The sequence below is a fragment of the Bradyrhizobium sp. Arg237L genome, assembly GCF_029990105.1.
Lineage (GTDB): Bacteria > Pseudomonadota > Alphaproteobacteria > Rhizobiales > Xanthobacteraceae > Bradyrhizobium.
This window is the reverse complement of sequence record NZ_JAQMIL010000032.1, coordinates 15,001-95,793: the sequence shown is the minus strand read 5'-3', so window position 1 is coordinate 95,793 and position 80,793 is coordinate 15,001. Positions and strand designations below refer to the sequence as shown.

General features: G+C 62.8%; 84 protein-coding genes and 1 tRNA gene (1 of these 85 only partly in view). 33 read left to right on the top strand and 52 right to left on the bottom strand.

Annotation, left to right across the window (positions count from 1 at the left end; genetic code table 11):
• Positions 1 to 117: 117 nt before the first annotated feature.
• From OZ411_RS20795 to OZ411_RS20785, 3 genes are read right to left on the bottom strand one after another with little or no spacing between them, the layout of a single operon-like run.
• Positions 118 to 1,245 carry a nickel/cobalt transporter gene (locus tag OZ411_RS20795; protein WP_282529452.1) on the bottom strand — a complete coding sequence of 376 codons (1,128 nt, stop codon included), beginning with the start codon at positions 1,243 to 1,245 and terminating at the stop codon, positions 118 to 120.
• A complete protein-coding gene (locus OZ411_RS20790; RefSeq protein WP_282529451.1) occupies positions 1,242 to 1,877 on the bottom strand; it encodes a DUF1007 family protein in 636 nt (211 codons plus the stop codon). Before OZ411_RS20790 ends, OZ411_RS20795 begins: the two co-directional genes overlap by 4 nt.
• Before the next feature lie 10 nt (positions 1,878 to 1,887).
• The gene (locus OZ411_RS20785; protein ID WP_282529450.1) at positions 1,888 to 3,978 is read right to left on the bottom strand and encodes a M3 family metallopeptidase; all 2,091 of its coding nucleotides are present in this window, start codon (positions 3,976 to 3,978) and stop codon (positions 1,888 to 1,890) included.
• 143 nt (positions 3,979 to 4,121) lie between these two features.
• Here OZ411_RS20785 and OZ411_RS20780 point away from each other — a divergent pair, with 143 nt between their 5' ends.
• The 6 genes from OZ411_RS20780 (at position 4,122) to OZ411_RS20755 (ending at position 9,047) form a co-directional block, all read left to right on the top strand.
• A complete protein-coding gene (locus OZ411_RS20780; protein WP_282529449.1) occupies positions 4,122 to 4,382 on the top strand; it encodes a hypothetical protein in 261 nt (86 codons plus the stop codon).
• A gap of 656 nt (positions 4,383 to 5,038) precedes the next feature.
• Entirely contained in the window at positions 5,039 to 6,181 is a 1,143-nt protein-coding gene (locus OZ411_RS20775; RefSeq protein WP_282529448.1) for a type III PLP-dependent enzyme, read from the top strand.
• Positions 6,182 to 6,301: 120 nt separating this feature from the next.
• Entirely contained in the window at positions 6,302 to 6,892 is a 591-nt protein-coding gene (locus OZ411_RS20770; protein ID WP_282529447.1) for an N-acetyltransferase, read from the top strand.
• A gap of 11 nt (positions 6,893 to 6,903) precedes the next feature.
• On the top strand, positions 6,904 to 7,074 hold the full coding sequence (locus OZ411_RS20765) for a hypothetical protein (RefSeq protein WP_282529446.1): 171 nt from the start codon (positions 6,904 to 6,906) through the stop codon (positions 7,072 to 7,074).
• Positions 7,075 to 7,172: 98 nt separating this feature from the next.
• Entirely contained in the window at positions 7,173 to 7,562 is a 390-nt protein-coding gene (locus OZ411_RS20760) for a RidA family protein (RefSeq protein WP_282529445.1), read from the top strand.
• A 54-nt stretch (positions 7,563 to 7,616) separates the two neighbouring features.
• Positions 7,617 to 9,047 carry a homospermidine synthase gene (locus tag OZ411_RS20755; protein ID WP_282529444.1) on the top strand — a complete coding sequence of 477 codons (1,431 nt, stop codon included), beginning with the start codon at positions 7,617 to 7,619 and terminating at the stop codon, positions 9,045 to 9,047.
• A 103-nt stretch (positions 9,048 to 9,150) separates the two neighbouring features.
• On the opposite strand, the gene arsC is transcribed toward OZ411_RS20755, so the two are convergent.
• From arsC to OZ411_RS20740, 3 genes are all read right to left on the bottom strand, one after another.
• Positions 9,151 to 9,552 carry an arsenate reductase (glutaredoxin) gene (arsC, locus tag OZ411_RS20750; protein WP_282529443.1) on the bottom strand — a complete coding sequence of 134 codons (402 nt, stop codon included), beginning with the start codon at positions 9,550 to 9,552 and terminating at the stop codon, positions 9,151 to 9,153.
• Positions 9,549 to 10,247 (bottom strand): MIP/aquaporin family protein, encoded by a 699-nt coding sequence (locus tag OZ411_RS20745; protein WP_282529442.1) that lies wholly within the window; start codon positions 10,245 to 10,247, stop codon positions 9,549 to 9,551. Before OZ411_RS20745 ends, arsC begins: the two co-directional genes overlap by 4 nt.
• An 81-nt stretch (positions 10,248 to 10,328) precedes the next feature.
• On the bottom strand, positions 10,329 to 10,691 hold the full coding sequence (locus tag OZ411_RS20740; RefSeq protein WP_282529441.1) for a metalloregulator ArsR/SmtB family transcription factor: 363 nt from the start codon (positions 10,689 to 10,691) through the stop codon (positions 10,329 to 10,331).
• Positions 10,692 to 10,828: 137 nt separating this feature from the next.
• Between OZ411_RS20740 and OZ411_RS20735 the strand changes: the two genes are divergently transcribed.
• Genes OZ411_RS20735 through OZ411_RS20725 form a run of 3 tightly spaced genes read left to right on the top strand, consistent with a single transcriptional unit; the run spans position 10,829 to position 13,763 of the window.
• On the top strand, positions 10,829 to 11,146 hold the full coding sequence (locus tag OZ411_RS20735) for a helix-turn-helix domain-containing protein (protein ID WP_282529456.1): 318 nt from the start codon (positions 10,829 to 10,831) through the stop codon (positions 11,144 to 11,146).
• 48 nt (positions 11,147 to 11,194) lie between these two features.
• Entirely contained in the window at positions 11,195 to 12,565 is a 1,371-nt protein-coding gene (locus OZ411_RS20730) for an NAD(P)-binding domain-containing protein (RefSeq protein WP_282529440.1), read from the top strand.
• Positions 12,566 to 12,575: 10 nt separating this feature from the next.
• Complete coding sequence (locus OZ411_RS20725) at positions 12,576 to 13,763, top strand: MFS transporter (protein ID WP_282529439.1); 1,188 nt, start codon at positions 12,576 to 12,578, stop codon at positions 13,761 to 13,763.
• A gap of 157 nt (positions 13,764 to 13,920) precedes the next feature.
• Here the strand turns inward: OZ411_RS20725 and OZ411_RS20720 are convergent, their stop codons facing one another.
• The 4 genes from OZ411_RS20720 to OZ411_RS20705 all read right to left on the bottom strand — a co-directional run bounded on the left by OZ411_RS20720 (position 13,921) and on the right by OZ411_RS20705 (position 17,014).
• Entirely contained in the window at positions 13,921 to 14,661 is a 741-nt protein-coding gene (locus OZ411_RS20720; protein ID WP_130578723.1) for an acetoacetate decarboxylase, read from the bottom strand.
• A 124-nt stretch (positions 14,662 to 14,785) separates the two neighbouring features.
• A complete protein-coding gene (locus tag OZ411_RS20715) occupies positions 14,786 to 15,112 on the bottom strand; it encodes a hypothetical protein (protein WP_282529438.1) in 327 nt (108 codons plus the stop codon).
• 199 nt (positions 15,113 to 15,311) lie between these two features.
• On the bottom strand, positions 15,312 to 16,751 hold the full coding sequence (locus tag OZ411_RS20710) for an ABC transporter ATP-binding protein (protein ID WP_282529455.1): 1,440 nt from the start codon (positions 16,749 to 16,751) through the stop codon (positions 15,312 to 15,314).
• Between the two features lie 38 nt (positions 16,752 to 16,789).
• Entirely contained in the window at positions 16,790 to 17,014 is a 225-nt protein-coding gene (locus OZ411_RS20705) for a hypothetical protein (protein ID WP_282529437.1), read from the bottom strand.
• Positions 17,015 to 17,486: 472 nt separating this feature from the next.
• On the opposite strand from OZ411_RS20705, the gene OZ411_RS20700 reads away from it, so the two are divergent.
• The 3 genes from OZ411_RS20700 to OZ411_RS20690 all read left to right on the top strand — a co-directional run bounded on the left by OZ411_RS20700 (position 17,487) and on the right by OZ411_RS20690 (position 22,293).
• Positions 17,487 to 19,661 (top strand): TonB-dependent siderophore receptor, encoded by a 2,175-nt coding sequence (locus tag OZ411_RS20700; protein WP_282529436.1) that lies wholly within the window; start codon positions 17,487 to 17,489, stop codon positions 19,659 to 19,661.
• Between the two features lie 74 nt (positions 19,662 to 19,735).
• Positions 19,736 to 21,268, top strand: coding sequence for a hypothetical protein (locus OZ411_RS20695; RefSeq protein ID WP_130578727.1), 1,533 nt, complete (start codon positions 19,736 to 19,738; stop codon positions 21,266 to 21,268).
• Positions 21,269 to 21,450: 182 nt separating this feature from the next.
• Positions 21,451 to 22,293: a Crp/Fnr family transcriptional regulator gene (locus OZ411_RS20690; RefSeq protein ID WP_130578728.1), complete on the top strand. Its 843-nt coding sequence runs from the start codon at positions 21,451 to 21,453 to the stop codon at positions 22,291 to 22,293.
• Between the two features lie 26 nt (positions 22,294 to 22,319).
• Here OZ411_RS20690 and OZ411_RS20685 read toward each other — a convergent pair whose 3' ends face one another.
• The 4 genes from OZ411_RS20685 to OZ411_RS20670 form a co-directional block, all read right to left on the bottom strand.
• A complete protein-coding gene (locus OZ411_RS20685) occupies positions 22,320 to 22,517 on the bottom strand; it encodes a hypothetical protein (RefSeq protein WP_282529435.1) in 198 nt (65 codons plus the stop codon).
• A 128-nt stretch (positions 22,518 to 22,645) separates the two neighbouring features.
• Positions 22,646 to 23,119 carry a phasin gene (locus tag OZ411_RS20680; protein WP_282529434.1) on the bottom strand — a complete coding sequence of 158 codons (474 nt, stop codon included), beginning with the start codon at positions 23,117 to 23,119 and terminating at the stop codon, positions 22,646 to 22,648.
• A 328-nt stretch (positions 23,120 to 23,447) separates the two neighbouring features.
• Positions 23,448 to 24,458 carry a DUF3592 domain-containing protein gene (locus tag OZ411_RS20675; RefSeq protein WP_282529433.1) on the bottom strand — a complete coding sequence of 337 codons (1,011 nt, stop codon included), beginning with the start codon at positions 24,456 to 24,458 and terminating at the stop codon, positions 23,448 to 23,450.
• A 15-nt stretch (positions 24,459 to 24,473) separates the two neighbouring features.
• A complete protein-coding gene (locus tag OZ411_RS20670) occupies positions 24,474 to 24,659 on the bottom strand; it encodes a hypothetical protein (RefSeq protein ID WP_282529432.1) in 186 nt (61 codons plus the stop codon).
• Between the two features lie 385 nt (positions 24,660 to 25,044).
• On the opposite strand from OZ411_RS20670, the gene OZ411_RS20665 reads away from it, so the two are divergent.
• Both OZ411_RS20665 and OZ411_RS20660 read left to right on the top strand, forming a co-directional pair.
• On the top strand, positions 25,045 to 26,577 hold the full coding sequence (locus tag OZ411_RS20665; RefSeq protein WP_282529431.1) for an MFS transporter: 1,533 nt from the start codon (positions 25,045 to 25,047) through the stop codon (positions 26,575 to 26,577).
• Between the two features lie 147 nt (positions 26,578 to 26,724).
• Complete coding sequence (locus OZ411_RS20660; RefSeq protein WP_282529430.1) at positions 26,725 to 27,633, top strand: dienelactone hydrolase family protein; 909 nt, start codon at positions 26,725 to 26,727, stop codon at positions 27,631 to 27,633.
• Positions 27,634 to 27,853: 220 nt separating this feature from the next.
• On the opposite strand, the gene OZ411_RS20655 is transcribed toward OZ411_RS20660, so the two are convergent.
• From OZ411_RS20655 to OZ411_RS20605, 11 genes are all read right to left on the bottom strand, one after another.
• The gene (locus OZ411_RS20655) at positions 27,854 to 28,570 is read right to left on the bottom strand and encodes an MgtC/SapB family protein (protein WP_282529429.1); all 717 of its coding nucleotides are present in this window, start codon (positions 28,568 to 28,570) and stop codon (positions 27,854 to 27,856) included.
• A gap of 33 nt (positions 28,571 to 28,603) precedes the next feature.
• On the bottom strand, positions 28,604 to 29,620 hold the full coding sequence (locus OZ411_RS20650) for a WD40 repeat domain-containing protein (protein WP_282529428.1): 1,017 nt from the start codon (positions 29,618 to 29,620) through the stop codon (positions 28,604 to 28,606).
• Positions 29,620 to 30,666, bottom strand: a complete 1,047-nt coding sequence (locus OZ411_RS20645) for a GTP-binding protein (RefSeq protein WP_282529427.1) — start codon at positions 30,664 to 30,666, stop codon at positions 29,620 to 29,622. Before OZ411_RS20645 ends, OZ411_RS20650 begins: the two co-directional genes overlap by 1 nt.
• Before the next feature lie 60 nt (positions 30,667 to 30,726).
• Positions 30,727 to 31,599, bottom strand: a complete 873-nt coding sequence (locus OZ411_RS20640) for a metal ABC transporter substrate-binding protein (RefSeq protein ID WP_130578736.1) — start codon at positions 31,597 to 31,599, stop codon at positions 30,727 to 30,729.
• A 5-nt stretch (positions 31,600 to 31,604) separates the two neighbouring features.
• Complete coding sequence (locus OZ411_RS20635; RefSeq protein ID WP_282529426.1) at positions 31,605 to 32,474, bottom strand: metal ABC transporter permease; 870 nt, start codon at positions 32,472 to 32,474, stop codon at positions 31,605 to 31,607.
• A gap of 4 nt (positions 32,475 to 32,478) precedes the next feature.
• Positions 32,479 to 33,231 carry an ABC transporter ATP-binding protein gene (locus tag OZ411_RS20630; RefSeq protein WP_282529425.1) on the bottom strand — a complete coding sequence of 251 codons (753 nt, stop codon included), beginning with the start codon at positions 33,229 to 33,231 and terminating at the stop codon, positions 32,479 to 32,481.
• A 3-nt stretch (positions 33,232 to 33,234) separates the two neighbouring features.
• On the bottom strand, positions 33,235 to 33,438 hold the full coding sequence (locus OZ411_RS20625; protein WP_282529424.1) for a hypothetical protein: 204 nt from the start codon (positions 33,436 to 33,438) through the stop codon (positions 33,235 to 33,237).
• A gap of 49 nt (positions 33,439 to 33,487) precedes the next feature.
• On the bottom strand, positions 33,488 to 33,988 hold the full coding sequence (locus tag OZ411_RS20620) for a hypothetical protein (protein ID WP_130577929.1): 501 nt from the start codon (positions 33,986 to 33,988) through the stop codon (positions 33,488 to 33,490).
• The gene (locus OZ411_RS20615; protein ID WP_282529423.1) at positions 33,985 to 34,587 is read right to left on the bottom strand and encodes a permease; all 603 of its coding nucleotides are present in this window, start codon (positions 34,585 to 34,587) and stop codon (positions 33,985 to 33,987) included. Before OZ411_RS20615 ends, OZ411_RS20620 begins: the two co-directional genes overlap by 4 nt.
• A gap of 272 nt (positions 34,588 to 34,859) precedes the next feature.
• A complete protein-coding gene (gene crcB / locus OZ411_RS20610) occupies positions 34,860 to 35,246 on the bottom strand; it encodes a fluoride efflux transporter CrcB (RefSeq protein WP_130577927.1) in 387 nt (128 codons plus the stop codon).
• A 253-nt stretch (positions 35,247 to 35,499) separates the two neighbouring features.
• Positions 35,500 to 36,096, bottom strand: a complete 597-nt coding sequence (locus OZ411_RS20605) for a superoxide dismutase (protein ID WP_028163018.1) — start codon at positions 36,094 to 36,096, stop codon at positions 35,500 to 35,502.
• 262 nt (positions 36,097 to 36,358) lie between these two features.
• On the opposite strand from OZ411_RS20605, the gene OZ411_RS20600 reads away from it, so the two are divergent.
• A complete protein-coding gene (locus tag OZ411_RS20600; protein WP_282529422.1) occupies positions 36,359 to 36,886 on the top strand; it encodes a GNAT family N-acetyltransferase in 528 nt (175 codons plus the stop codon).
• A gap of 190 nt (positions 36,887 to 37,076) precedes the next feature.
• The gene (locus OZ411_RS20595) at positions 37,077 to 37,517 is read left to right on the top strand and encodes a DUF2147 domain-containing protein (protein WP_282529421.1); all 441 of its coding nucleotides are present in this window, start codon (positions 37,077 to 37,079) and stop codon (positions 37,515 to 37,517) included.
• Positions 37,518 to 37,521: 4 nt separating this feature from the next.
• Here OZ411_RS20595 and OZ411_RS20590 read toward each other — a convergent pair whose 3' ends face one another.
• The 9 genes from OZ411_RS20590 to OZ411_RS20550 form a co-directional block, all read right to left on the bottom strand.
• Positions 37,522 to 38,676 carry a DUF3095 domain-containing protein gene (locus OZ411_RS20590; protein ID WP_282529420.1) on the bottom strand — a complete coding sequence of 385 codons (1,155 nt, stop codon included), beginning with the start codon at positions 38,674 to 38,676 and terminating at the stop codon, positions 37,522 to 37,524.
• 171 nt (positions 38,677 to 38,847) lie between these two features.
• Positions 38,848 to 40,713 carry a molecular chaperone HtpG gene (gene htpG, locus OZ411_RS20585; RefSeq protein WP_130577922.1) on the bottom strand — a complete coding sequence of 622 codons (1,866 nt, stop codon included), beginning with the start codon at positions 40,711 to 40,713 and terminating at the stop codon, positions 38,848 to 38,850.
• Between the two features lie 93 nt (positions 40,714 to 40,806).
• Complete coding sequence (locus OZ411_RS20580; protein WP_282529419.1) at positions 40,807 to 43,077, bottom strand: fused MFS/spermidine synthase; 2,271 nt, start codon at positions 43,075 to 43,077, stop codon at positions 40,807 to 40,809.
• 218 nt (positions 43,078 to 43,295) lie between these two features.
• The gene (locus tag OZ411_RS20575) at positions 43,296 to 44,099 is read right to left on the bottom strand and encodes an MBL fold metallo-hydrolase (RefSeq protein ID WP_282529418.1); all 804 of its coding nucleotides are present in this window, start codon (positions 44,097 to 44,099) and stop codon (positions 43,296 to 43,298) included.
• Positions 44,100 to 44,266: 167 nt separating this feature from the next.
• A complete protein-coding gene (locus tag OZ411_RS20570; RefSeq protein WP_130577919.1) occupies positions 44,267 to 44,557 on the bottom strand; it encodes a hypothetical protein in 291 nt (96 codons plus the stop codon).
• 281 nt (positions 44,558 to 44,838) lie between these two features.
• Complete coding sequence (locus tag OZ411_RS20565; protein ID WP_130225404.1) at positions 44,839 to 45,024, bottom strand: hypothetical protein; 186 nt, start codon at positions 45,022 to 45,024, stop codon at positions 44,839 to 44,841.
• Positions 45,025 to 45,238: 214 nt separating this feature from the next.
• The gene (rnk, locus tag OZ411_RS20560; RefSeq protein ID WP_282529417.1) at positions 45,239 to 45,637 is read right to left on the bottom strand and encodes a nucleoside diphosphate kinase regulator; all 399 of its coding nucleotides are present in this window, start codon (positions 45,635 to 45,637) and stop codon (positions 45,239 to 45,241) included.
• 496 nt (positions 45,638 to 46,133) lie between these two features.
• A complete protein-coding gene (locus tag OZ411_RS20555) occupies positions 46,134 to 46,775 on the bottom strand; it encodes a DUF4142 domain-containing protein (protein WP_282529416.1) in 642 nt (213 codons plus the stop codon).
• A gap of 56 nt (positions 46,776 to 46,831) precedes the next feature.
• Entirely contained in the window at positions 46,832 to 48,226 is a 1,395-nt protein-coding gene (locus OZ411_RS20550) for a cytochrome B6 (protein ID WP_282529415.1), read from the bottom strand.
• Positions 48,227 to 48,570: 344 nt separating this feature from the next.
• Between OZ411_RS20550 and zigA the strand changes: the two genes are divergently transcribed.
• Entirely contained in the window at positions 48,571 to 49,776 is a 1,206-nt protein-coding gene (gene zigA / locus OZ411_RS20545) for a zinc metallochaperone GTPase ZigA (protein WP_282529414.1), read from the top strand.
• A gap of 14 nt (positions 49,777 to 49,790) precedes the next feature.
• On the opposite strand, the gene OZ411_RS20540 is transcribed toward zigA, so the two are convergent.
• The 4 genes from OZ411_RS20540 to OZ411_RS20525 all read right to left on the bottom strand — a co-directional run bounded on the left by OZ411_RS20540 (position 49,791) and on the right by OZ411_RS20525 (position 52,459).
• Complete coding sequence (locus tag OZ411_RS20540) at positions 49,791 to 50,309, bottom strand: methylated-DNA--[protein]-cysteine S-methyltransferase (protein ID WP_282529413.1); 519 nt, start codon at positions 50,307 to 50,309, stop codon at positions 49,791 to 49,793.
• A gap of 187 nt (positions 50,310 to 50,496) precedes the next feature.
• Positions 50,497 to 50,982, bottom strand: a complete 486-nt coding sequence (locus OZ411_RS20535) for a hypothetical protein (protein ID WP_282529412.1) — start codon at positions 50,980 to 50,982, stop codon at positions 50,497 to 50,499.
• Positions 50,983 to 51,146: 164 nt separating this feature from the next.
• Positions 51,147 to 51,896: a 2OG-Fe(II) oxygenase gene (locus tag OZ411_RS20530; RefSeq protein ID WP_282529411.1), complete on the bottom strand. Its 750-nt coding sequence runs from the start codon at positions 51,894 to 51,896 to the stop codon at positions 51,147 to 51,149.
• Positions 51,893 to 52,459: a methylated-DNA--[protein]-cysteine S-methyltransferase gene (locus tag OZ411_RS20525; RefSeq protein ID WP_282529410.1), complete on the bottom strand. Its 567-nt coding sequence runs from the start codon at positions 52,457 to 52,459 to the stop codon at positions 51,893 to 51,895. Before OZ411_RS20525 ends, OZ411_RS20530 begins: the two co-directional genes overlap by 4 nt.
• 127 nt (positions 52,460 to 52,586) lie before the next feature.
• On the opposite strand from OZ411_RS20525, the gene OZ411_RS20520 reads away from it, so the two are divergent.
• The gene (locus OZ411_RS20520) at positions 52,587 to 52,934 is read left to right on the top strand and encodes a hypothetical protein (protein WP_282529409.1); all 348 of its coding nucleotides are present in this window, start codon (positions 52,587 to 52,589) and stop codon (positions 52,932 to 52,934) included.
• A 127-nt stretch (positions 52,935 to 53,061) separates the two neighbouring features.
• Here OZ411_RS20520 and ada read toward each other — a convergent pair whose 3' ends face one another.
• The 3 genes from ada to OZ411_RS20505 all read right to left on the bottom strand — a co-directional run bounded on the left by ada (position 53,062) and on the right by OZ411_RS20505 (position 55,971).
• On the bottom strand, positions 53,062 to 54,153 hold the full coding sequence (ada, locus tag OZ411_RS20515; protein ID WP_165421036.1) for a bifunctional DNA-binding transcriptional regulator/O6-methylguanine-DNA methyltransferase Ada: 1,092 nt from the start codon (positions 54,151 to 54,153) through the stop codon (positions 53,062 to 53,064).
• Between the two features lie 227 nt (positions 54,154 to 54,380).
• Positions 54,381 to 54,830 carry an ester cyclase gene (locus tag OZ411_RS20510; RefSeq protein WP_028163034.1) on the bottom strand — a complete coding sequence of 150 codons (450 nt, stop codon included), beginning with the start codon at positions 54,828 to 54,830 and terminating at the stop codon, positions 54,381 to 54,383.
• 166 nt (positions 54,831 to 54,996) lie between these two features.
• Complete coding sequence (locus tag OZ411_RS20505; protein WP_282529408.1) at positions 54,997 to 55,971, bottom strand: helix-turn-helix transcriptional regulator; 975 nt, start codon at positions 55,969 to 55,971, stop codon at positions 54,997 to 54,999.
• Between the two features lie 361 nt (positions 55,972 to 56,332).
• Here OZ411_RS20505 and OZ411_RS20500 point away from each other — a divergent pair, with 361 nt between their 5' ends.
• Positions 56,333 to 57,556 (top strand): HD domain-containing phosphohydrolase, encoded by a 1,224-nt coding sequence (locus OZ411_RS20500; protein WP_282529407.1) that lies wholly within the window; start codon positions 56,333 to 56,335, stop codon positions 57,554 to 57,556.
• Between the two features lie 134 nt (positions 57,557 to 57,690).
• Here OZ411_RS20500 and OZ411_RS20495 read toward each other — a convergent pair whose 3' ends face one another.
• The 6 genes from OZ411_RS20495 to OZ411_RS20470 all read right to left on the bottom strand — a co-directional run bounded on the left by OZ411_RS20495 (position 57,691) and on the right by OZ411_RS20470 (position 62,493).
• Entirely contained in the window at positions 57,691 to 57,885 is a 195-nt protein-coding gene (locus OZ411_RS20495) for a hypothetical protein (protein ID WP_130577907.1), read from the bottom strand.
• Between the two features lie 75 nt (positions 57,886 to 57,960).
• Positions 57,961 to 58,362 carry a cytochrome C oxidase subunit IV family protein gene (locus OZ411_RS20490; protein ID WP_282529406.1) on the bottom strand — a complete coding sequence of 134 codons (402 nt, stop codon included), beginning with the start codon at positions 58,360 to 58,362 and terminating at the stop codon, positions 57,961 to 57,963.
• Positions 58,363 to 58,371: 9 nt separating this feature from the next.
• Complete coding sequence (locus OZ411_RS20485) at positions 58,372 to 59,094, bottom strand: heme-copper oxidase subunit III family protein (RefSeq protein ID WP_282529454.1); 723 nt, start codon at positions 59,092 to 59,094, stop codon at positions 58,372 to 58,374.
• A gap of 14 nt (positions 59,095 to 59,108) precedes the next feature.
• On the bottom strand, positions 59,109 to 59,813 hold the full coding sequence (locus OZ411_RS20480; RefSeq protein WP_282529405.1) for a cytochrome c oxidase subunit 3: 705 nt from the start codon (positions 59,811 to 59,813) through the stop codon (positions 59,109 to 59,111).
• On the bottom strand, positions 59,810 to 61,585 hold the full coding sequence (gene ctaD / locus OZ411_RS20475) for a cytochrome c oxidase subunit I (RefSeq protein WP_282529404.1): 1,776 nt from the start codon (positions 61,583 to 61,585) through the stop codon (positions 59,810 to 59,812). The genes OZ411_RS20480 and ctaD overlap by 4 nt, the downstream gene beginning before the upstream one ends.
• Positions 61,586 to 61,659: 74 nt before the next feature.
• Positions 61,660 to 62,493: a cytochrome c oxidase subunit II gene (locus OZ411_RS20470; RefSeq protein ID WP_282529403.1), complete on the bottom strand. Its 834-nt coding sequence runs from the start codon at positions 62,491 to 62,493 to the stop codon at positions 61,660 to 61,662.
• 539 nt (positions 62,494 to 63,032) lie between these two features.
• Between OZ411_RS20470 and OZ411_RS20465 the strand changes: the two genes are divergently transcribed.
• Both OZ411_RS20465 and OZ411_RS20460 read left to right on the top strand, forming a co-directional pair.
• Complete coding sequence (locus OZ411_RS20465; RefSeq protein ID WP_130577933.1) at positions 63,033 to 63,932, top strand: DUF2189 domain-containing protein; 900 nt, start codon at positions 63,033 to 63,035, stop codon at positions 63,930 to 63,932.
• Positions 63,933 to 63,964: 32 nt separating this feature from the next.
• A complete protein-coding gene (locus OZ411_RS20460) occupies positions 63,965 to 64,858 on the top strand; it encodes a complex I NDUFA9 subunit family protein (protein ID WP_282529402.1) in 894 nt (297 codons plus the stop codon).
• A gap of 149 nt (positions 64,859 to 65,007) precedes the next feature.
• Here the strand turns inward: OZ411_RS20460 and OZ411_RS20455 are convergent.
• Positions 65,008 to 65,084, bottom strand: a tRNA-Met gene (locus tag OZ411_RS20455).
• A 308-nt stretch (positions 65,085 to 65,392) separates the two neighbouring features.
• Entirely contained in the window at positions 65,393 to 66,154 is a 762-nt protein-coding gene (locus tag OZ411_RS20450; protein ID WP_282529401.1) for an SDR family oxidoreductase, read from the bottom strand.
• A gap of 149 nt (positions 66,155 to 66,303) precedes the next feature.
• Between OZ411_RS20450 and OZ411_RS20445 the strand changes: the two genes are divergently transcribed.
• The 6 genes from OZ411_RS20445 to OZ411_RS20420 all read left to right on the top strand — a co-directional run bounded on the left by OZ411_RS20445 (position 66,304) and on the right by OZ411_RS20420 (position 71,653).
• Positions 66,304 to 67,086: an SDR family oxidoreductase gene (locus tag OZ411_RS20445; protein ID WP_282529400.1), complete on the top strand. Its 783-nt coding sequence runs from the start codon at positions 66,304 to 66,306 to the stop codon at positions 67,084 to 67,086.
• Between the two features lie 13 nt (positions 67,087 to 67,099).
• Positions 67,100 to 68,068, top strand: a complete 969-nt coding sequence (locus tag OZ411_RS20440) for an NADPH:quinone reductase (RefSeq protein ID WP_282529399.1) — start codon at positions 67,100 to 67,102, stop codon at positions 68,066 to 68,068.
• Between the two features lie 81 nt (positions 68,069 to 68,149).
• On the top strand, positions 68,150 to 69,004 hold the full coding sequence (locus OZ411_RS20435) for an MBL fold metallo-hydrolase (protein WP_282529398.1): 855 nt from the start codon (positions 68,150 to 68,152) through the stop codon (positions 69,002 to 69,004).
• Between the two features lie 179 nt (positions 69,005 to 69,183).
• A complete protein-coding gene (locus OZ411_RS20430) occupies positions 69,184 to 70,026 on the top strand; it encodes a fumarylacetoacetate hydrolase family protein (RefSeq protein WP_282529397.1) in 843 nt (280 codons plus the stop codon).
• Positions 70,027 to 70,152: 126 nt separating this feature from the next.
• A complete protein-coding gene (locus tag OZ411_RS20425; RefSeq protein WP_282529396.1) occupies positions 70,153 to 70,767 on the top strand; it encodes a glutathione S-transferase in 615 nt (204 codons plus the stop codon).
• Positions 70,768 to 70,780: 13 nt separating this feature from the next.
• The gene (locus tag OZ411_RS20420) at positions 70,781 to 71,653 is read left to right on the top strand and encodes an MBL fold metallo-hydrolase (protein ID WP_282529395.1); all 873 of its coding nucleotides are present in this window, start codon (positions 70,781 to 70,783) and stop codon (positions 71,651 to 71,653) included.
• A 91-nt stretch (positions 71,654 to 71,744) separates the two neighbouring features.
• On the opposite strand, the gene OZ411_RS20415 is transcribed toward OZ411_RS20420, so the two are convergent.
• Positions 71,745 to 72,287, bottom strand: coding sequence for a methylated-DNA--[protein]-cysteine S-methyltransferase (locus OZ411_RS20415; RefSeq protein ID WP_282529394.1), 543 nt, complete (start codon positions 72,285 to 72,287; stop codon positions 71,745 to 71,747).
• Between the two features lie 234 nt (positions 72,288 to 72,521).
• Here OZ411_RS20415 and OZ411_RS20410 point away from each other — a divergent pair, with 234 nt between their 5' ends.
• The gene (locus OZ411_RS20410) at positions 72,522 to 73,331 is read left to right on the top strand and encodes an alpha/beta hydrolase (protein ID WP_282529393.1); all 810 of its coding nucleotides are present in this window, start codon (positions 72,522 to 72,524) and stop codon (positions 73,329 to 73,331) included.
• A gap of 153 nt (positions 73,332 to 73,484) precedes the next feature.
• Here the strand turns inward: OZ411_RS20410 and OZ411_RS20405 are convergent, their stop codons facing one another.
• Complete coding sequence (locus OZ411_RS20405) at positions 73,485 to 75,218, bottom strand: adenylate/guanylate cyclase domain-containing protein (RefSeq protein ID WP_282529392.1); 1,734 nt, start codon at positions 75,216 to 75,218, stop codon at positions 73,485 to 73,487.
• Positions 75,219 to 75,557: 339 nt separating this feature from the next.
• Positions 75,558 to 76,013: a carboxymuconolactone decarboxylase family protein gene (locus OZ411_RS20400; RefSeq protein ID WP_282529453.1), complete on the bottom strand. Its 456-nt coding sequence runs from the start codon at positions 76,011 to 76,013 to the stop codon at positions 75,558 to 75,560.
• Between the two features lie 110 nt (positions 76,014 to 76,123).
• Here OZ411_RS20400 and OZ411_RS20395 point away from each other — a divergent pair, with 110 nt between their 5' ends.
• The 5 genes from OZ411_RS20395 to OZ411_RS20375 all read left to right on the top strand — a co-directional run.
• Positions 76,124 to 76,990 carry a sigma-70 family RNA polymerase sigma factor gene (locus OZ411_RS20395; protein WP_282529391.1) on the top strand — a complete coding sequence of 289 codons (867 nt, stop codon included), beginning with the start codon at positions 76,124 to 76,126 and terminating at the stop codon, positions 76,988 to 76,990.
• A gap of 90 nt (positions 76,991 to 77,080) precedes the next feature.
• Positions 77,081 to 77,755 (top strand): GntR family transcriptional regulator, encoded by a 675-nt coding sequence (locus OZ411_RS20390; RefSeq protein WP_130583969.1) that lies wholly within the window; start codon positions 77,081 to 77,083, stop codon positions 77,753 to 77,755.
• Positions 77,756 to 77,794: 39 nt separating this feature from the next.
• Positions 77,795 to 78,595, top strand: a complete 801-nt coding sequence (locus OZ411_RS20385) for a phytanoyl-CoA dioxygenase family protein (protein ID WP_282529390.1) — start codon at positions 77,795 to 77,797, stop codon at positions 78,593 to 78,595.
• Positions 78,596 to 78,738: 143 nt separating this feature from the next.
• A complete protein-coding gene (locus OZ411_RS20380) occupies positions 78,739 to 80,079 on the top strand; it encodes a Gfo/Idh/MocA family oxidoreductase (RefSeq protein ID WP_282529389.1) in 1,341 nt (446 codons plus the stop codon).
• Positions 80,080 to 80,313: 234 nt separating this feature from the next.
• On the top strand, positions 80,314 to 80,793 hold the start of the coding sequence (locus OZ411_RS20375; RefSeq protein ID WP_282529388.1) for an ABC transporter substrate-binding protein. 609 nt of this gene lie beyond the right edge of the window; the window shows 480 of its 1,089 coding nt (coding positions 1-480); its start codon is at positions 80,314 to 80,316; its stop codon lies off the right edge, out of view.

Sequence of the window (80,793 nt, the reverse complement as noted above, 5' to 3'; positions counted from 1 at the left end):
TGGGGCTCGAAGCCTTCCAGCGCATCAAATTTGGTACCAGTCTGGCGCTCCGCGATGTGTGAATCGGACAGGCGAAGAGCGGGGAGAGGTAACTCCCGAGGCCGCTTCCGCGGCTCGTCACATAAAATAGGCGCAGGTCGGCGGCTCGGTGGCGAGATAGCCGAACAGCAGCCCCAGCCCGAACAGCAGCACCAAGCCGGCGGCGCCGAACTCGATGCCGCGCATGAAGAGCATGCCGCTGCCGTCACGGCCGGCGCTGACGCGTTGCGCCAGGCCGCGGGCGGAGACGGCGAGGATTGCGATCGTCGCCACCGTGATCGCAGTGCCGATCCCCATCACGAAGGTCGCGGCGATGCCGGCCCAGAACAGGCCCTGGGCCAGCGAGAATCCCAGCACCAGGATCGCGCCCGAGCAGGGCCGGATGCCGACGGTCACGATCGCGCTCAAACCGCGGCGCCAGCCGCCGGGGCCTGCGAGCTCGCTTGGCTCGGGCCCGTGCGAATGGCCGCAATGCTCGTCATGGACATGGGCGTGAGCGTGGGCGTGGGCGTGCTGGTGCCCAACGCCATGACCGTGATCGTGATGATGATCATGGCTGTCGTCATGATGATGGTCCCGATGATGGTGACCGTGATCATGGCGACGAAGTGGGACGCCGGCGATGGCCGGCTGCGGCACATGCGCCTGCAGCGCGCGGAAGAAGCCGCCGCCCTTGCTCCAGACCAGCCGCGCGCCAAAGGCCGCAATCAGGGCATAGCTGGCGATCTCGATCACTTTTTCCGCGCCGCACGAGGTTTTCGCGGTGGCGTTGAGCAGCCAGGCGCCGATGACGACGAACACCACGGCCACGACTGCCTGCAGCAGGGCCGAGGCAAACGACAGCGCGATGCCGCGCCAGGCGGTTTCCCGGTTGGCGACGAGATAAGAGGAGATCACGGCCTTGCCATGGCCGGGACCGGCGGCATGGAAGATCCCATAGGCGAAGGAGACCCCGAGCAGCGTCCAGACCGCATAGCCATCGGTCTTGGCCGCACGGATGGTCGAAGAAATCTCTCGGTAGAACTCGCCCTGCTTGGCGAGCAGCCAGCCGATGATACCGCCGACCTGCGGCTCGGCCGCCCGTCGCGGGGCCCCGAACGGATTTTGCGCTGATAGCGCATGCATCGCGGCATCGGCCAGCACGAAGGCTGCGAGCGCCACGGCGGCAATCGCCAGGCCCCGCGCGAAAGACGATCCCTGCTTCATGGGCACTCCACCACGATCTTGTTGGCGAACATCGCGCCGAAGTTGGAGCTATCGCCGTTCAGGAAGTTCTGCTCGCCGAGCTGTTGCGCGCTCGCGGTGCCGTCATTCGGCCGCTGGAATTGCAGCTTGCAGTCGGCTGGTGCGCCAACCAGCTTGACCGGGTCCTTGTCGGCATATTTGAAGTCGATGAAGAAGGCGGGGTCGAACACTTCGAGCGAGAGCTGCCTGGTCTTGAACGGCGTCTTCGCCGGCAGCGTGAAGTGCAGCGTCAATTCCGTGTTGTTGTATTCGAGGAAATAGTCGATCGGTTCAGTGAATTTCTGCTTCCTGCCGTCGGCCTTGGCGAAGGTGAAGTAGGCGTATTCATTCAGCGACTCGACATTGGTCTGGGCGAGCGGCGCCAGTTCCTCGCGGGTGTAGGCGCCCTTGGTCTTGGCCTCGATGCCCTGCAGCGCATAGGTCGAGAACATGTCGTCGAAAGTCCAGGCGTGGCGGACGCCGGTGATGGTGCCGTCGGGCGCATAGATCACCTCGCTCCTGGCGGTGATCCAGACATGCGGGTGGGCTTGTGCGGCGGCCGCGCCGAACATTACGGCTCCGGCGACCAAGAGGCCGAGCCAGTTGCGGGACATGCGCCTCACTTCAGGCGGCCTCGGCCGTCTCAAGCAGCCCGCGCCGGCGGAGCAGCGCATCCGGCTCCGGCTCGCGGCCGCGGAAGGCGACGTAGGCCTCCTCCGGATCGCGCGAGCCCCCCGACGAATAGATGTCGTCGAGCAGGCGCTTTGCGGTCGCGGGATCGAAGATATCGCCGGCCTCCTCGAAGGCGCCGAAGGCGTCCGCGTCCATCACCTCCGACCACATGTAGCTGTAATAGCCGGCGGCGTAGTGGTCGCCGGAGAAGATGTGGCCGAACTGGGTCGGCCGGTGCCGCAGCGCGATCTCGGCGGGCATGCCGATCTTCTCGAGCTCCTGCTTCTCGAAGGCCCTGATGTCGCGGCTGGCTTCGGCCGGCTGGGTGTGGAATTCGAGGTCGATCAGCGCCGAGGAGACGAACTCCACGGTGGCAAAACCCTGGTTGAACTTTCGCGCGGCGAGGAAGCGCTGCAGCAGGTCGTCCGGCAGCGGCTCGCCGGTCTGGTAGTGCTTGGCGAAGCGCTGCAGCACCTCCGGCCGCTCCTGCCAGTGCTCGTAGAGCTGCGACGGTAGCTCGACGAAATCGGTAAACACCGAGGTGCCCGACAGCGAGGGATAGGTCACGTTGGACAGCATGCCGTGCAGGCCGTGGCCGAATTCGTGAAACAGGGTGCGGGCATCGTCCGGCGACAGCAGCGCCGGCTCGCCGCCCGCGCCCTTGGCGAAATTGCAGACATTGATGACGAGCGGCGCCACCGCGCCGTCGAGCTTCTGCTGGTCGCGCAGCGAGGTCATCCAGGCGCCGGAGCGCTTCGAGGGGCGGGCGTAGTAGTCGCCATAGAACAGCGCCTTGTGCTTGCCGTCGCGGTCCTTGACCTCCCAGACCCGGACGTCCGGGTGCCAGGCCGGGATATCCTTGCGCTCCTCGAAGGTGACGCCGAACAAGCGGGTGGCGCAGTCGAAGGCGGCCTCGATCATGTGGTCGAGCACGAGATATGGCTTGATCGCGGCGTCGTCAAAATTGGCGCTGATCTGCCGGAGCTTCTCGGCGTAGTAGCGCCAGTCCCAGGCCGCGAGCGTGAAATTGCCGCCCTCCTCCGCGATCAGCGCCTGCATCGCGTCGCGATCGGCGAGCGCCCGCGCCCTCGCCGGCTTCCAGACCCGCTCCAGCAGGCCGCGCACGGCCTCCGGCGTTTTCGCCATGGAATCCTCGAGCCGGTAGGTGGCGTAGTTCGAGAAGCCCATGATGCCAGCGGTCTCCTCGCGCAGCGCCAGGATCTCGACGATGGTCTCGTTGTTGTCGTGGGCGTTGCCGTTGTCGCCGCGCGCGGTGAAGGCCTTGAAGACCTTTTCGCGCAGGTCGCGTCGGTCCGAGGTTTTCAGGAACGGCTCGACCGAAGAGCGCGACAGCGTCACGATCGCCTTGCCGGCCATCCCGCGCTCTTCCGCCGCAGCCTTGGCGGCGGCGACAAAGCTGTCCGACAGCCCGGCACGGTCGTCCTCGCCGAGCTCCATGAACCACTCCTGCTCGTCGCCGAGCAGATGGTGGCTGAAGCTGGTGCCGAGATGGGCGAGCCGCTCGTTGATCTCGGCCATCCGCGCCTTTGCGGCCTCGTCGAGGCCGGCGCCGGCGCGGCGGAAGCGGGTATAGGTGCGCTCCAGGAGCCGCAATTGCTCCCCGCTCAGGCCGAGCGAGGCGCGGTTCTGGTGCAGCAGCGCGATGCGGCCGAACAGCACAGCATTCATCATGATCGGGTTCCAGTGCCGCGCCATCCGCAAGGAGACTTCCTTGTCGATCTCCAGGATCGCCGGGTTCGAATGCGCCGACACCAGGTCGTAGAACACCGCCGCGACCTTGGAGAGCAGCTTGCCGGAGCGCTCCAGCGCGGTGATGGTGTTGGCGAAGTCCGGCGCCGCCGGATCATGGACGATCGCGGCGATCTCGGCGGAGTGATCGGCAAAGGCCTGCTCGAAGGCGGTGAGGAAATGCTCGGGCTTGATCTCGTCGAAAGGCGGCGTCTCGAACGGCGTCTGCCAGCCCTGCAGCAGCGGGTTGGCCGAGCCTTGCGAGGCACCTGAAACTTGCGAGCTTGCCGACATGCGAAATCCCGTTTTTGTCCCGGATATTGCGGCAATGTATACCATGTCCTGCGGCAATTTTGGGCCTTTTGCGCTTGATCGCAGGGCCCATTTCAGGGACATTGCGCCCCTTAAAAAGGACCTTCTTCCATGAGCCTGCTTCCATGAACCCGCAGCCCTCCTCCACCGGCAACCGCCAGATCGCCTGGCCGAGCGTGATCACCGTGATCAGCGCGGCGATCCTGATCGGCGCGGAAGTGTTCGGCGCGGCCTTCGCCGGCGGCTGGGCGCTCGCGATCCTGTTCGGGCTCGAGGACACCGCCGCGCACATCCTGCAAGCGGTGCTGTTCGCGCTCGGCGTCCTCGTGATGATCGCGTTCATCCGCGCGGCGCAGCGCATCGAGCCGTTCACGCGGCGCGCGTGAGGCGCGACTGCGAAAACACTGTGGCAGAAGGCTCCAAACGCGCAGCCGACTGCTAGCTTCTCTTAACGGCCGTTCATGTTCGGCGCTTCCGCGCGTGCAGCGACAAACGATCGCAAGCTCGCGTTAGGGAAATCTGCGCGCATCGGAAAAAAATTCTTGCGCGGCTGAGTCAAAACACTTATTTCCAACCTTGCCCAATTTCGCACGTGCCTGTGGTCGTGTGTCAGTCGGTAGGTATCCGGACAAGAGGCCGGACAGCCGCCAAGGGATGAAGAACCGAGGGTCGCCTCTGATGCGGCCAGCATCTCTCTCAAGGGATGCCGATGAAGGTCTCTCCATCTCTTGCAACCGTGACTGGCAGCCGGAGGCGAACCGGCGCACCCCGCTCTCAACGGGGGACGCGACTTAAAGCAACGACGGAGCGGGCTTTTTTGGTCTCTACCGGCATTCCAACGCCGGCGCGGGCTACTGAAAAGGCTTGTCCTTCATTGCCAGGTGAGCGGGCGGGAAATCTCCCAACCAATCCACGGCAGCACAGTCTGGTTTGAGTTTTTTGGCTTCGTTGCGCCTCCATCGCGCGATGCGGCCAGAGGGCTCCTATCCGACGTCTTGTTCTTGAAATGCGGCCCCGTCGCTGGGGTCGTTGGGAGAGTGCCATGACCGAGCGCATCCAGGAATTCCTGCGTCACCGCCGCAGCGAGGGCCTCGACACCGAGCCGTGCCTCGTCGTCGACCTCGAAGTCGTGCGCGACAACTACCAGAGCTTCGCGAAGGCGTTGCCGGACAGCCGCGTGTTCTACGCGGTGAAGGCCAACCCGGCGCCGGAAGTGCTGTCGCTGCTCGCCGCGCTCGGCTCCTGCTTCGACACCGCGACCGTTGCCGAGATCGAGATGGCGCTGGCCGCAGGCGCGACGCCGGACCGCATCTCCTATGGCAACACGATCAAGAAGGAGCGCGACATCGCGCGTGCCTTCGCGCTCGGCATTCGCCTGTTCGCGGTCGACTGCGCCGCCGAGGTCGAGAAGGTCGCCCGTGCCGCTCCCGGCGCGAAGGTGTTCTGCCGCATCCTCTATGACTGCGCCGGCGCCGAATGGCCGCTGTCGCGCAAGTTCGGCTGCGACCCGGAGATGGCGGTCGACGTGCTCGACCTCGCCAAGCGGCTGGGACTGGAGCCGGTCGGCATCTCCTTCCATGTCGGCTCGCAGCAGCGCAAGGTGAAGGCGTGGGACCGCGCGCTGGCGATGGCCTCGACCGTGTTCCGCGACTGCGCCGAGCGCGGCATCAACCTGTCCATGGTCAACATGGGCGGCGGCTTCCCGACCAAGTACCTGAAGGACGTTCCGCCGGTCGTGCAGTACGGCCGGTCGATCTTCCGGGCGCTGCGCAAGCATTTCGGCAACCAGATCCCGGAGACGATCATCGAGCCTGGCCGCGGCATGGTCGGCAATGCCGGCATCATCGAGACCGAAGTCGTTCTGATCTCCAGGAAGAGCGACGAGGACGAGGTGCGCTGGGTCTATCTCGACATCGGCAAGTTCGGCGGTCTCGCCGAGACGATGGACGAATCGATCCGCTATGCGATCCGCACCCCGCATGACGGGGCGGACATGACGCCGTGCGTGCTCGCTGGCCCGACCTGCGACTCCGCCGATGTGCTGTACGAGAAGCTGCCGTATCCGCTTCCGGTGACGCTCGAGATCGGCGACAAGCTGCTGATCGAAGGCACCGGCGCCTATACGTCGACCTACTCGTCGGTGGCCTTCAACGGCATCCCGCCGTTGAGGACCTACCACATCTGATCTGCCTTTAAGGATCGACGAACCAGGGAGCCGGCCTGCCGGCTCCCTCCCCGACATTTCGAATTCTGAACGACGCTTCCACCGGTGCGCCCCGCCGCTGGAAGCGGGGACTGACGTGCCATGACTGCTTTGCGGAAGACCACCGTTGCCCTCACCCCGAGCGCCGCTCCGTTCGCGATCCGTGCGGAGCGTTCCTCGGACGTCGAGGCGCGTGAAATGCTGCTGGATGCCTGCTTTGGCGAGAACCGCCATCAGCGCACATGCCAGCGCCTGCGCGACGGACGCGCGCCCGCCGAAGGCCTTGCCCTGTCGGCGGTCGCACGTGGCCGGCTGGTCGGAACGTTGCGGTTGTGGCACGTCAGCGCCGGGGGCAGACCCGCGCTGATGCTGGGGCCGCTGGCGGTGGATTCCACCTGCCGCGGCCTCGGCGTCGGCGCCGCGCTGATGGATCGCGCGATCGAGATCGCACGGGCGCGCGGCCATGGCGCGGTGATCCTGCTCGGTGATGCGCCCTATTACGCCCGCTTCGGCTTCTCGTCCGAGAAGATGGGCGACGTGGCGCTGCCCGGCCCGTTCGAGCGCGAGCGGCTGCTCGGCCTCGAACTTTCCGAGGGCGCGCTCGACGGCGCCTGCGGCATGGTCGCCGCGACCGGCGCATTGCTGCTCAAGCGCAAGGCACGCGCATTGCGCGCCGTGCCGCAGGCCGCGTGACGGTTGCGATCATGGCCGAAGATCTTCCCGCAACCAGCGACGTCGCGCGTCCAGTTCTGCGCAGCGTCATCACCACCATCGTCCTGATCCTGATCTCGGTCATGATCGTCAGGGACATCTTCGTGCGCCGCTGGAGCTCGCCGTCCGCGCCCGCCGCCGACACGACCCAGCACTCCCGCTAACCCGCGAGACCAGAACCGAAGGTTGCGCGGGCGGGAAAATCCCGTAAACCCGCGCAAGTACCCTTATGTCGCGCAACGCTGAGAATAGGAGGTCCTGAATGTCCCGCCGCCTGATCTTGACCGGCTCGCCTTTCGAGAAGACTGCCGGCTACAGCCGCGCCGTGATCGACGGCGATTTCGCCTTCGTCGCTGGAACCACCGGCTATGACTACACGACGATGACGATGCCTGATGATGTCACGAGCCAGTCACGGAACTGTTTCAAGACCATCGAGGCCGCCCTGAAGGAAGGCGGCTTCGCGCTGGCCGACATCGTCCGCGCGACCTACTACCTGACGGACGCCAAGGACGCGGATGCCCACTTCGCGGTCTGCGGCGAGTTCCTCGGCGACATCCGCCCGGCCGCCACGCTCTTGATCGTCGCAGGGCTCTACAAGCCCGAGATGAAGGTCGAAATCGAAGTCACCGCGAAACGACGCACTGCCTGATCCATTAACGTCCACCAACCATCCACCCGCTCGAGCCATCTCCTGGAGAAAATGATGAGCCCCTCCTCGCAGATCCACGCCAAGATTTCCGGCCCCATTGTCATGATCGGCTTCGGCTCGATCGGCAAAGGCACGCTGCCTCTGATCGAGCGGCATTTCGATTATGACAAGTCGCGCTTCGTCATCATCGATCCGCACGAGGATGGCGAGCTCGCCAGGAAGCACGGCGTGCGCTTCATCAAGGATGGCGTCACCCGCGACAATTACCGCGAACTGCTCGTGCCGCTCCTGACCGCCGGCGGCGGCCAGGGCTTTTGCGTCAACCTCTCGGTCGACACCTCCTCGGTCGACATCATGACGCTGTGCCGCGAGATCGGCGCGCTCTATGTCGACACCGTGATCGAGCCGTGGCACGGCTTCTATTTCGACAAGAACATCGGCACCGAAGGGCGTTCGAACTATGCGCTGCGCGAGACGCTGCTTGCAGCCAAGCGCAAGAACCCGGGCGGCACCACCGCGGTCTCGACCTGCGGCGCCAATCCCGGCATGGTGTCCTGGTTCGTCAAGCAGGCGCTGCTCAACATCGCCCGCGACACCGGCGTCGAATTCAACGAGCCGAAAAGCCGCGAGGGCTGGGGCCAGCTCGCCCACAAGCTCGGCGTCAAGGGCATCCACATCGCCGAGCGCGACACCCAGCGCTCCAAGAAGCCGAAGCCGATGAACGTCTTCGTCAACACCTGGTCGGTCGAGGGCTTCGTCTCCGAGGGCCTGCAGCCGGCCGAGCTCGGCTGGGGCACCAACGAGAAGTGGATGCCGGAGAACGGCCGCACGCACGCGAAGGGCTGCCAGGCCGCGATCTATCTGCTGCAGCCCGGCGCCAACACCCGCGTGCGCTCCTGGTGCCCGACGCCCGGCGCGCAATATGGCTTCCTGGTCACCCACAACGAGTCGATCTCGATTGCGGATTATTTCACCGTGCGCGACGGCGAGAAGGTGATCTATCGCCCGACCTGCCACTACGCCTACCACCCGGCCAACGACGCCGTGCTGTCGCTGCACGAGATGTTCGGCGCTGCGGGGCGGATGCAGCCGAAATGGCACATCCTGGACGAGAACGAGATCGAGGACGGCATCGACGAGCTCGGCGTGCTGCTCTACGGCCACGCCAAGAACGCCTATTGGTACGGCTCGCAGCTCTCGATCGAGGAGACCCGCCAGATCGCGCCTTACCAGAACGCCACCGGCATGCAGGTGTCCTCGGCCGTGCTCGCCGGCATGGTCTGGGCCCTGGAGAATCCAGAAGCCGGCATCGTCGAAGCCGACGAGCTGGATTTTCACCGCTGCCTGGAAATCCAGCGGCCGTATCTCGGCCCGGTGAAGGGTTTCTACACCGACTGGACCCCGCTCGCCGACCGGCCCGGCCTGTTCGCGGAGGATATCGACACCTCCGATCCCTGGCAGTTCCGGAACGTGCTGGTGCGCTGACGCGCGCTCTCCTCTCGTCATTCTAAGAGACCTGACAGCATTGAGCTCTGATGTGCAGTTGCACGTCAGAGCTCTTCAGGTGACCGCCCGGAACGCGGATTTATCAGCGGCCTTCGACCACCTCGCCATCCTCCTTCACGAAACGTCCGACTGGATTGTCCAAGAGGTCGATCACGACCTCGGACGGCCTGCACAACCGGACGCCCTTCGGGGTGACCACGATGGGACGGTTAATCAGGATGGGATGCGCCATCATGAAATCCAGCAGTTGGTCGTCGGACCATTTCGGATCGTCGAGGCCAAGCTCCTTGTAAGGCGTGCCTTTCTCTCGCAGCAGGGCACGCACCGGGATGCCCATCGCGGCGATCAATTCCTTGAGTGTCTCGCGCGAGGGGGGCGTCTTGAGATACTCGATGACGGTGGGCTCGGCGCCGCTCTGCCGGATCATGGAAAGCGTGTTGCGGGACGTGCCGCAATCCGGGTTGTGATAAATGGTGACGCTCATCTGGTTGTCTCCGCGATTGGGACCGTGCGCGCATGAGGTCGCCCGAGCAGCCAAATCATCAACAGCATGCCGACGAGCGCTCCGCATAGTTCCGCAAGTATGAAGCCAGGCAAATCTATCGGGCGAATGCCGGCAAACGTGTTCGTCAGTGAACGCGCGATCGCCACTGCTGGATTGGCGAACGATGTCGAGGCGGTAAACCAGTACGCGGCCGTAATGTACAGGCCCACCAGCCAGGGAACGGCGGCGCGCTGAAAACGGATGCCAGCCAGAATCGTTGTGATCAGGCCAAAAGCTGCCACGGCCTCCGCAAACCATTGCGGTCCACCTGTCCGCATTTTGGTCGAGACGTCGATCACCGGCAGAGCAAACATCAAATGCGCGGCCATCGTTCCGGCGATGCCACCTGCGATCTGCGCTATCGCATACAGTGCAGCCTCATTCGCCGGCAACTCGCGTTTGCCGGTGAAGACGAGCGTTACGGCTGGATTGAAATGCGCTCCGGAGATCGGTCCGAGCACGCTGACCAGCACAACCAGGATTGCGCCAGTCGGCAGCGTATTGCAGAGAAGCGCGAGAGCGACATCTTTGGTCAGGGTCTCGGCCATGATGCCGGACCCGACCACGGTGGCGACGAGAATTCCGGTGCCCAATGCCTCGGCCGCCAAGCGTCGCGAAAGGTCGAAGGCCTCCATCAGCCGTCCCTCGGCGTTGGCTGCTTCGCGCCCAAGCGCGCCGAGTTACCGGTGCAGAGGAACAGGACGTTGTAGAGGTTGTCAGCCACGGGTTCGCTCCTTTCGCTTCGGAGAACAACAGGACTGCAGACTTTCGACGACCGGCGTGCAGACCTCCGGTCGTCCGTCGCAGCAATCCCGGAGCAGGAACACGGCGACGTCCCGGAATTCAGCCAGATTGGCGCGATAGACGATCGAGCGACTATGCCGTTCGGATGTCACAAGCCGCGCGCGGGTTAAAATCGACAGATGCGCCGACAGCGTGTTCGGCGGAACTTCGAGCAGACGGGCAAGATCGCCAGCCGCAAGGCCGTCAGGTTCGTGGCTGACTAACGTCCGGAAGGCCTCAAGGCGGGTCGCTTGTGAGAGGGCCGCGAGGGCCAAGACTGCTTTTTCAGTTTCCATATATCCAGACTTATGGAAATGTCGGATGGAGTCAACTCAAAAAATCCGCGCGCAAGGAGACCGGTGGACCGGCACTATTTCCAACATTCTAGAAATACAGTTTGACAAATACACTGTCCGCGCTCATCCTGCACTTCGTGAAGATCGATGATGCAGCAACCCGCCTCGAAGCGCTAGGCAACCCGACCAGGTTGAAAATCTATCGCGCGCTGGTCCGCGCCGGACGTGCAGGCATGCCGGTCGGGCGCCTGCAGGAGCGGCTCAAGGTTCCGGCCTCGACACTGTCGCACCATATCAAGACGCTCGTCTCCGTCGGTCTGATCTCGCAGGTGCGCGAGAGCACGATGCTGGTTTGCCACGCCGAATACGACACCATGCAGGGTTTGGTGGATTTCCTCGTTGCCGAGTGCTGCCTCGACGAGACCCAATGCGAGAAAGCGCAGACAGCGGCCTGATTTTTTTTGCCAACTCATTCGATAATTCTAGAAGGATAGGAGCTGGAAATGAGCGCAGGAAAGACGGTCGCGATCATAGGAGCCGGCCCCGTCGGCCTTGCTGCGGCCGCGCACGTGTTAGAGCGCGGCATGACGCCCGTCGTGCTCGAGTCCGGACCAGAAGCCGGACATGCGGTCCGTCAATGGCAACACGTCCAGCTCTTTTCACCTTGGGAATACAACGTCGACCGGGCCGCCGCACGGTTGCTCGCGCCAACAGGCTGGAATTCGCCGGACCCACAGGTCTATCCGACCGGCGGCGAACTCCTGGCCCAGTATCTTGTACCGCTCGCGACGCGCACGCACCTGAAGGACACTATCCGCACATCGAGCCGCGTCACCGCCATTGCCCGTGCCGGCTTTGACAAGGCGAGGACGAAGGGCCGAGAGGCTGCACCCTTTGAGATACGCTACCAGAACGGCAAGGGGCCTGAGGCCCTCCGCGCCGATGCCGTCATCGACGCATCCGGAACGTCGTTCTCGCCGAATCCCGCCGGCGCCAACGGCCTTCCGGCGATCGGCGAACGAGAGGCCCAAGCGAAGATCGCCTACGGCATACCGGACGTGCTCGGCAAAGACCGCGACCGCTACGCTGGCAAAGCCGTCGCCGTACTTGGCGCGGGACATTCGGCGATCGGTACCCTGACCGACCTGGCGACGCTGGCCCGTCAGGTGCCGGGCACCCGCCCGATCTGGCTGCTCCGCGGCAATGATCCTGCCAAAGCCTTCGGAGGCGGCGCGAACGACAAGCTGGAGGCGCGTGGCGAACTCGGCACCCACTTCGCCTCGCTGGTCGCATCAGGCCAGGTACAGGTTGAGGCCGAATTTTCCGTCTCGGCGATCTCGCCGATCGACGGCCGGCTTCGGATCGCGACTTCGTCAGCCTGCTGTGGACGCAGCGTCGTCGCCGACGAGCTGGTCATCGCAACCGGCTTCCGTCCGGACCACTCCTTCCTCAGCGAGATTCGGCTCCGGCTCGATGCCGCGATCGAGGCGCCGGTCGCGCTCGCACCGCTGATCGATCCCAACGAGCACTCCTGCGGCACCGTGCGCCAGCACGGCGCGCGCGAACTGCAGCAGGACGATGCGGGCTTCTACTTCGCCGGCATGAAATCCTACGGTCGGGCGCCAACCTTCCTGATGATCACCGGCTACGAACAGGTGCGCTCGATCGCCGCCGATATCGCTGGCGACAAAGAAGCCGCCGAGCGCGTCGAACTCGAACTCCCCGAAACCGGCGTCTGCACGCGCGGTGGCGTTGAGGGCGGGATCGCTGCATCCGGCTGCTGCGGCGGGCCGGCACCGGCCGGCATCGACGCCTGCTGCTCCGACGATGCCGTGGCGAAGGCCGCCAGCAAGTCCGGATGCGGCTGCTCCTGAGGACGCGGGAGTGGACAGACAACGCTTGCGAGTGGTCGCCGCGCTTGGGACCGCCCAAACGCTGGCCTGGGGATCGAGCTATTATCTGCCGGCGATCCTGGCAGATCCGATCGCCCGCGATCTCGGAATTTCGACCAACTGGTTCTTCGCGGCCTTCTCGGCGTCCCTTGTCATCTCCGGATTACTGGGTCCACGCGTCGGCCGCCAGATCGACCGCGTCGGAGGGAGGCAGGTCCTCTGTATCTCGAATGTGGTTCTTGCAGCCGGGCTCGCGTTGCTTGGCGCATCGGCTTCTGTGTGGGCGATGTCGGCGGCGTGGCTCCTGCTCGGCATCGGCATGGGCGTCGGACTCTACGATGCGGCGTTTGGAGCGTTGGGACGCATCTACGGCAGCGACGCACGCGCCTCGATCACCGGCATCACGCTGATTGCCGGCTTTGCCAGTACCGTCGGCTGGCCACTGAGTTCGTTCGGGCTCGAGACGATCGGTTGGCGGGAAACCTGCTACGCTTGGGCGATCGCGCACGTCGTTATCGGTCTACCCCTCAATCTCGCGCTGCCCAGCGCGGCAAAACCGGTCCGCTCAGAAGGACCCGTGACGAAGCCGCATATTCCGATCGACCGAACCATGGTCCTGCTCTCATTCGCGTTCGCGGCCGCTTGGACGGTGACATCGGCGATGGCCGCGCATCTGCCACGGATCGTCGAAGCATTCGGTGCGACGCCAGCGCAGGCGGTGTTCGCTGGCATGATGATCGGACCCGCCCAAGTCGCAGCCCGTATGATAGAAGCAAGCCTTCTTAATCGTTTTCACCCGCTCGTCTCGACACGACTTGCCTGTATCACTCATCCCATCGGAGCGTGCGCAATCGGCATTTTCGGCGGTGGTGCGGCCGCCGCTTTCGCTCTGCTACATGGGGTCGGCAATGGTATCCTGACCATCGCACGGGGAACGCTCCCGTTGGCGATTTTCGGACCGGAGAACTACGCCTATCGGCTTGGCTTGATCGGCGCACCATCCCGCATTTGCCAAGCGTTCGCGCCCCTTGGGTTCGGACTGCTTATAGATACCCTAGGCCGATCGATAGTGATCGTATCGGCCGGACTGAGTCTTTCGGCACTGATAGCACTCTTGTCGCTCTCCCAATCTTCGGCGGTTAAAGCCACAGCGCAGCCGCCCGTGGATAGCGCCACCTGATCGGTGATCCGTGACGCATGCCGGGCTGGCGCTGCGGCTCGGACGGTCATGCGCGGCCTCGCGCCGCGCATTCACACTCTGCCTCGGTTGGTCAAGACGTGGATGCCGGGTCAAGCCCGGCCATGACGAGATCGGGAGTCTCGCGCCGCCGCCTTCGTCACTTCGCCATGTAATCGAACGCCACCGTCCCGAGCCCCAGCGTCAGGTCCGCCTTGAAATGCAGGGCGGAGACGACCTCGCGCACCGGCAGTCGCGCGACATCGCAAAGCGCGTGCGGAAACAGGCCGAGGGCGGCAGGGCCGGTCCAGGCTTCCTTCAGCGTGATGTCTTCGAGGTGGAAGCGCACGAGTTCGCAAATGCGCGGGCTGCCGTCGACATGCGGGATGATCTTCAGGATGAAGTTCGGCGCCTTCATGCTCTTCAGCACGGCGTCATGATCGACGGGGCGGTGCTTATAGCCCATGGTACCGGAGGCGCAGAGCACCGAGCCGTAATGCAGCGTGCCGACCAGCACGTCGCTCTCGACCTCGATCTTCGGCCTCGCCAGTTTCTTCGGAAATCCCCAGAGCTCGCGGCCGCCGGCGATCGGCCCTTCGTCGTCCAGATACATCGCGTGGGTGTAAGCCCCTTCCTCCCCTTTCAGGCGAACGGGGATCACCTGACCGGTCTCGGTGTAGTCGCCGAAGCCGGTGGAGTCGGGCATCCGGATGAACTCGTATTTCACCACGGGCTCGGCGACCTCGAGCGGCTCGGGCACCACGGCGGCGAGCGCTTCGGGATCGGTCCTGTAAGTGATGACGAAATATTCGCGGTTGAAGAAGCGATAGGGCCCCGGCGGAAACGCGGGGCTGGTGAGCGGCATCGAATAGGCACTTCGCCTGACATCGTCGATCTTCATCTGCTGGCCCCAAAGGTTGTTGGCGTGTCGCTGGCGACCAGGATTATGCGGCGGCAGAGGGACGCAGGCGAGACTGTAAATTCGGCAGGGTCCGTTCAGGCTGGTCCCTGGGGATGAGAGGACATCACTTTTTCTGGACCGGCGGCGCGGTCTTTTCCGCGGGCGCGGGTGGCAGCGCGGGCTGCGCGCCGGCCTTCTGCGCCTCCGGGTCGGGACGCGCGGGTTCGGGCGCCGGCGTGGTCGGCCGCTCGCCGCCGGGCTTTGATTCGGCTGGCTTCGTCTGCGGCTCGGGCGGGGACGACTGCACTGGCGGCGTTGCCTGAGCCACCTCCTCGGATTGGCGCGCGGCAATCTCGACCAGCGAAGCGGTCGAAATCACAAGTCCGCCCACAAACAGGGCGGATGCGATCAGAAGATCCTTCCTGTATCTGCGCTGCCTGTCGGTCGTCATCTCGTTCTACCCGCGTCATTGTCCGCGGAGTCAACGATCCCGGCGAGGCCTGGTTCCGCGCGCGGGGCGGCTGGAGTCGTGGCGACTTACGGCCTGTAGCTTGTAGCCCGGGTGGAGCGGAACGCGTAACCCGGGAAATCTGTACCGGCGTTTGCGAACGGCCCCGGGTTACGCGTTCCGCTCCACCCGGGCTACGGTGCTATTCCTTTGGTAGCGCCGCCAATGCGGGAATCGCTGGGGCGCGGGATCGGCCGGGATCGCTTAAGTCCACGACATTATCCGCGGCGCCAAGGACGGATCTTCGGTGCGTGATGGCCAGCACCGTGACATCGCGAACGAGGGTACGAACGTGGTTCATGATGTCCCGCTCGGTCGCGTCATCGAGCGCAGAACTCGCCTCGTCGAGGAAAAGAACGGTCGGGTTGCCATACAAAGCGCGGGCGATCGCGATGCGCTGGCGCTCTCCGCCCGACAGCTTCAGGCCGCGTTCGCCGACCTTGGTCTCGAAGCCTTCCGGGAGCGCATCGATGAAAGACAGGATAGCCGCCTTTTCCGAGACGTCACGAAGCCGGGCCTCATCTCGTGTGCGGCCCAGAACGATATTGTCTGCAAGGCTTTCGTTGAGCAGCACCACGTCCTGAGGCACGACCGCTATGGCACGGTACCAGTCAGCACGCGCGATGCGCAGGAGATCGATGTCGTCGACGAGAATGCGACCTGAATGCGGCTCGATGGATTTCAGCGCGAGCTTGAAGATGGTCGACTTTCCGGAGCCGGTCTCGCCTACGATAAACGTGATGGAGCCGCGGCCCGCCGTAAAGCTGATCCCATCGACCCCACGACCGTTGCCGTAGTCGTACCTGGTATCGTCGAAGATGATCCGTCCCTCTCGGGGGACGAAGCTCTGCGCATGCAAAGATTCGCTCTCTTCGGGAGCCCGCCACATGTCAGCGAGCGGGATGAGTTGCGCTCGGGAACGCGCGAAACTATCCATCGTCTGGGCGATCATCTCGAAAGGCAGGTTGAGCTGGAGCAACAGGGCGTTGAACAGCACTATATCGCCGACCGTCGTCGCTCCGGCCTGATAGCGGGGCAGCAGCAGCAGGAAATTGACGGAGAATTGGATCGAGAGACCCAGGCCCAACAGGGCCGACGAGCCGGCGCGACGGAATGTGTAAGCCCGCCAGCTATCCTTTACCGCGCGAGCCTTCTCGGTGAAGCGACTGCTCATCCACGCATGACTGCCGAGATGACGCAACGTCTCCATCGCGTTCATCGCGTTGCCGACGAATCGAGCATTTTCCTGCGCAGCCGAGACGGCTGCGTCGAGAAGGGCCTGTGATCGACGCGTCGAGACGAATGTCATCGTGATCATGGCGGCGCCGTAAGCGGCAACGATCGCCACGACCTCGATACTCAAGAGAGCGCCGAGGGTGACGAGCGTGAGCGCGATCTGCGTCGCGCCCGGGATGAACACGATCAGCGCGATGTGCATGATCGTCGTCAGCGCACCGCGCCCCTGGGCGCCGGCCGTCTGGATCTCGGCCGGATTGTGCTCGACGAAGAAGTCGGATCTTTTCCTCAAGATGCGTTCGAAGAACCGCGTGCTCACGATGAATCCGAGGTTTTCGGCCGTCATCACCGACAGGTGTTGCACCGCGCGCTGCAGCGCCGAGGCTACTCCCACCAGCGCGCGTAGAGCAGGAACGCCCATAGAAGGTCCGAGACGACCGTCTCCTTGGTCAGCCGGTCCACAAGGCGGGAGAACAGGTACGGCGCAGCGATGCCGCTCGCGCTCGACAGGAAAACGATCGCCGCCACCAGCGACAGCGCCCGCCAGTCGGATTTCCAGTAGGCATGGAAGATTTCGGCGATAGGGGCGTTGCTCGCGGGCTTGGTCATAAGTTTCTGATTTGCAGCGATTCACGCAAATTTCGGCTGGCCAATTCTGTCTCAGAGACCATGACCGAGCAACGACGGCGGCGACGGCTTTAGGAAAAAGTTGCGTCCCGACGGGCGCCTGCAGGTATGGAAGCGATGTTGTTTAGTTCAATTCTCGTGGATGACGGCAGATATCAAGGGACGAATGAAAGTCGAAGGTCGGACGCAATCACTGTTGTCAAATCGCGCCGTGCGCGGAGTTGTATGCGGTGTTTCACTTCTCAATCTGCGTGAAAAACTAGATGGAATCTAAGCCCGCCGCATTGTGACCGCACCACGACCTCCTGTAGGTCGCGATCTCGGTAGCCGACAGAAGTCGGCTGGGGATTTTGGGGCGACTGATCTCATGACGTGCGGGACTACACTTCACAAGAAAACCCTTCTGGCTGCAGCAAGCACGCTTGCGTTGCTGATTGATGGCGGAGACGCAGCCGTGGCGCAGACGTCGCACGAGCTGCCGGCCGTGCAGGTGCATGCGCCAACGCCGCGCGCGGCGCGTCGTGTCGCACCGCGCCAAAATGCCGCAACTGCGCCGCGTGCAGCTCCGCGCCCCGTCGAGCCTCGTGCGCGGACGACACCGCCAACCGGGATGATCGGCAGCCTGCCGCCGTCCTATGCGGGCGGGCAGGTGGCTTCGGGCAGCCAGGTCGGCATGCTCGGCAATCGCAACGTGATGGACACGCCGTTCAACCAGACGAGCTACACCGCGCAGACGATCCAGGATCAGCAGGCGCGAAAGCTCGATGACGTGCTCGCCAACGAGCCGTCGATCCGCTCCTACGCGCCGCGCGCCTACGGCTTCGACTTCGTGTCCATCCGCGGCTTCAACGTGCCGAGTTCGGCCTACGGCATCAACGGATTGTACGGCATCGCATCGGGTTTCTCGTTCTCGTCGCTGGCGGCGATCGAACGCGTCGAGGTGCTGAAGGGACCGGGCGCGCTGCTCAACGGCATGCCGCCGGACGGTGGCGTCGGCGGCAGCATCAATCTCGTCACCAAGCGTGCCGGCGACGACCCGATCGCGCAGCTAACCAACACCTATGCGTCACGCTCGCAGTTCGGCACGCATTTCGATGTCGGTCGCCGGTTCGGCGAGGCCAACGAATTCGGCGTTCGATTCAACGGCAGCTATCGCAATGGCGATACCGAAATCGCCAACCAGAGCCAGGAGCTTGGGACCGCAGCGCTCGGCCTCGACTACCGCGGCGAGCGCGTCCGTCTGTCCGCGGATGTCGGTTACGAGAAGAATAACATCGACGCCATGACGCGCTACGTGGTGCTTGGTCCGGCGCTGACCGGCGTGCCGGTCCCGCCGGATGCACGGGCGAGCTTCATGCCAAGCTGGGGCTATTGGAACGGCGAAGGCAAGTTCGGCCTCGTGCAGGGTGAGGTCGACATCACCGAAAACCTGACGGCCTACGCCCAGGCTGGCGTGGTACAGGGCGACACCAGGTATCTTTACTCGGATATCAGGCTCACCAACCTCAACGGCAATTTCGACGGTTCGCCGCGACTGAACAGCCAGACCCGCGACCAGGCGGCGGTGCAGGCGGGCTTCCGTGCCTCGGTGGATACCGGGCCAATCCACCACGCGATCAATTTCAACGCGACGGGATCCGAAGGCGAGGTCGGGATCATCAACACGACGGGCACGGCCTTCACGTCCAATCTCTATAGCCCGCGTCCGAGCCCAACGCCGCTGATCTCGGTTGGAGCACCGCCAAAAATCTCGGATACGCATCTGTCGAGCTTCGGCATCGCCGACACCATGTCGGTGGCGAACGGTCGCGTCCAGTTCACCGCTGGCGTACGCCAGCAATATGTCGAGAGCCGGTCGTTCAGTGCGACGACCGGGCTGCAGACTTCCGGCTACGACACCTCGGCAACGACGCCGGCCTATGCGGTGGTGATCAAGCCGCTGGAGAACGTCTCCATCTATGCCAACTACATCGAAGGGCTCGAGGCCGGCACCGTGGTCGGCGCTCAGTATGCCAATGCCGGTCAGGTGCTGCCACCCTATCGGACCCGGCAGTATGAGGTCGGCGCCAAGGTCGATTGGGGCCGGATCACCACGACCGTCAGCGCCTTCGACATTAACCGGCCGCTGCAGCTCGTCGATTTCGTCACCAATACGCTGACGCAATCCGGCGAGAGCCGCAACCGCGGCGTCGAGCTGAATGTCTTCGGTGAGGTCACGCCAGGCGTGCGGCTGCTGGGTGGCGTGATGTTCATCGATGCGCGTCAGGACAAGACCGAGCGCGGGCAGTTTGACGGCTACCGGACTTTCAGCGTGCCCGACACACAGCTCAATCTCGGCGGCGAGTGGGATGTGCCGTTCCTGCGCGGCCTGACGCTGACGGGACGCGCGATCTATACCGGCAGCTTCTTCGCTGATCAGGCCAATACGCTCCTGGTCTCGGACTGGACACGCTACGACGCCGGTGCGCGCTACACCTTTACGGCGCCGTGGAATAACAAGCCGGTGGTGGTGCGCTTCCAGGTCGAGAACCTGTTCGACAAGAACTACTGGCAGGGCGCCAACACCAACAGATACGTCTATCTCGGCGCGCCCAGAACCTATCTGGTCTCTACAACCTTCAACTTCTAGCAATGGCTGAAACGAAACGCTCGCGCCGTCCCTGGCGCGAGCTCGAGAGACGGCCTGACCCGCGGAGCCAAACCATGTCTAACCGACGAACCGGAAAGCAGCTTGCCCTTGGTGCTCTGCTGATCATCCTGCCCATGCTGTCTCCTTGCGGAGCAGCGAGAGCGCAGACCGTCAACTCGTTCGAGGGCGACCGCGGACCGGGTCAGGCGGTGTGCAAGTCGAACGGAGGGCCGATCCATTGTGATCGGGCGGAGATGGACGTTGCGGCGAGCGGCAAGCAGGTCGTGCAGGTCACGTGGCAGAACGTCAACGTGTACGACACTGCGGGCAAGCTCCTGAAATCCACGCCGCTGGCCGCACTGATCCGCAGTGCCGGGCTCGACCCGAACCCGGCCAAAGGCGGCGGGCCGTTCGAGCCGCATATCGTCTACAACGAGTTCATCGAGCGCTGGATCATCACCGTGACCTGCGCCAACGACTGCACGCTTGTGAGCGCCAGCGCCGACGCGACGGACTCGTGGGGTGGAACCTACCTGTCCTGCCTGCAGGGCGGCCCATGCCTCGACCGCAATCCCGGCATCAAGCTGGGCTACGACAAGAACGGCGTGTACATCTGCGGCGGGCACGCCGGCGACGACAATCCGAACACGGTGCCGGGCGTGTCCTACGACTGCTTTGCCGTGCCGCCGGTAGAGGTCAAGGCGATCGCGCAAGGCACAGCGCCACCCCATATCAACCGCGGCCACAACCTGCCGCTCGACATCGTCCCTGCGGTTGACCACGATCGATCAAAAGCCGCATCGGCTCCGGCGTTCTTTGCCAACAAGAGCTGCGACCACGCGGCGCAATACTCCTGCCAGCGCTCCACCAATTTCTCGTTCCACTGGATCGTGAACACGTTCACCTGGAATGGCGCCACCGGCACCTACAATGCCGGCGGCGCTCAGCAGGTGATCAAGACCGATATCGGCTCGAAGGAGAACAAGTGGCTCTACAACACACCGTGCTGCGGCCAGACCATGTCGATCCCGCAGGCCGGCAGCGACGTCACGCTTCGCGCCGCAACCAGCCACCGCCTGATGAATGTCGTCCAGCACGGCTCGCACTTGTACGGCGTCCTCGGCACTGGACCATGCACTGAGTCCTGCGGGGCGCAGGGCGCTGATGCCAACAATTTGCTGATCTGGATGGACCTCGATTGCTCGCAGCCGACCGCCTGCGTGGTCGGCCAGACGGCGAAGATTGCCAGCCCTGACAATCACCTGGAGTTTGGCACGATTGGCGCGGATGATACGGGGAACCTAGGCATCGTCGGCACGTCCTCAAGCGCGCGCACAAACCTGTCGGTGCTGCTCTGGACCCGCCGACAGGACGATCCGGCCAACACGTTCACCGGCCCGACGACGATCGTCGCGGGCGCGCATCCCTACACCTGCCCGAATGAGAGGAACGTGAGCCCGATGGGGAATTCGGTCGGCATCCTGACCGCGCTCGACCCCGTGGACCGCAAGACATTGTGGGCGACACAGCAATGGGCCAACGATGCCACCCCCTGCGTCTGGAACACGCGTATCGTCGGCTACAAGGTCGCGCCGGAGAAGCGGTGACGGCCCACGCCATAATCCGGGGTATTGACCTCCCAGCCGGCGTGGCGCACGCGCCCCTGGCGCTGCAGGCCCCATTTGGAACTTTCTTCGCGCGGCGTTTTTAGTGGTCCGGCGTGGTGGCTTAGTGCGTGTGCGTCCCCGGCACTAACTGCACTCCGTCTCTGGGAAGGAGCTTTCCCGCGATGGAGCATGAGACCAGGATTGAAAATCGACTTCTGGCCGCGCTGCCGCAAGCGGACCTGGATTTGCTTGCGCCCCATTTCCGGAAAGTGACGCTCAAACGCGACGCCGTCCTGGCGCGATCGGGCGATCTGATTGAGCAGATCTATTTCCCTTCCAGCGGACTCGTCGCACACATTATGGACATGCCGAACGGACAAACGGTCGCCACCGCGATCGTCGGCAGAGAGGGCGCGGTAGGCATCCTTTCGGCGCTCGGACCGGCGCGCTCGCCGATGACGATGGTGGTTCGCGTCGCCGGAACGGCTTTGCAGCTCTCTCCGGCACGCTTCCATGCGGCGCTCGAGCACAGCCACGCCCTCAAGGCCGCCGTCAATAGGCTCAACAGGGCCCTGATCGTGCAACTCCAGCATGTTGCGGCTTGCAATGCGTTGCACTCAGTCGAAGCCCGGTTGGCTCATTGGCTGCTGCACATCCACGACCGGACCGAAAGCGACATGCTGCCGCTGACGCAGGAGACGCTTTCGGAGTTGCTGGGCGTGCGACGAACGACGGTGACCCATGTCGTATCCAAGCTCCGCGCGACGGGAGCAATCCGCTCCAATCGGCGAAGCTCGATCGAAATCGACAGGCCGCGGCTCGAAGCAGCGGCATGCGAGTGCTACGAACTCATGCGCAGCAGGATCGACCGTATTGTTTCGACGCACGAGATGACGCCGCACCGTCACTCTTGGCCTGCGCATGAGAGGCCTCGCACGCCCACCCCGCTGCCGACCGCCGAGAATGGAGTGCAGCACCGCGCGCGCCCCCACGGAGGGACCGCTCACCGTGCAAGGCACCGTTGAAGAACGGTTAGCTATGGCATGCTAGCTCAGCACACCCTCCTCGCTCCCTCGTCCGACTCGTAGACCCACGCTTCCTTGGCAAACCATTCATGGCTGGTCTGGCAGATCGCGCAATAGCTGCGCGCGAAGAACACCGTACTGCATCGAAACTTCTCGCGATCGGCTTTCATGCCCGTCGGGATTGCGCGTCCCGTCTGCGGGCATTTGATCATGACGATACCCATCTTGGTCCTCCCTCAATGTCCCGAGTTGCTGCATCGGCAGCATTCCGCGGGCCATCGGCTGGACTTCGCCTCTTCTCGCGGGAGGCGCTTTTCGTCCAGCCGATTTTCCGTGGCGCTTAAGAGAATATCTAGGGACCTGTCCGCAGCACCCTGGCAAGACTCTTCCTGATAGGCTCGGCAGTCTCCTTCGCCACTTCCTGAGTGAGCTCCCACAGTTCCTTGTTCTGAGCGGAGGTGACCTCAAAATTCTTGCGGCCATGCGTGGCCGATAGCTGGATGATCTCCGGCAGCGACTTCGTCCCCATCAGATGCGTGAGAAATTCGAGAGCGGAGCTGGTGTTCGTGCCCGAGATCTCGATCAGCTTGGCCGCGTAGTCGGCGGCGCCTTTCGCGTTGGTCGAACAGGCTTCCTTGAGGATGTCGGCGATCTCGCCAGAAGCCGCCTTCATCCTTTCGCAATTCTCCTTTGCCCGCGCCATGCCTTGCTCGGCGATGCTGTGATACACTTCCGGCATCGCGAACAGCGGCATGTTGAATCCGCGCTTCGCATCATCACCGGCATTCGGATTGGCGTTCATTTCATTCGAATTCGCATTATTCACGGGTTGTAATCCTTTCGAGCGAGACTGGAACCAACGGCAGTTCGATACGCATCCCGGCTCTCTCGAAGCGTGCGTGCCGCGAACGAGCCGGGAAGGATTTCCCAGATGGTAGGACCGGACGGGGTTGCCGCGCCGTGCCGACATCTATCGAACTATGGTCGACCAGCGCCGAGACTTCGGTTCGCTTTCTGACTCTCGAAACGTTTTTCGTGGGCAGGGACCGCCTCGCTCCGTAGACCCGGGATATGGGTATCAGCATGAGTGAGCGGACCCCCGGGTTACGCTGGCGCTCCACCTGGGCTACGATACTTCAATCGGCGAGGACCGTTCACGCTCGCCGGCTTCGCCACACCGTGATTGCGGCAAGAGCGATGCCGGCGACAGCGAGCACCGCCGTCATCGCCTGCCCGATTCCGTCCTGCTTGGTTCGCTCGTCTGCGTCCGCCACGATCAACGGGCGCGCCGACGGGTCTTCTTCGAGATAGCGGATCGCTGTCTGCCGGGCGGTGAGGACGCCGCCGGCGGAGATCCGCTGCGCGTACGCATCGCTGATATGGGTTGGCCCGAAATGGCGTTCGGCTCCCGATCCGTCTCGCCACGCGAGGTCGATTGTATAGGAGATCGTGCGGTCGCGGCCCACCGTGGCGTGGAGGCCGGTGATGGCCGCGGTCGTGTCACTGCCGTGCGCGCGTATGGCCGCCGTTGCCCAGCCATCCCTGAGCGAAAAATATCCCATCATCCCGGCCATCCCCAGGCAAACGACCGTCAGGATCGTGAGCCGGGGAGGAATGTGCCATGCTGTCGGCTCCAGTCCGGGCCCGGCGCCGGCAAGGACGCCTCGGTTACGCTGCCACCATCGGGTGCCGAAACTGACGACGAAAATGAAAGCGGCGATCGCGGCCCCGTAGCGGACCCAGGTCGCGAAGCCATTCATGTAGTTCAGACGCGCGTCCGCGTCCGGCACGATGGTCGGCACGGCTTCCTGCTCGTCCACGACCTTGATCGGCACCCGCACGAGGCGAACCTTGTCGCCGACCATCAGTGGCGCGAGGTATTGGTCGCTGACCGGCACCTTCTGGCGCGTGCGCTCGGTCCCATCGGGTCCGCGCCACGTGAGATCGAGCGAATGGACCTGGTCGAGGAGGCGGGGGCGCAGACCGTCGAACGTCAATGGAAAACGGCGCTGTTCGTGGGCGCCGGTGATCATGGCGCTGGTGGCATAGCCCGCATCGAGATTGCGACGGATCGTCCGCTCGTTGTCCGACAGTCCGACCAGTGCGACGACGCCCAACACCGCGATCATCGCGGCAAAATCGCTGATCTTCCATCCGCCGGTCATCGCGCCCCGCACGAGCTATTTGCTTTCCGTCAGGCAGCGGATGTGGTTCCAAGCGCGGCCCATAGGAGGCTTGCTTGCAAGGTCTTGTTCGTTTGCAACGTATTTCGCGACAATGTCGCGGAGCGTTGGGTAGTCGGGCTCGCCGTCGAACATTTGTAATGTCGCGTGCCGATCGGGTGTCAGCAGCTCGAGCGTGGGCACGGGAGGCTCGTCCCGCTTATTCAGCCCGACAAGACCTTCTGCGTCATTTTGTTATGCTCGAGCACGGTCCGCTGTCGAAACGGTGTGTACGCTCGATCAAGTCCACGCAACTTAAGGTATTTAATTACCACGGACCCGCGCCCCAGCTGCTTCGCGTGCGGCCGATCTATTGCACCTCGGCGCATCGCCAGCAAGACGTCGTGTGTGACAATGCAAGCGTAGCGCGAGTGCCCGAGGAGCCGACTGGAATCGCTCAGGTCCCGCATCTCCTGGACCTCAATATCAGCAGTCCGGTAGCTGGCAGCCTTGAGCTTGTCCACCAGGTTGCCAACGGTATACGTCGGGTGCACGCTGACTGGCGACAATCGTCCTTCTCGGGCATCCAATGATTGGATTCACACGGCCGCCGTGCGACGCCGGGGTCATCGAGGCGACACCGGCTTTTGACGCAGTCCTGTCGCAGAGACGCAAGTGGCTGACATTGGCGGCGACGGTCATTGGGTCCAGCATGGCCCTCCTCGACGGCTCGGTGGTGAACATCGCGCTGCCCGCAATCCAGCAGGCGCTGCATGCGGATGCGGCAGCGACACAATGGATCGTCAACGCCTACCTGCTGCTGCTCGGTGCGCTCGTGCTGATCGGTGGTTCGGCTGCCGATCTTTACGGCCGACGTCGGATGTTTGTCCTGGGCATCGTGGTCTTCACCGCCGCTTCCATCGCTTGCGGACTCTCACCGAACATTACGGTGCTTATCGTCAGCCGTGCGGTTCAAGGTTTTGGCGCCGCTCTGCTGACACCGGCCAGTCTGGCCATGTTGGGGGCGACCTTCAGCGAGGACGAGCGGAGCCGGGCGATCGGGATATGGGCGGGCGCAGCTGCATTGATGATGGCGGCAGGTCCGTTGCTGGGCGGCTGGCTGGTCGATCAGGTATCGTGGCGGGCGATCTTCCTCCTCAATGTCCCGCTCGCCATCGCCGCGGCTGGACTTGCGCTTCGCTTCGGCTGCGAAAGCAACGATCCGCGGGCGAAGCAACTCGACTGGAATGGCGCCGCCTCAGTCGCGATCGGCCTTGCCGCGATTACGTGGTCTCTGAGTGCCATTCCGGCATCGGGATTTCGCGACAAGACAGTGCTGGCCGCCCTGGGCGTGGGAGCCGTTTTGCTGGTGTCGTTCGTCGTGATCGAAGCGCGCCTCCATGAGCGGGCGATGATGCCGTTGTCGCTCTATCGATCGCGCGATTTCTCGGCAACTAATGCCTTGACGCTGTTGCTCTACTTCGCGCTCGGAGGTGCGCTGTATTATCTGCCGTTCGGCCTGATCCGCCTCGGTGGCTACTCCGCGACACAAGCCGGCGCGGCGCTGCTGCCTTTAGCACTGATCATGGGATTCGGGGCATCATTCGCCGGGACCGTTGCTGACCGTCTGGGGCCGCGGCTGCTGCTCACCGTCGGACCGATCGTCGCGGCCTGCGGATTGGCGATGCTGGCTTTTGTCGATTTCGGGCAGCCTTACTGGATCAGCGTGTTTCCATCGATGGTCCTGCTCGGCGCGGGGATGGCAATTACGGTTCCGCCGCTGACGTCGACCGTGATGGGGGCCGCCGGCAAAGCTCATGCCGGCATTGCTTCGGGCGTCAACAACGCGGTCGCTCGAGTCGGTGGCCTGCTCGCAGTTGCAGCGCTCGGGGCAGCGTTCTTTGCAGACTTTTTGTATCATCTTGCCGGGACGACGCCTGCGCAAGCCAACGAGGCCCTCAATGCCGTGATGTCCGGACAGGCGAGCGCTGGTGCGGAAGCAATCGCCGCATTCGAGCGCGCGCTACACGCGATCATGCTGGTGCCCGCGGGTTGCGCCGCACTTGCCGGCGTCACTGGCTGGATGTGGATCGAGCCGCGTCGCGCGCCTGCGAGCAGCTGAGACACTCTCGGCAATACCCCTTCCTCAAGTCTATGAAATACTATAGGTTGAGCACCCGGCGCAATGCCCGGAGGTACGACCCGATTGAAGGTCGATGGAGCGACAATGCTTTTTGAATAGCTGATTAGCAAAACCATGGAGCGCAATATGGCGGCGGTCTCCAAGTCGAATATTATTGCTTTCTTCAATTGCATCGCACTCGCGTTCGGTCTCCTTCTCGCATTGATCTCGACAGCCAGGGCGCAAGAGAAGGTCTCATTCCCCTCGACGGACAGTGACCTGACGGGTGGAACGCCCACGATCATCAATGGCTATCTTTACAGGCCGTCTGGACCCGGACCCTTTGCAGCAGTCGTCAGCGTTCACGGATGCGACGGCGCAGCAAATGAAAAAGGCGAAGTCCGCCCGCTCTACGGAACATGGGGCGAAGTCCTCTCTCAAAAGGGATATGTCGTTCTCCTGATCGACTCCTTTCAACCTCGCGGACACGGCAGTCTTTGCGCGTTGTTGCCGGTTTTCTCGCGCCCCATTCTGCCAAATCGGGAGACGCCAAGGGACGCGTTTGGTGCCATGAATTACTTGAGGTCGCGCTCCGATGTGCGGTCCGGCAGCATCGCTATTTTTGGTCAGTCATACGGCGGAATGGCAATGCTGTTTACGATCGCCAATGGCGCGTTGCCGAAAGATGTGCCGCCGGAAAAGGATTTCCGGGCTGCGATCGCCATTTATCCGAACTGTCCTCCGGTCGCGGACAAGGACCCGCATTGGCGGCCCCGCCAACCGATGCTGCTGTTGATGGGCGAGTCAGACAGCGCTACGCCTCCGGGGCCATGCAAGGACATGGTCGCGCGGGCAAAAGACGAGGGCAGCCCTCCGATTGACATGCACTTCTATCCCAACACACATCACGCCTTCGACCATCCGAACCTTCCGCTGACGCAAATGATCAGCCAGAAACGGCCGGATGGAAGTTCGCCGACCATAGGGGCAAATCCCGAAGCCCGCGCGGATGCGATCAATCGTGTCACGCAGTTCCTGGCGCGCGAGTTGAAATAGCCGACGGCTTGCGCAACGGGAAGGGACACAACGGGTCGAAACCGGCAATGTACCGATTGAGCAAAGCGTTTCTGCCTAGAGCATGATCCGGAAAAGTGGAAACCGGTTTTCCGAAAAAATCATGCTCAAACAAAGAGATGAGATCATGATCCGATTCCGTCTAATCGGATCATGATCTAGTCCCGCAAAGTTGACGTCAGCGCCTTTATGAGCCCAGGCCCTAATCGGCTGTGTTGACTTCCCAGGTGGCGTGGCGAACGCCCGCCTGGTGCTGCAGGTCGACCACCACGGCATTCAGTTCGTTGGGGTTGACTGACGTGCTCACCAACGTCGCCACGATCTCCAAGAGATTGTCACCGATCTCCTGAACCTCGATATCGGCTACCGGGTAGCTGGCGGCTTCGAGCTTCTCCACCAATTGGTCGCGCATGTGGGGCAAGGCTTCGGTGGAGACTGCGAGCTTGAAATAGTAGGTCGCCTCCGACGCCAGTTCGTCGAGCGGAATGCGGTTGATGGCATTCACCAGGGGCCGCAGCAGCGTGTTGCCGGCAAGGATGAACACGGTGAGGGCCGCGGCTTGCGCCTCCATGTCGGCGCCGGCACAGGAGCCGACCGCCGCAGACGTCCACAAGGTCGCCGCTGTGTTGAGCCCGCGCACGTCCATGCCCTGCTTCATGATGACGCCAGCGCCGAGAAAGCCGATGCCCGACACGACATAGGCGATCACCCGCACGGCGCCGTCTGCGCCCGCCAGGCGCATCGCGAGGTCGACGAACGCAGCCGCTCCGACCGCGACCAGCACATTGGTACGCAGGCCCGCGGTGCGCTGGCGATATTGCCGCTCGGCGCCGATCAGCGTGCCCAGCACGAAGGCTGTGGTCAGGCTCATCAGCGTGTCGAAGAGATCAGCGAGTTGGAAGGTCGTCAGAAACCGCATAGCCCCTCAATACGGCTTGGACACGACAGGTGATTAAAACGCCAACAGACCCCCGTCGCCGTCTTCGTCCGCGAATGCCAATAGCGTACCTTTGGCGTTCCACGCCAGCGCGGAGATTGGCACGCCCTTGTTTTGGCGGAGCAGGATCTCGGCCCCGTCCTCCATCCGCACCATCAGTACGGTGCCGTCACTGTAGCCGGCGGCCAGGATGTCGTCCTTCGGGTGGCAGGCGACGACTGCGACGCGCGCCTGCAATGGCGCCAGCATCGCCGGCTGCTTGCCCATCGGGCCGTCCTTGGAGGCGAAGGGCCAGATGATGACGGTGTCGGCGCCTGATGTGGCAAGCCCCTTGCCGCCGGCGCTCCACGACATCGAACGCACCCGGCCGGGATAGCCGCTCATGCGCATGTGCCTGTTGTCGGCAAGCCGCCAGCCATGCAACGCCGGCTCATGCATCGCGGTGACCAGGAATTTGTTGTCAGGGCTGAAGGTGACGGCGTGATGGGAGCCGGCCCATTCCAGGAATTCCGGCTTCGCCGCCATGTTGGGAAACCACAGCGTCGCGCCGCCATAATGGGCGATTGCGAGCCGGAGGCCCTTTGGCGCAAAGGCAAGGCCGCCGACGGTGGACGGCGCATCGAAGGACTTTTCCTCGCCCTTGGCCGGACGCACGAACGCGGTCTTGCCCACCGACCATGCCACCGCGCCATCGGAATGCAGCGCCACGGCATCGATCCAGCGCCGCTTCGGGTCGGTCGCCAAGGTCGAGACCTCGCCCTTGGCATTGAGGGCGACCAGCTTGCCGTCGTCACCGCCCATGACGATCCGCTCGCCATCGCAGACGGAGCAGAGGATTGCGCCGCCATGCACTGTCGTCTGCGAGACTTCGCCCTCCCCGCCGACGATGGCGACATTCTCCTCGGTGCCGATGAAGTGGGCGGTGTCGCCAAGGAAATGCACTGATGTGACGGCCATGCCGAGCGGCACTGGCCGTACCTGGTCGGTCATCGAAGCGATGGAGGGCACCTCGCCCGGGTCGAACTCGCTCATCACGAGACGATGCAGCGCTCAAAGCCGTCGCGGATCGCCTGCTCGGGCAATTCGCGGCCGATGAAGACCAGCCGGCTCTCGCGTGGCTCGTCCTCCTTCCACTTCCGCTGATGGTCGCCTTCCAGCATCATGTGGACGCCCTGGAACACGTAGCGGTCGTCATCGCCGGCGAAGGCGAGGATGCCCTTGGAGCGCAGGATCTTCTGGCCCTCGGTCGCCACCAGGTTCTGCAGCCACGGCATGAATTTCGTGGGGTCGAGCGCCTTGTCGGTGCGCAGCGACAACGACTGCATCTCCTCGTCATGGTAGTGCTTCATGCCGTGGCCGTGGTCATGGTGGTGATGGTCATGGCCATGGTGGTGATGATCATGATCGTGATCGTGATCGTCGGCTTCCAGGAAATCCGGCTCGATGTCGAGAATGCGGTCGAGGTCGAAGGCGCCGCGCTCCAGCACGTCGGCCAGTTCCACCTTGCAGCGCTCGGTCCGATGCAGCTTGGCGTAGGGGTTGATGCCGCGGATGCGGGCCTCGACCTCGGCAAGCTCGGGCTTTGACACGAGGTCGGTTTTGTTCAGCACGATGACGTCCGCAAACGCGATCTGGTTCTTGGCCTCGGGCGCGTCCTTCAGGCGGTCGCTGAGCCATTTGGCGTCGGCCACCGTGACGACGGCATCGAGCCGGGCGTTCTTCTGCACGTCCTCGTCGACGAAGAAGGTCTGCGCCACCGGCGCGGGATCGGCCAAACCAGTGGTCTCGACGATGATGGCGTCGAACTTGCCCTTGCGCTTCATCAGCCCGTCCATGATGCGGACGAGGTCGCCGCGAACGGTGCAGCAGATGCAACCGTTGTTCATCTCGAACACTTCCTCGTCGGCCCCGATGATCAGGTCGTTGTCGATGCCGATCTCGCCGAATTCGTTGACGATGACGGCGTATTTCTTGCCGTGGTTCTCGGACAGGATGCGGTTGAGCAGCGTGGTCTTGCCGGCGCCGAGATAGCCCGTCAGCACGGTCACAGGGATCTTTTGCGAAGAAGGTTCTGGCATGGCAACTCCGGGGGCGGAACTTGGAACGCGCTGCCCGGGCCGGCAGGGAGGGCCCCCGCCCTAGTGGCCAAGCGCGCTGGTCAGGGCCTTTATATTGTGCCTTACCATCGCAATGTAAGTGGGTGCCTCGCCCTTTTCGGCAGTGAGGCTGTCCGAATAGAGGGTCCCGCCGATCCTGGCCCCGGTCTCCTCGGAGATCCGCTGGATCAGGCGGGGATCGCTGACATTTTCGAGAAAAACCGCCGGAATTTTCGCTTTTTTGATCTGGGTGATGATGCCTGCGATATCGCGGGCGCTGGGCTCGGATTCGGTCGAGACCCCCACGGGGGCAATGAACTCGATGCCGTAGGCGGCCGCGAAATAGCCGAAGGCGCGGTGGGTCGAGATCACCTTGCGGCGCGCTTCCGGGATCGTCGCAACCGCCTGCCGGACTTCGCTGTCCAGCGCGTCGAGCTCTGCCAGATAGCTGTCCGCATTGGCGCGGAAGGCAGTCGCGTTCGCAGGGCTGGCGGCCGCAAGCGCGTCGCGGATATTGGCGACATAGATCTTGGCATTGGCGACGGACTGCCAGGCATGGGGATCGGGGGCGGAGCCGAGCTTAAGCGGCGTGACCCCGTCCGTCGCGGTGACGATGGTCGCCTTGCCGCCGGCGGATTGCACCAGCCGCGGCAGCCAGCCTTCCAGGCCGAACCCGTTGATGAAGAGCAGCTTCGCTTCCGCGACCTTCCTGGCGTCCGCCGGGTTCGGCCGGTACACATGGGCATCGCCCTCGGGGCCAACCAGCATCGCCACGTTGACGCCGTTGCCGCCGACATTGCGCACGAGGTCGGCGAGGATCGAGAAGCTCGCGACCACGTTGAGACGCTCCTGCGCGCGTGCCGGAGCGACAAGCGTGACGAGCGCGAGCAGCGCGAGCCAGAACCACCGTCGCATCGCCGCTAAGCCTCCAGATGCCGGCCGGGGAACATCTGGCGGACCAGTCCGCCGACATTGCCGAACAGGAGCGAGGCCAGATAGAGCCCGGCCGCGACCAGGATGATCGCGGGGCCTGAGGGAATCCGCGTCTGGAACGACAGCACCAGCCCGGCATAGCCCGAAAGCATCGCGCTTGCGACCGCGATGCAGATCATGCCGGTGATGTCGCGCGACCAGAACCGGGCGATGCCGGCCGGCAGGATCATCAACCCGACGCCGAGCAGCGTGCCGAGCGCATGAAAGCCGTTGACGAGGTTGACCACGACCAGCGCCAGGAACGCCAGATGCGCCGGCGCGCCGGCGCGGCTGACGGTGCGCAGGAACACCGGATCGACGCACTCGATCACCAGCGGCCGATAGATCACCGCGAGCACCAGCAGCGTGATGGTGGCGTTGAAGGTGATCACCAGAAGCGTCTGGTTGTCCATCGCGAGAATGTCGCCGAACAGCACGTGCAGCAGGTCGATATTGGTGCCCTTGATCGAAACAATGGTGACGCCGAGCGCCAGCGAGACCAGATAGAAGGTGGCGAGCGAGGCGTCCTCCTTCAGCTCGGTGTTGCGGGCGACGAGGCCGGCCAGCAGTGCCACCGCAAATCCCGCGACCAGACCGCCAACCGTCATCGCGAACAGGTTGAGCCCGGAGAGCAGGAAGCCGATCGCCGCGCCCGGCAGGATCGCATGCGCCATGGCGTCGCCGACCAGGCTCATCCGCCGCAGCATCAGGAATACGCCGATCGGTGCGGCACCGAGCGACAGCGCGACCACAGCGGCGAGCGCGCGGCGCATGAACTCGAACTCGGTGAAGGGCGCGATCAGCGCGTCGGTGAGCATGGCATCAGGCGGCGCGCGAAGTGTCCACGACGCAGGCGGCGGCACGGTCGTCGAAGGCTTCGCACATCCGCATCGCCACCGTGAGGTTGTCCGGCGTCAGCACCTCGGCGGTCGGCCCCCACGCCACCGGCCCGCGCGCCAGCAGCAGCGTTTCCGGGAAATTGGCGCGCACCATGTCGAGGTCGTGCAGCGCCGCCAGCACCGTGCGCCCCTCGCCGTGCCAGCGCTTGACCAGCGCCAGCAGGTCGGCGGTGGTCTTGGCGTCGATGGCGTTGAAGGGCTCGTCGAGCACGATCAATCGCGCATTCTGTAGCAGCACCCGCGCGAACAGCATGCGCTGCATCTGGCCGCCGGAGAGCGTACCGATCGGCCGGTTCTCGAAGCCGTTGAGGCCGACCGCGGCGATCGAAGCAAGGATCTTCTCGCGCGCGTCCTTGCCGATGCCGCCGAACAGGCCGATGCCGCGCCACAGGCCGGTGCCGACGAAATCGAACACCGAGATCGGGAAGCTGCGGTCGATCTCGGCCGACTGCGGCAGATAGGCGATATCCCTGTGGTCGAGGCCGCCGAGATGGATCGAACCGGAGAGCGGCTTCAGGATGCCGGTGATGCCGCGCAAGAGCGTCGACTTGCCGGCGCCGTTCGGGCCGATCAGCGCGAGCAGCGCGCCGGAGGCCACCTCGCCGTTCAAATGATGCACCGCCGGATGGCGGTCATAGCCAAGCGTGACGTTGCGGAATTGCAGTTGTGCCGCCATCGCTTACCTCATCGCCAGCAGCACGAAGGCCCACAGGCCGGCACAGACCGCGAGCGCTGCCGCAAGGCGCGCTGCGACGGTCATGCGCAGGATCGACCAGGTCGCGGCCTGCGCCGGATGCGGCATTGCCGGACCATGGCTGTGGGCGACATGGTCGTGAGCATGTCCATGGACGTGGTCGTGGGTATGGGGCTGTGCGTGGGCCATTTAGTGGAACGTTACATTATAACATTACGCGAGTCCACCTGCTGGAAGTTCACGGTTTGCCGATCGCCATCGCGATGGCGGCGGCCAGGAACGGAAACGGCACCGAGACGGCGGCGCGGAACCAGACGAAGCGGGCCGGCATGAACGGGATTTCCCACAGGATCACCCTTTGGAAAGCGAACAACGCCCAGGCGACGACATAGGCGATCACCTGGGGTGGACCGCCGCCGGCCTTCAGCGCCACCGCGCCGATGGAAAAACCGACCACCGGCCCGCCCGGGGTCGCCGCGCCCGCGATGACGGCGGTCAGCACGCCGAGCCAGCCGCTGTCCGGCCCGAGCCAGCCGGTGATGATCTCTTGCGGGATCACCGCGGCGATATAGCCCGACCCGACCACGCCGATCGCGATCCGCGGCATGATGTTGGCAAATTCGAGCGAACCTTCGCGCAACGACGACACCAGCACCGTGCGTCCGCGGCGCCAGGCGATGAAGCCGACGCCGGCGACCGAGCCCCACAGCAGGATGTCGATCAGGAGTGCGGCGCTCATTCCGGCGCGCCGTTCGGATAGACGCGGGCATAGACGAAGCGGCCGAGAGCGCCGGCGAGCACCGGCAGCGGCAGCGAGATCACGATCCGCCACAGCGTGAACTCGGTGCCCATGATCGGCAATTCCCAGGCGACCGCGCGGCCGTAACCGATCAAGGTCCAGCTCACCACCATCGCGATCGTCGCGCCGAAATCGGCTCCGACGGTCAGCAGTGCAGCCGCCACCGGATAGGCGGTGAAGGGACCGCCCGGCAGGATCGCGCCGAAGGCGGTGCCGATCAGAAGGCCTTTCAATCCCGACTTCGGTCCGAGCGAGCGCGAGACTTTTTCGTGCGGCAGAATTTCCGCGATGAACGCGCCGAGCAGGCAGCCCGCGAGCACGCGCGGCAGGATGCCGCCGAACAGCGAGAGGTCGTGGGTGAGGATCTCGATCACGCCATCGGCGCCGTCACGCCGATAGACCAGCGCCGCACAGACCAGAACCAGCACGAGGATTGAGATCATCGACCAGCCGATCGGCTTGCGCACACGGCCGGGCGGCGACTCGGCCTCCGCGACGTCATCGGCCGGCGGCGGATCCTTTAGCGGTGCATCTGACAAGGCAATGGGGCCAAGGCGGGGTGAGAATTTCCATCCTGCTTAGTCCCGTCACAAAGGCGACGCAAACGGAAGCTGGCCATGCATCCATGCGCGCGCAGGCTATGGCCATGCATCGATGCGGCGCTCCCTCCATTCGTCATTCCGGGGCGATGCGACAGCATCGAGCCCGGAATCCATTTCACCGCCTGCCTATGCGGCCCGATGGATTCTCTGATGTGCAATTGCACATCATAGTTCGCGCCAAGAGCCGCGTCCCGGAATGACGGAGCGGTTCATGTGAGGTGGCGGACGATGGCCAGTCCGGCGAACAGGCCGGCGATCGATAGCGCGACCGAGCCGAGCACGTAGAACGCTGCGAGCGCGAGTTCGCCGCGTTCGTAGAGCAGCGCGGCGTCGAGTGAGAAGGCGGAGAAGGTGGTGTAGCCGCCGAGGATGCCGGTCATCAGGAACAGCCGCCACGGCTGCGACGCCTCGCCCTTGAAGGCGAGATAACCCGCAATCAGGCCCATCACGGTCGAACCGGTGATGTTGATGATGAAGGTGCCGTAGGGAAAATCTGTGCCGAGGCTGCGGCCGCAGGCGAGATTGATGAAATGACGCAGCATCGCACCCAGGCCGCCGCCGAAGAAGACCAGAAAATAGCTTGCTGCCGTTCCCACCACTGCCCCGCAGGTGTGCCGTCGAGAGGGATTGCACCCTCCCCTGAAAGGGGTCGAGACGAGCGAAGCTCGCTCTAGGGTCGACGCGAATGAAATGAGCGGCGGGGAGGGGTCAGGTCTCTCCGCTGAGACGATGCCCGAGTGGAAAGAGTTGACCCCTCCCCGGTTCGCATTACGCTTCGCTACATGCGAACCGACCCTCCCCTTTCAGGGGAGGGTCGAGACGTCGTGCATGATTGACGCTATTTGAAGATCACGCCTTGCCGAACAGTTCGTCGACGTAGTCCCAGTTCACGAGGTTGTCGACGAACGCTTTCAGATAGTCGGGACGGCGGTTACGGTAGTCGATGTAGTAGGAGTGCTCCCAGACGTCGACGCCCAGGATCGGGACCGCGCCATGGACCAGCGGGTTCTCGCCGTTCGGCGTCTTGGAGATCTCGAGCTTGCCACCCTTGACCTGCAGCCAGGCCCAGCCAGAGCCGAACTGGCCGACACCGGCGGCGGCGAAATCGGCCTTGAACTTCTCGAAGCCGCCGAGGTCCTCGTTGATCTTCTTCTCGAGACGGCCCGGCAGCTTGCTGCCGCCGCCATTCGGCTTCATCCACTTCCAGAAGTGAATGTGGTTGTAGTGCTGGCCGGCATTGTTGAAGACGGCCGCGTTCTTGTTGTACGAGCCCTTCACGATCTCCTCGAGGGACTTGCCCTCGAATTCGGTCCCTTTGATCGCGTTGTTGCCGTTGGTCACGTAAGCCTGATGATGCTTGTCGTGATGGTACTCCAGCGTTTCCTTCGACATGTAGGGCGCCAGGGCGTCGTGGGCGTAGGGGAGGTCGGGTAGCGTGAAAGTCATGGTGTGATGTCCAACATGAGGGGAGACGACACTAACGGAGACCTCTTATAGAAGGTTCCATCACAGTTAAACACCGCATTTTCGGCGCAGGCATGCAGGCCCTGCAGGCGATCTGCAAAACGTCAGCGCAACGAACCAACTCCAAAATATTGTTGGGAATGAAATGCTTAAGATCGACTCGGAGCGGCGGGGCGCGGGCCCAGGTGCGTTTTCCCGTTTGTGCGAGTAAGATCGCGCCAATGGAATGCAAGGACGCACTCAAGTGAGCATCGAGATCGAAATCCTCAACGGCGATGCTTCCTGGAAGACGGTCGAGCCGCTGTTTCGGGCGGTCTGGCCGCCCGACGCGATCGCGAAATTGCCGTGGGGCCATATCAAGTGGGCTAGTGCCGACCTGCGCGTCTTGATTGACGCGCCTGAGGGCGGCGTCGGTTGCCACGTCGGCATCTATTTCCGCACCATCATCTGGAACGGGCACCGGATCCATATCGCCGGCATCGGCGGGGTTGCCACCCGCGAGGACTGCCGGCGCCGCGGCTATGCCTCGATCGCGCTCAACGCCGCGGTCGAGACCGTGCGCGCCAATGAGGCGGCGCGCTTCATGCTGTTGTTCTGCGAGCCGCACAATTTCGCGTTCTACCAGGCGCGTGGCTGGAGGCCCTTCACCGGCGAGCTCTATTGCGAGCAGCCGGGCGGACGCGTCCGCTTTGAGGCGATGACGCCGTTCGTATTCGACATCAAGCGCGCGCCTGATACGGGGACCATCGACCTGTGCGGCCTGCCGTGGTGATCCCTGCATGAGGTGCGCGTGGCTTGCGCCGTCCGTAAGATGCCGGACATCATCTTCCGGCAATCTTCAGGGCGGCCACGCAGTGACGCATGCGCATCACTGGGGCAAATGATCGCGCGCCGACGCGCGGAAGTGAGATTGCACAAAGCCGATTTGTTGCTATGCAGGCGTGCTTTTTGGGGAACGAATCATGGCTTGCAGATCAGCTCTCATCGCAGCGATGCTGGCGGTATTACTGGCCGCACCAACGGCGCGCGCGCAGAACGCGGCCGATCCATCCGGCACCTGGCAGACGCAGGCGGGCGACGCCCGCGTCAAGGTCAGCAAATGCGGCGGCGGGATTTGCGGCGTGATCGTCTCCCTGCGCGAGCCGATCGACCCCGCAACCGGCAGGCCGCAGGTCGACAACAAGAACCCGAATCCGGCGCTCACCACCCGTCCGATCATCGGGCTGCCACTGTTTTCGGGCATGCGGCCGGCCGGCGGCAAGTGGACGGGCCAAATCTACAACGCCGACGACGGCGGCACCTATGCGAGCAGCATTTCGCTCGCCGGCCCCGACACGCTACGGGTCGAGGGCTGCGTCGGCGCACTCTGCGGCGGCGAAAGCTGGACGCGGGTCGGGCGCTAAATCTTCAGATCTGCATCGCCTTCATGGCTGACGAGGCGGAGGCGTAGCCGCCGCGGGCGCCGTCGATGAAATGCACGTGGTCGCTGCGCATCGCCGACGGGGTGAAGCAGGTCATCATCGCGGCATGCTGCCGGTGCAGGCCATAATTCACGACGCCGTTGGCCGAGGCCTGTGCGAGACGTCCGGCGAGCGCCTGCGCCAGTTCCTCGCTGCAGTCGAGGATCATCCGCAAGCCGTCGTCATATTTGCGGAAGTCGGAATTCTCGACCACCTGCCGCACATAGTCCTTCGGCACGAATTTGCCGACCGAAATGCCGAAGCGCATGATGGTGTAGACCCATAGCGTGACGGCGAGCACCAGGACGCGCCGCGCAAACAGCGGACCGCCGCGCTTGGTACGCGCCTCGAAGTCGAGGCCCTGCGGCGGCCAGCGCAACGCGGGCCCGCCCGACGGCACCGGGCGGCCAGCATCCGGACTCTGCTCGGCGAGAGCGATGATCTCCTCGATCACCTTGCGGAAGGCATGCGGATCGCCGCCCTTCGCCGGCATCACCAGCACGGACAGGATCACGCCGCGCGCGGAAGGGATCTCCTCGAAGCGGCAGGAGAGTCCGCTGAGATCGGGCTGCGTGCCCGGCGACGCCCGCGCGACGGCAAATTCACCCCGCTTCATCGCACCTTCCGCGAAGCCAAGCCCGCCGCCGGAGAACATTGCATACGAGAGATTGGCCGACGGTCCGAAGCGCGCGACGCGAACGTCAAGGCCTTGCGCACGGATTGCTTCGATCGGCACCAGCGCCACGCGCATGATGAGGTCGAGATCGTCCTTCACCCAGGTCGCGGTCGCTGCCAGCGCTCCGCGCGCGGCGTCGAGATCGGCGGGCGCGACAGCAAAGCTCGCGCCGTCGCCGCCGAAGACGAAGGGGAATTCGCGGCCACCAAGTGCATTGGTAACGCCGGCGATGACAGCCGCGCCCGCCATGTTGACCGCCTTGTAGCGCTTTGCGGCGATCGCCCTGGTCGATTCCACGATGTCGGCGACGCCGATGCTCCAATCGTCGGGCAAAGGCGAATACAGCGACGGCTCCATCAGGCGCGCAAAGCCGCGGAACACCGGAATGCCGCCGTAGAAGATCTCGCTGCCGCCTGCCGTCGCCATGGACCGCTCCGCTTTCGGCGTCTGTCTAGCAGATACGGGCGGTCTTGGGATCGGTTGCGCGTAGCCCCGATGCAGGCCCGTAGCCCGGATGGAGCGCAGCGTAATCCGGGACGGCGGGTGCGTCTGTCTCCCCGGATTACGCTTCGCTTCATCCGGGCTACGGACCGAGTGCTAGGCCCTTGCCAATCCGCGCAGAACGAGCTGGTTGAGACGGCCGGCAAAGGCGGCTGGGTCCTCCGGCAGCTCGCCTTCGAGGATCTGGGCCTGCTCGAGCAGAAGCAGCGACAAATCCCTCGCCGCATCCTTTTCGCGCGCGATCGCGGCGACCAAAGGATGGCGCAGATTGACTTCGAGGATCGGCTTGGTCACCGAACCGCGGTTTTGTTGCGCGAGGAGGCGCTCCAGCATGCGGTCGCGGCCGCCGCCGACGAGGCAGGAAGCGCTCGAGGTTAATCGCTGCGAGGCGCGGACGTCGGCGACGCGCTCGCCGAGCGCTTCCTTGATCGCGGCGATCGTCGTGGCTTCATCCGCGGCCGGCTCGTCCTTTTTCTCGTCGGTCTTGTCGTCCACAGGCGGGATCAGGCTGAAATCGACGTCGCCCTGGCTCAGCGACTTCAGCGGCTTGCCGCCGAAATCGATCGGCGCCGAAGTCCAGAACGCATCCACGGGATCGGTGAGCAAGAGCACCTCGACGCCGCGTGCTTGCGCGGCCTCCAACTTCGGGTTCGACTTCAACCGCTCGATGCTTTCGCCGGTGAGATAATAGATGTCGGTCTGGTTCGGCCTGAGAGCCTCGACATATTGCTTGAGCGAGCGGTTCTCGCCCGCAGTGGTCGTGAAGCGCGACAGGCCCAGCAGCTTCTCGCGCCGCTCGTAATCTTCCCACAGGCCCTCCTTGAGGACCGGGCCGAACGCATCCCAGATCTTGGCGAACGCGTCCGGCTCCTTATCCGCCAATCGCTCGAGTTCGCCGATGACGCGGCCGGTTACGGCATTGCGGATTTGCGTGAGCTGCGGGTTGTTCTGCAGCATCTCGCGCGAGATGTTGAGCGGAAGATCCTCGCTGTCGATCACGCCGCGGATGAAGCGCAGGTACGCGGGCAGAAGATCGGCATCGTCGGCGATGAAGACGCGGCGGACATAGAGCTTCACCCTGCCCTTGCGCGCCGGCTCGAACAGGTCGAACGGTTTTGTCGACGGCGCAAACAGCAGCACGGCATAGGACTGCCGGCCCTCGGCGCGATAATGCAGCGTCATCGCGGGCTCGTCGAAGGCGCCGGCGATCGATTTATAGGCTTCGCTGTAATCCTCCGCCGAGAGTTCCGATTTCGACCGCTGCCACAGCGCGCTCGCGGAATTGATCTGGCTTGGCTCCCCCTCCTCCGGCACCAGCTCGATCGGGAACTGGATGTTATCCGAATAGGCGCGGACGATGCGCTCGATCTCATAGGTCTCGAGATATTTCGCGGCGTCCTTCTTCAAATGCAGCACGATCTCGGTGCCACGGGTGACGCGCTTGGCATCCTCCTCACTGGCGGGCGCGATCTCGAAGCCGCTACCGCCCGACGAGGTCCAAGTCCAGGCCTGGTCGCTTCCGGCGCGGCGGCTGATCACGACAATCCTGTCGGCAACCATGAAGGCGGCATAGAAGCCGACGCCGAACTGGCCGATCAGGTTGGTGCCGTCCCTGGCCTCAGCAAGCCGCGCGAGGAACGACTTGGTACCGGAGCGCGCGATGGTGCCGAGATTGTCGATCAGCTCCTGCCGGTCCATGCCGATGCCGCTGTCGATCACAGACAACGTATCGGCCTTCTTGTCCGGCCTGATCCAGATCTTCGGCGGCGCGCCGTCGGCGATCAGGTCCGGCGCGGCAATCGCCTCATAACGCAGCTTGTCGCAGGCATCGGAAGCGTTCGAGATCAATTCGCGCAGGAAGATATCGGTCTCCGAATAGACCGAGTGCACCATCAGGTGCAGGAGCTCGGCAACCTCGGCCTGGAACGGCTGGGATTCAGGGGTGGTATCGCTATTCGTCATACGTTCGCCCGATCAAGGATAAGGGAAAACGTCGATATAGCGTGATGATTTAACGGATCAAGTCTTGCCGCTTCCTCTCGACCACCGAACGGATCAGCTGCCGAACTTCTTCCGTAGCATCGCGCCAATTATATTGGAATAATCGTCCGTCCAGAGCGCACTCGAGGGGTCCGGCTCCAAATGGGTCCAGCCTTCGGAGATACGGCCGAGATCCGTCGGCTGGCGAGCCAGCACCACCAAGCGCACCTTGGCTTTCAGCGTCGTCGCGAAATCATCGGCGCTGGTATCCTGCTTAAAATAGGCTTCGAGCCCCTGTGACTGCGCGATGTTGGCGAGTTCAGGCGCAAGGTCGAGATGCCGGTTGGTGATATGGACGATAATCACGCCATGCGGCGTGAGCTTGGAGAGATAGGCGGAGAAAGCCTCGCGCGTCAGAAGATGGGCAGGAATGGCATCCGAGGAGAAGGCGTCCAGCACGATCAGGTCGTAGCGGTCGGGCGAGGCTGCAAGCGTCAGACGAGCATCACCAAGCACGATCTCGGCATCAGGCGCGCAGCGCGACAAGAACTCGAAGCGGGCCGGATCACGCGCGATGCGAATAACTTCCGGATCGATCTCGAAGAAAGTCCATCGTTCTTTTTGTTTCTGGTGGCAGGCAAGGGTGCCGGTGCCAAGACCAACGACGGCAACCCGGTCGAATCCGCCGCGGGCGGCACGCGCCGACTCTATGGCTTCGGCATACGGCCCACCTGGATTATAGTACATTTGCGGGACTGGTTTTCCCTGGACCGGTGTTCCATCCTCATTGCGCAGGCGCTGCGCGCCGTGAATGGTGCTGCCGTGAGAGAGCAGCCGGAACTTGCCGTCGTTGATCTCCACCACCTTATGCACGCCGAAAAAGCTGCGCGCGGTTTCGACCGGCACAAATCCTGGCCGCCAGAATGCGGTCAACATGAAACCGAGCACGGCAAGACCGAAGAACCTCATCGGCCTGTGTCGTTGGAACAGCATGACGACCGCCAGCAGGTTCAGCCCTATTTGGATCGGCAGATCGAGCGCGGCCGGACGTTGGGAGCTCACGAAGTACCAGATCATCCCCAGCGCCGCGCTCGCGAGCAACCATGGCAACGCTTCGACCAAGGCCTTGCGCAGCCCGCCGGCAAAAGCGCCGGGAATGGCGAGCAGCGCCAGCAGGGTCAGGATCGGATATTCTGTATTACCGGAGAAAATGTGCGGCGCGAACAGGCCAGCGAAGGCACCGCCGATGACACCGCCGAACGACGTACAAAGGAAGAATTCCGTCAGCCGCTGGGCATGGGGCCGGCGCGCATAGAGCTCGCCGTGACACAGCAACGTCAGCAGCGTGAACGCAACTAGGTTGAGCACAATCGCAACCGCCCAAAAGGCGCTGCTGTTGCCGATCAGGTTGACCGCGAGCGGTATCACTGCGAACGGCACCAGCCGCACCACCGTTGAATGCGCGATCCACGGCCGCTCGCGGAACACCGCAACAAAGGTGAGCAGATAGAGCGCGAGCGGAATCACCCAGAGGAACGGTGCGGCCGCGACATCGGTCGTCAGATGCGCCGTCACGGCGATCACCAGCCCGGACGGAATCGCCGCCAGCACGATCCAGCGCGCACGGTCGGCAACGGTCACTCCGGCAACATCACCCGGATGAACAACAGAGGCCGCGACGGGCGCACCGCGCCCGGCCGACAGCGCTACCGCGGCCATAAGCAGCGCAAGAAGCGCAAACCCAACCGACCAGGCGGCCGTTTGCATCTTCAGCGTCAACATCGGCTCCAGCAGCGCGGGATAGGCCAGCAGCGCCGCGAACGAGCCGAGATTGGAGGCCGCATAGAGGACGTAGGGATTGCCGGCCTGCCGATGCCCGCTCGCGGCGAACCAGCTTTGCAGCAGCGGCGCGCTCGCCGACAATGTGAAGAATGGCAAACCGATCGAGGCAGCGAACAGCCCGAACAGCCAGAACGCGATGCCGGTGGCCGGAGGCGCGCCCCAGCCGGACGCGATCGCGATCGGCAGCGTGAGTGCCGTGACGGCGATGAGCGCAAGATGGGCCAAGGCGGCCCGACGCGGCGGCAAGGCGCGGCCGAGCAGATGCGCGTAGGCATAGCCTGCGAGGAGGACGGTCTGAAAGAACACCATCGCGACCGACCACACCGCGGGTGCGCCGCCGAGTTTCGGCAGTACCATCTTGGCGAACATCGGTTGGATCGAGAACAACAGTAGCGCCGAAACAAACAGCGTTGTCGCGTAAAGCGCCGGCGCAACGTGCGTCTCGGCCACATCGCGCCCGAGCGCCTGCAACGTTCGTTCCGGAGGATTTTCCAACAGCGACACTGACGCCCCCACAATTTACGCGTGCACACTAAGGAGAAGCGCACTCAGATCATGATCCGATCAGGCTGGTCGGACCATGATCTTATCTCTTTGTCTAAGCATGATCTTTTCGGAAACTGGGTCACAGTTTTCCGGATGATGCTCTAAGAAGGCGTTAATGTGATCAAAGACCACGTCAATGGAACACCACCTTCGCGCGATTCATGCTCTACGGGGCTTTAAGATATGGCATCGAGATACCGTCTGACCGACGCATCGAACGCCGCCTTCGCGTCGTGCTCGATATTTCGTCCCCACCAGCCGCCGTAAATGCGATCGAACGCAAGCGGCGCGATCGCCTCCGCGATGCGGCGCACTGCCACCGCGTTCAGCGGCGTGTAGTTCGGATAGGAGTACATGAAGCTGACGTGACGGCGATCCATCGCCACCTGCGCCACATCGCCGGTCAGGAGTGCGCCGCGGCCATCCGCGCCCGTGCGCCAATGCAATACGCTCGCGCCAGCAAAATGCCCGCCGGCGCGGACCAGCCGAAGATCGTCCGAAATCGCGAGCTCCTCTCCTCGCCACGGCATGATCGACGGATGCGGCCGCGTGATCCATGGCGCATCGTCGCCATGTAGATAGACCGGTGCATTGCCGAACGCCTCGCTCCAGTCGGCCACCGCTCCATAAAAATGCGGATGCGATACCGCGATCGCTTTCAGCCCGCCGCGCGACTTGACGTAGTCGATCGCCTCTCGCGTTGCGAGCGGGATGCAGTCCCACATCACAAGGCCGTCGCCATCCGGCACCAGCAACGCACGCTGGCCGATCGCCAAGCGCGGCTCGACCGCGATGCCAACGAGCCCAAGATCGTCGCGCCAGACGACACGATAGCGCTTGGCCAGTTCCTCGCGGCTGAGCCAGACCTGCCCGTTCCAGTTCACGAACTGCCGCTCGTCCTCGCAGATCCGGCAGGACGGCGGCGAACTGGCGCTCTCGGAAAACTGCGCGCCGCATTGTTCGCAGGCCCAGATTGGCATGAGGGTCACTCCATTTGGAGGCGCAAGATAGCATGCAATGCGGCGGTTCGATCTCGTCTATATCGGCTTCCGCTGCGTGTACACGGCTGCCCCAAAAGCACCGTGACAAGGGCTGCAAAACAAAAGCCCGCCAGAGGCGGGCTTTCACGATGGTCAATCAGGAACGATCAGTGCTTGGAGCCAAGACTGACGATGACGCCGGTCGGTTCAGGCTCGTGCGGCATCAAATTCGTCAGGGTGTCGTCGCTCCAATGGGCGAGGTTCACGATCTTGCCGATTTGCGTGTCCGTCTCCGCTGATTCGCTGGGCTCGAGAACGTTGAGCCCGTTGGTGTCAAGGAAGTAGGTGTGATCACCGAACAAGCGGTTCAACTGGGCGACCGCCGGGTGATCGTCGGGAAGGCAGTGGGCATCGAATTGGCTCAAGGCCCGCTCGACCTGGGATGAGTTCAGTCTCATGTTCCTCGCTCCTCTGGATTGGAGGGTTGCACCGCGCAACGGCCTAAGCCGCAGGCGGCCGCCTGCATTTGCGGGACGTCATCCCGCCAACACGACGACGCGCTGGAGCTTCACTTGTGCCGTCGCTGGATGATTTTCTTCGAATTGCCATCCTGTCGCCGGCTCTTCGCCAAATACGATCCGTTTCGACCGCGTTTCAACGAATGTGAAGTGCGGGACATTGGGTCCGAGCTCGCCTATTCAACCCCGCGCTCGCATTAAATTCGCGAGTTCCCCAAGGTTCATTCCTCGGGAACAGGATGCAACCTCGCCAATTCGTCGAGCGAGAGCGCCGCTTCGCGTTCCGTCAGCGTAAAGCGCACGATCACGTCCTGACGGGTAACCTGCCCCCAAAGTCCCTCCGTAGACCACTTTTGTGGCACAGGCCCGCGCGGACCTTCGATCCAGACGAAGTACCACTGTGTCATGACAAGCGCCTCGCCTTAAGCGACGCGCGATTATAACGCGTTCCGTTGCAGGGATCGAACCCGGCCACCAGGCTCAAACAGCCACCGGACTCACATGAACAGCCGCGCGAGGTAAGCCAGAGCGCCGACGAGCCCGATCAGCCCGATGGTGATGCAGATCACGATCAGCCCGGCTTGCTCAAACACACCGTCGCGCATGGTCGCAAGCTCCTGCTCAATGCGAAACCCGCAACACGGTCAGCGCTCGCGTTCGGCGATCCGGCGTTTGAAATTCGATGGTCTGGCCGACTGACAGGCCGATCAGCGCGGCGCCGACCGGAGTCAGCACCGAAATGCGCTTGCGCGAGATGTCGGCTTCGTGCGGATAGACCAGCACCACCTCCCTCGCCTCGCCGGTGCTGTCGTCACGATAGCGGACCGCGGAGCCCATGCGGACCACGTCTCGCAAATCGGCGTCGTCAGGAGCGATGCTCGCGCGCTCCATCTCGCCCGCGAGGAAATAGGCCACGCGCGGAAAAAGCTCCATGCTGGAGTTGGCAAGCCCGCTCAACCGCTGCTTCTCCTCCGTTGTCACCAGGATCGGCGGCAGATCGGGTTCGGTCTTCTTGCTCATTGCTGTCACCTTGGCGTTCAGGCAGCCGTTGGCCCTGGGTCGTCGTCGACGGGATCATCTTTTGTAGCCGCAGGCGCACGGAACAATGGCACGACATTCGACTCGGCTTGTCTCACGCTTTCGCGCGTGGGCTCGAGGCGGCGATCATCGGATGCGGTGTGGACGGTCTTTGACGGGGGCGGCACGGCACGTTCCTTCTGTTCAAAGTAAATCGGGCTCCTGCACGGAAGCCACGAACTCGAGATATCGATGAGAACAGAACCCGGACGGCTCGATCGGCCGTCCGGCTAAGTGCCTGCGTGCAGGCGGCCGGCGTGCAGACAGAAGCGCGCGATGCGCGGATCGATGTCGACAACGTATGTCATAATGCACCCAGCATAGCCCCACATGGCACTGCCGCCATTGCGGCGAAAGCGCGCACCTCGCGTAACGACGCGAAATTGCGTGCCGTTGCAGGGATCGAAACCCCACAGGTGACTTTCCGATCCCAGTGTCGCTAGCGCCGTTCGCGCGGCATCTCCTTTCGCGGCATCTCTGTTGCGGCTTGATGTGCCATCTCAGCGGAAATCGTTTGTGCCATCCGCAAATGATCCAGCACAGTCGGCAAGAGGTCGGATGCAAAATTCTTCAGTTCGGCGTTCTCACCTGAACCGATCTCGTATTCCAGAAGCTGGGCTGTCTTCTGATGCTCGATAATTTGCCCCTCGATGTAGGCACGATCGAATTGCGCGTCGCTCGACTGCTCCAGCTTGGCGCGCATGGCCTTGTGTTCCTCGTCGAATTTATCAGGCAGCGCAATCCCGTTCGTGTTTGCGAGCGTTCCCAGCCTGTCGTTGGCAGCGCTGTGGTCGCGGACCATACGCTCCGCGAATTCCCTGACCGTGCGGCTCGTTGCTCTCTGCGCCGCGAGCCTGCCCAACTCCACCTCAGCCAATCCTCCGACTGCGGCGGCGTGAATGAAGGTGCGATCCGGCTGATTGGTTTGGCGTGGCGCCGGCACCCCAGGTGCAGATTGTCTCGTGCCAGGCGGCACGCCGCCGGGATTACCCGGCGCGGGACTCGCGGGATTGGTCGACTGACCGAAAGCCGCCGGAGAAACAAATGCAATTGCGATCGTTACGAGCGTGAGAAGACGCATCACTCAATCTCCTTCTGCGACTCAGCGGGACGACAACCGCCGGCACCCGACTGGCATCACAGCATCAGCATGTACGCCACCAGCGAATCCTTCTCCTCCTGCGTCAGCTTCAAGCCGAGCACCAGGTTGAAGAACTCGACCGTGTCGGCAAGCGTCAGCAACCGCCCGTCGTGCATATAGGGCGGCGAGTCCTTGATGCCGCGCAACGTGAAGGTCTTGATTGGTCCATCAGGCAATGTGACGAGACCATTGACCGTCTGACCGACATTGTAGAAGCGCTCAAGCTTCAGGTCGTGCATGTTGTTGTCGAGGAACGACGTCTGCGGCATGTGACATTGCGCGCATTGCCCCTTGCCCAGGAACACCTGCTCTCCCGCGAGTTCCTGCTGCGTCGCCTTGCTGGGATCGAGCCGCCCCAGCGGGTCGAGCTTTGGCGCAGGCGGGAAATCGATGATGTTCTGCATCTGCGCCATCATCGGGACCTGATCAAATCGGTCGGGCAGGTTCACGCCCTTCCGCTGCGCGCTGACGTGATCGCCGTTGAAATAGGCCGTCCGCTGCTCGAACTGCGTGAAGTCCTCGATCGAGCGCAGCGACCGTTTCGAGCCATGAATTTGCTGGTTGAACATGCCGCGGAGGCTGACCGTATCGAGGCGGAAGCGAGCCGCCTGCGGACGCACGTCAGGTGTCTGGTGGAAGGCCGCATTGGTGTGGAAATTCGCATGGCAATCGAGACAGGTGACGCCAAGGCTTTGGTCTGCGCTCTTGCGATCTTCTGTCTGGTTGAACTCTTCCTGCGGGAACGGTGTCAGCAACAGGCGCAGTCCCTCCATCTGCACGGGCGTGATGATGCCGATCATCAGTTGATAGTAGTTCTTTATCGTCAGAAGCTGGCCGTGCGAGACATCGCCCAGTTCCGGATGGGTGGTGAGAAAGATCGGCGGCGGAAACTCCGGCGTGAACTGGTCGGGGAGATCGAAATCGATGTCGAAGCGCCTGATGTTGCGCGATTCCTGCCGGTTGATTTCGTCGATCTGCTGGTTCGGGAAAACCTGGCCGCCGGTCGCCTGCTTGACATGCGGCAGCGGCATGAAACCGGCCGGCAGCAATCCGCGCTGCCTTATCTCGTCCGGCCTCATCGCCGACAGACTGTCCCAGGTTACTCCTGTCGCCAGCCTGACGCGCACTCCGTCCTGCACGGGCTTTCGCCCGCCCGACATCATCGCATTGTCGATCGGCCGGTTGGAGAGGTCATAGCGCTGCTCCAACAAGGCCTGCTGGCGCTGCATGACCTGCGGTTTCTGCGCCTCATCGAGCGCCTTCACCACATCAAGCGGCTGCGTCGGAAGCGGCCTGTAGGTCGCGTCTGGGGGCAGTGGATCGGCCAATGCAGCGACTGCAATCAAGCTCGCTACGGCCAATGCGGCCGCAGTTTTCGGGTATTTCGACATGAGCGACCTCCGGTTCGGAGCACGCACCAGAAGTGCCGATGCAGGACCTACGCAGATGCGGAGCGCAACGCGGTCGAATCTGCTTCGTTCCTACATTCCTCGAGTTTGATCATTCCGTGATGGGGGCGCACGCGATGGCCGGGTTGGTTGATCGCGTTGGCATTAGTTGACAATCCAGCCACTCCACCAACTCACGTTTGCTCCAACGCAGCACGCGTTGCCGTCGGTGCAGCTTGACAATCGAAAACAGCTCCGATTATGTAATGTTATAACATTACATATGGATGCCCCAATGCCCTCTGCCGGGCGAAAATTCCTCGAGCTGCAAAGGCTGTTCGATCTCCATGCAAAAACTGCCCGTCACCGTCTTGTCCGGCTTCCTCGGGGCTGGAAAGACAACTTTGCTGAACCACGTGCTCAACAACCGCCACGGCCTGAAGGTGGCCGTGATTGTGAACGACATGAGCGAGGTGAACATCGATGCGGACCTCGTTCGCGATGGCGGTGCGAATCTTTCCCGGACGAACGAGAAGCTGGTTGAGATGACCAACGGGTGCATCTGCTGCACCCTGCGCGATGACCTGCTGAGGGAAGTGCGTGCGCTGGCTGAAGACGGAAGGTTCGATTACCTCTTGATCGAATCGACCGGCATCTCCGAGCCGCTGCCGATTGCGGCCACGTTCGATTTCCGGACCGAGCAAGGCGAGAGCCTGTCCGACGTCGCGCGGCTCGACACGATGGTCACGGTCGTCGATGCGGTGAACCTGTTGAAGGACTATTCCTCCACCGACTTCCTTAGCGAGCGCGGCGAGGCCCTCGACAACGACCAGCGCACGCTGGTCGATTTGCTTGTCGAGCAGATCGAATTTGCCGATGTCGTGGTGCTGAACAAGGTAGATGACGCTACGCCAGCGCAGCGCGATGCTGCGCGCAAGATCATCCGGGCGCTCAATCCTGAAGCCGAGATCCTGGAGGCCACTCACAGCAAGGTTCCGTTCGATCGGATCCTCGATACTGGGCGCTTCGATTTTCAGAAGGCGCAACAGCATCCGCTGTGGTTCAAGGAGCTGTATGGCTTTGCCGACCATGTGCCGGAGAGCGAGGAATACGGCATCAAGAGCTTCGTCTATCGCGCGCAGCGGCCGTTTGAGCCCACGAAATTCCATCACTTCCTTCATGACGCCTGGCCAGGGGTCATTCGCGCCAAGGGCCATTTCTGGATTGCCACGCGTCCGCAGTGGGTCGGCGAAATGAGCCAGGCCGGCGCCATCACCAAGACCGAGGCCCTGGGATTCTGGTGGGCAGCGATTCCGCGCGAACGGTGGCCGCAGGATCCCGAGTGGCAGCGAATATTGAAGAAGAGCTGGAACGATCTCTATGGCGACCGCCGGCAAGAACTCGTCTTCATCGGCACGAACATGGATGAAGCCGCGATCCGTGCACGGCTTGATGCGTGCCTCGTGAAAGGAAAGCCCGGCATGGATGCGCAGGCCTGGGCCGGCCTGCCCGATCCGTTTCCGGTCTGGAGGCGCGCCAACGAAGCGGCCTGACGCGCCGCAACCCTTCACAGAGTTTCGGATGCCCCGGGACGTCGTTCGCGTGCCAATAGTTCGCGCTTGCGCTTGACACCCCAGCGATAGCCGGAGATCGAGCCGTCCTTCTTGACGACGCGGTGGCACGGCACGAGGACCGCGACAGGATTGCAGGTGATCGCCTCGGTCACCCCGCGTGCGTCGCGGGTACCGAGTTTGGCCGCCAGGGCGCCGTAGTTGGTCGTTTCGCCGACGGGTATTGCACGCAGCATCGACCAGACTTCGACTTCATACGGCGTCCCGCGCAAGTCGAGTGGAATTGCGGGATCGAAACCTGGCGCTTCGATCGCGTGTTGCACCTTCGACAGGACATCGGTCAATTCCTGCTCGCTGTCGATGATGTCGGCCTCCGGAAAGTGGACGCGCAATGCGTCCTCCGCCGCGGAGCGATTCGAGCTGAATTCGAGAGCAACGAGCCCCTTGCCGGACATCGCCACCATGAAATCGCCGAGGGAACTATTCCCCCAGGCAAAGCGGATGGTTTCGCGCATCCTGCGCTCCTTCGAATTTGTTTCTGGCGACAAGATAGAAGCCGGCGATGGCTGGGCCGATCCGGTCCTTGCTTTCAAATCGAAAAATGGAGGTGACGCTGATCGGCGAGAGCCCGGCTCGCGCATTATTGGCGACAGTCAAGAAGCCACGGGCGACTGCTATCTCTCCGGCGGAGACACCTGGAAATCAGGCGTCGCCGATCTGTTTGTGATGCGAGAAGTCGATGACCTGAGCGGCTCCCGTCGCCGACGGCGCATCGCGCTTGATCTTATCCTCAGGAAGCTCACTGAACTGTCGCGCCATGGCGCGCCGGCCCGTCGGATCCTGTTCTTCGAGGCGTTCCGTGTCGGTTATATCGATCGCAACGATCTGATCGACGGCATCTTCGATCTGGAATTGCTCTGTAAACGGCTGCATGACCAGGCATGAATGATCTGGATTAGCTATGGCGAGGTTTGCCAGCCTCTTGAGCGGCGACCGCAAGCGAGCCCAATGCTTGACGATCAGCGACCAATCGCAACCATCTTTCAGCGCGCCGTTCAGAAGACCGTTTGACAGCGGATCATGCGGCGCAAATACACCCAGGCTGTTCGCTATGTCGATCACATGCAGGCCTCTGGAGAGAGGCACCAGGAGGCCGACTTTCTGCTCGCTCATCCTGACCAGTTTCATGGCCTTCTCCATTCGGCGGGAGCGCGTCTGCCGCGCCGCTGAAGCATGATCCGGAAAAGTGTGAAGCGGTTTTCCCTCGCGACAAACGCGAAGCGTTTGCGCGGAGATCATGCTCAAACAATAACCTAAAGCGCGATGATGATTCATCCTCATCTCATCGCGCTTTAGGTCGCGTCGTGAAAAATAATCCCGACGGTGTGCCGCATGCCGGAGCGCACACGACTCACACCGTGACGAAGGTTCACGCGGTAATTGCCCTTCGATCCCTGCACTGGCCGGTTATGGACCGCGAAGGCCACTGCGTCGCCCTGCCGGAGCGGCACGACTTCGACGCGGCTCTGCATACGCGGCCGCTGCTCGGTCAGAACGAACTCGCCACCTGCGAAGTCCGTGCCGGGCTGCGAGAGCAGAATCGCGACCTGAATCGGGAATGCGAGATCGCCGTAGAGATCCTGGTGGAGGCAGTTGAAGTCACCCGGGACGTATTGCAGCAGAAGCGGCGTCGGGCGCGTCTGGCCGGCGTCGTGGCATTGCTTGAGGAACGACGCATGGTCGCCTGGATAGCGCTCGCTTATTCCCATCCGAGCGTTCCATTCGTTGGCAACACCTGCAAGGCGCGGGTAGAGCGCGGTTCGCAAGGAGCCGATGAGCTCGGGCAGCGGATATTTGAAATAGCGGTACTCGCCCTTGCCGAAGCCGTGCCGCGCCATGTGGATGTGGCTTCGGAAATGGCTCTCGTCGGGGTAGATATCTGCGATGGTGCGGCACTCCTCGGGCGAAAGCAGCTTCGGCAAGACGGCGCAGCCGTAATTGTCGAGCTCGCCTGCGAGCACCTGCCAGTCGTAAGCGGCAACCCGTGCCTCTGCGGACGTAACCGCGGGGACACGGGTGATGGTGGACGAACGGACTGTCATGCGATGGCTTCCTTCCTGATCAGTTCACGCTCGCGCTCGATGCCCCAGCGATAACCCGCCAGATCGCCATCGGCGCGAATGACGCGGTGGCAGGGAATAGCGAGTGCGATCGGATTGGCGGCGCAGGCGCCGGCGATCACCCGGGCCGAGGCCATCGGGCTGATCCAACGAGCGAGTTCCATGTAGGTCACTGTCCTGCCGACAGGAATCGAGCGCATCTTGTCCCAGACACGGCGCTGGAGCGCCGTCCCGCGCATATCGAGCGCAAGATGAAGTCCTTCGGCGGGCTTGTCCACGAAACGGATCACCTTCGCCAGGTCATCGCGGACGATGGCCTCGTTCGCGACGAGTGTGGCCTCCGGAAAACGGGCGGCGAGATCCGATTCCAGTTCGCCAGAGTCCGCACCAAGCAGAATGGCGCAGACGCCGTTGCCGCTGCGGGCCACCAGCACCTTGCCCAGGGCGCATTCGCCGGTCGCATAGAAAAGGATCTCGACAGCAGCGTTGGCGCGCCCTGCCGTCGGTGAAAGCCGCAGGGCGGCATCGGAAATCATGAGGTTCATCGCTTAGCTCCCTGATCTGTCCTCATGATCGAAACTATTCGGCGGCGCGCTTGCCTGAACTCCGGTGCTTGCTCTCAAATCGAGAAAGCTTTCGATTGCTGCCTGCCGACGCGAACGAGCTGGACACTTGGCGCAAAGCAAGCTCATCAGAATTTCGGTCGGCTCACGTGATACGGATGATCGTCGTCTTCGCGAGAAGATAGGTCTCGCCGGTGCGAAAGCGGAGCCGGATATCTCCGTTCTCGAGCATCTGCCATTCTGCATGGCCGTCAGCGACGAGGCGGCGGAAATAGGCCATCACGCGAACCTTCGCCGGATCGGCGTGAACAAGACCTGCGATCGCATCGGGCATTGTCCTGCGGCGGCGTCGCTTCTCGCGTTTCGTGTTTGCGTCGAATGCACCCCGAGGAAACATCGTCTGAAGCGTTCCTTCCGCCAATCGATCGGCGTCGGCGATCAACAGCGACTTCAATAGGCACGCATCGACCACCTGAATGATCGAGTAAGTGCACGAGATCGCAACCAGCGCACTCCGAATATTGCTTTCAAACTCGCAGACACTGGCCGGAAGGTGCCTCTGGAGGTCAAGGCGGCGGCGCTGTTCATGTACCCTGCGAGCACTCCCGGTCGAGCAGAGCGCGCTTGCGTTCGACGCCCCAGGCATAACCGGAGAGCGAGCCATCTTTCCGAACGACGCGATGGCAGGGAATGGCGACGGCAAGCTTGTTCGCCGCGCAGGCGCCGGCCACCGCGCGCACCGCCTTGGGGGAACCGATACGCTGTGCGATTTCAGTATAGGAAACCGCTTCGCCGACGGGAATCTCCTGCAGAGCCCGCCACACGCGTTGCTGGAAGGCGGTGCCGCGGACGTCGAGGGGAAGGTTCAGGCCGATCCCCGGCGCCTCGACAAACCCGACGACCCGGGCAACCAGTGCCTCATAGTCGCGATCGGCGCCAATGAGATGCGCTTTCGGGAAACGATCCTGAAGATTGCGGACGAGTTCGTCCGGATCGTCGCCCAGGAGGATCGCAGCCACGCCCTTGGTGCTGGAGGCGACGAGGATGGCGCCGAGAGAAGTCTGCCCGACCGCGAACTTGATCTCCTCGTTCGTGCCCCCGGCACGGTACTGCGACGGCGTCATGCCGAGCATGTCCGTCGACTTCTCGTAGAAGCGCCCGCTGGAATTGAAGCCGGCGTCGTAGATCGCCTCGGTGACGGAGTTGCCCGAGACCAATCCCTGGCGAACCTTCCTGGCACGGTGGGCGGCGGCGTATTCCTTCGGTGTCAACCCGGTCGTGGCCTTGAACACGCGATGGAAATAGCTCGGACTCCGGCCGATCGCCGCTGCCAGTTGCTCCAGCGAAGGCTCTTCTTCGCTCTCCTCGATGATCCGGCACACTTTCGCCACCAGGGCCGCGTTCTCGGCTTCGGTCGAAAGGCCTTCCGGATTGCAACGCCGGCAAGGCCGGAAGCCTGTCGCCCTGGCGCTTTCCAGGCTGTCGTGGAGCTGCACGTTCCTGGCGTTGGGAACGCGCGAAGGGCAGGACGGCCGGCAATAGACGCCGGTCGTTGCCACCGAGTACCAGAGATGGCCATCGGCCGTCTTGTCGCGCGCGACAATGCGTGCCCATCGAGGATCATCCACCACCGACGGGGGCGTTGACTTCGGGGTGCTGGCGGGCGTCGCAGTCATCTTCTTTCTCATATGGTGTTGGACGATGGTGCCGCCAATTCCCGTCTGATGCACTCCGATCCTTGCTTTCGAATTCGATTGCGTATGCCAGCAACCGGATCACCGGGGGAACACCGGCTTGACGAGTTCCGGGGGCAGCACAGATGCCGAGTTAAGCCTAGATGGCCAGAAGCGAATAAGGTCCGCACGGACGTGCGGACCTTATTCGATGGCCGGGCGTGAGCTGCCTAGGCAGCCTTCAGCAGCCCAAGCTGGGTCAGCGCGGTCACGCCGTCGTCGAGACCGATCTCCTCGACGATCTTGCCGTCGATCACCTTCAGCACCGTAGTGCCGGTGAAATGCATCTTGCGGCCCGTTGCAGCCGGCAAACCGCCGACCAGGAAGTCGTTGAAGGCCGGCCCCTTATGGGTGCCGCCACCTTCCCATTGGCCGACGACGTAATCGCCCTCGGCGATCAGGTCCGCCGTGCCCCAGAAATTGAGATCGGGGAATGCAGCACGGAAATCGGTCATGAACGCCTTGATATCGGCGCGGCCGCGGCGAGGCTCATGCAGCGAGTATTTGAGCAGCATGTCGGGCGCGGCGATCTCGTCGATGACCGCAAGATTGACGTCCTTGCCCCAGAACTCCGTGAACCAGCGACCGACAACGGCCTTGTTATCTTCTTCCTTGCTCATTGGAACGGCTCCTTGTGTCTCGTGACGATCACCGACGTCGGGTGGTGATCTGAACGAGGCTTACGCTTGACCGAAGCAAGCCAAACTCCGGTTCTTGTCTTCAAATCGAAAGCGGAGACGGAGCAACCGCCGACGCGATGCGGATAGATACCACGGCCGGCACAGATCAGCCGTTCCGCCTTCGCAGTCCAGCAAGCTGGGATGGAAGAAGACCGTAGGTCTTGCGATATATCTCCGCAAAGCGTCCCATATGCATGAAGCCCCATTTCAGGGCGACTTCGGAGACAGGCAGAATGTTGTCCGCAGATGTAAGTTCCAGATGTGCGGCTTCCAGCCTGATGCGACGCAAGTAGGCGACCGGCGTTGCACCGTAGTGCGCCTGGAAAGCGGTCTGCAACGTCCGTACGCTGATACCTGCTGCGGCTGCGGCGTCGCTCATGGTAAAGGGTTGATGAATGTTGGAATGCATGTAATCGACCGCCCGCCGAAGGTGGCGCATGGTTGGTTCAGACGGTTCCCGCAATTTGCCTGATGTCAGTCTCTCGAGCACCAGCAAGAGCAAGGATTCGCTCAGCAGCGCCATCGCGATAGGAGAGCGCCCCTGAAGATCCTCATCAAGAACGGCGGACACGACCGCTTGCGCGGAGTGATAAAGCGATTGCGTCGTCGTCTCCGTCAGATGATGGAGCATCAGAGGCGTGAGGTCCTTAATAGAGAGCTTTTCATCGAATGTGGAAAGGGCCTGCATCAATTCCGGGCGTTCGAACCGTAACGCTCTCATTGCATGAGCCCCCTTGGTGGAGATTCGGCTTGGCACGTCTGTCAGATGTGTAAATAGAGATCCTGGGAGCGCTCGGCAGGCACCGTACCTGCCAATTGCAGCAACAGCGCCAATGACAGGCTGCGAGACATGCAAGGTCTCCGCTGAGTCATTGAGTGTTATTTCGTAGCCATGGCTACCCTGCACCCGCCAGCAGGTCAGGCCGTTGACCGCAGCGAAGCTGGCTCGCCACGAAAATTGCCGCCCGGCCTTCTCCGGCTCCGCCGAAACGTCCGGCAAGAATATCGAGAGACAGTCTAGATACGTATCGAAACCAACCCCACGCTTATCTTGGGAAGCAACACGCGAAAACGAACTCATATTTCCAAGCAGGCCACACAGTAATTGTTTCGCGATTAACTGAAATTCTCCGGTTAAGCAACGCGGTGCCACACGGCGTCAATTTTAACGGTGGCTATCCAATTCGCGCGAGATATGGCCAAAAGGCGAATTGCCCGCGCGTCGGTAACATCTCATTCAGCAACGCTGCATACGCATGAAGATACGTGGCAGCTGGCGTGAACAGCGCTCCTGCTTACGTCCGCCGACAACCCGGGAAATGTTGGCAACATCACGATCACAAGCGAGCGGATGCAGCTTGGACAGGGACGCGACTCTCTCTGTCATCTCGAGTCGACAAGCCATCAAACGAATGATGGCGGCAGCAGGAGGAACGAGGTGGATGTTCGCAACACTGCAAGCGCCGTGCCTCCCCGTTGCTCGCGCAGGTAACGACGCACCAAAAGACAGCCGCGATAATTTACGAACAGGCGAGACCGCCAGGAAAGTGAATCGCATGATCGAGGCAGCCACGACAGTCCGACAACTTCATATCGCCCTCATAACTGAGACGCCGGAACGGACAAGACCGCTGGCATCCATACTCAGTCGAACCTGCGACGTCCATTTGCTGCCGCCGGCGATTGACCCTCTTGTCATCGATAATTTCGCTTCTTGCGTCGTTCTTGACGTTGATCTTTCGTCAACGCAGGTGGTTCGAGCGCTTCAACCCACTCGCCAGGCAATTCTTGCACGTTCGCTGCCCAGCCTCCTTGTTATCGACAAGAGCATCGGAGAACGCGCGCTTGCCGAAAAGATGCGCCACGCAGAGACGTTCGGCGTACGCAACTACATCTACCATCCGTTCGATGCAGATGAAGTTCTGCAGGTATTTTCTCCAATACATCACGCGCGCGCCAAGTCGGAAACACCATCGCACAACAAGATCGTGTTGCGGGGCGTTTCCGCCGCTCATCGTGCGCTCGCGCAGACAATCGAGGCGCCGCACAACGAGAGCTCACTTCCATTCGAAACTCTCGAAGCCAACACTCCGCTCATCCTGGAGGCGCTCGATGTCTGGGGAATTGGTCCCTGGATGGAAACCGTGCGGAGGCATCATGGCGGCACCTACAGGCACAGCCTGCTCGTCACCGGCTTCGCCGTCGCGTTCGCGCAGAAGCTGAAGATGCGCCCCAAGGACCAACAACGCATCGCGCACGCTGCGCTGTTGCACGATGTTGGAAAATCGTTCGTTCCACTCGATATCCTCGACAAGCCGGGAAAATTGACTGACCATGAGATGGAGCAGATAAGACAGCATCCCCGATACGGATATGACCTGCTCACGCAACAAGGCGGCTTTCCGGTCGAGATCCTTGATTGCGTGCTTCATCACCATGAACTGCTCGATGGATCGGGCTATCCGGATCAGCTTCGCGCCGGGCAGATTGCAGATCTCGTACGCGTCATCACGATTGCCGATATTTTTTCTGCACTGGTGGAAGATCGACCCTACCGGCAATCGCTGGCGCCAATGCAGGCCTTCGGCATCATGCGGGACATGGGAAACAAACTCGACGGCGATCTCCTCAACGCGTTCCGCTCCGTCGTCGAGGATACGGCGTGACGTGACCTATGCGAAGGTACGCCGTCATCGCCCGGGGGACGCTGGACATCGAAAGGCCTGACAGAGGCGGGCTAAATTTTTCGAAATCGCTGGAGAAGGCTGGCTGCGGGGAGGCGCAAGGGTCCGCCGGACTCTCATCGAAGAACGTCTTCGGCGAGCGCACGTGACGGATGACGCGTGTCGCCACGCCGATTTTGTGGGCGTACGTACATGATGACTGCTTCCGGAAGCTCCGCCTTCACCTTCAGCGCGGCGACGAGCGCGTCTTGTCCGTCGAGGACGACATGGTCTGTCTTTCCCCTTAGCTTAAACCCAACGGTGAACTGCATCCCAATATCTCCACTCTTGTACTGCTACAGTGTCTTTCGTCATTGCCGTTCTCCTTCGCCGCGAGGCAACGGGAGCTACGCCGTCGGAGTGAAGAATACGACCCGGAGCAGATGCGTGTAGTCGGATTCGAACACCATGATCGCCACGAATACCAACACCAGCACCGGCGGAAGCAGGATGGCATAGGCCAAGGCCAACCGCTCCCAGGCCATGTGCATGAAGACGGCGACGATCAGACCGGCCTTCAAAACCATGAACAGCAGAATCAGCGACCATCTGAGATGGCCGTGGATGCCAAAGTAGTCGACGAGATAGGAGCAGGTACTAAGGACGAACAGCCATCCCCAGACCATGAGATAGAGCTTGATCGGGTGTTGCTGGCCCTTTGCTTGCGTGGCTCCCGGCGCATGGGCCTCATGGGCGTGAACGTGCAGCGAAGGTTGCTGGCCTTCCACATGTATCGCGGCTTCTGTCATGCGCCAACCTCACCAAAGATAAAAAAGGGCAAAGATGAACACCCACACAAGATCGACGAAGTGCCAGTACAGGCCGGTGATTTCGACGATCTCGTAATGCCCCTTCCGGCTCGTGAAAAAGCCACGCCTTTCGACGTCGAAGTCTCCCCGCAAGACCTTGCGTGCGATGGCGATCAGGAAAATCACGCCAATGGTCACGTGGGTTCCGTGGAAGCCGGTTATCATGAAGAAGCTGGCCCCGAACTGCGCCGCGCCCCACGGATTGCCCCAGGGCCTGACGCCTTCCATGATCAGCTTGGTCCATTCGAAAGCCTGCATTCCGACGAACGTTGCGCCGAATGCGGCGGTGGCCAGCATCAAGGCTGCAGTTCTGATCCGATCCCGGCGGTAACCGAAATTGACCGCCATCGCCATGGTGCCGCTGCTGCTGATCAGGATGAAGGTCATGATAGCGATCAGAATGAGCGGTATGTGCTGACCGCCGATATTGAGAGCAAAGACTTCGCTGGGGTTGGGCCACGGCACCGTCGTGGACATTCGCGCCGTCATGTATGACAGCAGGAAACAACTGAAGATGAAGGTGTCGCTCAGGAGGAAGATCCACATCATGGCCTTCCCCCAGGAGACATTCTTGAAAGCGCGCTGATCCGAAGACCAGTCGGCAACGATCCCTCGCAAGCCCGGGAGCCGCGCAGGCGATGCTCCAACGTTTGTCAGTGCAGTCTCTGCCATCGGTCCCTGCCTCCCTAGCTGAGCAACTGGCGACAGATGTCGACGAAATTGTCTGTCCAGCCCGTCAGCAGACCGAGCAAGACCAGCCAGACCAGCAGCAGGAAATGCCAATAGATGGCGCAGAGTTCCACGCTCGCGCGCACCTGCTTAACCTCAGCGCCACGCCATAACTTGGCGGCCGTTCTGCCGAGCGCCACGAGACCGCCCATCACATGCAGCCCGTGCGCCGCGGTGATCAGGTAGAAGAAAGAATTGGCTGGGTTGGACGCGACGAAATACCCAGCGGCATTCAACTGTCGCCACGCCAGAAGCTGTCCAACCAGGAATGTAACGGCGAATGCTCCCCCACTGAGCAGGCCGAGAATGATGCCGTCCATGTCGTCACGGCGGGCGGCGATGTACGCCCATTGCAGCGCAACGCTGCTCAACACCAGCACGCCCGTGTTGAACCACAGCAGCGCTGGCACTGGCAGCGTCCGCCAGTCCACCATGTTCATGCGCATGGAGTAAGCGCTGATGAAGAGCGCGAACAGCGAGCCGACGACCGCGAGAAACACCCCCAATCCGATCTTCGCCGCTTGCGGTGATGATGTGCTCTCCTCGCGAAGATCGACGCTCACTCCCTCCTCCAGCCAGGGTTTGGCTGTCAGCCGTTGCTGCGAGAGCCACCATCCCGCAATTGCGGCGATTCCAACCATGAACAGGACAATGACGCTCACGGATGGGCCCCCTGCGCCGACAGTCTGGCCGGCGGTTCATTTTGCGGCACGAAGTCCCTGCCGGCGCCGGGTACGCTGTAATCGTAGGCCCAGCGATAGACGATCGGGAGCTCCTTGCCCCAGTTGCCATGCCCCGGCGGGGTCTCTGGTGTCTGCCATTCCAGCGACGCGGCTCCCCAGGGATTGCCGCCCGCCTCTTTCCCTTTGAACAGGCTCCAGATCAGATTGAATATGAAGACAAGCTGGGCAAAGCCGACAATCAGGGCGGCCACGCTCATGAACGCATTGAGGTCATGGGCGGATGCCGGGATGAAGGCCGTTTCGCCAATATCGTGATAGCGGCGAGGCACGCCCAAAAGGCCCAGATAGTGCATCGGGAAGAAAACCGCGTAGGCTCCGAGGAACGTGACCCAGAAGTGGAATCGTCCGAGCGCCTCATTGAGCATTCGTCCCGTGACTTTCGGATACCAATGGTAGATCCCGCCAAACACGGCCATGATCGGTGCAATGCCCATCACCATGTGAAAGTGGGCGACAACAAACATCGTGTCCGACAGCGGAACGTCCACGACCACGTTGCCGAGAAACAGGCCGGTCAGCCCGCCATTTACGAACGTGATGATGAACGCAAGCGCGAACAGCATCGGGATGGTGAGATGAATATCGCCGCGCCAGAGGGTCAGCACCCAGTTGTAAACCTTGATCGCGGTCGGGATGGCAATGATGAGCGTCGTGGTGGCGAAGAAGAACCCGAAATACGGGTTCATGCCGCTCACATACATGTGGTGCGCCCATACGACGAAGCTGAGCGCGCCGATTGCCACGATGGCCCAGACCATCATGCGATAGCCGAAGATGTTCTTCCGCGCGTGGGTGCTGATCAGATCGGATATAATGCCGAAGGCCGGCAAGGCGACGATATAGACTTCGGGATGGCCGAAGAACCAGAAGAGGTGCTGGAACAGGATTGGGCTGCCGCCGCCATACTTCGTCAGCTCGCCCATCTCGACCAGTGTCGGCATGAAGAAACTGGTCCCCAGGAGGCGGTCAAGCAGCAGCATCACCGAGGCGACCAGCAGCGCCGGGAAGGCCAGCAGTGCCATGACGGTAGCCGTGAAAATGCCCCACACCGTCAAGGGCAACCGCATCAACGTCATGCCGCGCGTGCGCGCCTGCAGCACCGTCACCACATAATTGAGCCCGCCCATCGTAAAGCCGATGATGAACAGGATCAGCGAGGCCAGCATCAGAATGATGCCCCAATCCTGCCCGGGGGTGCCGGAGAGAATCGCCTGCGGTGGATAGAGCGTCCAGCCGGCGCCGGTTGGCCCGCCAGGCACGAAAAAGGTCGAGGCCAGCACCAGGACCGCGAGCAGGTATACCCAATAGCTCAGCATGTTCACATAGGGGAACACCATGTCCCGGGCGCCGACCATGAGCGGGATAAGGTAGTTGCCGAAGCCACCAAGAAACAACGCGGTGAGCAGGTAGATCACCATGATCATGCCGTGCATGGTGATGAACTGGAGATATTGGTTGGCATCGATGAAGGAGAACGTGCCGGGAAATCCCAGTTGCAGTCGCATCAGCCACGACAGCACCAGCGCGACCATTCCGATCGACATCGCCGTAATCGAGTACTGGATGGCGATAACCTTGGCGTCCTGCGAGAAAACGTACCTCGTCCACCAGCTCTTCGGATGATAGAGCTCGACGTCAGGCGCCTCAGCGGGCGGAATGCCTGCGATTGTGTCAAACGGGACATCGACCATCGGAATACCCTCCTTGGTCTTCTGTTCAGCGAGGAGTTCGCCTCACGATCGATCGTGCCTCCTCGCCGCTATTCTTATTCGCTACCTGTCTTGTACGCCGCCTTCGCGACGTTGCGCTGGCCTGACAACTCGGCGAATGTCCGCTGCTTCTCCAGCCACGCGTGATATTCTTTCTCTTCCTCGACGACGACCTTGCTGCGCATTTGCGCGTGCGCGGCACCGCAGAGCTCGGCACAGAGAACCTCGAACGTTCCGGTGCGGGTGGGCGTGAACCAGTAATAGGTGACCGAGCCCGGTATCATGTCCATCTTCGCCCGGAACTCCGGCACATAGAAATCATGCAGGACATCGATTGAGCGGAGCAGCACCTTCACCGGCTTCCCGATCGCCAGGTGCAGATCGTCGTTTTGAATAACGATGTCGTCTTTTCCGTTCGGATCGTCGGGATTCAACCCCATCGGATTGTCGGCACTGACAAGGCGGGCATCGGAGGTCCCAAGCCGGCCGTCTTTTCCAGGAAGCCGGTAGCTCCATTGCCACTGCTGTCCCATGACCTCGACCTCGGTCGCACCGGCCGGAACGGTCACGAACTGGTGCCAGACGACCAGTCCGGGTGCCAACATCGCCGCGACGCCGATTCCTGTCCCGACGCTGAGCCACCATTCGAGCCGCTTGTTTTCGGGATTGTAGTCTGCCTGCCTTCCCTCCTTGTGGCGAAAGCGGAAGACGCAGTAGGCCATGAACGCGACGACGGCGACGAAGACCGCTCCGGTGATCCAGAATGTCAGGGTGATGGTGTCGTCGATGTAGCCCCAGTTCGAGGCAAGCGGCGTCCACCACCACGGGCTGAAGAGGTGAAACACCACCGAGGCGATCGCGACCAAAAGCAGTATGATTGCTACAACCATCCCTCATGCATCCTTGCCGCTAAAAGGCTGCGGATACGAACCGGAGGGCGGAGCTCACGTCTGTCGCGATGGCGGACTTTACATCCGCTGTCGTCGTGCCTCTTGCCTCGCCCATTCCACTGGTCGCGACGCGGACTGCACGCCACGACCGCAAGTCTCATCAGAGCTGGGGGCGTTGGGATCAAGATGGTACGGGTCGAGCCGGGCGTCAATAGTGGAGGACGCCGCGCCTTGGTCCCTCGCGTTGCCGACGCCACGCAAACCGGCAATTGTCGGCCGATACCGATCGTCCGGCGGTGCGGTGCTGTGCAGTGCAGCGAGAGAAGTGTGCAACCGCACAATTCACCCCCCCGTGAGCGCTATCTTGCTCTCATCGCCTTAAGCTCGTACACCAGTCGCGACTGGTGTCGCCCGGCAAAGCTCCTTCTCGCTGAATCTGGCTTGCCGGGCTCGATCGCGATTTCCGCGCATGAGGCGAATGTGCGCGAGTTGAAGGCTCCGCCGTTCCCCCTGCGATCACGAGCAAGGAGACCGGAGCCATGGCCACTCAGTATTTTGCAAGACCTCACCTGCAATTCTTCGGCGTCTCCACCGCATATGTCGTTCGCAAGATCGGCCTTTCGGACTTGCGCGACGCGCTGCGCCTGGGCTGGGAAGACTTCCAAGCGATACCAACTCACGCTGTCGTCCTGTGCGGAATTTATCCCGTGCTCGGTCTTGTTCTGTTCAGACTGGTCCTTGGCTATTCGGTGTTGCCGCTGCTCTTTCCGCTGGCGGCCGGTTTTGCGTTGATCGGTCCTTTTGCCGCGCTCGGCCTCTACGAGCTCAGCCGCCGCCGCGAGCGCGGCGAGGAACCCGCAGCTTGGCACGCGATGCATGTGCTGAGCGCACCGTCCTTCGGCGCCATTCTCGGCCTCGGCGTGCTCCTGCTCGTCCTGTTCGGGGTCTGGATCGCCGCCGCGGACGCGATCTACGTTACCATCTTCGGCTATGCCCCGGCCGCAAGCATCCCTGATTTCGCAACGCGCGTGCTGACGACGCCACAAGGCTGGTCACTCATCATCATAGGCTGCGGCGTCGGCTTCCTGTTCGCAGTCGTGTCCCTGTGCGTCAGCGTCGTATCGTTTCCGTTGATGCTGGACAGACATGCCACTGCGATAGACGCCATCCGGACGTCGCTGCGGGCCGTAAAGGAGAATCCATTTGTGATGGCCGCATGGGGGCTGATTGTTGCGGCACTGCTGGTGATCGGTTCGCTGCCGTTCTTCGTCGGTCTCGCTGTCGTGCTGCCGGTGCTCGGTCATGCCACCTGGCATCTTTATCGGAAGGTGGTGGAGCCCGACCCGAATCCCCCACAGGAGGAGCCTCGCACGCCGATAGGTCATCGCTACGCAGCAGATTTCCCGGCCTCGCTCTTCCCATGGAGCCACGAACGCTAGCCGGAGCAGCAACGAACGGCCGCGCTATCACTGTGTTCGGCGGAACCGGCTTCCTCGGCAACCGCATCGTTCGCCATCTGTGCAGTCACGAATTTCCGGTCCGGATCGGGTCAAGGCATCCGGACCGGGCACAGAGGCAGTCTGGTCCCGAGAAGCAGCAACTTCAATTTATAGAGGCCAACATTCACGACGAGCGATCAGTCGCGAATGCGCTGGTCGGCGCCTACGGCGTGATAAACGCGGTCAGCCTTTATCGCGAGCGCGGATCGGAGACGTTTCACTCCGTTCACGTCGAGGCGGCGCAACGGGTAGCGGCCGAGGCCCGCCGGGCTGGAGTCAAACGGCTTGTTCATGTTTCGGGGATCGGCGCCGACGCCGCCTCGCCATCCCGCTATGTCCGAAAGCGCGGCGAAGGCGAGCGGGCGGTCCGCGCTGAATTCCCCGATGCAGTTCTCGTCCGTCCAGCCGTGATGTTCGGACCGGACGACGCGTTTCTCAGCACTATCCTCAAGCTTCTTCGCCAGTTTCCGATCTATCCGATGTTCGGCCGCGGCCGGACCAGATTGCAACCGGCCTATGTGGAAGATGTTGCGGACGCGGTTGCCCGGCTCGTGGAGCGAGCCGAGACCCACCCGACGGTTTTTGAGTTCGGCGGCCCGACCGCCTACTCTTACGAGCAATTGCTCAGAGCGATCGCCCACCAAGCCGGCCTCGCACCTCTCCTGATTCCAGTCCCGTTTGTGGTTTGGCACGCGCTGGCATGGGCCGCCGAAATGCTCCCTGACCCGCCCCTTACTCGTAATCAGGTGGAGCTGATGCAGATCGACACCGTGTCATCACCAGAGATGCCCGGATTTGCCGAGCTTGGCATTTCGCCACATTCGATCGAGGAAATCCTCAGGAGCATGTTGTCGAACCGCGGATGAAAGCGGCTCCCGTTCATCTGCTTTAATGGCTGACCGTTCACGCGCGACGTCTACCCGTGCATCGAAGAAGCTTCCGACTGCGACGCTATTCGGGTCATCAAAAGAAAGCCCCAGCAATCAACTGAGATTGCCGGGGCTTTCTACCAACTTGGTTGCGGGGATAGGATTTGAACCTATGACCTTCAGGTTATGAGCCTGACGAGCTACCGGGCTGCTCCACCCCGCGTTAAACTGAATTCCGCCTTGCATGGAGAGAGGCCGAACGTGAAGCGGACAACGCTTGGAAGGGCGCCGCTCGATCCGTTCGAAAACTTCCTGAGAAGGCGACCCGGGGCCGAGGGCAACCGGGCGCGAGGCGTATGTATCAATGCTGATCCGCTTTGGAAAGCCCTTCGGCACAGGTTTTTTGAGGTTTTGTGACGGCCAAATTAACAGGATTCGTGCGCGAATCGGGCGTTTGGAACCTCCCTTGCCGAAAAGGCCGCAAAACTGGAGCCTTGGACCAAGAGAATCAGGGGACGGCGGGGTGATGGCTCAGTTCAGCAAGAACCCGCCGTCGACCGTCACCACAGTGCCGGTCATGTAGCGCGAGGCTTTTGAGGCCAGCAGCAGGATCGCGCCGTCGAGGTCGGATTCGGCGCCGACCCGGCGCTGCGGAATCCGTTTTGTCAGTTTCTCGCCGGCCGGCGTCGCCCAGAAATCGTGGTTCATCTCGGTGTCGATATAGCCGGGCGCCAGCGCGTTGATGCGGATGTTGTTGCCGGCGAGCTCCAGCGCCATCACCTTGGTGGCCTGGATGATGCCGGCCTTCGAGACCGTGTAGGGCGAGAGGAATTTCATCACGCCGAGGCCGAGCACGGAGGCGATATTGACGATGTTGCCCTCCTGCTTGCGCGCCATCATCCGCCGCGCCAGTTCGGTCGCCAGAAAATAGGCACCCTTGAGATTGGCATTGATCACGGCGTCCCAATCCGCCTCGGTCTGCTCGGTCGACAATTTCTCGATGGCGATGCCGGCATTGTTGATCAGCACGCTGACCGGACCGAATGCGGCTTCCGCGGCATCCAGCGCCTTGCCGATGCTACCGATGTCGGTGACGTCCATCTGCACCGCGCTCGCGCGGCCGCCCTTGCCCCTGATCTCCTCCTCCAGGCTCTTCAGCTTGCCGGTCTGCCGTGCGGCCAGGACGACGGCGGCGCCATGCGCGGAAAGGACGCGGGCGAATTGCCGCCCCAGCCCCTGGCTTGCGCCGGTGATCAAGATGGTTTCCTGGCTGACATCGAACAGATCGGACATGGGTACGTTTCCTAGAACCTGATATGCGCGCATTGATACCTACGATTTCGGCAGGCGCAACGCCGGAGGACTTATCAGGCCGCGCGGCGTTGGCTAAAGTGGTCCCATCGAACATTTTAGAAACCACCTGACATCACGGGAGTGAAACAGTGGATCTTGAGATCAAAGGGCGCCGCGCCATCGTCTGCGCCTCGAGCAAGGGTCTGGGCCGCGCCTGCGCCATCGCGCTCGCCAATGAGGGCGTCCATGTCACCTTGACGGCGCGCGGCGCGGAAGCGCTGAAGAAGACCGCCGACGAGATTCGCAAAGCGCATCCCGACGTCACCGTCACTGAGATCGTCGGCGACATCACGACGCCCGCGGGCCGCGAGGCTGTGCTGAAGGCCTGCCCGGAACCGGACATCCTGATCAACAATGCCGGCGGTCCGCCGCCCGGCGATTTCCGCAACTGGACCCGCGACGACTGGATCAAGGCGATCGACGCCAACATGCTGACCCCGATCGAGCTGATCAAGGCCACCGTCGACGGCATGATGGCACGGAAATTCGGCCGCATCGTCAACATCACCTCCGCCGCGGTGAAGGCGCCGATCGAGATTTTGGGACTTTCCAACGGTGCGCGCGCCGGCCTTACCGGCTTCGTCGCGGGCCTCTCGCGCAAGACCGTCATCAACAACGTCACCATCAATGCGCTGCTGCCGGGGCCGTTCGAGACCGATCGCCTGCTCGGCACCGCGAAACCGGAAGCCGAGAAGCGCGGCATCACCCCCCAGCAAGTGCTGGCCGAGCGCGCCAAGCTCAATCCCGCCGGCCGCTTCGGCGATCCCGAGGAGTTCGGCTACGCCTGCGCGTTCCTGTGCGGCGCCAGGGCCGGCTTCATCACCGGCCAGAACATCCTGCTCGACGGCGGCGCCTTCCCGGGCACGCTGTGAAGATGGTCACGCTGTGAGAGCGGTCTGGTACGAGCGGACAGGGCCGGCGGCAAAGGTCCTGACCTTCGGCGAGATGCCGGCGCCGGTGGCGGCTGCAGGCGAGGTGCGAATCCGCCTGGAGGCCTCCGGCGTCAATCCCGCCGATGTCGGCCGCCGCGGCGGCAATTATCGGGCGATGGAATATCCACGCGTGATCCCGAACAGCGATGGCGCCGGGATCATCGACCAGGTCGGCGACGGCGTGAAGCGGTTCAAGGTCGGTGACCGGGTCTGGCTGTTCAACGGCCAGCGCAACGGCCGCGCCTTTGGCACCGCCGCGGAATATATCACCCTCGCCGAGCACCTGGTGACGCCGCTGCCGGATCATCTCTCATTCGACCCCGGCATGACCGCGTGGTGTGGCCTGTTTGCGGACGGGCCGATCGTGGGCAAGACGGTGCTGGTCACCGGCGGCGCCGGCGCGGTCGGCCATTATGCCGTGCAACTGGCGAAATGGGGCGGCGCCGAGGTGATCGCAACCGTCAGCTCATCACACAAGGCCGAGCAGGCGCGGCGCGCGGGCGCCGATCTCGTGATCAACTACAAAGAGGAAGATGTCGTTGCGAAGGCGATGGCATTCACCCATCAACGCGGCGTCGACCGCGTGGTCGATGTCGATTTCGGCGGCAATCTCGCTGCTACGCTGAAGCTGATGGCGGTCAATTCCACGATCGCCGTCTACGCCACCAACGGCAACCGCAACCCCGTCGTGCCGATGCGCGAATTGATGGAGAAGTGCATCGCCTTGCGCGCGCTGGTGCTGTTCGCACTGCCGCCGCCGTTGCTCGCCGCAGCTCAAGCCGACATCACGAAATGGCTTGCCGCCGGACCGCGCCTTCACAACATCGCCGGCCAGTTTGCGCTGTCGGAGACGGCACAGGCTCACCTCGCGGTCGAGAAGGGAGACAAGCTCGGCACCGTTATCGTTGATTGCGCTCGTTAGAGCCTGATTGGGAGAGCGTGATCGGGAAAAGTGGGTACCGATCTTCCGAAAAGATCATGCTCAAAAGAAGGAAGCGGTGGGATGGAATGGAAAGTAGGCAGGGTCAAGATCACGAAGGTCGTCGAATTGGAGACGGTCGGGCACACCCGTTTCATCCTGCCGCTCGCGACCAACGAAGAAGTCCAGAAGCTGCCCTGGCTCATACCGCATTTTGCCACCGACGAAGGCCGGCTGAAAATGTCGATCCATTCGCTGCTGGTGGAGACGCCGACACGGCGGATCATCGTCGACACCGGGCTCGGCAATGACAAGCAGGGCCGCAACGTGCCGAGCTGGAACAACCGCAAGCATCCCTTCCTGGAGACGCTGACCGGGGCGGGCTTTCCCCCCGATAGCATCGACACCGTGCTGTGCACGCACCTGCATGTCGACCATGTCGGCTGGAACACGAAACTCGTCGACGGCGCATGGGTGCCGACCTTTCCCAATGCCCGCTACGTGTTCGGCCGAACGGAATTCGAGCATTGGCGCGACAACGGCAAATCGCCCGACAACATCGCGGTATTCACGGATTCCGTGAAGCCGATCGCGGATGCCGACAAGGCCGATCTCGTGCCTTCCGACCACCGCCTGACGGAGGAGATCACGCTGATCCCGACGCCCGGCCACAGCCCGGGCCATATGAGCATCCACATCCGCTCCGACGGCGAGGAAGCGCTGCTCACCGGCGACGTCGCCCACCATCCCTGCCAGATGGCCCATCCGGACTGGTCCTCGACGGCGGATTCGGACCACAAGCAATCGGCGGTGACGCGGCGCGAATTGTTCTCCCGCTTTGCCGACACGCCGACGCTGGTGATCGGCGGCCATTTCAACGCTGGTCACATCAAGCGCGAGGGGGAAGCCTTCAAGTTCATCGCCCTGGACAATGCGTAGGGTGGGCAAAGCGCAGCGTGCCCACCATTGCGAGCGAGGCGTTTGATGGTGGGCACGGCGCAAGTGCGCCTTTGCCCATCCTACCTACCCGTTTTCGGCAGTTGAATTTCGCCCCGCGCTGCTCCATGAAGCGTCCTAAGTCCGTAAATTCCAAAAACCCCTGTAGGGAGTGATCAAAAATGAAGCTTGTTCGTTACGGCGCGAAGGGTGAGGAAAAGCCCGGCCTGATCGACAAATCCGGCCAGCTGCGCGACCTGTCGGCGCATCTGAAGGACCTCACCGGCGAGGCCTATTCGCCGGAATCCCTGGCCAAGCTGGCCGCGCTCGATCCGTCCAAGCTGCCTGCTGTTCCCGGCAACCCGCGCTTCGGCGCGCCGGTCACCGGCATCTCGAAATTCGTCGCGATCGGGCTGAACTACACCGATCATGCCAAGGAAACCGGCAATCCCATTCCGTCCGAGCCGATCTTCTTCCTGAAGGCCAACACCGCCCTCTCTGGCCCGAACGACGCCGTGGAGAAGCCGCGCGGCTCGACCAAGCTCGATTGGGAAGTGGAGATCGCCGCCATCATCGGCACCCGCGCCAAATATGTCTCCGAGGCCGATGCGTTGAACCATGTCGCCGGCTATTGCGTCTGCAACGACGTCTCCGAGCGCAATTTCCAGATCGAGCGTCTGGGACAGTGGACCAAGGGCAAGTCGCACGACACCTTCGGCCCGCTCGGCCCCTGGCTCGTCACCAAGGACGAGATTCCAAACGTGCAGAGCCTCTCGATGTGGCTCGACGTCAACGGCCAGCGCCGGCAGACCGGCTCCACTTCGACCATGATCTTCTCGATGGCGAAGTGCATCTCCTACGTCTCGCAGTTCATGACGCTGTTGCCCGGCGACATCGTCACGACCGGCACCCCGCCCGGCGTCGGCACCGGCATGAAGCCGCCGCAATACCTCAATGTCGGCGACGTCGTGACGCTGGGCATCGAGACCCTCGGCGAGCAGCGCCAGGAGATCGTCGCGGCGTAACGGCCGCTCTCTCATCCTGAGGAGCCGCGTAGGGTGGGCAAAGCGAAGCGTGCCCACCATCACGAGCAGAATTGCTAATGGTGGGCACGCTTCGCTTTGCCCACCCTACGACCCAAGGGGCATCCCATGAAGCTTACTTTCTCGCCCGCCTCGCCGTTTGCCCGCAAGGTGCGCATCGCTGCGATCGAGACCGGGCTGATCGACAAGATCGAACTGGTCCCCACCACGGTCGCGCCAGGCACCGCGAATGATGCCTATACGCGCGATATCAACCCGCTGAAGAAGCTCCCGGTGCTGATCCTCGATGACGGCGACGTCATCCTCGATTCCTACGTCATTGTCGAATATCTCGACGATCTCGCCGGCGGCGGCAAATTGATTCCCTCGTCCGGACCGGCGCGCTGGAAGGCGAAGACCGATCACTCGCTGCTGCAGGGCATGCTCGATTCCATGCTGTTGTGCCGCTACGAAAAGATGGTGCGGCCGCAGGGCTCGCAGTGGCAGGCCTGGTATGACGACCATTGGAACCGGGCCTGGGCCGGCATGGCGCGGTTCGAGCGGCGGGAGGATGTGCTTTCCGGGCCGTTCAACGTCGCCCAGATCGGACTGGTTTGCGTGCTCGGCTATGCCGACCTCCGCTTCCCCGACTGCGGCTGGCGCAAGGCCCATCCGAAGCTTGATGCGTTCAACCAGAAGATGCTGGAGCGGCCGTCAGTCAAGATCTCGGTGCCGCCAGCCTGAAGCGGAGTCTGCCATGAGCCTCACTTTCTCGATCGGCGACCTCACCATCCACCGCATCATCGAGCAGGAGACGGCGTTCCTGCCGGCGCTGGACATGCTGCCCGGCCTGACGCCGGAAGTGCTGGCCGAGAACCGGGCCTGGATGCGTGAGGCCAAGGCGCTCGATGATAGCGACGTACTGCTCCTGTGCTTCCAGTCCTATGTCGTGAAGACGCCGCATCACACCATCCTGATCGATAGCTGCATCGGCAACGACAAGCCGCGCCCGCAGCGGCCGAAATGGAACATGAAGACCGACGACACCTATATGCGCGGCCTCGCCGCGGCCGGGTTCTCGGTCGAAGACATCGACTACGTCTTGTGCACGCATCTGCATGTCGACCATGTCGGCTGGAACACGCGACTGGAAAACGGCCGCTGGGTGCCGACCTTCCCGAGGGCGCGCTACGTCTTTGCAAGAAGCGAGTTCGACTACTGGACCACGCAGAACGAAAAGAGCGAGGTGCCGGCGTTCGTCGACAGCGTGCTGCCAATCGTGGAGTCAAAGCGCGAGGCGATCGTGACCAATGATTTCGCCATCGGCGACCACGCACGCGTCCTGCCGACGCCCGGGCACACACCGGGCCATGTCGCCTTCACCCTTGGGCGCGGCAAGGACGACGCCGTGTTCTCCGGCGATCTCATGCACTCGCCGCTGCAGACGCACTATCCGGAACTGTCGGCGAAGTTCGATGTCGACCAGGCGCAGGCGGCGCGGACGCGGCGCAGTTTCCTGGAGCGCTATTGCGACACCGACACGCTCTGCTGCACCGCGCATTTCCCCTCGCCCTCGCTCGGCAAGATCCGGCGTAGAGGCGACGGGTTTAGGTGCGAGACGCTCGCTTAGCCGCGTAGGGTGGGCAAAGCGCAGCGTGCCCACCGTTAGAGACTCCGCCGTGATGGTGGGCACGCTGTGCTTTGCCCACCCTACGATTTGCTCAATCAAACAAGCTCGGCGTGTGGTTGACGATGGCGCCCTCGATCTCGAGCATCTTCAGCTTCGTCACCACGCCACCATTCGCCGAGAAGCCGCCGGGCTTGTCGCCGGCCGCGAGCACGCGATGGCAGGGCACGACGATTGGGCACGGGTTGCGGCCGAGCGCCTGGCCGACGTCGCGCGACAGCTCGACGCCGCCAAGCTGCTTGGCGATGTCGCCATAGGTCATGGTCTTGCCCGGCGGTATCCTGCGCGCGATGTCATAGACGCCGCGGTTGAACGCCGGGACGCCGTCGAGGTCGAGCACGACCTCAGCAAGGTCGTTCGGTTTGCCCGCGAGCAGTTCGGTCATGGCCTCGATCGCACGTCTCACGTCCGCGGGCGGTGTGGCTTCCGTCATCTCGTCGCTCCGCTGCTGGATGCGCTTGCGGGTCTTTTCCTCGCTCCCCATCGGCAATTGCACGCCGGTGATGCCGCGCTCGCCCCACACTACGCCGCAAGCGCCGATCACGGTGTCGAAGATCGCAAAATGCTGCTCGGTCATGGCTTGCTCCATATCCGCTTTGCTCCATGTAGGAGCTTGATCCTTGTCGCGGAATCTAGGCTTGGCGAATATTGCTAACCACCCGAATCCTGGCCGGAACCCGAGGCATCGGCAATACCGGATCGGCGGCATCCACTTGAAAAAGCGAGACTTCCGCCCCGCGTTTTCGGGCATGGGCAGCGCCTGCCTTCCATGGAATCATGGGCCGTCCCTTCAGCTTCCACGAGCCCCTGCATGCAAACCCTTCGCGTCAACGGATACGACATGGCCTATCTCGAAGTAGGCGAAGGGCCGCCATTGGTGTGCGTGCACGGCTCGCTCTGCGATTTCCGCATCTGGTCGGCGACGCTGGGACTTCTGTCGCGCAAGCACCGCGTGATTGCAGTCAGCCTGCGGCACTTCTTCCCCGACCGCTGGGACGGTGTCGGCGACACCTATTCGATTGCCCAGCACGTCGAAGACGTCATCGCCTTCCTCGAGCAGATCGAGCCGAAGCCGGTCGACCTGATGGGCCACTCGCGCGGCGGACACATCTCCTTCCGCGTCGCGCAGCGGCGGCCGGATCTGTTGCGCAAACTGATCCTGGCCGAGCCCGGCGGCGAACTGGATGAAACGCTCGATCCCGAGTTCAAGCCGGGCCCCTCGCCGCTGGCGGCGCGGATCGCCGCCTCCGCGGAAATCATCGCCAAGGGCGATATCGATGGCGGGCTGCAGATTTTCATCGACGCGCTGGAAGGCCCCGGCGCCTGGAAGCGGTTGCCGGCGGCAGTGAAAGAGCCGTTGCGCGACAACGCGACGACGCTGATTGGCCAGACAAGCGACAAGCGTCCGCCGTTCTCGAAGGCGGACGCCGAAGCGATCCGGACGCCGACGCTGTTCATCGGTGGCGCCAACACCAGAGGCGCGCTGCCGAAGGTGCTGCACACGCTGGCGGCCCATGTGAAGGGTTCGCGCACCGAGATGATCCCGGGCACGACGCATCCGATGTTCGAGCAGGCGCCGCAGCGCTATTGCGAGATCGTGCTGGACTTTCTGGCGGAGTGACTGCCGCTCATCTCCGCCGCCGCCACGTCATTGCGAGCGCAGCGAAGCAATCCATTTCTCGGGTCGCTGAGGCATGGATTGCTTCGCGGAGCCTGTCATCGGGCGGCGCTGCGCGCCGACCCGGTGGCTCGCAATGACGAGTGGAGAGGCGCATCACTTGTGATCGAGATACCATGAGCCATCCCAATCGTCGGTGGGCGGATTTATCTTGAAGCCGTCGATGCGTTTGACAAAGGTCATGGATGGCCCGTCGGCGGGAACCGCTTCAAGTGCCTCCTTGAAGGCCTGAAGCGCCTCGTCCCAACGGCAGGCGCGATAAGCGGCAAGTCCCTCGGAATATCGCTTCAACAATGCCAATTGCGCCGGGCTCAGCTCGCCCTTGCGCCCGATGATCTCGAACACCGTAACCGGCCGCGTCTGGCCAACGACGACCAGCCGATCGACCTCGCGAAACTCGATCGCATCGGCGGCCGCTTTCACGGTCGCTTCGGAAACCAGGGCATGGCTGCCGTATATCTTGTTCACGCCCTCCAGGCGCGAGGCAAGGTTCACCGCGTCGCCCATGACGGTGTAGCTCATCATGAATTCCGAGCCGATGCTTCCCACCAGCACCTCGCCGGTCGCAACCCCGATGCGAACGTCGCATTCACTCGGTACCGACCGCACGCCAAGCAGCTCGGGCAATTCCGTCCGCAAAGCCGTACCGCGATCGGCCATGTCGATGGCGGCAAGGCAGGCAAGCCGCGCTTGTTCGCCATCCTCGTTGAATGGCGGGCCCCAATAGGCCATGATCGCATCGCCGATATATTTGTCGATGATCCCGTGATGGCTGCGGATCGGGCCCGACATCGTCGAGAGATAGTGATTCATCACTTTGACCAATCCCTGCGGCGTCATTCCCTCGCTGAGGCTGGTAAAGCCCTTCATGTCGCAGAACAGCACGGTCATGATGCGGCGCTGACCGTCGGTCCCGGTCAATGATTGTCTCTCAATCAGCCCCTCCACGACTCGCGGGTCGATGTATCTGCCGAAGGTCTCGCGCATCCGCTCCTTGTGGCGCAATTGCTCGACCATGTTGTTGAACGCCGTCGTCAGTTGGCCGATCTCGTCCCGGGTCGTGACGTCGATCGTGCCATCGAGCCGGCCGGCTTCGACCGCGCGGGTCCCTTCCAGCAAGCGCCTGACCGGCCGCGTGATGCCGGTGCTTACGAAGAACGAAAAGAGCAGGCCCAGTATCGCGGCAAGTGCCGTCAGAATGACGGAGGCCAAGATCGACCTTTGCTGATCCTTCATCGTCACCGCGGCGTCGGCGCGCACCTGCGCCAGCATCTCCCCGCGAACCTCATCCACTCTCTGGTTGAGTTCATTGCGCAGGGCTTCGGTGCGAGCAAGACTGGCATTGACTTCGGCAAGATTGCCGGCTTCGAGCAACGGCAGCAGCCGTTTGTGCTCCTCACCCAGATAGCGGCGGAGGTCGCTATTCAGCGTCTCAATTCGATCGTCGATCCGGCCCAGCCTCGCGTTGTCGGATTCGGTGGAAAGATCCGCGATGATCGCGTTGACGAGGCCACGCGCGGTCTTCGCTTCCTGATCGACTTCCAGGCCCTTCGCCTCGTAGACTTTCTGCTGCTGGGCCACTGCAGCCTGGTCCGGTGGCGATTGCATGCTTGCGATCACCATCCTGCGGAGAGCCAATGCCTGCTCGAGCGAACGGACATTCATCCGCGCCAGATGACCGTAAGCCTCAACATATTTCGTCGTCAGCTCATCGAGCTGGTGGGCGATCCTCCTTGCCATCACCGTCGACAACACCGAGATGATGGCCATCAGCACGATCAGCCCCATGGCAATGCCAAGGATTCGGTTTCTGATTGTCGGTTGCAGCATTAATCGGCGCTCTGACATGACAGGCGGAATCTTCGAAGTAAGAACGGGATGACGCGAGAATGGGAAACACGGCCGATCGAGACGAGGCCAACCGACTTGGCCAACCCAAGCGTCTGATCAGCCTTCGCGAATGTAGCACAGTTCCAGAGACTGGATTGGGTGTCGTTTTCAGCGTCACCGGGATTGGCGGGCTTTTTCTGCGCAGGCCTTAAGTGCTCAATAATGAATTCAGGAAAAGGCGATGCGGCCGGTGAGGAGGCTCCGGAGAAGCTCGACACCGACCGATGCAATGTTCAGACGGCCTCTCTCCAAGGGAAAGAGGCGGGAGGCGTCCCTCGATCAGGTCTTCCACGCGCCGACCGGCTGGCGGACGGCGACGTTGAGGCGATTCCAGACGTTGATGACGGCGATCGCAAGGATCAGGGACGCCAACTCCTTTTCGTTGAAATGCTTGTCGGCCTCACGCCAGATCGCATCCGGCACCCCCTCCTCGCGATCGCTAAGCCGGGTCAGCGATTCCGTCAGCGCTAGCGCGGCGCGCTCGGCGTCGGTGAAATAGGGCGCATCGCGCCAGGCAGCGACGCAGAACAGCCGCTCGTCCGTTTCCCCAGCCCTCTTCGCGAGTTTCGGATGCATGTCGACGCAGACGCTGCAGCCGTTGATCTGGCTCGCGCGCAGGTGCACGAGTTCGAGCAGTTTCTCGGGCAGGCTGCCGTGCGGCAGGTTGCTGAGCGTCTGCATCGTCTTCATGGCCTCGGGAATGACCATCACGGGGTGGTTCATGCGGGCTTGCATCATTTGTTCTCCATGCCGTTGGCTTTGACGCAGTCCAGCCGATTTGCTGTCACACCGGCCGGATTTGCTTCGTCATGGCCATGACGGACGCGAGATGGAGAGTGTGACCGATGGACGAGAAAAATTTTCTGGCCGCGCAATTCGAGACCAACCGGGCCCATCTCCGTGCCGTGGCCTACCGCATGCTCGGCTCAACGAGCGAGGTCGACGACGCCGTGCAGGAGACCTGGCTGCGGCTGAGCCGCACCGATGCCTCCGCGGTCGAAAATCTGGGAGGCTGGCTGACCACCGTGATCGCCCGTGTCTGCCTCGACATGCTGCGCGCGCGCAAGGCGCGCCGCGAGGACCCGATGGGCCCGCATGTGCCCGAGCCGGCCGCGCACGATATGCATGAGCGCGACGCCGAGATGGCCGATTCCGTCGGCGCGGCGCTGCTGGTGGTGCTGGATGCGCTCGCGCCGGCCGAGCGGCTCGCTTTCGTGCTGCACGACATGTTCGCCGTCCCCTTCGAGGAGATCGCGCCGATCGTCGGCCGCACGCCGGCGGCGGCGCGCCAGCTTGCAAGCCGTGCCCGGCGCCGCGTGCAGGGCTCCCGCGAGGCCGCCGATGGCGATGCGCCGCGGCAGCGCCGGATCGTCGAGGCATTCCTTGCGGCCTCGCGCGACGGCGATTTCGAAGGCCTGCTCGCAGTGCTCGATCCCGGTGTCGTGTTCCGCGCCGACGCTGCAGCGCAGCGATTGGGATCGCTGGCGGAAATCCGCGGCGCGACGGCGGTTGCCGAGACCTTCAAGGGACGGGCGCACGCTGCAAAGCCGGCACTGGTCGATGGCGCCCCGGCGCTGGCGGTCATTCTCGACGGGCAACTGCGGATCGTGCTGCAGTTCACCATTGCGGGCGACAGGATCACGGCGTTCGAGGCCGTTGCCAATGCGGAGCGGATCGCGGCGTTCGACATCGAGATGCCTCCGAGCAACTAGGCTGAGGGCCAGGTTTCGCCTTGACTGCGTCTAGGGCCGGGGGTAGCCTTTCCGAATACGGAATTCCGTATTCGGAAGGAAACGCCCGGTATGCTCCCGCTCGAGCCGCTACCCAACCTGATCGACCAGGTCTATGCGCGGATCCTGGAGGCGATCATCGACCGCACGCTGCCGCCCGGGCAACGGATCACCCAGAACGAGCTTGCCGAGAAGCTTGGCGTGTCGCGCCAGCCGGTGTCGCATGCGCTGCATCTGTTGCACCGGCAGGGATTGGTCGCCGAGAGCGGCCGCCGCGGCTTCGAGGTGACCCAGCTCGATCCGCAGCGCATCCGCCAACTCTACGAAGTCCGCGGCGCGATCGACGCGCTGGCCGCGCTGCTCGCCGCCGGGCGCAGCAGAACGGATGCTGCCGGCCGCGGGCGGCTCGAAGCGGCGCTTACCGCCGGCCGCGCGATCGACGCGCACACGCCGCTCGCAGAACTGATCGCGCGCGATGTCGACTTCCACAGCGCGATCTACGCGCTGTCAGGCAATCCCGCGATCGAGGAGATGATCGCTCCGCAATGGGCGCATATGCGCCGCTCGATGGCGACTGTGCTCGCCGAGCTCGACTATCGCGAGAGCGCCTGGGCCGAGCATGAGCAGATCGCCGCACATGTCCTTGCCGGCAACGCAAGGGCGGCCGAGGCCGCAGCCCTTGCGCATGCGCAGATGGCAGGCCGGATGACGGAGGAAAGACTGAGAGCGACCGACGTGGCGGCGTGATCGGCGCGCCGTCAAAGAAAACCAAAAGGAGGAAGCACCATGAAACTGACGCCAGAGCAGATCGAATTCTTCAACCGCGAGGGCTGGCTGTTCCTGCCCGAATTGTTCAGCCAGGAAGAGGTAGATTTCCTCGCCCGCGAGGCGATGAACATCTACGACGCCAACCGCCCCGAGGTATGGCGCGAAAAGAGCGGCGCGCCGCGCACCGCCTTTGCCGCGCATCTCTACAACGAGGCCTTCGGCGCCCTCGGCGCACATCCGCGCATGATCGACCCGATCGAGCAGATCTTCGGCGAGAAGGTCTACATGCATCAGTTCAAGATCAATGCGAAAGCGGCCTTCACCGGCGACGTCTGGCAGTGGCATCAGGATTACGGCACCTGGAAGCGCGACGACGGCATGCCGGAGCCGCGCGCGATGAACATCGCGATCTTCCTCGACGAGGTGATGCCGATCAACGGCCCCTTGATGCTGGTGCCGAAGAGCCACCACGCCGGCGACCTCAAGGCCGCCCATGACCTTCAGACCACCTCCTATCCGCTGTGGACGCTGGACGAGGAGACCGTGACGCGCTTGGTGAAGGACGGCGGCATTGTCGCGCCGACCGGCAAGCCCGGCGGCATGCTGATGTTCCACGGCAATCTCGTCCACGGATCGAGCGGCAACATCACGCCCTATCCGCGCAAGATCGTCTATCTGACGCTGAACGCGGTCTCGAACTACATCCGCACCCCGACGCGGCCGGAATACATCGCCCACCGCGATTTCACGCCGATCCAGACGGTCGCAGACGACGCGCTGGTGCGGCTCGCGCGTGCGCCGCGACAGGCGGCGGAGTAGTCTCTCACACTGTCATTCCGGGGCGACGCGTAGCGTCGAGCCCGGAATCCATTTCTCCGCTCGCGCATGCGGCCCGATGGATTCCGGGTTCACGCTTCGCGTGCCCCGGAATGACGAAAACAACGATCATCGGATATCCCGCCATGAACCTCCATCACCTCCTCAAAGCCCGCGCCGCTGCCGGCAAGCCGGTTCGCGTGGCGCTGATCGGCGCCGGAAAGTTCGGCTCGATGTTCCTGTCGCAGGTGCCGCATACGCCGGGGCTGGAGGTGCCCATCATCATCGATCTCGACCGCGACCGCGCACGCGAGGCGTGCCGCACCGTCGGTTGGGACGATGATCGGATCAAGGCCACGACGTTCACCGATGACGGCGCGCGGGCGATTGCCGGCGGCCCGATCGATGTGGTGGTGGAGGCGACCGGCAATCCTGCGGTCGGCATCAAACACGCGCGCGCGGCGATCGCGGCCGGCAAGCACGTCGTCATGGTCAATGTCGAGGCCGACGTGCTGGCGGGCCCGCTGCTTGCGGAAGAAGCCCGCAAGGCCGGCGTGGTCTATTCGCTCGCCTATGGCGACCAGCCGGCGCTGACGGCCGAAATGGTCGATTGGGCGCGCGCCACCGGCTTTCGCGTCGTCGCCGCCGGCAAGGGCACGAAGTATCTGCCGGCCTATCACGACGTGACGCCCGAAGGCGTCTGGAGTCATTACGGCCTCACCGCCGGCGAGGCGCAATCCGCCGGCATGAACCCGCAGATGTTCAACTCCTTCCTCGACGGCACCAAATCCGCGATCGAGATGGCAGCGATTGCGAACGCCACCGGCCTCGACGTGCCCTCCGACGGCCTCTTGTTTCCGCCATGCGGCGTCGACGATCTCCCGCATATCTTGCGGCCGCGCGAGAAAGGCGGCGTGCTGAAGAAGTCGGGCGTGGTGGAAGTGGTGTCGTCGATCGAGCGCGACGGCCGTCCCGTCTTCCGCGACCTGCGCTGGGGCGTCTATGTCGTGCTGGAAGCGCCGAACGATTATGCCGCCGATTGCTTCAAGCAATACGGGCTGAAGACCGACGCCTCCGGCCGCTATGCGGCGATGTACAAGCCCTATCATCTGATCGGACTGGAGTTGAACATTTCGGTCCTGTCGGCAGCATTACGCAATGAGCCAACCGGCCAGCCGCATGGTTTTCGCGGCGATGTCGCCGCAGTCGCCAAACGCGATCTGCGTGCGGGCGAAGAGCTCGATGGCGAAGGCGGCTACACGGTGTGGGGCAAGCTGATGCCGGCACAAGCGAGCCTTGCCGCCGGCGCATTGCCGATCGGGCTCGCCCATCGCGTGAAGCTGAAGAACAATATCGCGCATGGCGCCGTGGTGCGCTGGAGCGATGTCGAGATCGACGCAAGCAATGAGACGGTGAAGACGCGCAAGGCGATGGAAGCAGCGTTCGGCGGGACCAAGGCGACAGGCGCCGAGCGCGTGCGTGCCTGAAGATTGAGCGCGCGCTTCGCAACTGCGATAGAGCATTGCGCTTGATTATCGGTGGGCGAACGGTCATGCTCGCTGACGGAACCGGAAATTTCGGAATTCCGATAACAAGAGCCTTTTGAAGGCCCGCCAACCCAATCACCACAATCCAGCGTCGGTCACCGACGAAGCCAAAAACGACACTCAAGATCGTTGTCCCTCGTCGAGATATCGACAGAAGCCAAGAGGGGAAACGCAATGAAACGTCGTGAGTTCTTGAAGGCAGGCGGCATCTCGCTCGCCGCGAGCGCCATTGCTGCGCCCGCGGTTGCGCAATCGATGCCGGAAGTGAAATGGCGCCTGGCGGCGAGTTGGCCGAAAGCGCTCGATACGCTCTATGGCGGCTGCGAATTTTTCTGCAAGCGCGTGGCCGAGATCACCGACAACCGATTCCAGATCCAGCCGTTCGCCGCCGGCGAAATCGTGCCCGGCCTGCAGGTGCTCGATGCCGTGTCGAACGGCACGGTCGAGATGGGCAACACCGCGCTCTATTATTACTGGGGCAAGAACCCGGCCTTCACGTTCGGCACGTCGCTGCCGTTCGGCCTCAACACGCGCCAGCACATCTCCTGGCTGCAATGGGGCGGTGGACAGGATCTGCTCAACGATCTGCTCAAGGAATATGGCTGCACCAGCGTTCCGACCGGCTCGACCGGCGCGCAGATGGGCGGCTGGTTC

Excerpts from the sequence above, each read along its gene's own strand:
- OZ411_RS20795 (WP_282529452.1), bottom strand. The coding sequence starts at position 1,245 with ATGAAGCAGGGATCGTCTTTCGCGCGGGGCCTGGCGATTGCCGCCGTG.
- OZ411_RS20790 (WP_282529451.1), bottom strand. The coding sequence starts at position 1,877 with ATGTCCCGCAACTGGCTCGGCCTCTTGGTCGCCGGAGCCGTAATGTTC.
- OZ411_RS20785 (WP_282529450.1), bottom strand. The coding sequence starts at position 3,978 with ATGTCGGCAAGCTCGCAAGTTTCAGGTGCCTCGCAAGGCTCGGCCAAC.
- OZ411_RS20780 (WP_282529449.1), top strand. The coding sequence starts at position 4,122 with ATGAACCCGCAGCCCTCCTCCACCGGCAACCGCCAGATCGCCTGGCCG.
- OZ411_RS20775 (WP_282529448.1), top strand. The coding sequence starts at position 5,039 with ATGACCGAGCGCATCCAGGAATTCCTGCGTCACCGCCGCAGCGAGGGC.
- OZ411_RS20770 (WP_282529447.1), top strand. The coding sequence starts at position 6,302 with ATGACTGCTTTGCGGAAGACCACCGTTGCCCTCACCCCGAGCGCCGCT.
- OZ411_RS20765 (WP_282529446.1), top strand. The coding sequence starts at position 6,904 with ATGGCCGAAGATCTTCCCGCAACCAGCGACGTCGCGCGTCCAGTTCTG.
- OZ411_RS20760 (WP_282529445.1), top strand. The coding sequence starts at position 7,173 with ATGTCCCGCCGCCTGATCTTGACCGGCTCGCCTTTCGAGAAGACTGCC.
- OZ411_RS20755 (WP_282529444.1), top strand. The coding sequence starts at position 7,617 with ATGAGCCCCTCCTCGCAGATCCACGCCAAGATTTCCGGCCCCATTGTC.
- arsC (WP_282529443.1), bottom strand. The coding sequence starts at position 9,552 with ATGAGCGTCACCATTTATCACAACCCGGATTGCGGCACGTCCCGCAAC.
- OZ411_RS20745 (WP_282529442.1), bottom strand. The coding sequence starts at position 10,247 with ATGGAGGCCTTCGACCTTTCGCGACGCTTGGCGGCCGAGGCATTGGGC.
- OZ411_RS20740 (WP_282529441.1), bottom strand. The coding sequence starts at position 10,691 with ATGGAAACTGAAAAAGCAGTCTTGGCCCTCGCGGCCCTCTCACAAGCG.
- OZ411_RS20730 (WP_282529440.1), top strand. The coding sequence starts at position 11,195 with ATGAGCGCAGGAAAGACGGTCGCGATCATAGGAGCCGGCCCCGTCGGC.
- OZ411_RS20720 (WP_130578723.1), bottom strand. The coding sequence starts at position 14,661 with ATGAAGATCGACGATGTCAGGCGAAGTGCCTATTCGATGCCGCTCACC.
- OZ411_RS20715 (WP_282529438.1), bottom strand. The coding sequence starts at position 15,112 with ATGACGACCGACAGGCAGCGCAGATACAGGAAGGATCTTCTGATCGCA.
- OZ411_RS20710 (WP_282529455.1), bottom strand. The coding sequence starts at position 16,751 with ATGACGGCCGAAAACCTCGGATTCATCGTGAGCACGCGGTTCTTCGAA.
- OZ411_RS20705 (WP_282529437.1), bottom strand. The coding sequence starts at position 17,014 with ATGACCAAGCCCGCGAGCAACGCCCCTATCGCCGAAATCTTCCATGCC.
- OZ411_RS20695 (WP_130578727.1), top strand. The coding sequence starts at position 19,736 with ATGTCTAACCGACGAACCGGAAAGCAGCTTGCCCTTGGTGCTCTGCTG.
- OZ411_RS20690 (WP_130578728.1), top strand. The coding sequence starts at position 21,451 with ATGGAGCATGAGACCAGGATTGAAAATCGACTTCTGGCCGCGCTGCCG.
- OZ411_RS20685 (WP_282529435.1), bottom strand. The coding sequence starts at position 22,517 with ATGGGTATCGTCATGATCAAATGCCCGCAGACGGGACGCGCAATCCCG.
- OZ411_RS20675 (WP_282529433.1), bottom strand. The coding sequence starts at position 24,458 with ATGACCGGCGGATGGAAGATCAGCGATTTTGCCGCGATGATCGCGGTG.
- OZ411_RS20665 (WP_282529431.1), top strand. The coding sequence starts at position 25,045 with ATGATTGGATTCACACGGCCGCCGTGCGACGCCGGGGTCATCGAGGCG.
- OZ411_RS20660 (WP_282529430.1), top strand. The coding sequence starts at position 26,725 with ATGGCGGCGGTCTCCAAGTCGAATATTATTGCTTTCTTCAATTGCATC.
- OZ411_RS20655 (WP_282529429.1), bottom strand. The coding sequence starts at position 28,570 with ATGCGGTTTCTGACGACCTTCCAACTCGCTGATCTCTTCGACACGCTG.
- OZ411_RS20650 (WP_282529428.1), bottom strand. The coding sequence starts at position 29,620 with ATGAGCGAGTTCGACCCGGGCGAGGTGCCCTCCATCGCTTCGATGACC.
- OZ411_RS20645 (WP_282529427.1), bottom strand. The coding sequence starts at position 30,666 with ATGCCAGAACCTTCTTCGCAAAAGATCCCTGTGACCGTGCTGACGGGC.
- OZ411_RS20640 (WP_130578736.1), bottom strand. The coding sequence starts at position 31,599 with ATGCGACGGTGGTTCTGGCTCGCGCTGCTCGCGCTCGTCACGCTTGTC.
- OZ411_RS20635 (WP_282529426.1), bottom strand. The coding sequence starts at position 32,474 with ATGCTCACCGACGCGCTGATCGCGCCCTTCACCGAGTTCGAGTTCATG.
- OZ411_RS20630 (WP_282529425.1), bottom strand. The coding sequence starts at position 33,231 with ATGGCGGCACAACTGCAATTCCGCAACGTCACGCTTGGCTATGACCGC.
- OZ411_RS20625 (WP_282529424.1), bottom strand. The coding sequence starts at position 33,438 with ATGGCCCACGCACAGCCCCATACCCACGACCACGTCCATGGACATGCT.
- OZ411_RS20620 (WP_130577929.1), bottom strand. The coding sequence starts at position 33,988 with ATGAGCGCCGCACTCCTGATCGACATCCTGCTGTGGGGCTCGGTCGCC.
- OZ411_RS20605 (WP_028163018.1), bottom strand. The coding sequence starts at position 36,096 with ATGACTTTCACGCTACCCGACCTCCCCTACGCCCACGACGCCCTGGCG.
- OZ411_RS20595 (WP_282529421.1), top strand. The coding sequence starts at position 37,077 with ATGGCTTGCAGATCAGCTCTCATCGCAGCGATGCTGGCGGTATTACTG.
- OZ411_RS20590 (WP_282529420.1), bottom strand. The coding sequence starts at position 38,676 with ATGGCGACGGCAGGCGGCAGCGAGATCTTCTACGGCGGCATTCCGGTG.
- htpG (WP_130577922.1), bottom strand. The coding sequence starts at position 40,713 with ATGACGAATAGCGATACCACCCCTGAATCCCAGCCGTTCCAGGCCGAG.
- OZ411_RS20575 (WP_282529418.1), bottom strand. The coding sequence starts at position 44,099 with ATGCCAATCTGGGCCTGCGAACAATGCGGCGCGCAGTTTTCCGAGAGC.
- OZ411_RS20570 (WP_130577919.1), bottom strand. The coding sequence starts at position 44,557 with ATGAGACTGAACTCATCCCAGGTCGAGCGGGCCTTGAGCCAATTCGAT.
- OZ411_RS20565 (WP_130225404.1), bottom strand. The coding sequence starts at position 45,024 with ATGACACAGTGGTACTTCGTCTGGATCGAAGGTCCGCGCGGGCCTGTG.
- rnk (WP_282529417.1), bottom strand. The coding sequence starts at position 45,637 with ATGAGCAAGAAGACCGAACCCGATCTGCCGCCGATCCTGGTGACAACG.
- OZ411_RS20555 (WP_282529416.1), bottom strand. The coding sequence starts at position 46,775 with ATGCGTCTTCTCACGCTCGTAACGATCGCAATTGCATTTGTTTCTCCG.
- OZ411_RS20550 (WP_282529415.1), bottom strand. The coding sequence starts at position 48,226 with ATGTCGAAATACCCGAAAACTGCGGCCGCATTGGCCGTAGCGAGCTTG.
- zigA (WP_282529414.1), top strand. The coding sequence starts at position 48,571 with ATGCAAAAACTGCCCGTCACCGTCTTGTCCGGCTTCCTCGGGGCTGGA.
- OZ411_RS20540 (WP_282529413.1), bottom strand. The coding sequence starts at position 50,309 with ATGCGCGAAACCATCCGCTTTGCCTGGGGGAATAGTTCCCTCGGCGAT.
- OZ411_RS20535 (WP_282529412.1), bottom strand. The coding sequence starts at position 50,982 with ATGAAACTGGTCAGGATGAGCGAGCAGAAAGTCGGCCTCCTGGTGCCT.
- OZ411_RS20530 (WP_282529411.1), bottom strand. The coding sequence starts at position 51,896 with ATGACAGTCCGTTCGTCCACCATCACCCGTGTCCCCGCGGTTACGTCC.
- OZ411_RS20525 (WP_282529410.1), bottom strand. The coding sequence starts at position 52,459 with ATGAACCTCATGATTTCCGATGCCGCCCTGCGGCTTTCACCGACGGCA.
- ada (WP_165421036.1), bottom strand. The coding sequence starts at position 54,153 with ATGACTGCGACGCCCGCCAGCACCCCGAAGTCAACGCCCCCGTCGGTG.
- OZ411_RS20510 (WP_028163034.1), bottom strand. The coding sequence starts at position 54,830 with ATGAGCAAGGAAGAAGATAACAAGGCCGTTGTCGGTCGCTGGTTCACG.
- OZ411_RS20505 (WP_282529408.1), bottom strand. The coding sequence starts at position 55,971 with ATGAGTTCGTTTTCGCGTGTTGCTTCCCAAGATAAGCGTGGGGTTGGT.
- OZ411_RS20500 (WP_282529407.1), top strand. The coding sequence starts at position 56,333 with ATGTTCGCAACACTGCAAGCGCCGTGCCTCCCCGTTGCTCGCGCAGGT.
- OZ411_RS20495 (WP_130577907.1), bottom strand. The coding sequence starts at position 57,885 with ATGCAGTTCACCGTTGGGTTTAAGCTAAGGGGAAAGACAGACCATGTC.
- OZ411_RS20490 (WP_282529406.1), bottom strand. The coding sequence starts at position 58,362 with ATGACAGAAGCCGCGATACATGTGGAAGGCCAGCAACCTTCGCTGCAC.
- OZ411_RS20485 (WP_282529454.1), bottom strand. The coding sequence starts at position 59,094 with ATGGCAGAGACTGCACTGACAAACGTTGGAGCATCGCCTGCGCGGCTC.
- ctaD (WP_282529404.1), bottom strand. The coding sequence starts at position 61,585 with ATGGTCGATGTCCCGTTTGACACAATCGCAGGCATTCCGCCCGCTGAG.
- OZ411_RS20470 (WP_282529403.1), bottom strand. The coding sequence starts at position 62,493 with ATGGTTGTAGCAATCATACTGCTTTTGGTCGCGATCGCCTCGGTGGTG.
- OZ411_RS20465 (WP_130577933.1), top strand. The coding sequence starts at position 63,033 with ATGGCCACTCAGTATTTTGCAAGACCTCACCTGCAATTCTTCGGCGTC.
- OZ411_RS20450 (WP_282529401.1), bottom strand. The coding sequence starts at position 66,154 with ATGTCCGATCTGTTCGATGTCAGCCAGGAAACCATCTTGATCACCGGC.
- OZ411_RS20435 (WP_282529398.1), top strand. The coding sequence starts at position 68,150 with ATGGAATGGAAAGTAGGCAGGGTCAAGATCACGAAGGTCGTCGAATTG.
- OZ411_RS20430 (WP_282529397.1), top strand. The coding sequence starts at position 69,184 with ATGAAGCTTGTTCGTTACGGCGCGAAGGGTGAGGAAAAGCCCGGCCTG.
- OZ411_RS20425 (WP_282529396.1), top strand. The coding sequence starts at position 70,153 with ATGAAGCTTACTTTCTCGCCCGCCTCGCCGTTTGCCCGCAAGGTGCGC.
- OZ411_RS20420 (WP_282529395.1), top strand. The coding sequence starts at position 70,781 with ATGAGCCTCACTTTCTCGATCGGCGACCTCACCATCCACCGCATCATC.
- OZ411_RS20415 (WP_282529394.1), bottom strand. The coding sequence starts at position 72,287 with ATGACCGAGCAGCATTTTGCGATCTTCGACACCGTGATCGGCGCTTGC.
- OZ411_RS20410 (WP_282529393.1), top strand. The coding sequence starts at position 72,522 with ATGCAAACCCTTCGCGTCAACGGATACGACATGGCCTATCTCGAAGTA.
- OZ411_RS20405 (WP_282529392.1), bottom strand. The coding sequence starts at position 75,218 with ATGCTGCAACCGACAATCAGAAACCGAATCCTTGGCATTGCCATGGGG.
- OZ411_RS20400 (WP_282529453.1), bottom strand. The coding sequence starts at position 76,013 with ATGCAAGCCCGCATGAACCACCCCGTGATGGTCATTCCCGAGGCCATG.
- OZ411_RS20395 (WP_282529391.1), top strand. The coding sequence starts at position 76,124 with ATGGACGAGAAAAATTTTCTGGCCGCGCAATTCGAGACCAACCGGGCC.
- OZ411_RS20390 (WP_130583969.1), top strand. The coding sequence starts at position 77,081 with ATGCTCCCGCTCGAGCCGCTACCCAACCTGATCGACCAGGTCTATGCG.
- OZ411_RS20385 (WP_282529390.1), top strand. The coding sequence starts at position 77,795 with ATGAAACTGACGCCAGAGCAGATCGAATTCTTCAACCGCGAGGGCTGG.
- OZ411_RS20380 (WP_282529389.1), top strand. The coding sequence starts at position 78,739 with ATGAACCTCCATCACCTCCTCAAAGCCCGCGCCGCTGCCGGCAAGCCG.